A 115,343-nucleotide genomic window follows, 5' to 3' on the forward strand; every position below is an offset into this window, starting at 1 on the left:
GCATACTGGAATTACAAGCGGCGGGACTCGTCGTTTCTGCCCATGGAGGCCAGCGTAAATCCGTCACACAGACGGTTGCGGTCTAAGAAGTGGGAAGCCTCGCCCGACAGGGCGGGGAGCAGTCACATTATTATTGCCTTATAGCCCTCTACTGACCTTTTCCATGATTAAGATCACAACTTATTAACATAATGAACTCTTAATCACTGACTTCTCGTTATGCTATAGATATCTCATCTGACCAGTCTAAAAAGGGTATCTGATGGCTCATTATTCTCATTTATTTTCGCCCCTTGATTTAGGTTTTACCGTACTTAAAAACCGTATTCTTATGGGATCTATGCATACTGGACTTGAAGAAAATCCGCAGGATGCACCAAAACTTGCACAGTTTTATGCTCAAAGAGCCGCTGCAGGCGTTGCATTAATTGTGACTGGAGGGATCTCTCCCAATAAACAAGGTGTGTTATTACCACATGCAGCAACATTAATGTCTGAAAGCCAACTAGCGACTCATCAACTTGTTACTGATGCAGTTCATCAGCAAGGAGGTAAAATTGCTTTACAGATCTTGCATACTGGTCGTTATAGTTACCAACCTAACTTAGTTGCGCCTTCTGCTATTCAATCCCCAATAACCCCTTTTATCCCAACAGAAATGAGTCATGAACAAATCGAACAAACTATCAATGACTACATTCACTGTGCTCAATTAGCTCAAAAAGCAGGCTATGATGGCGTTGAGATAATGGGATCTGAAGGCTATTTAATCAATCAGTTTTTAGTGAGCCACACCAACCAGCGAGCCGATCAATGGGGTGGAAATATTGAAAATCGTTGTCGTTTCGCTTTACGCATCCTTGAAGGTATAAAAAAAGCAGTCGGTGAGCAATTTATTATTATTTATCGTCTTTCTATGCTGGATTTAATTAAAAATGGTTCAGATGCATCAGAGGTACTTTATCTTGCCAACTCTGTTGAAAAAGCCGGTGCTACAATGATCAATACAGGGATCGGTTGGCATGAGGCACGAATTCCAACAATAGCCACCATGGTACCAAGAGGTCAGTTTGCGAATGTAACACGCGAATTAATGGGTAAAGTGAATATTCCTCTGATTACATCCAACCGAATTAACACACCACAAACAGCAGAAGCTATTTTGGCAGAAGGTTGTGCCGATATGGTTTCAATGGCTCGCCCTTTTCTTGCTGATCCCGAGTTTGTACTTAAAGCTCAGCAAGGACGTGAAGATGAGATAAATACCTGTATTGCCTGTAACCAAGCATGTCTTGATGAAATATTTTCAGGTCAGACCGCTTCTTGTTTAGTGAACCCTTTCGCGTGTCGAGAAACCGAACTTCTGGTTACTCCAACTCAACAACCCAAAAAGTTAGCTGTTGTTGGTGCAGGGCCCGCGGGATTATCTTTTGCGGTAACCGCCGCGAAACGTGGTCATCATGTCACACTGTTTGAAAAAGAAGATATTATTGGTGGGCAACTAAACATTGCAAGCAACATTCCCGGAAAAGAAGAGTTTAAGGAAACCTTACGCTACTTTAAACGACAACTACAGCTCACGGGGGTGATTGTTAAAAATAATACCGAAGCCACTCCTCATCATCTTGAGCAGTTTGACGAAATTATTTTAGCCAGTGGTGTTACGCCCCACAGCCCTGACATTGAAGGGCAAGATAATGAGATAGTTAAAACTTACCTTGATGTTTTAAAACACCATCAACCCGTGGGTAAAAATGTAGTGATCATTGGTAGTGGAGGTATTGGCTTTGATACAGGCCTCTATCTTACTCAAAAAGGGCAATGCAGTAGCCTAAGCCCTTGTGCTTTTAACAAAGAATGGGGTATTGATCCGACTCTTTCATCTCGTGGTGGTATCAAGCCCACAAATCACATTAAAGACGATACTAAACACATTGTTATGACACAACGTAAAGCCGGAAAAATAGGGTTAAGTTTGGGTAAAACAACAGGCTGGATACACAGACTCACATTAGAGAAAAAAGGCGTTAAATTCTTAACAGATTGTCATTATCAAAAAATCACACCAGAAGGTCTTGTGATTGAACAAGATGGAAAACAGCAACTTCTTATGGCTGATAATATTATATTGTGTACGGGACAACGCGCTTATCACCCTCTATTCGCACCTTTAGAAAAAGAAAACAAAATCGTCCACCTTATTGGCGGAGCAAAAGATGCACGCGCATTAGATGCAAAACGCGCTATTAGGCAGGGAACTGAGTTAGCACTTGCCATTTAAACCGTTAACGTAATGATAAAATGACAAAAAGAAACCCCACATAAATGTGGGGTTCTATTTTTTATTATTAATTATTATTTTTACCGCTCTTCCTGTCTTACTACTTACCCTTTTTACCCATTATTTTTTTCAGTTAATGGATTATCTGAAATACGATTATCTTCAGCAATACAGACTGTTGCTGTAAAAAGAACATCTGTTGATGAGTTAAGTGCCGTTTCTGCTGAATCTTGTAACACACCAATCATCACACCGACAGCAACAACTTGCATAGCGATATCATTGCTAATACCAAACATGCTACAAGCCAGTGGAATTAACAGTAAAGAACCGCCAGCAACACCAGATGCACCACAAGCACAAATTGCAGCAACAAGGCTTAATAACAATGCAGTTGGCACATCAACAGGCATACCTAATGTATTTACTGCGGCTAATGTCAAAATGGTGATAGTAATTGCCGCACCACCCATATTGATGGTCGCACCTAATGGAATTGAAACAGAATAAGTATCTTCGTTTAAATTCATACGACGACACATTGCCATATTCACAGGAATATTTGCTGCTGAGCTACGTGTAAAGAAAGCAGTTACACCACTTTCACGCAGACATGCCCATACTAATGGATATGGATTACTGCGGATTTTCCAAAATACAATCAGTGGGTTCACAACTAAAGCAACAAACAGCATACAACCAAGTAGTACTACCAGAACCTGTAAGTAGCCGGCAAGGACTTCAAAACCTGTTGTTGCGATCGTTGATGAGACTAAACCAAAAATACCAATAGGCGCTAAGCGAATAACAACACGTACTACATTTGTTACTGCGTCAGCTAAATCTTGCGTTAAGACTTTAGTGGTATCACGAGCATGACGTAGTGCTAAGCCAAGCCCAATAGACCACGCTAAAATGCCCATATAGTTACCATTGATAAGCGCATCAACAGGGTTTGCGACCACATTAACTAATACGCCTTTAAGAACTTCAGCAATATTCTCAGGTGGTGACAATTGTGATTCACTAACAACCAGCGTTAAAACTGATGGGAACACAAAACTAGCAACAACTGCGGTTAACGCAGCAAAGAACGTTGCTAACAGATATAAAATTAATACGGGACGAATATTCGATTTTTGCCCTTGACGATGATTAGCTATCGAAGCCATAACCAGTACCCATACTAAGATAGGCGCTACAGCTTTCAGTGCGCTAATAAACAGAGTACCTAATAGACTCATCATCTTGGCAACTTCTGGCGCTAACCAAGCAAGTAAGATCCCTGCAATTAAACCAACGAGTATTTGTTTGACGAGGCTTCCCTTAAAGAACAGGCTGAAGACTCTGGATTGTTGTTTATCCATAGCTATTCCATGACTTAAAATAATATTTAAAAAAGGCATTTTTGAGTGTTTGCAATGCCAGTATAAGGAATTGAATCGCGCTGAAAAGCAGATTATGCAAAATATACAGCATTAACCATTTATGTTAACAATAAAATAACATAACTGTGATCATAATAGGGTTTTGTTCATTTTAATACACCAATACAAAATGAAAGAAATTATTATTATCAGTAAGTTATATCTCATCATCTTGCTTGTTTTTTATTTTATTTCTCTTATTTTTAATTTTCTCAATCAACTGACCATCTTTTTTATTAACATTATCACTAACAACTACCCACTGTGCCCATCTTAAACTTGATTAAATAATAAACAAAAAAGTCAAACAAGATAACGTGTTAATTCTCTTAATTAATATTAAAAAATTATCTTTTATGATCTCTATAAAATAGAAAACAGCCCATTGCATTATCCATCCTCTTGAGTTTTTCTTTTTAAAAACACCCTATTCTGAACCCAAAAAGAGATTTGATGTCTATTTTTCGAGATCCAATATCCATCTGTAAGTAATGTCGTTATTGAGTTAAAAAATTTTCTGTCTAGTTTTTCCTGATTTTGTTAGAGTGTTGCTGTTTTAAACAATGAAAAATAGACCCTATGAAGTAGAAAATGGGTAAATAGATTACAACACCTATTGATTTCATATTTACCCCCAAATGACTCAGTTTTAGGAAGCCTTTTATATGGAAATCGTAAGAGAGCTATTCTTGGCGCTATGGCACCAAGATTACGAAACCTTAGCTAATCCTTCATTAATATGGATTATCTACATTTTATTATTCACCATACTATTCCTAGAAAACGGAGTATTGCCTGCAGCTTTCTTACCTGGAGATAGCTTATTAATTTTAGTAGGCGTGTTAATTGCTAAAGATACAATGGATTTTCCATTGACCTTACTGATTTTGACCGCAGGAGCGAGCCTAGGGTGTTGGTTGGGCTATCTTCAAGGGCGATGGCTTGGAAATACTAAATTAGTACGTAGTTGGCTATCGCATTTACCTGAACATTACCACCAGCGTGCACATGGGCTTTTTCATCGCCATGGCTTAGCCGCATTACTTATTGGTCGCTTTTTAGCGTTCGTTAGAACATTATTGCCAACAATTGCTGGCCTTGCTGGATTGAACAATACTCGCTTTCAAATTTTCAACTGGTTAAGTGGACTTTTATGGGTTGGTATATTGACCACATTGGGTTATATGTTAGGTAATAGCCCACTATTTCGTCAGTATGAACATCATTTAATGAATATCCTTATGCTATTACCTGTTTGCCTATTAGTTATGGGATTAATTGGTAGTATCTGGGTTGTTATTAAAAAGAAAAAAGCGAAAGCATAAGATCTATCAAATAATATAAAGATTTTCCTACTGACATAAAAAGCAGTAAGAGAAATGACAAAGGCCTGTTTCATTTATTTGAACAGGCCTTTATTTCATTTTGCTATATACTCGTCTTAACATCGCCTCATCCCTTTAACTGTGAACATCTATTAAGATTTATCTCTTTTTTTTACCAATAAGTCGTTATTTAATTTCATTAAGCGGTAAAATTGGTCTATTGTTATAAGTACCACATCGATGTCTATTAAAGGAGTTACTTATGTCTCATCAACATTCAAATGAAGATCTGCGTAATGAATTGAAATCTCTTGCTGATACTCTAGAAGAAGTGCTGAACTCCTCTGCAGATAAATCCAAAGAAGAAATCCAAAGCCTGCGTGCAAAAGCAGAATCGGCAATAAAAGGTTCTCGTGCAAAACTCAGTGATGCAGGTAGAGAAATTGTCGATAACACCAAAGAAATTGCCGGAAAAGCTGATAACTATGTTCGTGAAAATCCATGGACAGGTATCGGTATTGGTGCCGCTGTTGGTGTTGTTCTTGGTGTTCTACTAGCAAAACGTTAATTTATAATGAGTGATACTCAAAGACCACAGGGCCCCGCATCCGGGGTTCTGAATTCTCTCAGTAAGATTGGTGCTATCATGATAGGCATGGTTGAAACACGCCTAAACTTGATTGCCGTTGAGCTGGAAGAAGAAAAAACCACACTTATCCAGCTTATTCTAATGGCTGGTATCACCTTATTATTAACCGCTTTTGGTTTAATGAGCCTACTTATTCTGATCTTTTGGGTTATTCCACCCGAATATCGAGTCTATGCTTTAGCCATCACCACGGCGACTTTACTTCTCTGTGCGCTAATTGGCGCCATCATGACATTAAGAAAAGCGCGCAACTCTACTTTGTTAGGCGATACTCGCCAGCAATTGGAATTAGATAAACGTCTTTTGGAGCAATATCATGATGAGCAGACAAAATAAGCAGGCTATCCTAGCAAGACGTAAAAAGCTGTTGTTGAATAAAATTCAGCAACAGCGCTCTGACTTAGGACAAAGCACACAAATTTGGCTTGATGTTACAGAGCCGTATGATAAAGCGTGGCGAATTTTAGTCTCTTTAAAGCCTGCGCTTTTAGTGGGCGCCAGTTTTATTTCTCTTTATAGTATTAAACATCCTAAAAAAATCATGCGGTTAGCTCAACGTACTATCGGTGCAATTGGCTTAATTCGTACGCTCCAAAACTCCTTCAAAAAAACCTCTGATTAACATTCAATTTTTTTGTCAAAGAATGTTAATTCTTCTTAATATCCTCTTCACTCAATTCACATTATTGTATATCTCACACCGTAGCCGTGGTTATTAATTCTAAAAATAGAAAATTAACCAACGAAAATACAAATATAAACAGATATACATTGCAGATAATAGAGTTTGATTAGGAATAAATATCATGAAAAAATTTGAAGACATTGCGTTATTAATTGCCCGTATTTTAATGCCGATTTTATTTATCAGCGCAGGCTACGGAAAAATTGGTGGTTATGAAGGCACACAGCAATATATGCAAGCAATGGGTGTCCCTGGTTTCTTATTACCATTAACTATTCTTTTAGAATTAGGTGGTGGATTAGCTATCTTATTTGGTTTCTTAACCCGTACTACAGCAATCTTTACCGCGGTATTTACACTTCTCACCGCATTACTGTTCCACAGTAATTTTGCTGAAGGGATGAACCAATTGATGTTTATGAAAAATATGACCATTGCCGGTGGATATTTATTACTGGTTATCACAGGCCCTGGTAAATGGAGCTTAGATCGTATTTTCAATAAAAATTGGTAATCACGAATTTAGAAACAAAAAAGATCCTCTAGGGGATCTTTAACTTGATAAGAACCCTATGTTTTAAATATAGGGTTCTTTTTTAACGATATTAGTATAATTTTCATTAACTTCTTTTCTATTATCCCCACAATGACTCTGTGAGCGATTATCTCTAAACATAAAAAATTATCTAATAACAAAACTATTTTTTATCATTCGCAAAGAGTTTAGGTATTTCACGTAGACACCAAGATTTAGCTTCACCCATGCTGTCTCTTCGCCATGCCATAATAATATTATTTTCATGATGGTATTCCGGGCCAACAACACGCAAACGCCCTTCTTTAATATCATCTTCAATTAAATCAATCGGCATTGTCGCCACACCTAAACCCGCAATTAACGCTCGACGTTTATCTTCAATAGAACTCACCGTTAAACGGCGCTGTTTATCTAATAGTAGTACGGTTAAAACTGGGCGCTCTCTTGCCGTGTCTGCAATTGCAATGCCTCGATATTTTAAGCGAGTTTCTTCGGCTAATGGCTCAGGTTCGTTATGGATAGGGTGATCTGGGCTGGCAACATAAACGCTGGTGGTATTGTATAAAGGGCGAAAGTTGATTTCAGAAGAAGTGCGAAAATGCATATCGGGCGAAATCACAATATCACATTTACCACTTTCTAAGCTTTCCCATGCCCCTGCAAGTACTTCAGTGACTAAGGAAAGTTGCGTATTTGATTTTTCAGCCAGTTTGTCAACCAAAGGAAAGAGTCTAGATGCGGGAGTCAACGCTTCACAAACAATGGTGATATGTGGTTCCCAACCCCTTGCTAAAGCTTCTGCATCTGACGTTAATTTGTCAGCAGCCTCAAGTAATATGCGCCCTCTATCAAGCAACATTCTACCGACATTGGTAAATTTTGTTCTATGACCAGAGCGGTCGAAAAGAACAACATCTAAATCTTCTTCTAATTTTTGCATGGTATAACTGAGTGCCGATGGAACTCGATTTAGTTCATCAGCAGCAGCTGCAAAACTCCCTCTACGATCAATGGCATCCATGACTCGTAAAGATTCCAACGTAATGGCTTTGTCTTTACTCATTATACTTATCTCTATCAAATAATTTGATTATAGGCACCAGATTAACTTGCTAACAATAGACAGTCCATACCTCTATGATAAATATATTGATAATCTACTCGAAAAATACCGCTATGATAAAATACAGAACAGCACAACAGTGTGGTAAAGCGGATTATGGTTGGCTACAAGCTCGCTACACATTTTCCTTTGGCCACTACTTTGACCCTCATTTTTTAGACTATGGAACGCTAAGAGTTCTCAACCAAGAGGTGCTTGCACCAAATTCTGAATTTAAAGCAAAGACTTACCCTCATGTTGACGTGGTTAATCTTATCCTTCAAGGGGAAGCAACATACCTTGATAATATGGGGCGTACAGTAACAGCAAAAGAAAATGAGTGTTTACTGATTTCACCACATAATACTGATACATATATAGAGAAAAACAGTAGCCCTGATACGCCATTAACTCGTATTCAGTTATGGTTAAATGCTTGCCCACAACAAGAAAGTTTAGCCTCACAAAAATTGGCATTAAATGAAAATTTAAAATATCAATTGTTAGCATCACCTACAGGTGATGATGGCTCATTAATGTTAAGGCAAACTATTTGGCTTTATCATATTCATTTGCAAACAGGAGATGAAGTTACACTGCCAATAAAAGGACAGAAAGGTTTTTTACAATCCATAAAAGGTGGCACCTATTTGCAAACATCAACTCAAGAAACTGGGCAAATTCAGTGTGGTGATGGCGCGTTTATTCAAGATAGCCATAGTATCACGTTAAAAAGCTCAACTGAGTTTCGTGGTTTATTTATTGATATTATTTCGTGATAGCTGATTTAGATTGGTGTAAAAGCAGAAAACCCTCGAAACACAATGTGAATCGAGGGTTTTTTATGAGGTGAGTTGACCGTTAAGCCGGGTTCTGTCGTGGACAACCATTCATCTAGGCCAGAACTTGCGCGCTGGCTCCAGCAACCTACCCGGGTTCAATGCGGGCCGCACCATAAGAACCCCTATTTGGTCTTGCTCCGGGTGGAGTTTACCATGCCACAAACTGTTACCAGTTGCGCGGTGCGCTCTTACCGCACCCTTTCACCCTTACCTGATCCTGTAAACAGGCCATCGGCGGTTTACTCTCTGCTGCACTTGTCGTAGGCTCGCGCCTCCCAGACGTTATCTGGCACCCTGCCCTGTGGAGCCCGGACTTTCCTCCCCTCTATCCGTCTCCCCAAAGGGACAACGATAAAGCAGCGGTTGTCTAGTCAACTCAGGGTGCGGATTATAGGGATTTTGGTGGAAAATGTATAGCGAAAGAAGCTAAAAAATCACTTTACTCGTCTTGGGCTTGACCATTTTGCTCGATAACATGTTTATAGAGCGCATTTTTCTTCACACCATAAATCTCAGCAGTGACTGCTGCCGCTTTTTTCAGTGGTAACTCTTTTTGTAAAATTGCGAGTGTCCGCAATACTTCTGGGGAAAAATCATCATCAATGGGTTTTTCATACCCTTCAACAATTAATACCATTTCACCTTTACGACGGTTTTCCTCTTCAAGAACCCATTTAAGCAGTTCACCAACAGGCATACCTTGAATAGTTTCCCACGTTTTTGTGAGCTCTCTCGCTAATACTACGTAGCGATCTTCCCCCCAAACTGTCACCATATCAGCTAAACTATCTAACAAGCGATGCGTTGATTCATAAAAAATCAATGTACGAGGCTCTTCTGATAATGCGCGTAAACAGTCCTGACGACTTTTTGTTTTTGCGGGTAAAAAACCTTCATAACAAAAACGATCAGAAGGAAGCCCTGCCGCAGACAGTGCCGTGATAGCAGCACAAGCACCAGGTAATGGCACAACATTTATGCCATTTTTACGACATTGATTGACTAAATGATAGCCAGGATCGTTAATTAATGGTGTACCTGCATCAGAGACTAATGCGATACTTAGCCCCTGTTGTAATTTGCTAATTAATTGATCTGCTTTTTGCTGTTCATTATGATCATGTAACGCATACAAACGTGCGTTAATGGCAAAATGCTGTAATAGAAGCCCTGTATGACGGGTATCTTCTGCAGCAATTAAATCGACATGAGACAGCACATCAAGTGCCCGCTGGGTGATATCGCCCAGATTACCAATAGGTGTGGGTACTATGTACAGTGTGGATGTCGTTACCGCTGCTCGATTAGGTTGATTCATTGTTTATTCCGAATGACCGATTTAAAATTGAGCATAATTATAAAACATCACTGGGTACAGTATGCTTTCCTCAATTTTTGTGCGTTTTAAAACAGGTTTATCCTATACTGCAATACTCTCTGCGTTGATTATGTCAGGTTGTACCCTGACGGGGCAACAAGAACAACCTCTCACTCCAGCTGCAAAAGCAGAAATGGAGATGAAACAATTTCAAAAAGTGATTGATGACGCTCAAGGGCTAGCATCTTTAGATGTTATTAGAGCCTATATAGGGTTAGAAACATTAATTACTGATCCTCAACTGCGTCAGAAAAATATTGATGATACATGGCTCACACTAACCAAACTCACACCTGAGCAACGCCGTGGTGTTGTTATCAAAGCAGATGAAAATACGCTGCAAGGTTGGTTAGATTTACTCAATACCTATGAATACAACAAAGATGATGCTGATAAGTTATCAACCGCAGTCAGAGAATGGCAGACTCGCTATCCTCGTAATCCAGCTGCATTAACACTTCCAGCTTCATTATTACGTCTTTCACAACCCTCTGTAAGTACCAATAGCCAAATCGCATTATTATTACCTTTAACAGGGCAAGCGAAAGTCTTTGGTGAAGCCATTCGTCAAGGCTTCCTTGATGCGCAAAGTGGCTTACCACAACCGCAAGCAATGCCAACCTCCCAAGCACCTAAAAACGATGACAGTCTAGCCTCAATTTTAGAAGAATTAGGCATTAGCAATACTGAAACGTCTGCAACAAATTCAGATACCACGAAAGAGTCCCCTGACAATAGTGAAACAAATCAAGCAAAAGAAGAAAAAGAAACAGATGCTTTTTCCAGTAATATGACCGTTCAGCTTGATCCTATTGCTCAAAACTCTCGCCAAGTGATTGTTTATGATACCAATAGTCAGCCTATTGATATCTTGCTGAAAAAAGCACAACAAGATGGTGCCAACTTAATTGTCGGTCCACTGCTAAAACCTGAAGTCATGAAAACCATTGAACTTCAAAGTGGGTTGCCAGTATTAGCATTAAATGAGTTAGATGCGCTCCCTTCTGCAACTACCGTCTGTTTCTTCTCTCTTTCACCAGAAGATGAAACCCGTAATGCGGCACAACATTTACGTCAGCAACAAAAATCAAATCCATTAATTATCGTTCCTGATAACAAATTTGGCCAAAGAATGGCACAAACATTTGCTGATGAGTGGCAACGCTCTGGTGGTGGCACTGTTTTACAACAAACTTTTAGTTCTGTTGAAAGCTTAAAAGCCTCTATTAACCGCGGTGTTGGTATTCGTATGACAGGAACACCTGTTCTACCAACTGCTAATGCACCTTTACCATTAGAGACTCAATCTATCCCATCTGCGGGTGGTGCCATTGATTCGGTTTACATCATTGCGACTAGCGATGAATTAACCTTAATTAAGCCAATGATTGATATGGCGATCAGTACCCAAAAGCGTCCCCCAATTTATGTAAGCTCACGCAGTAACCAAGGTGGAACAGGCCCTGATTTCCGTATGGAGATGGATGGAATTCAATTTAGTGATATTCCATTGATGACTGGCGCTAATTTGCCATTAATGCAAAAAGCATCAAGCAAATTTGCGAACGATTACTCATTAATGCGCCTTTACGCCATGGGAATTGATGCATGGTCATTAGCAAACAATTACAATGATCTAACAAAAGGCACATTGCGTTTTAATGGTATTTCAGGTTCATTACATGTTGAAAACAACTGTACTGTTTATAGACAACTTCCTTGGATGCAATTTAAACAAGGTAAGATTGAACCTGTTACACAGTAATGCAGGTATTTAGTTATCATTAAAATAAACCGCCATAAAGGCGGTTTATTTTATGAGTAAGATAAAGAAGGAAATCATGGATGATTTTTTCTAAAAGCCCTTATTTTTTAGGGTTATACTATGAGCAAAAAGCGCTAAAATATTTACGCCAACAGGGATTAATATTGATTGAGCGTAATGTCCGATATCCCTGTGGCGAAATTGATCTTATTATGCAGGAAAAGAGGACATGGGTATTTGTTGAGGTTCGTTTTAGACGTAACATCTTATTTGGTGATGCAATAAGCTCTATTACTACCTCCAAACGCCGCCGCTTATGGCATACAGCAAAATGTTGGTTAGCCCAACGCCAAGAAAGTATCGAGACTTCAGACTGTCGCTTTGATATTTGTGCATTTAATCAACGCCAGCTAATATGGCTAAAAAACATTCTCGATTATACGGAATTTATTCGTTAAATTAGATTATATAGGTCTTAACGTGCTTGATAGAATCAAAGTCTGCTTTACAGAGAGTATTCAAACTCAAATTGCAGCAGCAGAAGCATTACCAGATGCCATTTCCAGAGCCGCCATGATGATGGTTCAATCTTTGTTAAACGGCCATAAAATATTAAGCTGTGGAAACGGTAGCTCAGCAGCAACAGCACAGCGATTTGCCGCAAGCATGATCCATCGTTTTGAAACAGAGCGTCCTAGCTTGCCCGCATTATCGTTAAACACAGATAGCGTTGTGATGACTGCGATTATGGGGAATCAGCAGCACGATGAAATCTATGCAAAACAAGTGCGTGCATTAGGACAAGCTGGAGATGTGCTACTTGCTATCTCAACTCACGGTAACAGCAGAAGTATTATTAAAGCCGTTGAAGCCGCTGTTACACGAGATATGACCATTGTTGCATTAACAGGGTATGATGGCGGAGAGCTTGCCGGATTATTAGGCCCTCAAGACGTTGAAATTCGTATTCCATCTCAACGTACCGTCAGAATACAGGAAGTTCAGATGCTAACAGTCAATTGTCTCTGTGATTTAATTGATAATACATTATTCCCACATCAGGATGACTAAGGAGTTACTATGAAATTGCTTCCTATTACCGCAGTGCTGTGTTCTGCACTTTTACTGCAAGGTTGTATCGGCGCAGCGGTTGTCGGCACTGCCGCAGTTGCGGGTAAAACTGCAACCGATCCTCGCTCATTAGGGCAACAAGTTGACGATGGTACCTTGGAAGCACGTGTTTCTGGTGCTCTAAACAAAAACGAACAGATCAAGAAAAGCAATTCACGTATTGTCGCTACCGCTTATCAAGGCAATATTCTGCTAACAGGTCAAAGCCCTGATATGTCTGTTGCGAATACCGCCAAACAAGTCGCAAGTAAGGTTGAAGGGGTTAATAACGTCTACAACGAAGTTCGCCAAGGTGAGCCAGTCACATTAGGTACAGCCTCTTCAGACACATGGCTAACAACCAAAGTTCGCTCTCAAATTTTAGGCAGCGATTCAGTAAAATCTTCTTCTGTAAAAGTGATCACTGAAAATGGTGAAGTGTTCTTATTTGGTATTTTAACTCGCCAAGAAGGGGCCGCTGTGGCAAAAATTGCCAGTGAAACCAAAGGGGTCGTCAAAGTAACCACGGCATTTACTTACCTTAACTGATCACATTACTCATATCGCTTTTATATTATCCTGACAGTATCGGTCTTTATAATAAAATGACCGATACTGACAGTTCCTTTCTCGACTAAAATTCGCCTTTTCTCAACAAGCTGTTAGCGTCTTAACATCCCTTTATCAATGATAAAATCGATAATCGTTTCTAAGCCCACTTTTTCTTTTAGATTGGTGAAAACATAAGGTTTCACAGGACGCATTCTTGCTGTGTCTGCTTCCATCACATCTAATGATGCGCCAACATAAGGTGCTAGGTCGATTTTATTAATCACTAATAGATCCGAATGTGTAATACCGGGTCCACCTTTACGTGGAATTTTTTCTCCTTCAGCTACATCAATCACGTAAATGGTTAAATCAGCAAGCTCTGGGCTAAATGTCGCACTTAAGTTATCACCACCACTTTCCACAAAAACGATATCCAGATTTTTGTGGCGCATAGCTAACTCTTCAACCGCTGCAAGATTCATTGAGGCATCTTCACGAATAGCGGTGTGAGGGCAACCTCCCGTTTCGACACCAATAATACGATCCGCGTCTAATGCTTCAGCGCGCGTTAAGATCTTGGCATCTTCTTGAGTATAAATATCATTAGTCACAACCGCGATTTCATAAGTGTCGCGCATTGCTTTACAAAGAACTTCTAACAGTGCTGTTTTTCCTGACCCAACAGGACCACCAACACCAATACGTAGTGGTTGATTATATTCTTGCATATAGATTTCTCATGAACGAAAAAGTCGAGTGTATTGTGTTTCATGGCGACTACTGGCAATGATTTGTGCGGGTGTAAAACTTCCAATATCTTCGGTTGGCCAATGTGCAGATTGAGCAACAATTGCAGGGATCTGCTCTGCTAATGTAAACAGTATTTTCTGTCCCGCACTTTGCCCTAGAGGGATCAATTTCACCCCTGACATCACTGTATTTTCGAGCCAACCCCAAGCATAAGCACAACATAACTTTTCAGCGGAAATACGCCATTTCACCGCTGCTAACGCAAATGCCATAAGTTGTGTCTGTTTTACACACACGAGTAAAGTCTCATCTAACTCAATATCTAATTGAGGAAGTAAACGAGCAAAAGCGATACCTCGTTGGCGCTCTTCTTGTCTTAACTCTTTAGTTTCACGACTTGCGACAATAAAATCACACCAATATTTCACTTCACTCATCTTGGCTTGTGCCAAATTTTCTTGTAATCGCCGTAAAATAGGGAGCTCTAATGTTGCTAAAGTGCCCGTCATTTGAGTACTTAGCCAATCCGCTAATGTTTGAGGACAACAAACCCATCCCTTTTCAATCGCCCACTCTAACCCTTGAGAATAGGTAAACGATCCCACGGGTAAAGAAGGACTGACTAATTGATATAAGCGCAGTTCTGCAAGCATCAATAGGCTCCCTGATTCAAATAATTAGTGATGATGATCGTCATAAGAATGATGATGGCCGCCTGACGATCCACCATAAGCACCAGGTTCTGGTTGATATTTCTCTAAACCCACAACCACATTGGCACCTAACCCTCTCGCCATATCATCTAAAACATGAACATGAAAATAACGACACCAACCCGCTTCGATTTGTAGTGGAACATGGCGATTACCTAAGTGATAACACACACGAGCCAATAACAGCGGATCGTCACTATACACGGTTGAAACTTGCTCTTTTGCAGCCTCAATCGTTACCAGCGTATTGTCATCTGACAATAAGATATCGCCCTCTTTTAGTACCGTACCACGAGGCAAAAATAGCCCTGCTTCTTGCCCGTCGCTTAATGTCACTTTTAAACGACTTTTAGTCCTTTCATCCATGGTTAAACACAAAGTAAGGAGTTGCTTTTCCAACGTTGCTATTTCAAGCGCTTTCTCTTTATCTATAATTTGAGTAAATCTTTTCATTCTCTATATTCTCAATAACACACCGATTAAAAGAGGAAGTAGCGTTGTGCCATAGGTAATTGTGTTGCAGGTTCACACACTAGCGGTACCCCATCCGCTTTCACAATATAGGTTTGCGGATCAAGCTCGATATGAGGCACATAACTATTATGGATCATCGACGCTTTAGTGATATTACGACAACCTTTAACACAACCAATTAGGCTCTTTAAGCCGAGTTTTTCAGGTACACCTGCGTCGATCCCTGCTTTCGACATAAAGATCATCGACGTTTGATATTTCGCTTTACCTAAACACGCATACATTGGACGATAATGAACAGGCTGAGGTGTTGGAATAGCTGCATTAATATCACCCATTGGTGCATAAGCCACCATACCACCCTTCATGATCAATGCCGGTTTCACACCAAAGAAAGCCGGATCCCATAAAACCAGATCAGCCAATTTTCCTTTTTCAATAGACCCTACTTCATGTGCAATACCATGTGCTAAAGCTGGATTGATAGTGTATTTAGCCACATAGCGTTTAATCCGATGGTTATCACTTTCAGCGGTATCACCTTCTAATGTGCCTCGTTGTAATTTCATTTTATGTGCACATTGCCAAGTACGAAGAATAACTTCACCTACGCGCCCCATTGCCTGTGAGTCCGACGACATAACAGAAATAGCCCCCATATCATGTAAGATATCTTCAGCGGCGATGGTTTCACGGCGAATTCGAGATTCAGCAAAAGCCACATCTTCAGGAATAGAAGGATCAAGGTGATGACAAACCATCAACATATCAAGATGCTCATCTACCGTATTAATGGTATAAGGCATGGTTGGATTAGTGGAAGCGGGTAAAATATTGGGCTCACCAACTGATTTAATGACATCGGGTGCGTGCCCGCCCCCCGCGCCTTCTGTGTGAAAAACGTGGATCACACGCCCAGCTATCGCTTTCACGGTTTCTTCGTAGAAACCACCTTCATTTAAGGTGTCAGAGTGAATAGCAACTTGCACATCCATCTCATCGGCAACATTCAGGCAGTTATGAATTGCCATTGGTGTTGCCCCCCAATCTTCATGAATTTTTAGACCAATAGCACCGGCTTCAATTTGCTCACGAACTGCTTCAGGTTTACTCACACAGCCTTTACCAAATAAACCAACGTTTATTGGGAGCTCATCAACGGCTTCTAACATGCGGTGCATGTTCCAAATACCAGGGGTTACTGTGGTTGCATTTGTTCCGGCAACGGGCCCTGTACCGCCACCAATAAACGTGGTGATACCAGAAACTAAACCTTCTTGTGCTTGTTGAGGACAAATAAAATGAATATGTGTATCAACGCCACCAGCGGTAACAATTTTGCCTTCACCCGCAACCACTTCTGTGGCAGGCCCTACAACAATATCGACATTAGGTTGTACGTCGGGATTACCCGCTTTGCCGATACCCACAATGCGACCATCTTTAATACCAATATCCGCTTTTACGATACCCCAATGATCTAAAATAATGGCGTTAGTGATAAGTACATCGACACATTCAGCATTAACGACTTGGCTTTGCCCCATACCATCACGAATAACTTTACCCCCACCAAACTTGACCTCTTCTCCATAAGTGGTGAAGTCTTTTTCAATTTCAAGAAAAAGCTCAGTGTCGGCTAACCGCAGGCGATCGCCAGTTGTTGGGCCAAACATATCTGCATAAGCTTGACGTGAGATAGTTTTCATTTTTTCTCACTCTCCAATTTACCCATCACTTTGCCATGAAAGCCGTAAATTTCACGCTTTCCAGCAAAAGCCACTAATTCAACAGTACGGCTTTGACCTGGTTCAAAACGAACCGCCATACCCGCAGGAATATTTAAACGAAAACCTAATGTCTCTTCTCGCTCAAATTGCAATGCTTCATTCACTTCATAAAAATGATAATGAGAACCGACTTGAACAGGTCTATCGCCATGATTGGCAACCTGAATTATTTTTGTCTCTCGACCTGCATTAAGTTCAATATCGCCTAATACTTGATTGACTCTAATTTCACCGGGTATCATGTTGTTACCTACACAATAGGATCATGAATAGAAACAAGCTTTGTACCATCAGGGAATGTACATTCCACTTGAATGTCTTTTATCATTTCTGGTACACCTTCCATGACTTGCTCCGCTGTCAAAACTGAGCGCCCTTCACTCATTAATTGGGCAACAGTTTTACCTTCTCTCGCCCCTTCCATAATGGCGCAACTGATAAGCGCAACCGCTTCAGGATAATTAAGCTTGAGCCCTTTCGCTAAACGTCTTTCAGCAACAAGGCCCGCTGTAAAAAGCAGTAACTTATCTTTTTCTCTTGGTGTTAATTCCATTTCTGCTCCTAAAATTAACGATTATGTCGCCCATATACGAGGCGGCTCAGGGCAATACCCTAACCAGTGTTGTCTGACGGTTTGCCACACTTGAGCAAAACACGCCATCATCGGCTCTGTTTGGGAGCCTAATAACCGTAAAACTAAAATACCGTCTACATCTGTTAAACCATATTCGATAACACGATCATAAGAAGCTGAGAAAGCTTCAATGCTTTGTTGAATAAGGCTTTTTAATTCGTCCGTTGCAGGATAAATATAAAGTGATCCCAACATCGGGAATTCGCGCATGACAGCCGTTCTATTTTGCAAACCATCAACAAAAAGCGATTCAGTTAATGTCAGTTTTTCATCGATATAGAGATTTAAACGCCCTTTTACATTGCCATTTGCAAACCATTCATTTAAAACGGGGCGCCCAAAACATTGAATTTCCCAGCCAATAAATCTAGCCGTAGATGCAATATGAATATGCGTTTCTAGGCGAACTTGAGCTTCAGGAAAAAAGATATTTTCTTGAGGTAACCACTCTAAAAAACCATTAGCTGCCACTTTTAAGGTTTGAACTTGCCGAGCAACACCACCTGCACTACGGTAAAACTTAGTGGCTCCGGGTGTTGTGAGCAATGCATGCGCTTGGGATTGCACATCAATATTAATCAATAGGTTATCGCCACCAACCACACCGCCAGGGGGATGAAGTAAATAAGTGTGTGCAATACCTTGCTCAGGATAAAAAGGACGCTGAACCATTAATGGGCCGATATGACGCTTTTCTGTAAGACGTGTTATTTCGCGTTTTACTTCATAGCGTAAAGCGATTTCAGCAAGCCAACCCTTCCCTGAAAAGTCAGACATACTCACTCCTGCCAACTCGGCAAAATTATCAATAAATCAGGAAAATGCGTGAATAATACAGCGCTATCCATAAGATTGGTCATTCAAAAACAAACAGAAAATAAGCTAATGAATGTTGGATAGGGTGTGGATAAAAAACGAACAGTGATATCCTAAGAACAGAATAATCGCCTTCGCCTGTGACGCGCGATTCTACACCTTATTACAAAAAATGCATTTTGAATAAATAACAATTTATTTAGAAAAAATGACACTGTTTAAAATAAATGTAAAAAATGAGCAAATATCTATATTGTCATGTTTTAGCAACAAGATTATATTCTGCTTCACTCTCATTCTGCTTTGCATGACAACACTAATTTAAATTAGAATGATCTCTCTATTTATTATTTTAGACGTGGCTTATCTGTTTATACAACAAATGAGCTAATTTTGAGTATTGTTCATTTAAGCAAGATTAATGCTTAACTTGCCTACGGTATATCGGAGATCATGGAATACAAACACATCCTGTCCTCTAACCAAATGTCTTTAAAAACGTTTTACATCGAAAACCCAATGATAGCGATGGTTAGTGGCGCAAAAGGTACGATTTGCATCAATGGACAATCTATTGATGTCTCTAGCCATTTAACGCTTATTATTCCGAAATACAGTCAAGTCTCTTGCGATATAGTTAATCAATTTACGCATAAATCGATCGAGCTACACACCCTTGTATTATGTGAAACAGAGCTTCAATCTGTTTTCTCTTTACTAAAACCTTTAATTAAATCTAGCTCACCACTAACAAGCCACCTTCCTGCTTACCATTTATCAACGCCTGAAGTGATAAAAAGTAATTTTGGAATTTTAAAACAGTGCTTACCGCTACCGCATGGCTCTCCATCTCAAGAAACCATGTTTATGCAGCAGTGTTTATTTTTTATTTTGATGGCGGTGTATCAAGAAGGTATCGATATTTTAAATATCTTCCGATTTAACTACGATGAGCCGAAAAATCAGGCAATTACACATTTAATTACGCAAGATCCGCAAAGAAAATGGCATTTAGAAGATGTAGCGAAAACGCTTTTCACAACGCCATCAACGTTACGTCGACATTTAAGTAAAGAAGGCGTCTCATTCTGCCAATTATTGCTAGATGTCAGAATGGGCATTGCTTTAAATTACCTCACATTTTCTAATTACACTGTTTTTCAAATAAGTCATCGCTGTGGTTTTGGCAGTAATGCCTATTTTTGTGATGCTTTTAAACGTAAATACGGCATGACACCTTCACAATTTCGCACTCAGTCTCGCCAATCTAACGATCCTTCTGCAATAACAAAGCTATCAGAGAAGATTGCAGAACCTAATAGAAAAATATTTCAAACCTTATAGAGTTATGACAAATTATTTTTCTTTAAAAAGCTAATTCCACCCATTAATCGCATCTGATTTAAGATCCACTGTTGTCGTTTTAGGGTGTAAGCAGAAGGTTTATTTACGTGATAAATATGCGGGTTAGGTAATACTGCAGCTAATAATGCAGCTTCATGGCTTGTAAGTTGTTTCGCAGGCTTTCTAAAATAGTGTTGAGAAGCCTGCTCTACGCCGAAGATCCCATCACCAAACTCAACAATATTCAGATACACAGTTAAAATACGTTTTTTTGACCAAATAAGCTCAACAACTGGCGTCATTCCAGTCTCGAGCCCTTTTCTTATCCAGCTACGACCATCCCATAAAAAAAGATTTTTGACCGTTTGCTGAGAAATAGTCGATGCACCACGTAATGTTTTACCTTTGTTATAATTTTTTTTGAAAACTTTCTCAATAGCATCAAAATCAAATCCCCAATGTTTGGGGAAATTTTGATCTTCAGATGCAATAACGGCTAAATACATCACAGAAGCTATCTCTTTTTCACTGACCCAAGTGGAATGTGATACATAAGAGAAATCAAACTCACTCCAAGCCGAAATTTGTCTTTGAGCCATAACAGCAGAAAAAGGTACAGGTAAAAAAGAAAACAGCACAACTGTTAACAGCCATAAAGCAATTAAAATAATTAATACTTTCTTTAACTTTCTCACCAGTACCATCTGCTGTTTTTACCTACTCTTTATGCCATCTCAAGGACTTTCTTAACCAATTTCTCAATCCCCACCTGTGCTTGTGCAATAGATTGCGCAAGCATATACGCAGGGGTAGTGACAACACGATATTTTTCATCAACAACAATGTCATCAACAGGACAATCTATATGGACGCCGCCCATCTTTTCAATTGCACGAGCGGTTTCCTCGTCATTTCCAATTGTTAATTTTACTGGAGCATTTAACATTTTTGGTAACATTACAGGCGCAATACACATTAGCCCTAATGGTTTATTTTGCTGATGTATCGCTTGTACAAATCTTAAGAGATCTTTGTTAATTTCACAGTCACTCCCTTTTGTCGCGAAATTACACAAATTCTTAGCCGCACCAAAACCACCAGGAATAATGACAGCATCAAAGTTTTCGGCCTTTGCCTCTGATAAAGGGGAGATTTTACCACGAGAAATACGAGAAGATTCTTCCATCATATTCCTTTTTTCTGGTTTTTCTTCGCCTGTAATGTGATTAATTACAGTTGGTTGTAATTCATTAGGTGAAAAATAATGAACTTCAGCATTATTTTGGCTTAAAGCAAGCATTGTGAGCACTGATTCATGGATTTCACTCCCATCGAATACACCACAACCACTTAAAATTACCGCAATTGATTTCATATCTTTCTCCGTTTGTAGTAGATTACTAGTTACCCATTTATAGGTGTAAACACCAATCGGCATCACATATTTAAATGTTTCTTGTAACAAAAAAACTTATCTTTGCTATTTTGTTGCATGTATGATGTATGGAATAGTTTCATCCTATTCGCCTATGTAATGAGAATCAAAAAAAGCGGATAGAAAAGTTTCCCTGGTGTTGGCGCAGTATTCGCGCACCCCAACCTTCGGTTGGGGTTATTTTTTTCTAGTGCCTGATAACCAGTTTCTCAAACTTTCCACATCCTTTCTCCAATCTCTTTCTAACTCATCTACCCATTCTTGAACATTGTCCCACCAAGCAGGTAATTCCGATGATTGGATCTGTTTAGCCAGTTGCTGTAAATGTTTTAAACCAATAGAACCAGCAGCACCTTTAATTTTATGTCCTTCTTCTGAAATCCCCTTCTCATCACGAGCCGTTAGGTTAGATTCAAGGACTGACATATAACTTGGCATCATCTTTTCAAAAACATCTAGACCATCAGTGATTAATTTAGGTCCAACAAGTTCGATGTATTGATTCAGCATGTCTATATCTAATAATTCTTCATTTTTATTCAACAATTCCGATGACTCATTACATGATACAGAAACCGCACCATCCCCCCAGAATTTGTTGATAATCGCGGTAAGAGCATCCACAGAAAGTGGTTTACTTAGCACATCATTCATTCCCGCGTCCAAATACTCTTTTTTGTCTTTCAAAACATTTGCTGTTAAAGCGATAAGAGGTGGAAGTTCATTACTGTCGAATTCTTGACGTAATTTTCTTGAAATATCGAACCCTGTCATATCCGGTAATTGAATGTCTAATAGCACTAAGTCATATTCATCAGGCTTAAACATCGATAACGCTTCTTGTCCTGTCATGGCGACATCAACGGTATTACCCAGTTTTTCTAAAACAGAACGGGCAACAATCACGTTAAGTTCAATGTCTTCAACAAGCAGAATATTTAAAGCAGGTAATAAGAGCTCATCATCACTGTCGATATCGTGATGCTCCTCAATAGCAGGAGCAACGATAGAGAGGGTAAAGGTAGAACCCTCACCTAACTCACTCTCAACACGAATATCACCGCCCATATGCTGTGCTAGACGTTTTGAGACAGCAAGTCCGATACCCGTTCCCGTTGCAGAACGACCACCTTGACTATCATTGACTTGATAGTACATGGCAAAGATCTTCTCAAGCTCACTTTTAGGAATACCAATTCCGCTATCTTTCACTTCAAAGAACAACTTATCTGGCGCCTCTTGCCAAATACGTACTTTGATTTCACCCTCTTGAGTAAACTTCACAGCATTACCAATAAGATTCCATAAGATCTGACGTAATCGAGTCCCATCAGAGGTTATCTTATGCGGTAGCGTTTCTTCTGCTTCGAGTGTGAATTTCAATCCTTTTGGCTGTACTAACAATCCAGACAGGTTTTCTAAATCAGAAATAAATTCAGTGAAGTCAATTGGCTGGTTATCTAACTGAATTTTTCTTCGCTCAATTTTATCCATCTCAATCACGTCATTAAAAATATTCCCTAACGTAATCGCACTCACATGGATAGTTTTTAAGTAATTGAGTTGTTCTGGTGAAAGCTCGGTATCCAATAAGATACGGCTTAATCCAACAATACCATTTAGCGGTGTACGCAATTCATGGCTGATTGTTGAGATAAAGGTGGTTTTATCACGACTTGCATTCTCTAACGCGTCTTGATAGCGCTTACGCTCTGTAATGTCACGTCCAAAGCCCATTAAGCCATGACGTTTACCAATACGATCATAAAACGGCACTTTGCGCAGCTCAAAACAAGCCTTGCGCCCATCAGGATAAACTAACCATTGCTCATAAGTGAGTGACACATTATGACGGAAGACTTTTTCATCCGTTTCCATCACTTTAATTGCAATATCTTCGTCATACACATCAAGCGGTGTTAAACCAATAAGTTGCTTCTCACTTTTACCTGTCAGTAATTCCGTCGCACGGTTACATCCTGAAAATTCATTATCTTCATTACGGTAATAAACTAAATCAGGAGAAGCATCTAGAAATGAGCGTAAAAGTGAGGATTGCTGTTCAAGCTCGATTTGCGTCAATTCACGACGCTTCATTTCACTTTTTAGTTTTTCTAGTAGTTCAAGGTGCGCTTTTTCAACTTTTTCACGCTCTTGAATTTCCAAGTTTAATTGCTCAATATTCTCTTTTAATTGAGAGTTAAGCTCTAAGTCGCGCTGGCGCATTACGCCTAGTTTATCCACCATACGAGATAAACGGCGTCGTGATTCTTCAAGCTGTTCAACTACAACAGAGAGGAAATAGACAGCCCAAGGCGTAATAATCAGTCCAAAGAAAATAGAGCGAACAAGGTCAATACTGGTAACATCACCTGCAAGCAAGAATGTCACCGCCATTTGAACAACCATCGCTAAAACAACTAATGCAGAAGCTAACAACAATGAGAAGCGAATTAGCCCCAGCCTCATCATTAAGTCAACGTAGTATTGGGCAAGCCCTTTGAGCAATTTCATTGAAAACTCCAATATATTGAATCTATGGAATGATAACCCAAAAATGAATTGGCGCAGTGGCGAACATTCAGAAATCTTGCTACGAGCAGTTATTTCTCATTACTTTGTTTGATTTAACCCTCTATTTTCTCTTAACGAGCCTATCTGGGACAGCTGCATTAATAAAGATAATACAAAACCAATCAACATAATTGATAGCTATATCATCGATAATTAGACCTTATTATAAAAAACGCAATTTGTCTTTTTTTATACAAAATGTATAAAAACAATAAAATTCCAAATTTTATATATTCGTCAGAATAACTCACTACTCGTTTTTATCATTAAAGGATGAGATAAAGCTAAATAGCTCAAATAGAGTGATATAGCTCACATTAAAAAATCGTTTCCACACCATTTTAAAACAGAATAATTCACATATTAATCAACATGTTAGAATGTAATTTTCCTTACCTATTTTATCTTAGTCAAATCTCCCTACACATTGACCTGATTTTTATTTATCGATAAGTTTAAAAGGCATAGCAGAGCAATATAAAAAACACACCGAGCTAGGCAAACACAACATCACCCGACTGAACACCCATAAATTTACCTACATACTTTGAGCCAAAACGTTCCTTTTGCGCTCTTTTTTTGAGGTGCCCAGTAAACTAAGTAGGAAGCAAAAATGCTCTATCAAAAGACACAGGAAAAAGACAATTGTGGATTTGGGTTGATCGCGCATATTGAAGGGCAAGCCAGCCATAAGATTGTCAGAAATGCCATACATGGTCTCGCCAGAATGCAACATCGTGGTGCTATTCTTTCTGATGGCAAAACCGGTGATGGTTGCGGATTACTCTTACAAAAACCAGAGCGTTTTTTCCAATTAGTTGCGCAAGAAAAAGGCTGGCGTTTAGCAAAAAATTACGCCGTAGGTATGCTATTTTTAAGCCAAGATCCTAATATTGCCAAACAGTGCCGTCTCATCGTCGAAGAAGAGCTACAACGTGAAACCCTTTCTATTGTTGGCTGGCGTAAAGTTCCTATTAACACTGAAATTTTAGGCAGTATTGCGCTTTCCTCTCTTCCTTTAATCGAACAAGTTTTTGTTAATGCACCAGCAGGCTGGCGGATAAGTGATATTGAGAGACGACTCTTTGTTGCTCGTAGACGCATTGAAAAACGCATTACTGACAGTGATTTTTATATTTGCAGCCTTTCTAATTTAGTGACGGTTTATAAAGGCCTTTGCATGGCCATCGATCTACCTCGTTTTTTTACCGATCTGGCTGATCTACGAATGGAATCTTCAATTTGTTTATTCCACCAGCGTTTTTCAACGAATACCACTCCCAGATGGCCACTTGCACAACCTTTTCGTTATTTAGCCCATAACGGTGAAATTAATACCATCACAGGCAATCGCCAATGGGCTAGAGCTCGTGCCTATAAATTCCATACACCACTGATCCCTGATCTACAAAGTGCAGCCCCTTTTGTAAATGAGAGTGGCTCAGATTCAAGTTCACTCGACAATATGTTAGAGCTTTTTCTCAATGGTGGTATGGATATTGTTCGAGCAATGCGATTGTTAGTGCCACCGGCATGGCAAAATAATCCACAAATGGATGATGATTTACGGGCATTTTTTGATTTTAACTCAATGCATATGGAGCCTTGGGATGGCCCTGCGGGCATTGTATTATCAGATGGTCGTTATGCTGCGTGTACGCTAGATAGAAACGGTTTACGTCCAGCTCGTTACGTTATCACCACAGATAATATCATCACTTGTGCATCTGAAATTGGTATTTGGGATTATCAACCAGATGAAGTGCGAGAAAAAGGACGAGTCGGCCCTGGTGAACTGATGGTCATTGATACTCATCAAGGACGCATTTTGCACTCCGCCGAAACTGATGAGGATTTAAAAAGACGTCATCCTTATAAACTGTGGCTAGAGCGCAATGTCAAACGCTTAACGCCGTTTGAAGAGTTACCAGAACAACAAGCCACAGGACAACGCGCCTTTGATGACACCTTATTAGCCACTTATCAAAAACAATTTGCCTATAGCCAAGAAGAGCTTGAAAGCATTTTGCATGTACTTGCAGAAAATGGGCAAGAAGCCACTGGCTCAATGGGTGATGACACTCCATTTGCTGTACTTTCTCAACGTCCTCGCCTTATTTACGACTATTTCAGACAGAAATTTGCGCAAGTCACAAATCCTCCAATAGATTCATTAAGAGAAGCACATGTCATGTCTTTAGCGACCTGCATTGGACGCGAGATGAATGTGTTCTGCGAAGCGGAAGGTCAAGCACATCGGCTGAGTTTTAAATCACCTATTTTGCTTTATAGCGATTTCCAACAGCTTATTAATCAAGAAAATCCTTATTACCAATCCGTTCATCTTGATATCACTTATCAACCAACAGAATACAACCTAGAAACAGCATTACGCCAATTATGCGCAAAAGCACAACAGGAAGTTCATCGTGGGGCAGTATTATTAGTTTTATCAGATAGAAATATCACTAAAGAACGATTACCGATCCCTGCTCCTATGGCAGTTGGCGCTGTACAAAAAGCATTGGTCGATAATAATTTACGTTGTGATGCTAATATTATTGTTGAAACAGCCAGTGCCCGCGATCCCCACCATTTTGCCGTATTACTCGGATTTGGTGCGACGGCTATTTATCCTTATCTTGCTTATGAATCTTTAGCTCAACGTGTCGATAAAAAAATCCTGCAAGCAAGCTATGCTCAAGTGATGCTGAATTACCGCAACGGCATAAATAAAGGATTGTATAAGATCATGTCCAAAATGGGCATTTCAACAGTTGCCTCTTACCGTTGCTCTCAATTGTTTGAAGCCGTAGGATTAAACGATGACGTTGTCGAACTCTGTTTTGCCGGTGTTGATAATCGTATTAATGGTGCTGACTTTAATGATTTTGAACACGACTTATTTAATCTGTCGAAACGCGCTTGGTTAACTCGTCATCCTTTAGAAGCTGGTGGTTTATTAAAATACACCCATAAAGGTGAATACCATGCCTATAACCCAGATGTGGTTCAAGCACTACAAAAAGCCGTAAATAGCGGGGAATATACGGATTATCAGCATTATGCAAGCCTTGTGCAACAGCGCCCAATTACAACCTTACGCGATATGCTAGTCCTCAATAGCAAGACAACGCCTATCTCAATTGAAGAAGTCGAACCTGAAACTGAACTATTTAAACGCTTTGATACAGCCGCAATGTCAATTGGCGCATTAAGCCGAGAAGCTCATGAAGCGCTAGCGCAAGCGATGAATACCTTAGGAGGATTTTCAAATTCAGGTGAAGGGGGCGAAGATCCAGCTCGTTACGGTACTGATAAAGTCTCACGTATTAAACAAATCGCCTCTGGTCGTTTTGGTGTAACACCTTCTTATCTAATGAGCGCAGATGTTTTACAAATCAAAGTAGCACAAGGGGCAAAACCTGGTGAAGGCGGACAACTTCCCGGAGATAAAGTGACACCTTATATTGCGCAACTGCGTTATGCCGTACCTGGTGTGACCTTAATATCGCCGCCACCTCATCATGACATCTACTCTATTGAAGATTTAGCACAGCTTATTTTCGACTTAAAACAGATCAATCCAACGGCACTGATTTCTGTAAAACTCGTGTCAGAGCCCGGAGTGGGTACCATTGCTACTGGTGTTGCCAAAGCTTACGCGGATTTGATCACCATTGCCGGTTATGACGGTGGTACTGGTGCAAGTCCTTTAACCTCCGTAAAATATGCAGGTAGCCCGTGGGAACTGGGCTTAGTTGAAACTCAACAAGCATTAGTGGCAAACGACCTACGCCATAAAATTCGTTTACAAGTCGATGGTGGATTAAAGACAGGTCTAGATATTATTAAGGCGGCGATTTTAGGCGCAGAAAGTTTTGGATTTGGTACTGGGCCCATGGTGGCATTAGGCTGTAAATATCTACGCATTTGCCATTTAAATAATTGCGCAATGGGTGTTGCAACCCAAGATGAGACGCTCCGCCGTAACCATTATCACGGATTACCAGAACGCGTTATTAACTACTTCCGTTTTATTGCACAAGAAACCCGTGAGTTAATGGCATTACTTGGCGTGAGAAAAATCACGGATTTAATCGGTCGGACCGATCTACTTTCGTGCCTAGAAGGTGTTAGCAGTAAACAGCAAAAACTCTCTTTAGGTGGTTTATTAGAGACAGCAACTTCACCATCAGGCAATGCGCTTTATTGTCAGGAAAATAATAATACTTATGATAAAGGCGAATTAAATCAGCGTATTGTTGCTCAGACTCGTGATGCAGTTGAACTACAAAAAAGCCAAACATACTATTTTGATATACGTAATACAGACCGCTCTGTGGGAGCAACATTATCAGGCATTATCGCCCAAAAACAGGGTGAAAATGGCTTATCTGCCACACCCATTAAACTTTATTTTACGGGAACTGCAGGTCAAAGCTTTGGTGTATGGAATGCACAAGGTGTTGAATTAACCTTAGTGGGCGATGCTAATGATTATGTTGGTAAAGGCATGGCTGGCGGCCGCATTGTTATTTCCCCTCCAGTTGGCTCTGCTTTTAAAAGTCATCACGCAACCATTATGGGCAATACCTGCCTTTATGGTGCAACCGGCGGAAAACTCTATGCCTCAGGCTTGGCTGGAGAGCGTTTCGCCGTCAGAAACTCCGGCGCGATTGCTGTCGTTGAAGGCGTTGGTGATAACGGCTGTGAATATATGACTGGCGGTATTGTCTGTGTTCTGGGTAAAACAGGTATTAACTTTGGTGCGGGAATGACGGGTGGATTTGCCTATCTGTTAGATGAAGATCTCACGTTATCGCAACGGATCAACACTTCGTCAATCGAGTTGCTACCTGTTGCATCCTTTGCCATTCTTGCTGAACATCTACGTGGCATGATTGCAGAACATGTCAGGCTAACAGGCTCTCAGCAAGGAGAAAGATTCCTTTCACAGTGGGAATATTGGTCACAACACTTTAAGTTGGTTAAGCCCAAATCAAGTGATGTCAATGCGTTGCTTGGTCATCCTCGTCGTTCATCTGCTGAATTACGCGTTCAGGCACAATAGGAGAACATTATGAGTCAGAATGTGTATCAGTTTATCGACTTAAATCGTGTTGAGCCGACTAAAAAACCGTTGGCAATTCGTAAAATTGAGTTTGTTGAAATCTATGAGGCTTTTTCACCACAGCAAGCCTCCGCACAAGCTGATCGCTGTTTAGGATGCGGTAACCCTTATTGTGAATGGAAATGTCCCGTTCATAATTACATTCCTAACTGGTTAAAATTGGCAAACGAAGGACGTATTATTGAAGCGGCTGAGCTTTCTCATCAAACAAACAGCTTACCTGAAATTTGTGGCCGCGTTTGCCCTCAAGATAGACTTTGTGAAGGCGCCTGCACGCTTAATGATGATTTTGGAGCCGTCACAATTGGTAATATTGAATGTTACATCAATGATACCGCCTTAGCACAAGGATGGCGCCCTGATCTTTCTCACGTCACGATGACAAATAAAAAGGTCGCGATTATCGGTGCTGGTCCTGCGGGGCTTGCTTGCGCAGATGTTCTTATTCGACAAGGTGTAAAACCGGTTGTTTATGATAAACATCCAGAAATTGGGGGATTACTTACGTTTGGGATCCCCTCTTTTAAACTCGAGAAATCACTGATGATCCGACGTCGTGAATTATTTAGTGAAATGGGGATTGAGTTCTGCCTTAATACAGAAATAGGCAAAGATATCGCCCTTAATACCCTAATAGCACAATATGACGCGGTATTTCTAGGATTGGGCACTTATCACAGTTTGAGCGGGCATTTTCCTAATGAAAATGCTCATGGTGTTTATAGCGCCCTACCTTATTTAATTGGTAATACACGTTATTTAATGGGTTATGATGAAGATCCTCAAACACCTTATATCGACCTTAAAGATAAAAATGTAATGATATTAGGCGGTGGCGATACGGCAATGGACTGTGTGCGTACAGCAATTCGGCAAGGTGCAAATAAAGTGACTTGTGTTTATCGTCGTGATGAAAGCAATATGCCTGGTTCCAAACGCGAAGTAAAAAATGCTAAAGAAGAAGGTGGGGAATTTTTATTTAATCTTCAACCTATAGATATTGAAGTCGATAATCAAAATAGAGTGGTCGGTATTCGCGTTATTAAAACTCAAAGCGATAAAGCATTAACACCGATTGAAGGAAGTGAGCACCTGTTATCTGCTGATGCGGTTATTCTGGCATTTGGCTTTAAACCTGCACATTATCCATGGTTAGATGAAAATAATATTGAATATGCATCTTCAGGCAGAATTATTATTTCAGATAATCAAGAAATACCCAATCAAACAACAAACCCTAAAGTGTTTGCAGGGGGAGATATTGTACGAGGCTCTGATCTTGTGGTAACGGCAATAGCAGAAGGAAGAGAGGCTGCCGAAGGGATATTGCGATATTTATCATGTTAAAAATGTTTTATTTTCGCTATTTAAAATAACAATTTCTCGTATTTATTATCCCATTTAATTTAAGTGGGATAATTTTTCAATACTATCGGTGAAACTAATAAATAGTATTTAAGGAAAATAAAAACATCAGACAAAAATCATTCTCATTAGCATTTAATTTAATGTATAGAATAATTTTTTGATAAATATCGATATTCTTTTTTGTATCAAAATAACACTCACGATCTATATTAAATATAATTTATTTTCGTATTTTTTACTTTGTCTCCTTTTGTTTAACCTTTCCGTCATCTTTTAATGGTAATTGTTTTACAGCATTTGTTAATAACATCACAGTCTAAAAAAATAGATTTTATTTCAGCTATTAAATTTGATAACAATCAAATATTGTCAACCAACCAACTTCATAATGGAGTCACCTAATAACTTTACAGAAAAATATAATTTATTGATGTTAGGTTCGTTTTCATAAAATTGTCATAATTAACTAGGGGATCACTATGGTGATGCAACTTATCGCAGTAGCCGTTATTATCGTAACTGTCTATTTGCTAATAAAAAAATATGAAACCCGAATGGTGCTAATTGGTGCCGGCTTATTACTCTGTATTTTAAGTCTGAGCCCATTAGATGCGTTTACCGCATTTAGCGAGCGCATGGTGTCTTCATCATTAATTCAAGCAATCTGTTCGAGTATGGGTTTTGCTTATGTTATGAAATATACCAAATGCGATATGCATCTGGTCCATGTTTTATCAAAAGTAATGACTCGTCTGGGCTTCTTCCTTATCCCAGCTACCGTTGTCGTAACGTATTTCATTAATATCGCAATCCCATCAGCAGCTGGTTGCGCAGCAGCGGTAGGTGCGACACTTATTCCATTATTAATCGCAGCACGTATTCACCCGGCTATCGCTGGTGGCGCAGTATTATGTGGTACTATCGGCTCAATGCTAAGCCCAGGTATGTCGCATAACGCCTTCGTTGCTAACATGGCAAATATGGAAGTGGTTGATTTAATCGCTCGTCATAGTCCATACAGCTTAATGGCGGGTGGTATCGCAGCGGTTTCACTCGCTGTTGTTGCTTTAGTGAAAAAAGAGTTCAAAATGGCTTCTGTTGCTGGTGATGCATCATCTTCATCAGCACAAGCAACGCCAGAAGCTGTTCGCCCTAACTACTTATATGCAACAGCACCTTTTATTCCATTAATCCTGTTAATTCTGCCATTCTTCGAGTCTTTCAGTACATTTAAACTGTCTGTACCAGCAGCAATGTTAATTGGTTCTATCTATGCTCTGTTCATCACATTAACTAACCCAGCACAAATTACGAAAGAGTTCTTTAAAGGTATGGGTAATGCTTATGGAGATGTATTGGGTATCATCATTGCAGCTGCTGTATTCGCAGCAGGTCTGAAAGCATCTGGTTTAATCGACGCGTTCATCAACTTCTTAACTCATTCTCCTGAATTTGCTCGCTGGGGTGGTACTTTAGGGCCATTCTTAATGGGTATTATTACTGGTTCTGGTGACGCGGCAGCATTCGCATTCAACGAAACAGTCACACCACATGCTGCACAATTCGGTTATGAAATTCCTGATATGGGTATGGCTGCTGCACTATCTGGCGCATTAGGCCGTACTATGTCACCACTAGCCGGCGCTGCTATTGTTTGTGCTGGCCTTGCAAATATTAACCCAATGGAAATCGCAAAACGTACTGCACCAGGTATGATTATTGGCGTCATCGCTGTTGCGTTATTCATGTTATAAGTGGAGAAATGAATATGTCAGCTCTTACTCTCGAAAAATTGATTAAATGGCGTCGCGAATTTCACCAATATCCAGAAATTGGTTGGTCTGAATTTCTTACAACAGCAAAGATCGTTAAAGAATTACGTAGCTTAGGTTTAGAAGTTAAAGTTGGCCCTGAAGTTATCAACCAAGAGTTCGCTTTTGGTCGTCGTCGCCAAGTCGTTGAGAAAGGGCTGGCTATTGCAAGAAAACACAACGTTGATGAAGCACTGCTTGATGAGATGAAAGAACTTACAGGCTGTGTGGCTATCTTCGACAGTGGTAAAGCAGGTCCAACAGTAGCACTGCGTTTTGATATCGACTGTGTGGGTGTTAACGAGGCCACTGAAACTAAACACCGTCCTCATGCCGAAAACTTTGCCTCTTGTCACGCGGGTGAAATGCACGCTTGTGGTCACGATGGACATATCTCTATCGGTTTAGGTGTTGCTCACTGGTTAGTTGAGAATAAAGATAAAGTTGTTGGTAAAGTTAAAATTTTATTCCAACCAGCAGAAGAAGGTGTTCGTGGCGCACGTGCGATGGCTGAAAGTGGTATCGCAGACGACGCAGATTACTTCTTAGGTGCACACTTAGGCTTTATCGCAAACAGTGGTGAAATTGTTATTAACCCAACACATTTCTTATGTACCACTAAATATGACTTCCGTTTTAAAGGTGCTCCATCTCACGCAGGTGCAGAGCCAGAATTAGGCCGTAATGCATTAGCAGGTGCTTGCCATGCAGCAACACAAATGCTAGGTATTTCTCGCCACGGTAAAGGAATGTCACGTATCAATATCGGTGTATTAAAAGCTGGTGAAGGCCGTAACGTCACCCCTGCTAATGCTGAAATGCAAATCGAAGTTCGTGGTGAAAACGAAGAGATCAACAGCTTTATGGCAGCAAATGCTGTACGTATGGCTGAAGGTGCAGCACATAGCTTCCAGTTAGAAATGGAAAGTGAAATCATGGGTGAAGCCGTTGACTTGACGAATGACCAAGAATTGATTGATGTGATGACCAAAGTTGTGGGTAAACACTCAGAACTAACAGCCGTTGCGACGCGTCCATTTGGTGGCAGTGAAGATGCAACAGTATTAGCAAAACGCGTACAGCGTTGTGGTGGTAAATCACTGTACTTCGTTGTTGGTGCTGATAGAACCGCAGGTCACCACCAAGCAGGCTTTGATTTCGATGAAAAACAATTAATGACAGCTGTTAACCTTTATACAGGTTGTTTAGAAGAACTGCTGAAATAATCTTAATTTAATCACATTAAAGCTCTGTAATTTATTTTACAGAGCTTTTTTATATATTAACGACATAAAAAATAGAATTATATTTAAATATAAACAAATATATCTATAAAATAAATAATATTCAAAATTCAATAAATAAACTTTAATTAAATCTATATTGCCTATCTTAAGATAAATAATTAATCCCGCAAAAAATAATACCGTAAATATATTTTTAAATTTAAAATAACCTAAATACTATATTTATTTACACTGCAATAACAACCCTCCTCTTTTTTTTACTCTAATTATATTTTTCACTTATTTAATTGCCCATAAATATTAATTATGATAATAATAACTATTATTATTTTTATTTGTAAAAAAATCATGTCAAATATTAAATTAATGTCACTTGATAAAGTGAAGCCTAATCGTATTGCCACAATTAAAGCGGTTAAAAGCGCAGATTTATTATTGAAGCAAAAATTATTTAATATGGGTTTTATTCCCGGAGTGAGTATTGAAATGATCCGCTCAGCCCCTTTATTAGACCCTATTGAAATCAAAGTATTAGACTATCTAGTTGTATTAAGGCGAGAAGAAGCAAGTATGATAGAGGTAGAAATCAATGATTAAAGTGGCACTGGCAGGACAGCCCAATTGTGGAAAATCAACACTCTTCACAATGCTAAGTGGCATTAATCAACATGTTGCAAATTATCCTGGTGTAACAATCGATAAAAAGATAGGTCACATTAAATACGATGAGAATAAAATAGAACTCACTGATTTACCTGGAACCTATTCATTTAGTTCATTTTCTCTTGAAGAAAAAGTCACTAAGCGTTATTTAATTGAAGAAAATCCTGACATTATTATTAATGTGATTGATGCTTCTTGTTTAAAAAGAAGCCTATATCTTACCTTTCAATTACTCGAAATTGGCAAGCCTGTCATTATTGCATTAAATATGATGGATATTGCAAAAAGACGAGGTTTAGAAATAGATATTGATACACTTAGCAATGAGCTAGGTGTGCCAGTCATAGCGACTAATGGTGTTAGAGGAATAGGCAAACAAGCACTTTTATCCGCACTATCTCAGATAGATAAAAGTAAAACAAAAATATCACCTTTTCGAATTACTTATGCTGAATTAGATCCGCTTATTGAACGTATTTCAAAAAATATAAATAACAGTACCCACTTATCATCTCGATGGTTAGCGATTAAATATTTAGAAAAAGAAGAAGCAGTAATTAATAGTATTGATATTAATAATCAAGAGATTGATACTGAAATCGACGCCTTAAAAGGGAAGATAGATGTTGATTCCATTCTCGCATCAGAACGTTATAAATTAGCTAATCATCTTTACTCCTTATCCACAAAAGAAAAAAATAAAAAAGAGAAAACCTTCACCGATTTTATAGATAAAATCGTCCTTAATCGCTGGTGTTCTTTTATCATCTTATTGCTTGTTATTTATGGCACTTATGAACTCGCCATTGTAAAAGGTTATGAATTAACTAACTATACATGGCCTTATCTCGCCAAATTAAAAAACTTATTAATCTCCCTATTACCTGAACCTCAATTCGTTGATATTCCACTTTTAACTGAATTAGGCATCTGGTTAATTAACAGTGCATTGGCTTTACTAAATTATATTCCTATTTTTATCATCTTATTTGCCATCATCGCCATCATGGAAGATGTGGGATATATGCCTCGTATCGCCTTTATTTTAGACCGGATTTTTAGACGATATGGATTACATGGACAATCTACATTACCTCTCGTACTCGGTGGCGCTTTCGTGGGGGGCTGCGCTGTTCCCGGTATTATGGCAACAAAAGGGATTGCCGATGAGCGAGCAAGAATTGCAACTGCTCTCACTGTTCCCTATATGAATTGCTTAGCAAAGGTCCCTTTTTACACATTACTTTTGGGTTCATTCTTCGTGCAAGAGATGACATTAATGATGTTTTTCATCTCAACAGTCACTCTCTTTATTGCACTCAGTGTCGCTAAAATATTGACATCAACATTCTTAAAAACCAAAGAGTGTGCCCCCTTTATCATGGCACTTCCCTCTTACCATATCCCAAGTATTAAAAATGTCTCTTTGCGTGTAGCTCAACGAGTTTGGCTTTATATTTATAAAGTTGGCACGATTGTTATGGCTGTTGCTATCGTGCTTTTCGTCTTATTACAATTTCCGGGGATCTCATCAGAGAAACAGAGTGAAATTGATAACAAAGCCCAGATTGCCCTTGATAGTTTTTATCAAAAAGTGGGCTCTACCCCCTATCAAAAAACATTTGATTCTGAAGAATCCGTTATTGAGCTATTAAATTTATATAACAAATATCGTGCAGATAAGATGGCGTCATCCTCCAATGAAGCAAAACAGTTAGATGCTGATTATGCCCTCCAATATCCATTTTTATTTAACTTTATCAAACCAAAAACAAATGATGATCGCGCAATCAATCGCGCCATAAGAAAGTTATCCCAACAATCTCAATTAATACAAAATGAGATCAAAAGTGAACGTATTGAAAATTCATTTTTAGGGATGTTTGGCCGCTTTATTGAACCTGCAACACAATTTGCAGGCTTTGACTGGCGAATTAATGTTGCCTTTCTCAGTTCATTTGCTGCTAGAGAAAGTGCCGTTGCAACAATAGGGGCAATTTATACATCAGGACAAGGTGAACGTATTGAACAATCTTTAGAGAAAGATAGTGTTTATACCCCATTACATGCTTCTGCCATGCTTATTTTTATGATTTTCACCCCACCGTGTATCGCATCAATGGTTGTCGTGAAACTGAATGTTCATTCATACGGATTAATGCTTTTAGCGATTTTTATGCCATTCATCATTGGAATGACAATTGCCTCTATTTTCTACACATTAAGTCTTAATCTACATTGGGATGGTGTTGAAATGATGGGATATTTTTATGCTTTTGTCGTCACCACTACGATCATTCTTGGTTCAATAAAACGTAAAAAGAAACCGCATATTGAAAAAAATTTAAAAATTTATGTAAGACAACAGTAGATTATTTATCACAAGGATATTTTATGAAAAAGTACATTATTTCACTCGCGCTCATCTTAGTTTCACCTGCGGCATTCTCACATACCGCCTTATTATCGTGCTTTGATGAAGGAGATGGCACGGTTACGTGCGAAGGTGGATTTAGTGATGGAAGTAGCGCAAGTGGTGTTGATTTTCATCTTAAACAAGACGGTAAAATTATTTTATCAAAGAAATTTAATGAGCTTAATGAAGTGAGTTTTGAAAAACCTAAAGGGGATTATTCTGCAGTACTTAATGCCGGTGAAGGACATGAAGTCACCATTAAGAGTTCTGACATTAACTAAGGGAAAATACCGATGAAAAAATTAATCACAGTCGCAACAACAGCATTAGTCCTCTATTCAAGTGCGTCTTTTGCTCACTTTCAAATGATCTATACACCGGAATCAGCCTTATCTAAAGGTGCAAATATCCCATTAGTTACACTGTTCACGCATCCCTTCTCTGATGAACACACCATGGATATGGGCACACCTGAAAGTTTTTATGTTGTTCATAAAGACAAAACAAAAGACTTAAAGGATTCACTACAGCCTATTCAATGGCAAGGTAATGCCAATAGTGCTCAAGCTTATAAAACCGATTATAAAGCACGTGGAATGGGCGATCATGTCTTCGTTTTGACCCCAGCCCCTTATTATGAAAAAAGTGAAGGCGCTTATATACAACAAATCACAAAAGTTATGGTGAATGTTGCGGGATTACCCACAGACTGGGATAAAACTTACGGCTTAAAAGCAGAGATCGTGCCATTAACGAAACCTTACTCAATTTGGACTAACTCAACCTTTTCGGGTGTGGTAATGAGTGAAGGAAAACCGGTTCCATTTGCTGATATCGAAGTTGAATATCTCAACTCAGATATGGATTTAACCAACAATAAAACCGAAAAAACGAATTTTAGCGCACCTCAAGATAGTTTTATTACGTTAGGTATTAAAGCGGATGAGAACGGTAAGTTTACATTTGGTATTCCTAAATCAGGTTGGTGGGGTTTTGCTGCAATGGGAGTGGGTCCAGATACAACATTCAATGGTAAAGAGCTGAGCCAAGATGGTGTTATTTGGGTTCAAGCTAAAGATATGGGTGAATAATAAATTATGATAGATAAATTGATACTTATCGTTTTATTTGTTTTAGCTATTGTTTTCTTATACATAAAATTGTTTAAAAAGAAAGGTTGCTCTTGCAACAAATCAAATTGCTCAAAAAAATAATTAATTATAGTTTTTAATCAATATGATTTTAGAGTAATAAATACAAATAATTAGGATTAAGTTTCATCTTTCTATATGGTTTATTAAAGGATCATTCTTTTCCACAAAGAATGGCTTAAAACTCATAACAAAAAGCCCAGTGATTGCACTCACCTTATAACGCGGGTAAGTCAATCACTGGGCTTTTAAATTTAATCGTATCTTACGTGTCAGTTACTTTACCACACGCAATGATGGTCGACCTGTTGGACGAGGTGGCTCAGGATCATCATCAGGTGAGGTGTCATCATCAGAAACAGATTTCTCAGTCACCAATGATAAAACTTCACCAACAGGCGCTTCTGAGGACTCTTGATATTCCTCTTCAGCAAACGCTAATGATGCACCAGATTCATAAGCAGGCTCTGGCTCAAACATCATTCCCGCACCGTTTTCTCTCGCATAAATAGCCATAACAGCAGCTATAGGCACTCGTACTTTACGAGGTATGCCACCAAAGCTTGCACTAAATAAAACCTGATACGGCGTTAACTCTAAGTCATCTACTGCACGAGATGAAATATTTAGTACAATTTGACCATCGTGTGCATATTCCATTGGAACTTGAACACCAACAACATTCACATCAACAACAAGATGAGGTGTTAAATCGTTTTCAATGATCCAATCATAATGCGCACGTAATAAATGCGGACGACGCGGAGACATATCCATAATCTCCATATTCTATTACCCTCTTGAAGGTAAGCGCATCTCACGCTCTGCTTCAGTTAATGAGGCAAGGAATGAATCTCGCTCAAAAACACGTTGCATATAAATTTGTACATCTTTAGCGCCAGCACCACTTAAATCCACACCAAGCACCGGTAAACGCCATAACAGAGGAGCAAGGTAGCAATCTACTAAACTGAACTCTTCACTCATAAAGTAAGGATATTCTTTAAACACAGGAGATACAGCCAATAGCTCTTCAGCTAACTGTTTACGAGCAGCATTTGCTTGCTGTTCAGTTCCTTTCTCAATGGTGTTCATTAAAGAATACCAATCATGCTCAATACGATGCATCATTAAACGGCTGCTACCACGAGCAACAGGATAGACTGGCATTAAAGGAGGATGAGGGAAGCGTTCATCAAGATATTCCATGATGATACGTGAATCATACAGAGTTAGCTCACGATCCACCAAAGTCGGTACACTTTGGTAAGGGTTTAGATCGATAAGATCCTGTGGAAGATTACCAGCTTCAACCTGTTCAATTTCAACACTGACACCTTTCTCCGCTAGGACAATTCTGACCTGATGGCTGAAAATATCAGTCGGACCGGAAAACAAAGTCATTACCGAACGTTTGTTGGCAGCGACAGCCATGAAAACCTCCAAGTTAATCAATTAAAGAAATGAATTAGCACAATGCCTTTCCATTTCCCCATTCCTAAAAGACAAGCACACAAACGCAATAGACCTAAATAAACATTTAAGTGACTAACTGCATTGGGCAACTACCTGTATAACAGTGTTATCGTGGGATAATCATATTTTACAGGGTTAAAAACTCACCTGTCTTTGCGGCACATATCATTATCAAGTAATACCAAAATAATCATTCAACAATCATTATTGTCATAATAATTTTGGTATGACTTTCAAACTCATCACAGATATTACAATCAATATATCCATCAGTAACATGATGAAGTTATAGAAAGAAAGACACCAAAGCTCGCTATTCTACCAGAATTCATGTTACTTAGGGGGGCTAATGCAAATAATTCAATACAATATGCCACACTACCCTAAAAGTAAGATTATAATATCAAAAAATAAAATTATTTAGAGACAAAATCTAAAAAACAGTTTTTTTAACACCATCGTTATCTTAGATAACGCTTGTTTTATGAAAAACAGCATCATGTATTAGCAACATTATGTTTTTATTATTAATAAGCACAAATAAGTCAAAAATAAAAAACCCGCCTGTGAAGACGGGTTTTCAACATCAAATTGATATCTAAAAGATAACAAATTAACGTTTAGAGAACTGTGGACGACGACGTGCTTTACGCAGACCCACTTTCTTACGTTCAACAGAACGCGCATCACGGGTTACGAAACCAGCTTTACGCAGATCAGAACGTAGAGTCTCATCATATTCCATCAGTGCACGAGTGATACCGTGACGGATCGCGCCAGCTTGACCAGAAATACCACCACCTTTAACAGTGATGTATAAATCTAATTTACCCAGCATATCAACTAATTCCAGCGGTTGACGAACAACCATACGTGCTGTTTCGCGGCCGAAGTAAACTTCTAGGCTACGTTTGTTGATTACGATATTACCGCTACCTGGCTTAATGAAGACACGTGCGGAAGAACTTTTGCGGCGACCTGTGCCGTAGTATTGATTATCAGCCATTGCCTATTATCCCGATTAAATGTCCAGAACTTGCGGTTGTTGTGCCGCGTGGTTGTGCTCAGATCCTGCGTAAACTTTCAGTTTACGGTACATCGCACGACCCAGAGGCCCTTTTGGCAGCATGCCTTTTACCGCGATTTCGATTACACGCTCAGGACTACGGGCGATCATCTCTTCGAAAGTCGCTTGTTTGATACCACCTACGTGACCAGTATGACGGTAGTAAACTTTGTCAGTACGTTTATGACCAGTTACCGCCACTTTCTCAGCGTTTAAAACGATGATGTAATCACCAGTATCAACGTGCGGAGTGTATTCCGCTTTGTGCTTACCGCGTAAACGGCTAGCAATTTCAGTTGCTAAACGGCCTAAAGTTTTGCCGTCTGCATCAACAACGTACCAGTCGCGTTTTACGGTTTCTGGTTTAGCTGTAAAAGTTTTCATTATTGAAAATTACCCAATGTTTAGTTACACGTTGGTGAACGCTCGGTTCAAATACTATTGAGGTTCACACGACTCTTGTGTCCAGCAAACCTACCCCTTCGAGTAGCACTGCTGACTCTAAAATGCGAGTTTTTTGGGAAATAAAAAACTTGCTGCAACGTGGGGTCGCAAGATTATAGAGAAGTCAGAAAAAAAAATCGAGTCATAATTGAAAAACAATTGAATTCTTTTTCAATTTTCAGCGAAAAAAACGAATCTGGCACTTTTTTCTGATTTGACTGATAAATTCTTGCTACCTGAAGAGAAGAATTGTTCCTTTCCAGAGCGCTTGTAAATTGCCTAATGCTTTCTATTTTCATAGAAAAAAACATCAAGCAACTTAACCTGCGTCATCCTACCATAACGAAAGATGACTTTCTTCAAGAATTAAAAATTAAGCGAGATGAGGTTGTACTAAATATTCTTCACTTTGCATCTCTTGTAAACGTGATAAGCAACGCTGATATTCAAAACGTAAAAAATCACCTTGGTAAATCTCGTTCATTTCTACATTTGCATTAATAATAAGTTTCACTTTACGTTCATAAAACTCATCAACCAGCGCTAGAAACCGACGCGCAACGTCTTCATTTAATGTTCCCATTTGTTCCATGTCATATAACAAAACAGAGTGGTAATGCTTAGAAAGCGCAATGTAATCAAGCTGACTACGTGGTTCCATACACAAGGTTGAAAAATTAATAGCGAGCACCCCATTAGATACTTTTCTTACTTTCATAGGGCGATGATTGATGGTTAAAGTACAATCAACTTGCGGTTCGCTAGTTGCCAAATGCATGAAAATTCTATCCATCTCATGACGATTTTTATCGTTGAGTGGAGATAAAAAAAGATGCGCTTGCGTTAGTGTTCTAAGGCGATAATCAATACCTGCATCAACATTTAAAATGTCACAATGGTGTTTGATCTGTTCTATTGCAGGTAAAAAACGAGAACGTTGTAATCCGTTACGGTAAAGCTCGTCTGGTGGAATATTTGATGTTGCTACCAGCGTGATACCTCTGGCAAATAACGCCTCAAGCAAGGTACCTAAAATCATTGCATCAGTAATATCAGAAACGAAAAACTCATCAAAACAGAGCACGTCAGTTTGCGCTTTAAATCCATCAGCAATAATTTCTAGCGGATTTTCATGGCCTTGCAAGTTTTTCAGCTCTTCTTGAACACGTAACATAAAACGATGGAAGTGTAAGCGAAGCTTTCGTTCTGTCGGCAAACTTTGATAAAACATATCCATCAACCATGTTTTACCTCGGCCTACACCGCCCCACATATATAAACCACGTTCTGGTGCAACAATCTGTTTTTTTGTACGAATTCGCCTAAATAATCGTTGTGTTAGCGAACTTTTTTCTGGTGGAGTCTCTTTTAATAATGCATGGTATATCTGTTGAAGATGGAGAACAGTTTTTCGCTGAACATCATCAGGTTGATAATCACCTTGCTTCAATGCGGCTTCATAAAGTGATAACGGCGTACTAACAGTCATGAATGCCCTCTTATCCTTAATTTTCTGACATACTGATTTGTGTCTGTCGAATGGCTCTATTATAAGCATTAAGAATTGTATTAACATCAACGTAACACACGAATTTTATATTAAGCTTAAGGATATTATTCCACCCATGCCTTTTAGCGGTTATGATGTTATAAGAATCCATCGTCCTCACTATTAGATGAAAAGGAGTTGCCATGGTTTGGGTTTATGCACTGATTGGATTAGTTGTCGGTCTTATTATCGGCGCACTGGCAATGCGTTACGGTAACAGCACCCTTCGCCAACAAGATGCTATCAAAGCAGAGTTAGACACGAAAAAAGAAGAACTTGATACTTATCGCAATGAGCTTGTCAGCCACTTTGCTAGAAGTGCTGAACTATTAGATAACATGGCGAAAGATTACCGTCAGCTTTATCAACATATGGCAAAAAGCTCTAATGAGCTCATGCCTGATATGCCTGAGCAAGAAAATCCATTTAATTACCGATTAAGCGAATCAGAAGCAGCGAATGATCAATCACCAGTAAAAATGCCACCCCGTGATTACTCCGAAGGCGCATCTGGATTGTTCAGACCAACAGAGAAAAAAGACAGTTAATATTAAAAACGCCACATTTTGTGGCGTTTTTTCTTTCTAATAAACATCATAAAATGACAATTATTTGCTATGGTTTTAAAGATAGCTTTTGTCTTGTAAATCCGTGTAAAAGGAAGCAAAGCACACCATGTCTTAATGAACTTTCCTCTGTCAGTACAGGTCTTAGTGACATCGAGCTCATTTTGAGCAATAACTTTTATTTTGATAACTGTATCAAGAGACTCTAATTCATGTTGACTAAAAAAAGAAAATTATTACTTAGTGCATTAGCAATGAGTGTCGGACTTTCACTCTCTACTATTCCAGCAACCAGCATGGCCGCGTTGCCTGCGGTTATGCCATCAGGTGAACAACTGCCAAGCCTTGCACCGATGTTAGAAAAAGTGTTACCTGCTGTTGTCAGTGTGCACGTTTCAGGAACACGAGTGCAAAGCCAGCAAGTCCCTGAAGAGTTCAAATTCTTCTTTGGTCCAAATTTCCCATCACAACAACAAAGCATTCGTCCTTTTGAAGGATTAGGCTCTGGTGTCATTATTGATGCTCAAAAAGGCTACGTATTAACAAATAACCACGTTGTTGATGGCGCAGATAAAATTCAACTGCAAATTAATGATGGGCGTGAATTTAGTGCAAAATTAATTGGTAGCGATCCACAAACAGATATCGCATTACTGCAAATTGAAAAACCAACTAACTTAACTGCAATTAAAATGGCAGACTCTGACCAATTACGTGTTGGTGACTTTGCGGTTGCAGTGGGTAACCCATTTGGTTTAGGCCAAACAGCAACATCAGGTATTATCTCCGCATTAGGCCGTAGCGGTTTAAATCTTGAAGGTTTAGAGAACTTTATTCAAACCGATGCATCTATCAACCGTGGTAACTCTGGTGGTGCGCTCGTTAACCTAAATGGTGAGCTAATCGGAATTAACACAGCTATTTTAGCTCCGGGTGGTGGCAACATCGGTATCGGCTTCGCCATCCCAAGTAATATGGCGCGTGACCTTAGCCAACAACTGATTTCTCATGGTGAAGTTAAACGTGGCATCTTAGGTATTCGTGGTACAGAAATGAATTCTGATCTGGCGAAATCCTTTAATATTGATGCACAACGCGGCGCTTTTGTTAGCGAAGTAATGCCAGATTCATCAGCAGCAAAAGCAGGCATTAAACCGGGTGACGTTTTAATCTCAGTTGATGGTAAACGTATCAATAGCTTTGCTGAATTAAGAGCCAAAGTGGGTACAACACCGCCAGGTAAAGAGATCCTGATTGGCCTAATCCGTCAAGGTAAACCAATGGATGTAAAAGTGACATTAGAGAAACAATCCGCCGATGCAACACGTGCAGATAACTTCTCTCCTGCACTACAGGGAGCCACATTAAGTAACTATGTGAATAAACAAGTGAAAGCTGTTGCTGTCGATTCGGTAGAAAAAGATTCTGCAGCCGCTGCATCTGGTTTACAAAAAGGCGACCTTATTATTGGTATCAATAATACGCCAATTACATCACTAGGCGATTTACGCAAAGCAATTGACGCTAAACCGCCTGTTCTTGCACTGAATATTCAGCGTGGTAATGAAGAAATTTACCTGCTGTTACGTAATACACCTCGCTAAGAAGTAAGCTTTTCACCTATCTAATTTATTGATTTCTTTAGCCCTATAATTTCCATTATAGGGCTTTTTTTTATACCTATTTTTAGGCTTAAAAGGGTATTTTATGTGCTAAGCGATGCTTTCATAAGTTAAACTATGCTATTCTCACTGCTCCTACGCGAATAATTTCACAGTCAGACATAAATACAGGATTTTTATGTTAACTAAGTTACTGCGATCAACTCTAATTGGTCTTCTCACAGCAGCAATTCTTTTGATTGCAGTTCCTTCAATTCGCCCTATTTTTATTGAACGCCTACTTAATGGCGATTTTCTCAATGCACCTTTTAGCTATAACACTGCAGTGCGACGAGCAGCTCCTGCGGTTGTTAATGTTTATAGCAGTACGATGGGGAGTTTTTCTCAAGAAGGCCGTGAGCTAACATCTTTAGGTGCTGGCGTCATTATGGATGGTCGTGGTTATATTCTGACGAATCAGCATGTTATTAATAATGCTGATCAGATCCTTATCGCCCTTCAAAATGGTGATCTTTATGAAGGCTTACTTGTTGGATCTGATCCTTTAACCGATCTTGCGGTATTAAAAATTGATGCCGATAAACTCCCTACAATCCCCATTAATACTAAACGAATTTCTCATGTTGGTGATGTCGTGCTAGCTATCGGTAACCCATTTAATATTGGGCAAACTATTACACAAGGGATCATCAGTGCTACAGGACGCGTTGGATTAAGCCCAACCCGTTACCAAAATTTCCTGCAAACAGACGCCTCAATTAATGAAGGTAACTCTGGCGGTGCACTAATTAATACTGAAGGTGAACTCGTAGGTATTAATACCATGACATTTGATTCAGGAACCTATAACGGATACCGCCCTACGGCAGAGGGACTAGGCTTCGCTATTCCGACCGAACTTGCAGTTAAAATTATGAATAAGCTAATTCGTGATGGTCGTGTTATCCGTGGTTTTATTGGTATCACAGCAAAAGAATTACCAAAAATTCGCTCATCAAATACAGATATTAAGCAAATTCAAGGATTGCGAATTTTTAGGATCACACCAAATGGCCCTGCGGATAAAGCTGGAATAAAAACCGGCGATATCATCCTTAGCATTAATCATGCACCTGCCACTTCCGCGATGGAAATGATGGATTACATTGCAGAAACGCGCCCCGGTACAGCGCTACCTGTCACGATATTACGAGAAGGTAAAGAGATCAATGTAGATGTAACTATTTCTGAATACCAGCCAGAATAATAACTAACAAAAAATCGCCTTATTCTTGGCTAATCAGGCGATTTCATATAAAACGTCGCACTTTGTAAGCAGCTTTCTTTAAAGGTTTCGGTATTGCGATAATCCTCTAAGGTACTGTGATTACAACCACTGTATTGTCCTTCTTTAGTACCATCATTTTGCCAACCACATACAGGGCAGATCTCAAAAAATGCCTCATCTTTATCTTTGAAAACAAAATAATGACACGCAACACAACTCACTTCTAAAGGAAGATGACAACTTCGCTTTTCCATAGGAAAAACTCTCCTACTACATTATTAATCAATACGTTTTCATTATACTATTGGCTCTAATTCTCTTTATTAGCGATTGAGTTATTTTCAACAGCATGCCAAATTTTTTCAGCTTTTCGTCCAATTAAAATCAGTGAAACCGCCAAAATAAAGAAGAAAATCGCACTGTGTAAACTATCCCAGAAATATTCAAAGAATCGGGTATAAAGGTTGATACCAAGGAATGTTAGACCGAATCCTCTTAACATACCGTCATCTGTTTTAAGGCTAATATAAATACAACTAACTGAAACAACAGCAAATAACAGTGCCCAAGGTAACAATTTTATACTTGATGTGTAATACCATGTATCAGGATCGTAATTGCCGAAAATAGACATTATCCATAGCGCAATAAACAGATAAGTGAGCCCCATTATTTTTGTCATGGTAAATAAACGACGCTGTACCAATACATTTTGTAGAAAATAACAGCCTGCTAATAATACTGCGCCAAAGAAAACAAAGCGGATAGGATAGTTCATCCCTAACCAATAAGCCCCCCAACCAGAGACATATCCTGTTTCAGCACCAAACCAATTTCCTAACATCAATAAGAAGAATAACCACACCAAAGAAGAGCGACTGATAAATCCAATTGCACCATAAATGACACAGCCAATTAGAAAGAGAGGAGCAATATGACCACTACCTGTATCCAGTAACTCTCCTAACTGCCAAAGAAAAATAGCCGTAAACATCACACCTAAAAAGAGAATAAACTCAGTACTGTAATGCCACTGTGTTTCTTTTCGCTGACGTTTAAATCCCCAAAAATAGAGTGCTGAAGCAATAAGTGCCGGAGATACCACACGCATAATTTCAGAAACACTAAAAATCTCAATGAGATAATAAATTAATGCACTATCACTAAAAATACTACCTGCTGCAATAATCAAACAGACCATCGCTATCCAGAATGCATAACGGCTCAGCCGTTTCCAATCAAAAGGAATGCGGTGCAATGTATTTCCTAACTGCTGATATTCTTGTTCTGAAATCTCACCAGATCGTTGCCATTCATCCAGTGCTTGACGAACTAGGCGCTCTTGTTTCCTTGTTACCTGCATATTCATTTCTTCCTTTTAGTTCATAGAAATTTATCTAAAACAGGTCTATTTTTCTTACTGTATCTTGCTGCGAAAGAAATGCCTTATGAATTATCCTATTCTATTAAGCGTCCTATTTACATAATGCATAAAAAAACCATAGCACAACAATGCACTATGGTTTTGAATGGCTAAAAAATGATAACTAAAATAAATTAGTCATTAGAGTGCAAACGTTCTATTTTTGCCCCTAATCCTTGTAATTTAGCTTCAATATTTTCATACCCACGATCGATATGATAAATACGATCAACAATGGTTGTGCCTTCAGCAATACAACCGGCAAGTACTAAGCTTGCGGAAGCACGTAAATCCGTTGCCATCACTTGTGCACCTGAAAGTTTTTCAACACCATGACATAACACAGTATTACTTTCGATTTCAGCATGAGCCCCCATACGGATTAACTCAGGAATGTGCATAAAACGATTTTCAAAAATAGTTTCAGTAATCATCCCAGCGCCTTCGGCCACTAAGTTTAAAAGGCTAAATTGTGCTTGCATATCGGTTGGGAACCCCGGATGTGGTGCAGTACGCAATGTTACCGCTTTAGGGCGTTTACCATGCATATCAAGGCTTATCCAATCTTCACCTACTTCAATATCAGCACCTGCTTCACGTAATTTTGCCAGTACAGCATCTAATGTGTCTGGTTTAGCATTACGACAAACAACATGACCACGAGAAATCGCAGCAGCAACTAAGAAAGTCCCGGTTTCAATACGATCTGGTAAGATTTGATAAGTGCCACCACCAAGACGCTCTACGCCTTCAATCGTAATGCTATCAGTACCTGCTCCACTGATTTTGGCACCTAATGTATTGAGGAAGTTTGCCGTATCTTCAATTTCAGGCTCTCTTGCCGCATTCTCAATAATGGTTTTGCCTTCCGCCAAAACTGCCGCAGTCATAATAGTGATAGTGGCACCCACACTCACTTTATCCATGACGATATGCGCGCCTTTTAAACGCCCATCAACTCGTGCTTTCACATAACCTTCATCCAGTGTGATCTCAGCGCCTAATTGCTCTAAACCTGTGATATGAAGATCAACAGGACGAGCACCAATGGCACAGCCACCCGGTAAAGAAACCTGCCCCTGACCAAAACGGGCCACCAGCGGGCCTAAAGCCCAAATAGAAGCTCGCATGGTTTTAACTAACTCGTAAGGAGCACAAAATTCATTAATGTTACGAGCATCAACGAAAACAGAGCCATTACGTTCAACATTAGTTCCTAAGCGATTAAGTAACTTAATCGTTGTATCGATATCTTTTAATTTAGGAACATTCGTTAATTCTACTGGCTCTTCGGCAAGGATCGCAGCGAACAGGATTGGCAGTGCGGCATTTTTTGCGCCTGAAATATTGACCTCACCTGATAAACAGGTTGGCCCTTGTACTCTAAATTTATCCATCTGTAGAACTCTCTTTTTATTTTGCTGTACGCTGTATACCTACTGAATTAAAGCCCGTTAAGTTTACGATCCCTCTTCCACTCTTCAGGTGTGTAGGCTTTAATAGACAAAGCGTGAATACGGTTATCTGCAATATATTCCATCAAAGGGGCATAAATGGTTTGTTGTTGTTTGACTCTGCTCATTCCCTCAAACATTGCGCCGACAACAACAACTTGAAAATGACTACCATCACCATTGACGATGACTTCATCTAAAGACAGGCTGTCCATTAATACTTGTTTGATTTCATTTGTATCCATAATTGCTTAATCTCAACGTTAAAATAATAATCAGTCGTCTATCCTAATGGAATCCGCCCTACTCTTAAACCATCAAAAACCCCCTTAATGATAAAAGTATCACGAAGGGGGCTTTTTAATACTTTTACTCAAAATCGGTGTTAGGCAATATTCATAATTTCATCAAGATCATAGAGTGTAATTAAGGTCTGAAAACGTTCACTTACACCTTGAATAATAAATTGACGATTTTGCTCTTCCATTTCTGCTTTTAAATGAACAAAAAGAGCCAATCCTGTTGAATCAATATGCCCTAAGGCAGAAATATCAATGGTATTAATATCAGCCAATAATACTTTACGTTGTTGCCACACAGACAATAACGTTTCACGATCTAGCGTTCCTTGGAAATAGAGGACATCCTCTTTTTTTTCCCAATTTAACGAAGCTGACATGTTATTTTTTCTCATCCAGCGTAATTGGTGTTTTAGCACTGATTTCTAACTGTTTTGTTAAACCATCAACACCTTTAGAATTTAAAATATCTGACCACTCATTCTGTTTTGTTGTGATCATGCTGACACCTTCAGCAATCATATCATAAGCTTGCCATTCACCTGTTTTACTGTTTTTACGCCATTGGAAATCGAGGCGAACAGGTGGGCGACCATTTGTATCGATAATGGTGACACGAATAGTTAGAGTTGATTTATCTGCGAAAGGTTTTGCCGGCTCAATGCGGTACTCTTGACCTTCATACATCGCTAATGCTTGACCATAAACTTGAGCAAGATATGCTTCAAACGCAGTGAAATAAGCATCGCGTTGCGCTGGTGTTGCATTGCGATAATGTGGCCCTAACACTAATGCTCCTGCATATTTAATATGAACATAAGGCAGTAATTCTTGCTGAACAATTTGGCGTAAGACTTCAGGGTTTTTACGAATTTCAGGTTGTTCATTTTTTAATTTACTAAAGGTCTTTTGCGCTGCATCTTCCATTAATGCGTAAGGATTGGTTTTATCTACCGCCATTGCAAAAGGCGTTATCACTAATAGTGCGACCATCAATAAGCGTTTAAACATACGTTCGCTTCTCCTCAAATAGGGTTTCAATAATACGATGCATTTATTACGCTAAATCTAGCTAAATGTGTAAGTGCATCGTATAGGAATTAATGATTAAGGTAATGCAGAGTGTTCTTCTATCGGCTTAGATTCAGATTTAGCTGAATTATCACCTTCACCCGTTTTATAAAGGAATTGACCAATAAGATCTTCTAGCACCATTGCTGAATTGGTGTTTGTGATCCGTCCCCCGTCTTTTAACAAAGTAGAATCTAATGCTTCATCATAAAAGCCTAAATTCAATGCAAGGAACTGCTCACCTAATAAACCAGATGTACGAATAGACAATGAGCTACTTTCTGGAATATGGTCATAAATGCTCAGAATATCGAGCGCAACTTCTGGACGATAGTTCCCTTCATCTTCTTCTTTTAAGGTGATAGAGGAAACGCGACCAATAACTACCCCACCAATCTTAACTGGAGAGCGCTCTTTCAACCCACCAATATTACCGAAACTGGCATAAACGCGATAAGTCGGTTGATTACCCATTTCTTTAATATCAGCTACTTTCAGGCATAAGAAAATCACGGCAGCTAACGCAATCAGAACAAACAGACCAACCCAAACTTCAATTTTTTTACTTTGCATGACTTAGTTCCCAAACATCAGTGCGGTTAGCACAAAATCTAAACCCAATACGGCTAACGATGAATGAACAACGGTACGTGTTGTTGCTCTGCTAATCCCTTCTGATGTTGGGATTGCGTCATACCCGTTAAAAAGCGCTATCCAAGTGACAGTAATGGCAAAAACGACACTTTTAATAAAGCAGTTCACTAGATCAAGTCGCCATTCAACGGCACCTTGCATCGATGCCCAGAAAAAGCCTTCATCGATCCCTTTCCAATCCACCCCAACAATTGCACCACCCCAAATACCGATGGCAACAAAAATAAGTGAAAGCAACGGCATACTAATAAGACCAGCCCAAAAACGGGGCGCAACGACACGTCTTAAAGGATCGACTGCCATCATTTCTAAACTAGAAATTTGTTCTGTAGCTTTCATTAAGCCGATTTCAGCGGTTAAGGCAGAACCCGCACGACCTGCAAATAATAGTGCCGTGACAACTGGGCCTAATTCTCTTAACAATGAAAGTGCGACCATCATACCTAGGCTAGCTTCAGCACTAAAGGTTGTTAAAACTAGATAACCTTGTAGCCCCAGCACCATGCCAATAAATAGGCCAGACACCATGATAATTAATAAGGATTGAACACCAACGTTATACAATTGCTTCAGTAAAAGAGGCCATTGTTTACGAAATTCAGGCTTACCAACTAATGCTCGAAAAAGCATAATGCCGGCTCTACCAAAAGTTGCAAAAATCGCCAACGCTCTAGTGCCAATGCGAGATAATAAATTTATCACGTACTAATTTCCTCGTCCTAATAGGTCGTCCTGATAATCTCCCGCAGGAAAACGGAAAGGTACAGGGCCATCAGCGATCCCATCTAAAAACTGTCTTACTTGTCTATTTGGATTATCCTGTAATTCTTGAGCACTACCTTGAGCAATAACTTTCTGTTCCGCAACAATATAGGCGTAATCTGCGATACTTAACACTTCGGGTACATCATGGGAAACCACAACACAAGTCACACCCAGCGCATGATTTAACTCATCAATTAACTTAACAAGCACACCCATTGTGATAGGATCTTGCCCAACAAAAGGCTCATCAAACATAATCAGTTCAGGATCAAGTGCAATAGCCCTTGCTAATGCGGCTCTTCTCGCCATACCACCTGATAATTCAGAAGGCATTAAGCTTGCCGCACCACGTAACCCGACGGCTTCAAGTTTCATCATCACCGTTGTACGGATCAAGGCTTCAGGTAAATTTGTATGTTCTCTGAGTGGGAATGCTACATTTTCAAACACATTCATGTCTGTGAACAGTGCACCTGACTGAAAAAGCATACTCATTTTCTTTCTTGCCTGATACAACGCAGAACGTGATAGCGCAGGAATATTGTCGCCATCGAACCAAATTTCACCACTATCTGGAAGGATTTGTCCTCCCATTAGGCGTAACAAGGTTGTTTTACCAATCCCTGAAGGGCCCATAATCGCAGTCACTTTTCCCCTCGGTACAACAAGATTGATCTCGGAGAAGATCTTTCTGCTACCGCGAGTGAAGTTCATATTGCGCACTTCAATTAGATTGTCAGATTGTGCGTTCATGAATAAAACATCCTCAAGCCTGTCTGCATAAACGAATTTTTACGCTATTTTGGCAGGTCATTCGCTATGTTACAAAGAAATCACCACTATTTAGCAATTTATTGCACGGTTAATTTTACTTTTCGTGCTTGGCTAGTCAAAATATGGTTAATTAGCAAAACCTTTTGACAATATGTTTTTTTATCAGCCCTGTCTTATTGGTTTTTTCTTTATTCGCTCATTGTTGGAAAACTGATGGCATGTTGATTACTTTGTCTCTTTTAATTCTTGGGTTGATGTTACTCGTTTATGCATCAGACCGATTAGTTTATGGTGCGAGTGTTTTTGCGCAATCGTTAAAAATCCCCCCCGCTGTTATCGGTATCTTAATTGTAGGTACAGGTACCTCACTACCTGAGCTTTTTATTTCAACTGATGCCGCAGTTCATAATTTACCTGATATCGCTATCGGGACAGCGATTGGCTCTACTCTCACCAACCTTCTCCTCATTGCGGGTATTGGCGCGATGATTTACCCCATGAACATTCAATCCGCAGTGCTAAAAAAAGAGCTTCCATTGATGATTATAGTCATCATGCTCGTTGGCATTATCGTTTCTAGCGGAGAACTAGGGCTTAGAGAAGGCACACTGCTCTTTTTTATTGGTTTTGCATCCATTTTTCTGATGATAAAAACGATGCATAAAACACTAACACAAGAGCGCCACGTATTACCTTTAGAAACCTTAACGCGCTTTGAATTACAGACAAATCCCCGTAATTCTGTTGCTCTTTTTTGGGTTGTTATCGCGTTACTGATTATTCCAGTTGCAACTCAAATGATATTAGATAATGTCTTTATTCTAATGCAACAGTATCATCTCAGTGGTTTTTTTGTTGGTTTAACCTTGCTATCCATTGGTACAAGTTTACCTGAATTAGCAACGACCATCGTGGCTGCACTCAGACGTGAAAATGAATTAGCCTTAGGGAATATTATAGGTGCTAATATTTTCAACCTGACATTTGTTTTAGGAATGCCAGCATTACTTTCACCAAGCACATTTAATATCAACACTTTTTATTTTAGTTTTGCTGTACTTGGTGTGGCCAGTTTACTGTTTTCTCTCTTTTCATTAGGGCGAAAGCAACGCCTCAACCGAGGAAAAGGGATATTCTTATTAGTTTGCTTTATTATTTATATTACGGTGTTGTGCGTCGCACATTCTCTCTTAACCTAAAATAAATGGTACAAAAAAATGACCGAGTTTGATTTTCAGCAAGCAGGAAAAAAAGTTCTTCATATTGAACGTGATGGATTAGCTGAACTAGAACAATACATCAATGATGATTTCACTCTTGCCTGTGAAAAAATTTTTCACTGCCAAGGTCGAGTTATTGTCATGGGAATGGGTAAATCTGGTCATATTGGACATAAGATTGCCGCTACATTCGCCAGCACAGGCACACCTTCTTTCTTTGTTCATCCTGGTGAAGCAAGCCATGGCGACTTAGGTATGGTGACAGAAAAAGATATCGTTCTAGCGATTTCAAACTCCGGTGAAGCCAGTGAGATCCTCGCACTTATTCCGGTACTGAAACGGAAACAGATAACACTGATTTGTATGACACGCACACCTCAAAGTACAATGGGGAAAGCGTCTGATATTCATCTTTGTATCAAAGTACCTAAAGAAGCGTGTCCTTTAGGTCTTGCACCAACAACCAGTACAACAGCAACCTTGGTCATGGGGGATGCACTGGCGATCGCTCTTTTACGTGCTCGTGGTTTCACCGCTGAAGATTTTGCGCTTTCTCATCCCGGTGGTGCATTAGGCCGTAAATTACTCCTTCATGTCAGTGATTTAATGAATAAAGAGGAAGATATTCCTCGTGTCACTAAAGATGCCACTTTACGTGAAGCACTTGTCGAGATAACCCGTAAAAAATTAGGTATGACCGTTATTTGCGATGATAGTATGCAGATCAACGGTATCTTTACTGACGGTGATTTACGGAGAATATTTGATTTAGGAATAGATCTGAACAATGCCAAAATCTCAGATGTTATGACAAGAGGCGGTATTCGTATTCGCCCAGATTGTTTGGCAGTTGAAGCACTGAATTTAATGCAAGCAAAACATATCACCTCACTATTAGTAACAGAACAAGATAGTGATATCCTGTTAGGTGTTTTACATATGCATGATTTATTACAAGCGGGTGTTGTATAAGATATTCATAACGTTCGAAGGATAAAAATGAATACAATGATAGAAACTTGTTATGGTGCAGTCAGTAAGCAAATCATCCAAAAAGCAGAAAAAATCCAATTGCTGATTTGTGATGTTGATGGTGTGATGTCTGACGGACTCATTTACATGGGTAATAATGGCGAAGAATTAAAAGCCTTTAATGTCCGTGATGGATATGGCATCCGTTGTTTGCTTACATCAGGCATTGAGGTTGCTATCATTACAGGTCGTCAGTCTAAACTGTTAGAAGATCGCGCTAAAACCCTTGGCATTACATATCTTTACCAAGGTCAGCATAATAAGCTTTTGGCGTATCAACAACTGTTAGATACACTAAACCTTAAACCTGAACAAACAGCCTATATTGGTGACGACCTGATTGATTTACCAGTAATGGAAAAAGTGGGACTTTCTGTCGCCGTAGCTGATGCTCATCCATTACTTACACCTCGTGCTAATTATGTAACTCGCATTGCGGGTGGTCGTGGTGCAGTACGAGAATTGTGTGATTTAATCCTTTTAGCGCAAGGTCGGCTTGAAGACGCTAAAGGTCTTTCGATTTAACGTATAACGATACAGAATGAATAAATTAAAATCCTGGTTTACCTTAATTCTTGCCATTATCGCCCTTGGGCTGATTGGCTGGAACTACACTAATAACACTGAATTCGGTGATGGTGCGATTGTTGAAGATGGTCAGCCAACTTATCAATCCAAATCATCGATATCTTTTGTTTACGAGCCAACGGGTATACTCGGATATAAACTTGTTGCTGATGATGTCAAAAATTATGCTCAGCAAAAGTTTACGTGGTTTACTAACCCTGTCTTAACCACCTATTCACCGACAGGGGATGCTACATGGACAGTACGCGCAAATAAAGCCAAGCTAACAAACAGTAAAATGCTCTATCTTTATGGCGATGTTCAAATTGATAGCTTAACGGATGACTCTCAACTACAGAGAATAAGCACAGACAATGCTATTGCAAATTTGGACACACAGGATGTTTCCTCTGATGATGAAGTGACTATTATCGGCGTCGGACTGAAATCAGTCGGCTTAAAAATGCGAGGCAATCTGCGCGAAAAACGTGCAGAGCTGATTGAAAAGGTAAACACCTATTATGAGATCCCTAATGAATCAAAAAATCCGTAATACACTGATTATCGGTACACTTTTAGCGATAAGCGTACCTGCGATGGCGCTTAAAGATGACACACAACAACCTATTGTTGTTAACTCTGAAAAACAGTCGCTTGATCTAGAAAAGAATGTGACAACATTTACACAAAATGTTGTGATAAAACAAGGTTCTATTGATATTCGTGCAGACAAAGTCGTTGTCACACGTCCTGGCGGAGACTCCAAAAAAATCGTTATAGAAGCATTTGGTAACCCTGTGACTTTTTATCAGTTACAAGATGATGGCAAACCAATCAAAGGTCGTGGTGACAAAATGACCTATGAAATGGATAAAGAGTTAATAACCTTAACGGGTAAAGCCTATCTTGAACAATTAGACAGTAATATCACCGGTGATAAGATCACTTATCTCGTCCCAACTCAGCAAATGGAAGCCTTTAGCGGTAAAGGTAAACAAGTGACAACTGTTTTACTGCCTTCCCAGTTGCAAGAGAAAGGCCCTGGTGTTAACAACAAAGGTAAGTAACACTTTATGGCGCTGTTAAAAGCTGAAAATTTAGCGAAAGCATACAAAGGGCGCACCGTTGTCGGTGATGTCAGCCTGAACGTTAATTCAGGTGAGATTGTCGGTTTGCTTGGACCAAATGGTGCAGGTAAAACAACCACATTCTATATGGTTGTTGGCATTGTCGCTCGCGATGCAGGTAGTATTACCATTGATGATGAAGACATTACGCTGTTACCGTTACATGAACGAGCACGTAAAGGCATTGGCTATCTTCCTCAAGAGGCGTCTATTTTTAGACGCTTAAGCGTTTATGACAACATTATGGGGATCTTAGAAATCCGCCATGACTTAACGCCTGAAGAACGAAAAGATCGCGCAGAAGAACTGCTAGAAGAGTTTAATGTCAGCCACTTACGTAACAGTTTAGGGCAATCATTATCAGGGGGGGAACGCCGCCGTGTTGAAATCGCACGAGCATTGGCAGCAAATCCTAAATTCATTTTATTAGATGAACCTTTTGCGGGTGTTGACCCTATTTCGGTGTTAGATATTAAAAAAATTATCCAGCATCTCCGTGATTATGGATTAGGTGTACTGATTACTGACCATAACGTTCGTGAAACATTAGATGTATGTGAGCGTGCTTATATCGTCAGCCAAGGTCATCTTATCGCTCATGGTTCACCAGAAGAAATTCTTGAAAATGAGCAAGTTAAACGTGTTTACTTAGGTGAAGGCTTCCGCCTGTAATCTTTGATTCACTTTTACTCTGTCATGGATGACAACAGCAAAGGACTCATCGCATTATTATGAAACAAAGTTTGCAACTTCGTCTTAGTCAGCAACTGGCAATGACGCCACAGCTACAACAGGCTATTCGTTTGTTGCAACTTTCGACGCTTGAATTACAACAAGAAATTCAACAAGCGCTTGAATCTAATCCACTTCTAGAACAAGACGACGATCAACAAGATCCCGTTTTAGATGATACCTCTCATACAAAAGATCAGTCAGACTCAACAACAGAAACAACAACTGAAAACGACGTTGAAGAGTTCGATACACTGGATGCTTTAGAACAAAAAGAGATGCCTGATGATCTCCCTTTAGATACACAATGGGAAGAGATCTACACAGCAGGCACACCTTCTGGCACCAGTAATGACTATACTGATGATGAACTGCCACTGTATCAAGGTGAAACTACAGCCTCATTACAAGATTACCTAACATGGCAGGCGGATCTCACTCCATTTTCGGAAACAGACAGAGCCATTGCGATAAGTATTATCGATGCTATTGATGAAACAGGATATTTAACTGTCACAACAGATGACATCCTTACTGGAATGGGCGATGATGAATTAGAGCTAGATGAAGTCGAAGCCGTATTAAAACGTATTCAACGCTTTGATCCTATTGGTGTTGCTGCACGTGATTTAAAAGAGTGTCTTTTGATTCAGCTATCCGCTTTTTCAACAGAAACACCCTATCTTAAAGAAACGCAGTTAGTCATTAGCCAATATTTAGAATTGCTAGGTAACCGTGATTTTCGTCAATTGATGCGTCAAACGAAGTTACGAGAAGAGACACTAAAATCTGTTATTGAGATGATCCAGTCTCTTGATCCTAAGCCCGGATTAAGTATTGATACAGGCGAGTCAGAGTATGTTATTCCAGATATACTAGTAAAAAAATCAGGTGAACGCTGGCAAGTTGAGTTAAATACAGATAGCATTCCTCGCCTACGAATAAATGAGACTTATGCAGCATTGGGTCAATCGGCTCAAAATGAAAGCGATGGAAAATTTATTCGTGACAATTTACAAGAAGCTAAATGGCTGATAAAAAGTTTAGAAAGCCGAAATGAGACATTATTAAAAGTCGCTCATTGCATTGTTGACACACAGCAGGCATTTTTCGAATTCGGTGAAGAGCATATGAAGCCTCTTGTGTTAGCTGATATTGCTGAACAGGTTGAAATGCACGAATCCACCATTTCTCGAGTGACAACGCAGAAATTTTTGCATTGCCCGAGAGGAATTTTCGAATTGAAGTATTTTTTCTCTAGCCATGTGAACACTGATAGCGGAGGTGAAGCCTCTTCAACAGCAATCAGGGCTTTAGTGAAGAAACTAATCGCAGCAGAAAATCCAGCGAAACCACTTAGTGATAGTAAACTGGCCGATATGCTCGCAGAACTTGGCATACAAGTTGCTCGACGTACTGTTGCGAAGTATAGAGAGTCATTATCCATCCCGCCTTCAAATCAACGTAAAGAGTTGGTTTGAGCATAATTGAGAAGGAAGACACTATGGAACTTCAAATCACTGGTCATAATATTGAATTAACCGATGCTCTGCGTGATACCGTCAAAGCAAAAAGCGCGAAATTACCTCAGTTCTTTGACAAAATTAATAACGTTCAGGTTATCCTGAAAGTCGAGAAAGTTAATAAAATCGCGGAAGCGACCATTCAAGTTAATGGCGGTGAATTACATGCCTCTGCAGAAGCAGAAGATATGTACGCAGCAATTGATGGATTAATGGATAAACTGGCTCGTCAATTAACCAAACACAAAGATAAACTGAGACAACATTAATTCATTTCCCATTGTAAAATGGGGATACAATCGGCGAAGTTACTGCGTTGTTTATGACTCGGTTTAAACCAACGCCTAATCAATATCAGTAACGAAAAACCAGATGTCACTTTGTGGCATCTGGTTTGCTGGTCTAAGTGAATAAGACAATGAACAACGATACAAAGATGAATATTAGCGACGTACTTTCTCTGGCATGTACGCATAATAATGTACATTGCACGAGTAAAAAGCGCGCGTTAGAAATTATCAGTGAAAATGCGGCAAAAGCACTTAATTTACCCGAAACACTGATATTTGAGGCCTTACTGACGCGTGAAAAAGTCGGTACAACAGGAATTGGGGGTGGTTTAGCAATCCCTCATGGACGTATTGAAAGTGATGAAACAGAAAAAGTAGTTGGCGTGTTTCTTCACCTAAGCGAACCTATTGCCTTCGACGCTATTGATAATCAACCTGTCGACTTGTTGTTCGCATTACTCGTTCCTGCGACACAATGCAAGGAACATTTACACACACTGTCTTTAATTGCAAAACAGTTGGCAGACAAAAACTTATGTCGCCGACTACGCTCCGCACAAAGTGATGAAGAGCTTTATCAGATTATCACAGAATAACCCCTACGGGTTTAATGGGACGCGAATAGCATACAGTGGAATGATATTCATCACTGGGAATTTATAGGGGAGCTACCTCATGGTGCTGATGATAGTCAGCGGACGCTCTGGTTCAGGTAAGTCAGTCGCTTTGCGTGCGCTTGAAGACATGGGATTTTATTGTGTTGATAACTTACCTGTTGATCTTTTACCGGAGCTCGCAAAAACACTGGCTGAACGTGATGCTTCTGCTGCCGCAGTCAGTATTGATGTCCGAAATATGCCTGAGTCGCCGGAGATCTTCGAAAAAGCGCTAGAAAGTTTACCCGCTGAATATTCTCCACAACTCTTATTTTTAGACGCAGATAGAAATACTTTAATTCGTCGTTATAGTGATACTCGACGTCTTCACCCACTTTCGACCAAAAATCTTTCGCTAGAAATGGCAATTGATACCGAAAGTGATCTGCTTGAGCCATTACGATCACGCGCTGATCTCATCATTGACACCTCAGAAATGTCAGTTCATGAGCTTGCAGAAATGCTACGGACTCGCTTATTAGGCAAGCGTGAACGTGAGTTAACGATGGTCTTTGAATCATTTGGCTTTAAGCATGGTATTCCTATTGATGCGGATTATGTTTTTGATGTGCGATTCTTACCCAATCCACATTGGGATCCAAAACTGCGTCCAATGACAGGTCTTGATCGCCCTGTCGCGGCATTTTTAGATAGACACACCGAAGTTCATAACTTTATTTATCAAACTAGAAGCTACCTTGAACTTTGGTTGCCGATGTTAGAAACCAATAACCGTAGTTATTTGACGGTTGCAATTGGTTGTACGGGGGGGAAACACCGTTCAGTTTATGTTGCTGAACAACTCGCCGATTATTTCCGCTCTAGAGGGAAAAACGTACAATCACGTCACAGAACTCTAGAAAAACGCAAATGACCCAATATCGACAAGTTGCGATTAAAAATCGACTCGGTATGCATGCAAGGCCTGCAATGAAATTATTTGATTTAGTCAAAACATTTCAATCAACCGTCATTTTACGTAACAACGAAGGGGTTGAAGCACAAGCGGATAGTGTGATTGCTATGCTGATGTTAGATTCAGAGCAAGGCAGTCAAATTGATATAGAAGTTACTGGTAGTGATGAAAATGAAGCTATTGATGCTATTATCGCATTATTTGAATCGGGGTTTGATGAAGAATAATCGTAATAGAAAACAATAGATTAGCATTTCTTAACTAAATAACCAGAAAGAGACTGTGATCACTGTCTCTTTCTTTTTTATACAGAACCGCCTATTATCTCTTATATGAGTTTAACAACACCCCCACCTCACCCGTGGGGGTGTTGTTTTGCATTGGAATAAATTGGAGTATGGTATGACAAAGCCAACAATTATCATCAACGAACTTGATGCAGAACGTTTAGATTCATTACTTGAACAACCAGCATTTGCAGATAGCCCGATTGCTGAAGCATTGAATGAAGAATTAGATCGTGCTGACATTGTTACACCAGCTGATATCCCTGCTAATATTGTCACAATGAACAGCACAGTCCGTTTTATGGACTTAAAAAATAATGAAGAACGTACTCGTACTTTAGTGTATCCCGCTTCATTAAAAGACAGCGCCACTGAACTTTCAGTCATGGCACCCATGGGGGCTGCTCTACTGGGTTTAGCGATTGATGATGAGATCAGTTGGAAGCTGCCAAATGGCCTTGAAACCAAGGTTAAAGTATTAGAAATTCTATACCAACCTGAAGCTGCAGGTGAATTACACCGTTAAGCAGAGCTGAAGGTTCGCGTCTTATTTTTATCTTCTCAAATTGAAAAGCACACGGGTAAACGCGATATCTCAGCCCATTGCGGGCTGAGATTAAAGGTTGCAATAAGTATCTAAAATTTACTCACCTGCAATACTCATTTCTGGTAATAACAACGATCCACACTGAACATTACTGCGCGTCTCAATATCATCACCCATAGTAGCAATATTTGCCCACATCTCTTTTAAGTTACCTGCAATTGTCACTTCACTTACAGGATATTGAATTTCACCGTTTTCAACCCAAAAACCGCTCGCACCACGAGAGTAATCACCCGTTACTGTGCTGACACCTTGTCCCATCAATTCAGTAACAACTAGGCCTGTTCCCATCTCTTTTAACAGCGCATCAAACGATAAGCCTTGCCCTGGAATATACCAGTTATGAATACCACCAGCATGACCATTACTTTTTAAACCCAGTTTTCTTGCTGAATATGTGGTTAATAACCACTCTTGTAATACGCCATCTTTAATAATTTCAGCATTCGTTGTACGTACACCTTCACTATCAAATGGTGTTGATGCCAAACCTCTTATTAAATGAGGACGTTCTTGAATATTTAACCACTGAGGGAAAATTTGCTTACCTAAGCTATCAAGTAAACAAGAAGATTCACGATAAATCATGCTACCACTGATTGCCGACACCAAATGACCAAAAATACCTGTCGCAACATCGGCCGCAAAAATAACGGGAGCTTTCATGGTTGGTAGTTTACGAGGTGCTAAGCGAGATAAAGTACGACGCGCACACTCTTGCCCCACCCACTCAGGTGATTCAAGATCAGCAAAACGACGACTAATGGTGTAAGCATAGTCGCGCTCCATATCTTCACCATCACGAGCAATAACACAGCTCGACATCGAATAACGTGAAGATGAATAGCTTTTTAATAAACCAAGACTATTACCAAATACACGGGTTCCACTGTGACTATTAAAGCTGCCCCCTTCTGTATTAATAATGCGGCTATCGCTATCTAAAGCGGCTTTTTCTGCTCTTGATGCTAATTCAATCGCTTTATCTGCCGTAATTTCGGTAGGATGGTAAAGATCAAGGAAAGGCGCATCAAACGCTAAGAGCTCTTGATCAGCAGGCCCTGCATATGGGTCAGCTGAAGTGTAGCGCGCAATATCCACTGCGGCTTGTACGGCACGCTTGATCGCATCAGGGCTTAAATCTGTTGAAGATGCACTACCTTTACGTTGTTGTTGATAAACCGTAATGCCCAACGCGCCATCACTGTTAAATTCGACATTTTCAACTTCACCGTAACGTGTACTTACACTAATCCCCGTCGATTTATTAATAGCGACTTCAGCGCCATCACACTGTTTTGCTGCCAGCTCTAATGCGAGAGAGACAGCATCTTCAAGCTGTTTTACCTGATCTGAATTATTCATTGAGAACCATTTTTCCTAAGGAGAACACCACTTTTTACTTATTTTTAGCAAAGTAAATCAATTGACAGGTGGTCAACAAGCGATTTTCCCAGTTACAATAGAAGATATATGAATGTTATCACCCGTCGGGCTTTTGGTCATTCACCAAATCACACTCCCGGCTTACTCTGCAACAGGAATTTCTATTATGGCAAAGCAGCCTGAAGAGTGGCATTACCTCAATCCTGAATTTGACGATACATCGTCAGAAGAGGAAGAAGAGGAAGAAATCATCTGGGTCAGCAAAAGCGAAATTAAACGTGATGCTGAAGCACTCAAAAAACTGGGAACTGAATTAGTTGAATTAAGTGCTCAAGAACTAGAGCGTGTGCCATTAGATGAAAAATTATTATCTTCTATTCAACTCGCACAAAAAGTACAGCGTGAAGCACGCCGTCGCCAAATTCAATATATTGGAAAGCTACTGCGCAATGTGGATGAAGAACCAATCCGCCAAGCGCTTGATAAACTAAAAAACCGCCACAATCAACAGATCTTAGTGTTACATAAACTTGAAGATCTACGAATTCGCCTTATCGAAGGTGGTAATGAAGTGATTGAAGAAGTTGTTGCGCTTTATCCAATGGCTGATCGCCAACAATTACGCACACTGATCCGTAATGCAAAAAAAGAAAAAGAAGCAAATAAGCCACCAAAATCATTCCGCTTATTGTTTCAATATCTAAAAGATTTATCAGAATCAGCATAAAACCTGATCATCCTGAAAACGCAGTGTAAACTCTGCCTCACTGCGATTTTCAGGGGCTAATCTACTCTGAGTTACTTTTGCGTTTTATGCTCACAATGAAAACTTAATACATCTTTACCAAGCTCATTTTGAGCTTCTTGCATCAATTCCACCAAAGGTTGAAAATCACGAGAATAATGAGGAAAATGCTTAAAAACAATACTAACTGGCAATTCGATTTCTCCCACTAACGCATCCCATAACGCATCTAGGTTACCGCCAAATTTATCATCTAACTGAAATTGCAATGCAAAATCGTGGTAAAAGGCGTCTCTATCTACCAGTCGTTTAAAATCGAAGATAACCTGTTTCATTAAGGGGTAACCTTTGTCACTGTACGGTAATGATCGGTCGTGAGATAAATCAGTCCATCATTTGAATAGAGCAATCTATCACTACCACGATGGCCACAATGATAATTCACGTCAGCTTCATACCACTGACGCCCCGCCTCTTCTGGTAGTTGTTTTTCACGATTCATAAAACGATCGCCTCCAATTGCTCTTCCAGGCAAAACCTCACATAAATTACCTTCTTTCGCATTCCAGCCTTGTTCTCTTGCTTGTCTTTTAGTGAGATAAAAGCTCGGTAACTGTTGATGACGTTGTAAATAGCTAGCCACTGCATTAGCTTGTGTTTTTTCATCAATAGAGAGTGGGATTTGCGCTGGTTTGTTGCTGTTGTTGCTCGACGATGCTGGAACAGAAATTGAGGTTGAAGAGGACGATACTGTCGTTTCTGGAAGTAGGCCTTTATAAAGAACGCCAAATAAAACAGCAATAACAATAATAACTGGTAATAAACGTTTACCCATAAATTAGCACCTTTACTGTCGCTGAGATAAAAAACTCCATCAAAAGATGGAGTTTAATTAATACGTATAAATCACTATAACAAAAACTAAGCAGTCCCGCCTACGGTGATCTTATCAAGCTTCAACGTTGGTTGACCCACACCAACAGGGAGGCTTTGTCCTTCTTTACCACAAACGCCAACCCCTTTATCTAAAGCGAGATCATTACCTACCATAGAAACCTGTTGCATCGCTTCAATACCAGAACCAATCAGCGTTGCCCCTTTAATTGGCTTGGTTATTTTTCCATTCTCAATTAAATAAGCTTCAGAGGTTGAGAAAACAAACTTACCCGATGTGATATCAACCTGACCGCCACCAAAGTTCGGTGCGTAAATACCGCGATCAACGCTAGCAATAATCTCTTCTGGTGAAGATTTGCCTGCTAACATATAGGTATTTGTCATGCGAGGCATAGGAAGATGCGCATAAGACTCACGACGACCATTTCCTGTTGGCGCAACCCCCATTAAACGAGCATTCATCTTATCTTGCATATAGCCTTTTAAGATGCCGTTTTCGATTAAGACATTGTATTGACCTGGTACACCTTCATCGTCAATAGCAACAGAGCCACGGCGACCTTCGAGAGTACCATCGTCAACAATCGTACAAAGATCAGAAGTGACTTTCTCACCAATACGACCAGAAAATACCGAAGTTTCACGACGGTTAAAGTCACCTTCTAAACCATGCCCTACAGCCTCATGCAATAACACACCTGGCCATCCTGCGCCCAATACCACAGGCATTGTTCCAGCAGGTGCAGCAATTGCTGATAAATTGACTAATGCCATACGTACCGCTTCACGGGCATAAGTGATTGCATGACTTTCACCATCCACTTTAGTTAAGAAATAGTCATAACCAAAACGACCACCGCCCCCACTTGCACCACGCTCACGTTTGCCATCTTCTTCCACCAGAACACTAACTGAAAGGCGAACTAAAGGACGCACATCGGCAGCTAACGTACCGTCTGTTGCTGCAACAAGTACATGTTCATAAACACCCGTTAATGACGCATTCACTTGTTTAACACGTTTATCTTCAGCTCGAGCGACTTTATCTACCTCATGTAATAGCGCAATTTTTTCTTCACGAGAGAGGCTTTGCAGAGGATCGTGTAAGCTGTATAGCGGAGAATGTTGAATAGCACCTAAAGTATGGATACGACCATTACCTTTAGCCTGAACAATACTTCGTGCAGCATGTGCACTTTGGTTAAGTGCATTAAGCGTTAGTTGATCGGCATAAGCAAAACCGGTTTTTTCACCATAAATTGCTCTAACGCCAACACCTTGATCAATATTGTAAGAGCCATCTTTAATAATCTGATCGTCGAGGATCCAAGCCTCGTGATAACTTGACTGAAAATAAAGATCACCATAATCAATTTGACGCTGTGCAAGCTGCTCTAGTGTTGATGCTAAATCATCTAAACTAAGTTTGTTTGCTTCCAACAGACTTTCGCTGACAACAGCTAAACTCATAATTCTTCTTTATCCTTAACTTTTTTGATTAAGTGGGTCAATTTCGGGCGAAAGCGGTTATGTTTTACAACCCGTATCTGCTCACGCATACCGTGTAAACTCTCAACGCCAATATTCAGCGTTAACGCACTAACAGCATCAGGGTTCTTTTTCAAGACTTTCCCCCAGCCATCAATCGCCATGGTATGCCCCCAAGTCCGACGCGTATCATGTGTACCCACTTGTGCTGGTGCTAAGATAATACACTGATTCTCAATAGCACGAGCACGTAATAAAGGCTCCCAGTGCGCTTTTCCTGTTAAACGGGTAAAAGCCGCTGGTACAGAGATTATCTCTGCTCCTTTTTCTCTTAATGCTTGGAAAAGACCTGGGAAGCGTAAGTCATAACAGATTGTTAAACCTAATTTCCCAACGGGAGTATCAACGACTGTTAGGCGCTCGCCGCGTTGATAAATAGAAGATTCGTTATATTCGCCTTGCTCGTCATCAATGCTCACATCAAACATATGAATTTTGTCATAACGAGCACGAATAACTCCCTCATCATCAAATACCAAACTACTACTGGTAATTTGATCTGGAGAATCTCGACTAATCAAAGGCATAGAACCGACTAAGATCCACACTTTGTAACGCTGAGCCATTTTTGCAATCGCATTTTGTAACGGCCCATCACCCTGAATTTCAGCGTGTTTATGGTAATCTTTAGAGTTTGAAAAAAGTAACGCATTTTCAGGTGTTAATACCAGCTTCACTGAATCGGGTAATTGCTTAATCTGTTGCTCGATTTGCGCCAGATTATTTTTTGTGTTTTTTCCGCTACAAAGTTGCAAAAGTGCGACATTAACTTTTTTCATAACGCCTGATTCTCCTTAAGCTGACGCAGTACTTCGTCAATTTTGGGTTGTTCCATAGTTCCGGTCACATGATAACGGATAACTGAAATCTTACTCCAAAGTGGCCCCAGAACCTTTGATGCCGCAAACACCGCGGCGCCTGCAATTGGGTTTATTGCGAAAGCTGTAGCAACACCGACCGTAGCTGAAATCTCAGGGGTAACTACAACTTGTAGATCCATTTTTCGTTCAAGTAAATCCACTTTCCCATTTATCGCTATATCAGCAATAACACCATCAACACGTACACTCTCTGCATTCATAATACCTTGATTAATCGTAATTTCACTTTTAATCGAATCATACTCAAAATGCTCACTAAAAGTATCTCTAAAATCAAACTGTAATTTGCGTAAAAGTGCATCAAAACTCACCAATCGTAGTAATTTACCAGCTTGTCCGACATTGACTTTTTCTATGCGTCCTTTGCCCAAAGTTGATTTGATATCACCTTGCAGAGTAGCCAATTCAAAGTTCCACGGTGTATTACGCCATTGTAACGAGAACTCAGCGGCAAGTGGGGACTGAATAATCGGGATAATGTAACCAAAATAGGCCGCCATTTCGTCAATTTCTTCGGCTTTTAATTTTCCTATTAATTTTGTCGTACTCTTACCCGTATTGTCTTCAGACCACACTCCGTTAACCGACAATTGACCGCTACTATTTTCTAATTTGCCGCCAGTTAAAAATAAAGCGCCCTGATTTTGTTTTAACGAACCTTCCATTTTTCCTAAAAGCAGCCCATTAACCCAACACTCCCGACATTCAAAATCAATAGAAGGAACGTTTCTTATCGAGAATTTTAATGCATTAGGATCAGAAATATTTGCCATTTTTAACGGTTTATCTTCTTGGGCAGAAGAGGTGCCATTAAAATAGAGATAATTAATATTCACTTGCCAAGGTGTTGAGGCTTCAGGAATAAACACATCACCTCGTAGTTCACTACCTGAAAATGCAAATTTTACCCCTTCTCTAACGCGCATAATTTCAGTTTGAGGATTATTCCATTTTTGCCCTGCAAGATTTAAATCAGGTAAACTGATATGCACATTATCAGGAAAAGTGATTTTATTTTCAGACGGCGTCAAAGATGAAAAAGCCATTAATGTTGGCAACCATTTATCACCCTCTAATCCTTTAAGAGCAATGGTTAAGCGTTGTTGTGAGCTTAGCTCTGGTAATTTAAGGCTAGAAGAAACAAGGTTACCTTGTAATAAACGAAGCTGTTTACCTAATCCCCATTGGCTATTAAGTTTCCACTGTTTTTCAGCATTAGCATTCACAGTTAAAGTTTCACTATTACCGCTTGCAGAAATAACAATAGGCGGTGAGTTTTTTAAATCTTGTGTTTCAGGTGCTGTTAACTTGCTACTTAATGCATTGATATTTCCAGTTAAATCAACTTGATAATCGACATCACCCTTTTCGGGGATCTTAACATTAACGTTGCCATTCCATGGAAATACACCACTAAATTTCTGTTGAATATCGCTAGGTAACCCTTGAATTTTTTGAATATCCCATTGACCTTTTAAGCCGACATCAACCTGATAATTATCTGTATCATTGTGACTGGTAAACGAGAAAGCGAGAGGCTGCCCAAACCAGTTAGCCGTTAATATATCACTCTCAAGCTTGTCATTATGATAACGAAACTGTCCACTCACACCTTTTAACGTGGTATCCATAAAATTCAAAGTGACATCATTATCTTTTAAATTAATATCACCAGAAGCCACAACCTCATCGCCATCAAATGGGATATCAAGTTTCAATGTACCATTAATTTTTCCTGCCACATTCAGTTCTTCAAGCGTATGACCAATACTCGCCATTTGAGAATCTAAAAAATACTCTTTCAACTCGTCGCCTGTGGCTTGAATATCCGCATTAATTAAGATCTTTTCCTGTTGATAGCGCTCAATCACCGCACTTAAATTCGTGGCTGTTGCCTTACCAACTTTCGCTTGTGCAGAAGACATCCATAGCCCATCATTTTTAAAATCTAGATTAATATCCAGATTAAACAATGCAGGCCATTCACTATCAAATTTAAAGGTTGCCTGTTTAACAGGGGCGTAGACTTGAAACCACCCTTTGTGGTTATCAAAAGGAAAATCGGCGGGATCACCATGGAAAATAAAGGTTCCATTATCGATATTACCCGCAATAATTGCATCCGAGAGATATTGTGTTAACGCTTTACCAACATACTCTTCTGGCAGATAACGCCATGTATCTCCTGCATTTGTGACTCTGACACCTGAGAGTATAGAAAGCCGCTGATCCTCACCTTGTTTCTCATAACGAAAATCACCTGCAACCCATGCTGATGTGGCTTGAATATCTAATCCTTCACTCCAAAGAGATAAGTTATCTCCAGAATGAGTCCAATAAACCGTGCCTTTCCCTTTTTCAATATTCAAGGGGGCTTTAAAAAATTTACCGGTGTCTATTTCACTATTTTCTAGAGTGAAATTAAGCTCACCGCGTTGCATACTGCCTTTTAATTGCCCACCAAAGTGTTGTACTGAAGGGATCTCTTGCCAACGCTTCCAACTCACATTTTTCCAAGAGAGATTAATTGCGCTTTGCTCAAAGTTTTCCGGTGTGAGATCTAATGCAAAATCATTAACCACACCAGAAAATTGACGATACTGCCATTGACGAACAAAATCGGGTGTTAAAAAAGAGAACAGTGGCAATACAGCATATAACCTATCTAACTCAATATTTTTGGCGCGAATACGCCATGCTTCATCATGCTGTTTTTCTTTTGGTTGATAAAGAACGGCTAAATAACCATCAGGCCACTCTTCACCATCCATTGTAATTTTTCGAGTATAAGGAACATCCGCAAGCCAACCATTTTCTTGCCTTCTCATACGTAATATTAAATCTTCAACATTTAATACGTGCGTGGTTCCATCATTACTCCAGTCCATTTCACCTTGATGAATCTGCAACTGACTGCCAGTAATACGCCCTTGAGTAATTTCAATCCAATTAGACAAACTGGCTTTGGCTTCACCTACTCCACTGTTATTTTTTACCCACTGACTAAGCCAAGGTGAGATATCAATATCATCTGCGGTAAGAAATACTTTACCGTTATCAATTAAACCATTTTTTGTGGTATAGAGATCAAGGCGTACCTTTAAACCTCCATAATGATTAATCGGTGTATCAAGTGTGACTTCACCTTGAGCGCGGTGACGATTTGTCTGATTTAACCACATCAATTCAGGTACATGTAATGTACTGGTGTCTCCGGAAGGGGTTAAAAACACAAAACGGCTTTCAATCAGTTTAAAGCGATCAAACTGTTCAAGGAAAATTGAAGAGATATCATCAGGTTCAGTTAACGTTATATCTCCACTTTGCCCAGTAAAAATAGGGTTATGGTAATTAACATATAACTGTTCAAAGGTCAGTTCACGAAATTGAAGACGAAAAGCGAATAATGAACGCCAAACATCAAAAGAAAAAGTGACTTTTTCTGCCGTAACGTTCACATCTTTATGAGTAATATTCAGCCCTTCTACTTGAATATCAGGGCCAAAATTCTGCCATTCCCCGATGATCTTTGTCATTGAGACGGGGCTATTGAGTTGCTTCGTAAGATACGATTCTATTTCAGGGCGATAACTATCTAAGCGCGGCAGAAAGTAACGAAACCCACTTAATACCAAGGCAAAAACGATGAGGCAAAAAACTGTTATCACTAACAGGTATTTAGGCAGCCGCTTCATTTTTGTCTCCTTTCTGCCATCATATTCATTAGGAAGGCGAATCCATTACATCATCACCACATCAAATTGCTCCTGACTATAAAGTAGCTCAGTTTGCACTTTTACTTGTTTACCGACAAAAATTTCAACCTCTGCTAATGCATGTGACTCATCGCCTTTTAATGCTTCGGCAACTGCTGAGGAGGCGTAAACTAAGAAGCGATCTGCATCAATCGTTTTATGCACACGCACTATTTCACGTAAAATTTCATAACATACCGTTTCAACTGATTTTACCGTACCTCGCCCTTGGCAAGTTGGGCAATCATCACAAAGAACATGTTCGAGGCTCTCCCGCGTTCTTTTACGCGTCATCTCCACTAAGCCAAGTTGAGAAAAACCATTAATCGTGGTTTTCACTCTATCTTTACTTAGCGCTTGTTCAAGTGATGCTAATACTCTGCGTTTATGTTCATCATTATTCATATCAATAAAGTCAATAATGATGATACCGCCTAAATTACGTAACCGTAATTGACGAGCAATGGCTTGGCTTGCTTCAATATTCGTATTAAAAATCGTTTCTTCTAAATTACGATGACCAACAAATGCCCCTGTATTGATATCAATAGTGGTCATTGCTTCAGTTTGATCGATAATCAGATAACCACCTGATTTCAACTCAACTTTGCGCTCTAAAGCCCGTTGAATTTCACTTTCTACACCGTAGAGATCAAAAATAGGCTGATTGCCTTGGTGTAATTCAAGTTTAGCGGTTAATTCAGGAATATATTCACCAATAAATTCCTGTAATTGATTATAGGTTAATTTAGAATCAACTCGTATGCTATCTAATTCAGAACCAGCAAAATCACGTAAAATACGCTGTGCTAAAGCCAGTTCACCATAAATTTGAATACGGGTTTTATTTCTTTTCTTACGCTCAATGATTTTATGCCATAGGCGTTTAAGAAAAGCGGCATCTTGCTTAATTTCATTTTCGCCGACGCCTTCAGCGGCGGTACGGATAATAAAACCGCCATTTTCATCGCAATACTCTTCAACAAGTTGCTTTAAACGCTCACGCTCTTCTTCACTGTCAATTCGCTGAGAAACACCGACATGAGATGCACCCGGCATAAACACTAAATAGCGAGAAGGTAATGTAATATCGGTAGTAAGCCGAGCGCCTTTTGTTCCTAAAGGATCTTTAACCACTTGTACAATTAAGTCTTGCCCTTGATGCACCAGTTGCGCAATATCACGAACATTAAATTTTTTCTGCTCTTCACCCGCAATACATTCAGTGTGAGGCATAATATCAGAAGCATGTAGAAAAGCGGCTTTATCTAGCCCAATGTCAATAAATGCAGCTTGCATCCCGGGTAATACGCGACTTACCCGACCTTTGTAAATGTTTCCGACGATACCTCGTTTCGCTTCTCTTTCGACATGAATTTCTTGAAGTATGCCTCCGCGAATATAGGCAACACGAGTTTCAGATGGCGTCACATTCACTAATAACTCAGCTGTCATGAAATCTCCTTCTCATTAGCTAGAGACGAAAATTGAGCTATCAAGGCTTCGGTTTCAACAAGAGGCAATCCGACAACAGCATGATAACTTCCCTCAATCCGTTGAACAAAACGGCCTCCTTTTCCTTGAATACCGTAAGCGCCAGCTTTATCCATTGGCTCGCCTGACTCAATATACGCGCTAATTTCACTCTCTGTCATCTCTCTAAAAGTGACGTGAGTGACGACTAATTGACTCAAGGTGTGTGTTCTATTAGAGATAGCAATTGCTGTCATCACTTGATGTGTTGCGCCTGATAATGAACGTAGGATTTGCGCAGCATGGGCTTTATCCCGAGGTTTTTCAAGAATATGACCATCATGAACTACAATAGTATCAGAGCCCAAAACGGGATAATCATAAGGAGCTTGTCTTACACCTTCTTGTGATTTCTCTCTTGCCAAACGAAGAACATACTCTTCTGGTTTTTCACCTTGTTGCCAAATTTCATCAATTGCGGGCGTAATAATACTAAATTCAACATCTAATAACGCGAGAAGTTCACGTCTTCTTGGTGAGCTGGAAGCAAGGTAAAGCGTGGTCACAAATAATGTCCTCATGACGGTAACGCAAAAGAGACCGCCATGATCCAATAACTTAGTGAACTAAAAACTGGTGACGGATTTTGCGAAGCAAAAAATAAAGCCATGGCCAAAGAATACCACTGACTGGACTATTCCAGAATACTTGAGGGTGAAAAGTCACTGGTGAAAGTAAAAATTCCGCCCAAAATACAGCAAGATCGACAACGACAACACTTAACATCACCACTAAGGCTTGTTGCCATAACGCTAAATTACAAAAAAGCTGATATTTAAAGGCGATAACATAACTCACTAAAGTATAGGCCAATGCATTGACCCCCAAGGTAGTTCCTTGGACTAGATCTATAATCATCCCCAAAACAAACGCGGTTCCGACACTGATACGATGAGGAATTGCTGTTACCCAATAAATAAGAAATAACATAGGCCAAATAGGTCGATAGACTTCTAACTGCTCTGGCCACGGCATAATTTGTAACACTAATGCGACAAGAAAAGAGAGCCAAACAACCCAACGCCCACGACTTTGATATGGATTCATCGTGTCTACCTACTTCTTGTATTATTGGTATTAGCAGGTGTATTTGTCGCTGGTGTCACAGTTCCGTTAGTTTCTTCAGCCGTATTACCTAATGGCTCTTGAGACATAGAACGAGGAAGCGGAGGCCCTGCTTGTTCATAATTAGGTAAAACTTGAGGCATCAGTTGCATTAAACGCTCATTCGCCGCGTGATAAACCTCGGAAGGTAGAGGCGGCTCTCCCGTTTTATCTGATGTATTCCATAATAAAAGCAAATAGCGTAAACGTTGTAACTCTGCTGAAGGTCGAACATTGATCACGGAGTAAGCCCGCTGATTATCCACTTTAACTGAAGAGACCACACCAACAGGATATCCCTCAGGGAAACGTCCCCCCAACCCTGATGTCACTAAAACATCACCAACACGGATATCAATATTGGCTGGTAATGCTTCTAACAATAAATCATCGGCACAGCCTGCACCAGAAGCTATAACTCGAATATCGTTACGCAAAACTTGTACAGGCAATGCATGAGAAGTGTCACATATTAATAGCACACGACTCGTAAGCTCACTTACGGCAATAACTTGTCCTACAACACCTTTATCACTAATGACAGGTTGCCCTTCATAGACACCATCGTTGGTTCCTTTATCAATAACCACTTGATCTCGATACGGCGTGCTATTACCAGACAGTACTTGTGTTACTGTCATTTGTTCATTTTGGCGCAGTGGTGAACCAAGTAATTCTCGTAAACGGGCGTTCTCTTGTTTAAATTGCTCCAATAATTGGCTTTCTCCGCTACGCACTAATAGCTCTTTTCTTAACGCTTGATTCTCAAATTGTAAACGCTCACGTGTAGCAAATGTTTCTGAAATTTGATCAAGGAAACGGCGTGGGCCATTTGCAAGAAAATAGAAGGGACTAACAGCAGTATCAAGATACTGGCGGACTTTAGAAAATGCACCAATACGATTATCAGCAATCAATAAAGAGATTGCGACAACCACGGCGATTATTAATCTTAGTTGCAGGGAAGGGCCCCGACTAAAAATTGGCTTCATAAACTCTAAGATCACTCACACGGAGAAGTAAAAGAACAGGCGTTAATATTCTCACCAAGGGGGAATCCATTCTCCCTTGTTAGAATTAATCTCAATCTTCGCTAAACAGATCGCCACCGTGCATATCGATCATTTCTAATGCTTTACCACCACCACGAGCAACACAAGTCAGTGGATCTTCAGCAACAATTACAGGAATACCTGTTTCTTCCATTAATAAACGGTCTAGGTTACGTAATAATGCACCACCACCGGTTAATACCATGCCACGCTCTGAAATATCAGAAGCTAATTCTGGTGGACATTGCTCTAATGCAACCATGACAGCACTGACGATACCCGTTAATGGCTCTTGCAAGGCTTCAAGAATTTCATTGGAGTTTAATGTAAAGCTACGAGGCACACCTTCCGCAAGGTTACGACCGCGAACTTCAATCTCATTGACTTCATCAGAAGGGTAAGCTGAACCGATATCGTGTTTGATACGTTCTGCCGTTGCTTCACCAATCAGTGAACCGTAGTTACGACGCACATAGTTAATGATCGCTTCATCAAAACGGTCACCACCAATACGAACAGAAGAAGAGTAAACGACACCGTTTAATGAAATCACGGCAACTTCTGTTGTACCGCCACCAATATCGACTACCATTGAACCTGTTGCTTCAGAAACAGGTAAACCTGCACCGATTGCCGCAGACATAGGCTCTTCAATTAAGAACACTTCTCGAGCCCCCGCACTTAATGCTGATTCACGGATAGCTCTGCGCTCTACTTGAGTGGCTCCCACTGGTACACAAACTAATACTCGAGGGCTTGGACGCATAAAGCTATTGTTATGAACCTGTTTTATGAAGTGCTGAAGCATTTTTTCGGTTACATAAAAATCAGCAATCACACCGTCTTTCATTGGACGGATAGCAGCGATATTCCCGGGTGTACGCCCTAACATCTGTTTGGCTTCATGCCCTACAGCCGCAACACTTTTTGATGTGCCAGCGCGATCTTGACGAATAGCGACAACGGAGGGTTCATCGAGAACAATACCCTGCCCTTTGACATAAATAAGGGTATTGGCGGTACCCAAGTCAATAGACAAATCGTTGGAAAACATGCCACGAAATTTTTTAAACATACGAAAGGATAATCCTGCAAGCCGGGACGGAAAAATCCGTCTACTCTATCAACCACAATAAGTAGCGACAAGGCGCGATTCACTACTTAAATTAAAGTGGACACGTAAATAATCATAAAGGCACAATATTCTACGTTACTTTTCCCAATTGGAGCAGAAAAAAACTGCATAAAAAGGGGCTAATTAGAACGATTAACGCATAATTTCGATCCTACGCTGTTCATATTTAACTTATGTAACAATACAAACAACGCTCATATCAATAAAGAAAAATCTCACTTCGTTGCCAAACTGTGACTCAAAAGTCTCGTTGCAAGTTCAAATAAAATTTATTCATTTGAATAAGTACAATCACTCTATTGATATTAAATGGTGTTTCATCAGCAAAATTTGACTGAGATAACAACCAAAGTACCCACCTCGAATACTTCTAAGGCAACACATTATCTTTATTTCGAGCAACAAAGAGAAATGCTAATTTTTATCCAATCGTAACTCATTAACGATGTTATCTAATTACCAAGATATAAAACTCAGAATAATCTCTGTGCCAATAAACGTAGAAATCCCGTTTATACACTAAAAAAGGATTATTTGTCTCATTATTACAATAGATATTGTGCACAATCACGACGAGACCTAAAAAATCACCTATCATGACACAAGATAGAAATCGATGAGGGGTCAAAATGAAAGCATTATTAGTAGAACAAAATGACAACAAACTCAGTGCTAGCATACAAAGTATTGATGAAAAAAAACTGCCTATTCATGAGGTTATTGTCGATATTCATTACTCAACGCTCAACTATAAGGATGGGCTTGCTATCACAGGCAAAGGAAAAATCCTCCGTCAATTCCCAATGATACCTGGTATCGATTTTTCAGGTATTGTTCATCACACCGAAGATCCTCGTTTCCACATTGGTCAACATGTCTTATTAACAGGCTGGGGAGTAGGTGAAAGTCACTGGGGAGGCCTTGCACAAAAGGCTGGTGTAAAAGGTGATTGGTTAACTGTCGTACCAGAAGGACTTTCTTTAAAAAATGCCATGATCATTGGAACTGCGGGGTTTACTGCCATGCTTTGTGTGATGGCATTAGAACAAGGCGGTATCACGCCTGAAAGTGGTGATATATTAGTCACTGGCGCCAGTGGTGGTGTCGGAAGCACCGCTATTAGTTTACTAACAGCATTAGGCTATCAAGTTACCGCATTGAGTGGCAGAGCAAGTAACCATGACTATTTACGCAAGCTTGGTGCTAAAAATATTATCACTCGAGAAGAGTTTGAACCTGCGGGAAGAGCTTTAGATAAGCAACGCTGGGCAGGTGCAATTGATACCGTAGGTGGGCAAATTCTTGCTAATATTTTGTCGCAGACAAACTATAACGGCACAGTGGCAGCTTGTGGATTAGCGAGCGGTTTTTCTTTACCAACAACTGTCATGCCTTTTATTTTACGTAATGTTCGTTTACAAGGTGTTGATTCTGTTTATTTCCCAGCAGAAAAACGAGCTCAAGTTTGGCAACGTTTATTAAAATTACTACCAGAAACGTTTTATCAACAAGCAATGACAGAAATTACACTTGATGAAGTGCCACGTTATGCTCAGATGATTATGGACAATCAAGTAACAGGTCGCACTTTAGTCAAACTCTAATTCCCCGTTTTTATCTGCTTATTTTTGGCATTAATTCACCTTAATTAGTGCCAGAACAAGCTCCTCTGCGTGTCAAACCGATGTTAAATCGTGATCTACATCACATTTATGATATATATTGATGTTTAGCATCAAAGAAGCTCAGATTTCCAGTGACATCAATAAATAACGTGATGTTATGATTATTTTTTAGGCATCTGTTTATTTTGCTTTCTCACGTTTACAATCTTGTAAAAACTTTTAACTTTTCATCAAAATAAACCCTTCATTCCCTGATTAGACCAGTATTTTGCTGTTATCTTCTGTGAAATGTCTATAATGTCGGACTTTGTGATATGTATCGTAGCATTGGATGCAATAAAAGATGACAAAACGAAAAGCACAGGTTATTTTGTCATTTCGTTGACGAATTGACGGAGATAGAAGCATAATGTCGGAAAATTTTCATATTTTGCTCCTGAATGGTCCGAATCTAAACCTGCTTGGAACAAGAGAGCCGGAAACCTACGGACACTTAACTCTGGATGATATCGTTCAAAGTTTGTCAGCAGATGCTCAGGCATTAAATGTGAAACTCAGTCATTTTCAGTCTAATGCTGAATTTGAGCTGATAAATAAAATTCATGCAGCTCGGGGTAATGTCGATTATATATTAATCAACCCTGCAGCTTTCACGCATACCAGTGTTGCACTGCGTGATGCATTATTAGGGGTGAATATTCCATTTATTGAAATTCACCTGTCCAATGTCTACAGTCGGGAGCCTTTCCGTCACCATTCATATCTCTCTGATATCGCAACAGGCGTAATCTGTGGATTAGGTGCAGAAGGTTATCGGTTTGCTTTACAGGCAGCGGTCAACCGTTTGTCTTAATAAAAAACATCAAAAAGAGTACGGAATCAACTCATGGATATTCGTAAAATTAAAAAACTGATCGAGCTAGTCGAAGAGTCTGGCATTTCTGAACTGGAAATCTCTGAAGGTGAAGAGTCAGTACGTATTAGTCGTAACTCTGGTATTCAGGGTCAAATGGCTCCTCAGCAATATTTTGCGGCACCAGCGGCTCCTCAACCTGCATTAGCAAATGCAGTTGCGCCCGTAGCGCCAGAAACACCAGCGGCTACACCAACGCAAGAAATCAGCGGTCATGTTGTTCGTTCACCAATGGTCGGAACGTTCTATCGCTCACCAAGCCCTGAAGCTAAGAAATTTGTTGAAGTCGGTCAGCAAGTCAATGTAGGCGATACTCTGTGCATCGTTGAAGCAATGAAAATGATGAACCAGATTGAGTCTGACAAAGCGGGTGTTGTTAAATCTATCCTTTGCCAAGATGGCGACAACGTTGAGTTTGACGCTCCACTCTTTGTTATCGAATAACGAGGCAGGTCCATGCTAGAAAAAATCCTCATTGCCAACCGTGGTGAGATAGCACTGCGTATCCTAAGAGCATGTAAAGAGCTTGGGATAAAAGCAGTTGCCGTTCACTCCACAGCAGACCGTGATTTAAAACACGTTCTGCTGGCAGACGAGACTATCTGTATTGGTCCCGCTGCTTCAGCAAAAAGTTACCTAAATATCCCTGCAATTATTGCAGCGGCTGAGATCAGTGGCGCACAAGCCATTCATCCAGGATACGGTTTCCTGTCTGAAAATGCTGATTTCGCAGAGCAAGTTGAACGCTCAGGCTTTGTTTTTGTTGGCCCAAAAGCTGAAACCATCCGCCTAATGGGTGATAAAGTTTCTGCTATTGAAGCGATGAAAAAAGCAGGTGTTCCTTGTGTACCAGGATCAGACGGTCCTTTAGGTAACGACACTGCGAAAAATATTGAAATTGCTAAACGTATTGGCTACCCAGTTATCATCAAAGCTTCTGGTGGCGGTGGTGGACGTGGTATGCGTGTTGTTCGTTCTGAAAAAGATCTGGAACAATCCATCACAATGACGCGTGCGGAAGCAAAAGCGGCATTTAGCAACGACATGGTATACATGGAAAAATACCTTGAAAATCCACGTCATGTTGAAATTCAAGTTATGGCTGATGGTCAAGGTAATGCTATCTATTTGGCTGAACGTGATTGCTCAATGCAACGTCGTCACCAAAAAGTAGTTGAAGAGGCACCAGCACCGGGTATTACCCCAGAAATCCGTAAAAATATCGGCGAACGCTGTGCGAACGCATGTATTGAAATCGGCTATCGTGGTGCAGGTACATTCGAATTCCTGTATGAAAATGGTGAATTCTACTTTATTGAGATGAACACCCGTATTCAGGTTGAACATCCAGTAACAGAGATGATCACAGGCATCGACTTAATCAAAGAACAGTTACGCATTGCATCTGGCTTACCTTTATCAGTAACCCAAGATCAAGTTAACGTTCATGGTCATGCAATTGAATGTCGTATCAACGCAGAAGATCCAAAAACGTTTATGCCAAGCCCAGGTACTATTACTCGCTTCCACTCACCAGGTGGATTTGGTGTACGTTGGGAATCGCATATTTACGCAGGTTATACAGTTCCACCTCACTATGACTCAATGATTGGTAAATTGATCACTTATGGTGAAACACGTGAAATCGCGATCTCTCGTATGAAAAATGCGTTGGCGGAACTTATCATTGATGGTATTAAAACCAATATTGAACTGCACCAGTTCATTATGAATGATGAGAATTTCCAAAAAGGTGGTACAAACATTCACTACCTTGAAAAACGTTTAGGTTTAGCTGAGAAATAATCTTTCTCACTTCACCAAAAAAGGCATAGTTTATTTACTATGCCTTTTTTATTACTGATATGCTCATATCGCTCTGAAATATTATAGCAAGAAATCATATTCTCAAGTTTCATTATTCTTGCTCAAAATGCGCCATATTTATGGCGAGTATTTCAACACTTCATTTCTTAATTAATAGACAGCCTCATCTCTATGGGTATTATTCTATTAAATAGATAATCAACAATAATCATTTTAAAACAATAAGATAGTTTACCTTTAATGCTCTCTCATGACTTTGTGATTAATTTTCACTGAATCAATACTCACTTTCCCGTACAATCCTCCCATTCATTTTTAACCCTAGTAAGATTGGGAGAACAGATGGACAAACGTTTTGTTCAGGCCCACAAAGAAGCCCTTTGGGCCCTAATTTTAACTTTTATATATTTGTTAGGTTGGTTAATTACCGCCTATTTACCAGATAACACACAAGGCATGACTGGTTTACCGCTTTGGTTTGAGCTTTCATGCTTATTCCTACCTGTTTTGTTTTTTCTGCTGTGCTATCTGATGGTACGCTATTTTTTCAAAGATATGCCGTTAGGAGATGAGCATGACGATGCAAACTGAGGTCATAGTGCCACTGATTGGCTACCTTCTGCTGGTCTTTCTGCTGTCGGCTTATGCTTATCGTAAACGTGAGAAAGGCGAGTTTCTTAACGAATATTTTCTTGGTAACCGTTCAATGGGTGGCTTCGTGCTAGCCATGACCATCACTGCAACTTATGTTAGTGCGAGCTCCTTTATTGGCGGACCGGGTGCGGCTTATAAATACGGTATTGGTTGGGTATTACTTTCGATGATCCAACTTCCCGCTATTTGGCTTTCTCTGGGGGTTTTAGGGAAAAAATTTGCTATTTTAGCACGCCGTTATAATGCAGTTACCTTGAACGACATGCTCTATGCTCGTTATAAAAGCCGTTTCCTCGTCTGGTTTGCTAGTTTAAGTCTGTTAGTCGCCTTTATCGGCGCGATGACAGTACAATTTATTGGCGGAGCACGCTTACTAGAAACTGCAGCAGGCATTCCTTATGAATTCGGCTTGCTGATCTTTGGCATCTCCATTGCGCTGTATACTGCGATTGGCGGATTTAGAGCCAGCGTATTAAACGATGCCTTACAAGGCCTTGTGATGCTGCTTGGTACATTTATTCTTCTGTTTGCCATTATCTATAAAGCAGGTGGATTAGATATTGCGATACAAAAACTCAATACCATCGATCCTGCATTAACCTCTCCTCAAGGGGCTGATGGGATTTTAACGGGCCCGTTTATGGCATCATTCTGGGTACTTGTCTGTTTTGGTGTTATTGGTTTGCCACATACTGCGGTACGTTGTATCTCTTACAAAGACAGTAAAGCCATGCATAAAGGGATCATTATTGGCACAATCGTGATGTCATTATTGATGTTTGGTATGCACTTTGCTGGCGCATTAGGTCGGGCAATCATTCCTGATCTAACTGTTCCTGATCAGGTTATTCCAACATTAATGGTTGCGGTATTACCGCCTATTGCTGCAGGTATTTTCCTTGCGGCACCTATGGCTGCTATTATGTCGACGATAAATGCGCAACTGTTACAATCGTCAGCAACTTTGGTCAAAGATCTCTATCTCAATATCGCGCCACATGCGATCACTAATGAGAAACGGATCTCTCGTTTATCGAGCCTTTCAACCTTGATCTTGGGTGTGTTACTACTGTTTGCTGCATGGAACCCACCCTCAATGATTATTTGGCTTAACTTACTTGCTTTTGGTGGTCTACAAGCCGTTTTCTTATGGCCTTTAGTTCTTGGGCTTTATTGGGAGAAAGCGAACCGTTATGGCGCTATTGCCGGCATGATCACAGGTGCCACACTCTATGCCACCTTGGCGACATTTAATATCCAGATAGCGGGATTCCATCCCATTATTCCATCACTGTTATTAAGCTTAGCCGCATTTCTTGTGGCTAATCGATTTGGAGAGCATACTCTGCCTCAATCAGCATCATTACAGTGAATTCGTTTTTAAAGAGACTAATTATGCCTTGGATACAATTAAGACTTAATGCAACCGCCGCTAATGCAGAAGCTATTGGTGATGAATTGGTTGAAAGCGGTGCCGTTTCAGTGACTTTCCAAGATAGTCACGATACCCCTATTTTTGAACCTTTACCTGGTGAAACTCGCCTTTGGGGTGATACTGACGTTATCGGTTTATATGATGCAGAAACTGACATGAAAATCGTTGTGGCGATGTTAGAAAATACGCCATTACTCGGTCAGGGCTTCCTGCATAAAATTGAACAACTCGAAGATAAAGATTGGGAACGTGAATGGATGGATAATTTCCACCCAATGCGTTTTGGCGAGCGTTTATGGATTTGCCCAAGCTGGCGTGAAGTACCAGATCCTAACGCCGTAAACGTCATGCTAGACCCTGGTCTTGCATTTGGTACAGGTACCCACCCAACTACCTCATTGTGCCTTCAGTGGCTTGATGGTTTAGATTTAGCGGGTAAAACGGTTATCGACTTTGGTTGTGGTTCTGGCATTTTAGCTATCGCGGCATTAAAACTAGGTGCAGCAAAAGCTATTGGTATTGATATCGATCCTCAAGCTATCCAAGCAAGTCGTGATAACGCGCAACGTAATGGCGTTTCTGACGCCCTCACACTGTATCTTGCAAAAGACCAGCCTGATAACCTCGCGGCAGATGTTGTTGTCGCGAATATTTTAGCCGGTCCATTGCGTGAACTTGCACCTGTTATCAGTACACTGCCTCGTCAAGGTGGACACCTAGGCCTTTCTGGTGTGTTAGCAACACAAGCAGAAGGTGTAGCTGCTGCCTATGAAGGACTATTTAACTTAGATCCTGTTGCCGAAAAAGAAGAGTGGTGCCGTATTACCGGTGTGAAAAAATAACGTAGAACAAATATTAACCAAAATGAGATAATCTCATTACGTTAAAATTTTACTTAATTATTGTTTATCAGGCATTAATCACACTTTTGCCTGATAAACTCGACTTAGTTCCACTTGTTTATCAATTCTATATTATCAAATTTTAATTTTCTAAAAACACATAACATTATGTTTTTATTGATTAAATAATCGATTTATAAAAAATCAAGTATAAAAAAGTAACTTTTTTTCGCAATTTGGTTAAACTTTGTCCTTTCATATCTGGTAAAAAATGCGTAATATACGCGCCCTTGCAGTCACAGTTTGGCCCTCTTTTCATCTATGCGAATCGGACAGTATCAGTTAAAAAATTGCCTTATCGCGGCTCCCATGGCTGGCGTTACAGACCGACCTTTTCGGTCGCTTTGCTATGATATGGGTGCGGGTATGACAGTTTCTGAAATGCTTTCTTCCAATCCTCAGGTTTGGCAGACAGACAAGTCTCGGTTACGAATGGTACATAGTGATGAATTGGGGATCCGCTCCGTACAAATTGCAGGAAGTGATCCCGTTGATATGGCGGCAGCTGCGAAAATAAACGCAGATAGTGGCGCTCAAATTATCGACATCAATATGGGTTGCCCTGCAAAAAAGGTGAATAAAAAGCTAGCCGGTTCAGCATTACTTCGTTATCCCGACCTTGTCGCAGAGATCCTCTCTGCTGTGGTTAACGCGGTAGATGTTCCTGTTACTCTCAAGATCCGTACTGGCTGGTCACCTGATGAACGTAACTGTGTAGAGATTGCCAAATTGGCTGAACGTTGTGGTATTCAGGCTCTCACTATTCATGGACGTACACGCGAGTGTTTGTTCAAAGGGGAAGCCGAATACGACAGTATTCGGACAGTTAAGCAGAGTGTTTCTATTCCCATTATTGCGAATGGAGACATAACAGACCCGCTAAAAGCCAGAGCAGTATTAGACTACACTGGAGCCGATGCTTTGATGATCGGTCGCGCTGCTCAGGGAAGACCCTGGATCTTTCGGGAAATCCAGCACTATCTGGACACAGGTGAACTGTTGCCCCCTCTGCCGATTGCAGAGGTACAACAAATAATGCAAAAGCATGTGCGTGAGTTGCACGACTTTTACGGTCAAGGCAAAGGAACTCGCATTGCACGCAAGCATGTCTCTTGGTATCTCAAGGAACATGCTCCTGATGACCAGTTTCGGCGCTCCTTCAACGCCATAGAGGATGCCAGCGAACAGCTGGAGGCGTTGGAAGCATATTTCGAAAATTTTTTGCGTAAATAAATAAAAGAGCTGACAGAACTATGTTCGAACAACGCGTAAATTCAGACGTACTAACAGTTGCCACCGTAAATTCACAAGATCAGGTGACCCAAAAACCTTTACGTGACTCAGTTAAACAAGCACTGAAGAACTATTTTGCTCAATTAAACGGTCAAGATGTTAATGACTTATATGAGCTAGTATTGGCTGAAGTTGAACAGCCATTGTTGGACATGGTTATGCAGTACACCCGTGGCAACCAAACGCGTGCAGCGCAAATGATGGGCATTAACCGCGGCACACTGCGTAAGAAACTGAAAAAATACGGCATGAACTGATCCTAGTCAGTTAAGTCTATTTTTATAAAAAGCCTTTTCTGGTTTCCAGAAAAGGCTTTTTTGTTGCCTATTTTTCACGCTTGCTCTATAACATAAATCATTAAGTTACCAAATATGGTAACATTTAACTATGTTACCAAATATGGTAACGTTCTCTTTTGTATTTCAATAAAATAACTGAGTAAAAGATCACTATACTCATTCTATTTCTCTCACAAAATAATAAGAGCAAGCTAAAGCATGGATAGAAGCGCGGAATGCTCTACATTACAAATCTAAAGAGCTTTACTTACACTCACTACTGCAAGCTGGAATAACTTTTATTCTTTTAAATCAATTTGCAGCAATTGGCTTTTTATTAGCAGCTAAATCAATATTTAGATTTGGTGAATTACAAAATGATCAAGATAAAAAGCTAACAGAATATGTTATGTTAGGTACACTGATTAGCTTTAGCATTTCTATCTTTATTGGACTTGCTACTTCCTATTTTGTGACTCAACTCCCCATAGGAAAATAACTCATCAAACTTCTGGGCTAAATATCATTTTTTCTGATGGAAATCCCGCCGGAAATGACAAACAACGTATTCGTTTGGATAACACCCCCTCCAAAAATCCTGTCAGATTTTCTGCAATAAATTCGACCTCAGAGGCTCTGGATGGAATAATTGCTATTGTCCATAAGTTGCTATCATGAGATGAAACAACCCAAAAAAGCGTGTCTCCATTATCTGTCTCTCCAATAGGTAAAAGCCCATTATTTTTTGGGTACAGATGAAAAGTATAATAATCAGGATCAGCCTGTATTAATGAGTCAAATCCCTCAAGAATGGCCTCTTTTTGCTGAAAAAAGTTAAGATAATCATCCTCACTAAATGGATTAAATAACGTAATAAAATTGGCTATTTGTCCTGAACCATATTGCGTAATAAATGCAATATAATCTTGAGGAAAGGTGTATCGATTATCAATAAGTGGCCATTCCTTACCTTCGCCTCGATTGACCGGACATAAAGGTATTGGTAACCACTGATTTAATGCTATTAACATTCTATCCTCACTGATTTGATTTCCAATTTATCGCTCAATTTATGGTATTTTATCTTTACCTTATTTTTATCATAACTCAGCCAATTTTTATCACTCTAGTTGCGTGATAAAAATGCGATACCAACAAGACGAGAATAATGATAACACCTCCACATACCATTACATTTATTGATAGCGCTTACCCTAAACCTCATACCATTAAAGAGTTTGTCTGGTCTGGGCGATTAGATAAAAATGGACAACTTTGGTTTGATCTTCACCTTAGAAGTGCCGACTATTATTTAAGCGAGGGTGAAGACTATTGCGCAGATAGCGATGAAGAAGAGTCAGACGATCAGCAAGAATATACCAGTCTTGAGCACTGGCAAGATCACATCGTTTGGGATAATTACCACTGCTGTACACTCTCTTCAACTTATTGGTCTGATGAACAAGGTATTTTACTCAATACAGGAAATACACCATTCGATTTTGATAGCTTTATTACTCATCAATTTAATGTTGATATTGCCCCTCAAATCCATAGTGATATAGATGATGAAGATGAAGAAAGAGCCGTGTTCCCTGCTTTTAGTCTTTATTTATTAGGGCATGATACGTGTAAAAATCATCAAATCACCTTCCAACGTCAATCCAATAATACTTTCAATATTGATTGGACAGGTAAAATCGCACTGACTTATGCTGGTTTTGACGAATTTATCCATCAATTTGTTGCAAGATTAGAAAATATTTCTTTTGATGGTTTTTATTTCCCTGAATCATGGGATTTAGATAAAGCAACAGTTGAATTTAAAAAAGTGCTTTCTCATTTTGAACATTATGAATTCACATTAATTAACCCTAAAAGCCCAATTAAACAGTGGAAACTTAAGTATACGGCTTAAATAGGTAGGCGATTCAACGAATGAATCGATAATAATAAGACTATTATTCAGATGATATTCTATAAATAGAATGTCTCTCATTTGTGTATACAGGTATTGTCTATATAATAGACAATACCTATGTTTATCATGGAATTACAATGACTGCCTTACCAAGAAAAAAAACATGGCAGATTATCCTCACTATTATTTTAGTTGGGATAAATTTACGCCCTTTCTTAACAGGCCCAGGCCCTGTTATTGACAATATTATTGCCTCAACAGGAATGAGTTATAGCCAAGTCTCATTACTCACACTATTACCTATGCTTTTAATGGGAATAGGGGCATTAGTCGTCCCTTTCTTACAATCTTATATTCAAGTACGTAAAGGGCTTTTAGTCGCAATGTTGATGCTTCTTATTGGCTCCTTTTCTCGAGCTTATGTTTCTGATGGCAATCAGCTATTATTGACAGCTCTCTTCTGCGGTTTAAGCGTCGCCTATATTCAAGCGGTATTTCCCGGTATTATTAAAGGATGGTTTGGAAATCGAACACCTATCATGATGGGGTTATATTCCGCCATGCTAATGGGTGGAGGCGCACTCGGTGCGCAATTATCCCCACTTCTTACTGAAAATAATGGACATTGGCAAAGTGCTTTAGCGTGGTTTGCTCTTCCCGCAGGATTTGCTTTTATCGCTATTCTTTTTTCGATTCAAAATAGTGCGGTCTCTTCTCATAAAATATCACTAAATACTTTAATTTGGCGCCCTAGAACAGGTTTACTTATTTTAGGTTTTGGTTGCGTTAATGCAGGTTACGCTTCTGTTGTGACCTGGCTGGCACCTTTTTATCAATCATTAGGAATGCCAAGCGCACAAAGTGGCTCACTGGTTGCAATCCTTTCTCTTTTCCAAGCCTCTGCTGCGTTAATCATTCCTTTCTTCGCTGCTAAAAATCACGACAGGCGTTTTTGGCTTACGATAACATTAATAAGCCAATTTATCGGTTTTGGCGCAATCATGACTATTCCAATGAGTGCTCCTTATCTTTGGAGTATTTTCTTAGGCTGTGGCTTAGGTGGATGTTTTTCTATGATGATGATTGTCGCGCTCGATCATATTCCTGATCCGGCACAAGCGGGGGCGTTGTCAGCTTTAATGCAAGGTGGTGGCTTTATTATTGCTGCTTTTGGCCCACTAGTTGCTGTGCTATTACGCCAGCCAGATGGAAGCTTTACTTATGCATGGGCATTTCATGCCATTTTAGTGATTGTGACTATAGGATTATTTGCACGATTAAATCCTCATCATTATGCAAAAGCCTATCCCGCTAATCATCCGACTATATAGCCTATATTTAAGATCCACATAAAATAAACGCCTTAATTTTTACAAATAAGGCGTTTATCAATGATAATAATTGAACACTACTTATGAAGATGATTAAGCAACGATATGTGTTCCTGTTTCACCTTTTAAGGCTGAAGCCAGTTTTTCTGGTGTTGTGATAATCACTCTTTTTCCACCTGCAGCTAAAAATGAGAGGCTAGCTTCAATTTTAGGAAGCATACTGCCTGGAGGGAAATGCCCTTCATGCATATATTGTGTCATCTCTTCAACCGACGTTTCACCCAATGCTTTTTGTTCTGGTTTGCCGAAATGAATACAGACTTTTTCAACCCCAGTTGTGATGATAAGAATATCTGCATGTAATTCTTTTGCGAGCAATGTTGATGACAGATCTTTATCAATAACCGCATCAACACTTTGGTAATTACCATGCTCATTTCTGATGACTGGAATACCACCGCCACCCACTGCAATCACGACATAGCCACATTCTGATAGTGACTTAATTGCTTTAGATTCGACAACATGCTGTGGAATTGGAGAAGCGACAACTCGACGATAACCACGACCAGAATCTTCAACAAAATGCCATTGAGGATTTTCTTGCTTTAATTGTGCCATCTCTTGTTCAGAGAAAAATGCGCCAATAGGTTTTGTTGGAGAAACAAAGTTGGGATCGTTTTTATCTACTTCAACTTGTGTAATAAGGGTAATTGCTTGTTTATTGTGTTGAGCGCGAAGCTTATTTGTTAATGCTTGTTGAATTAAATAGCCAATACCACCTTGTGTATCTGCAACACAGTTGGCTAATGGTGTTAACGGCAAACCTTCTTGCACATGCGCCACTTCAGCGCGACGTAAATCAAGCCCTACTTGTGGCCCGTTACCATGAGTTAAAACAATATTATACCCTTCAGCCACCATATCACTGATATGGGCTGCAACCTCTTGTACTGCTTGTTCTTGATGAGCGATAGACTGGCTAGCATTGTCTTTAATAATACTGTTGCCTCCAATGGCAACAACAACGAGTTCTTTCATATTTCACTCTCAATTATATTATAGGCAATTAAAGTAGAAATAACGTACTTCCACTCTTAGAGGTTGGGTTAATAAGGTCGCCATATTCGCTAACCATTTTCCCCATTTTTATTTTTAATGAGATAAACATTATCGTGTTGAACAATATCTATTCATTAATTGCGCAGGATGATAGCAGAGAATGTAAATAAAACATCCATTACTCAACATTTCTCTTAAAATACGGTAGGAAAAGGAGAAAAGGCGTCACCAAACATATCGATAACACCTTATTCAATACAAATAAGCGGGATCGTTAATCCCTTTTCATTTTGCTATTTGATAAACATCCGGTTGGTAGACATCAGGCATATCCGTAATCAACATATCAACACCCCATTGCTCAAAATCTTTCACTTCTTCAGGATTATTCGGGGTATAACAATAAATTTCATAGCCTGCTTGTTTTAACAACTGTGCTTGTTTTTGTGTAAGATACTTGTAATTACAATGCACACTAAAACCATCAATCACTTTTAGTGTTTCTAACGCATTATCTGGGATCTCATCCCACAATTGGCCTCTGCGAATAAACGGCAGGTATCGCTTCATAATGGTAAGCGCATGCGTATCAAAAGAGGAAAATAAAATTTGCTCATTCGGAATATCTGCACTTTTTATCATATCAGAAACCGCTAAACATAAACGCTCAACATCATCATCAGGCCATGTCTTCAACTCAATATTAAGCTTTGTTCCTGAACGTTTAATTAGCTGCAACCCTTGCCTTAATGAAGGAATTTTCTCACCTTGATAGAGTGAGCTAAACCAACTTCCCGCATCAAGACGATGCAAATCATCTAAAGTATGAAAACGCACAGCACCTTGCCCATTTGTGCAACGATTAACTGTTTTATCATGAATAAGCACAGGAACATGATCCGCGGTTAATTGCACATCCGTTTCAATCCATTCACACCCGAAATCAATTGCCATTTTAAACGCAGCCAATGTATTTTCAGGGGCTTTTCCAGAAAAACCTCGGTGAGCAGCTATCTTCATTTCTCTCTCCTTTTCATTTGTGCCGACATCATGACAACCATTTATGACAGCAATTTGACAGTCATACCATCAATATATCTTCATTTAATTGTCACCCCTTTGTCATAAACAACATTTAGGGTAATTCGCAGATTAGATTGCACCTTTAACTTTCGATTAAAAAGGAAATTCTGCATGTCGATAAAATCAATAACAGGCCTTGCTGTTGCGATGACGTTATTTACCTCTCCTACACACGCAAAAACACAAATTGAATGGTGGCATGCAATGGGAGGTGCGCTTGGTCAGAAAGTTAATCAAATCGCCTCTGATTTTAACGCCAGCCAATCTGAATATGAGATAAAGCCTGTTTATAAAGGCACATATGCGGAAACAATGACCAGTGCAGTGGCTTCATTTCGCGCTAAAAACCAACCAGCTATTGTGCAAGTCTTTGAAGTGGGTACAGCCAGCATGATGGGGGCTAAAAAAGCCGTTTTCCCTGTTTATCAATTAATGGAAAAAACCAACGAGCCTTTTGATCCTAATAGTTATCTATCAACTGTCACGGGTTATTACACCAGTAGCGATGGTAAAATGATGTCGTTACCATTTAATAGTTCAACCCCCGTGCTTTACTACAACAAAACGCTATTTAAAAAAGCAGGGATAGAGCAACCACCAAAGACATGGAAAGAGATGGAAATCGTATCTCAAAAACTGCTCGATTCTGGTGTTAAATGCGGATTTACCACCACATGGCAATCATGGACACAAATCGAAAACTTTGGTGCGCGCAATAATTTGCCTATTGCGACAAAAAATAACGGTTTCGATGGTTTTGATACTACCTTCCTATTTAATAAAGCGCCTTTCGTGGCTCATATTCAACAAATGGCTGATTGGTCAAAATCCGGTATTTTTAAATATGGCGGACGCCAATCGGATGCAATGCCTCTATTTTATACTCAGGAGTGTGCCATGGTAATGGAATCATCCGCAGGCTTTGCAGGTATTAAAGAGAATATGAAAGGTCTTGATATTGGTGTTAGCCAATTGCCTTACGATGATACTCTTGTACAAAAACCAGCGAATACCATTATTGGCGGAGCATCGTTATGGGTTATGTCAGGGCGTCCAGACGCGGAATATAACGGTGTTGCCAAATTTTTCACCTATCTTTCAAGTCCTGAAGTTCAAGCTGATTGGCACCAAGCTACGGGTTATTTGCCAGTCACTAAAGCGGCTTATGCGTTAACACAGCAACAAGGTTTTTATCAGAAAAACCCAGGGGCTGACACCGCAATATTACAAATGACAACTTCAGAGCCTACCGAAAATTCAAAGGGATTACGCTTTGGTAATTTCCTGCAAACTCGAGAAATCGTTGATGAAGAGTTAGAAAAAGTGTGGGCAGGAAAACAGAGTGCTCAAGCTGCATTAGATAATGCTGTTACACGTGGAAATGAGCAGTTACGTCGCTTTGAACGTTCTCAACAATAATTATTTATATTAGGCGAGCCAAGTGCTCGCCTTCTATTTTTATCGATTCACTGGATATTGTATGGCTTCTCAATCCATTTATTTTAAACAAAAATGGTTACCTCTCGCGCTAATTTTTCCTCAATTAGCTATCACGCTTATCTTTTTTATTTGGCCTGCTGGGCAAGCATTTTTTCAATCATTTCAATTAGAAGATGCATTTGGACTTAGTCGAGAATTTGTTGGTTTTGAAAATTTTCAGCGACTTTTTAGCAATCGTTATTATTTTGATAGTTTGGTCACGACGCTTATTTTCAGTACCAGTGTCGTATTTTTATCAATGCTATCTGCACTTATTTTAGCGGGTATTGCCGAGCAAATTTTGCGAGGTAAACTGTTTTATCGCACCATTTTAATTTCACCTTATGCCATTGCGCCTGTTATTGCGGGGTTTCTTTGGTTATTTATGCTTGATCCCACAATTGGTGTATTAAGCCAACAATTAAAGAAAATAGGTATTAATTGGGATCCTGTACTTAATACACATCACGCTATGTGGATGGTGATTTTAACGGCGACATGGAAACAAGTAAGTTATAACTTTCTGTTTTTCCTCGCGGCCTTGCAATCTGTGCCCAAATCTCTTTTAGAAGCTGCGGCTATCGATGGTAGTGGCCCTATTAAGCGCTTTATAACTATCAGTTTTCCTTTAATTTCTCCCACAACTTTTTTCTTATTGGTGGTTAATTTTGCTTATGCCTTTTTTGATACATTCGCGATTATCCATGCGATGACACAAGGTGGCCCTGGTAGTAGTACATCAACTCTGGTTTATAAGGTTTATAACGATGGTTTTGTGGGATTAGATTTAGGATCCTCTGCTGCACAATCCGTTATTTTAATGTTTATTGTCGCAATATTAACCATTATTCAATTTCGTTATGTTGAGAAAAAGGTGGCTTACTGATGGTTGAACGTAGACCTTTATTTCATGCGTTTTGCCACTTTATTCTTATTGTCGGCATACTTTCTGTTGCATTTCCTGTCTGGATTGCACTTGTGGCAACAACCCATCAAAACACCGAATTTGCCACCGGCTCTCCTCTTTGGTTTGGAACTGAAGGCATAAATATTTTTAAATCAATATTTTCACAGGCAGGTACCACGCAAAATAGCGCCATTTCAATTAACAGTATGTTATTGAATTCATTGATTATGGCGATAGTAATCACTATAGGGAAATTAACCATCTCGATTTTATCCGCCTACGCCGTCGTTTTCTTTCGCTTTCCAGGAAGAATGCTTGCCTTTTGGACTATCTTTTTTACGTTAATGTTACCTGTTGAAGTCCGCATTATGCCTACATTTGAGGTGGTCACAGATCTCAATATGTTGAACTCTTATGCAGGTTTAACTATTCCATTAATTGCCAGCGCCACAGCTACTTTTTTATTTCGTCAATTTTTTCTTACCATCACCCCAGAATTAATTGAAGCCGCGAAAATCGATGGTGCTGGCCCTATTAAATTCTTTTTCACTATCTTACTTCCTCTTTCTCGCACGAATATCGCCGCTCTATTTGTTATCACTTTTATTTATGGCTGGAACCAATATCTTTGGCCAATGTTGATCACAACAGATACTCACTACTACACCATTGTCATGGGTATTAAACAGATGGTTGCGGTTTCTGATGGTGTCGTTGAATGGAATAAGATCATGGCAACCACGTTAATTGCAATGTTGCCTCCCGTCCTTATTGTCATTTTGATGCAAAGAGCCTTTGTAAAAGGCTTTATTGATACGGAGAAATAACATGACAACCGTTACTCTCACAAATTTAGAAAAGTGTTATCCAAATGGTCATCAAGCCATTTCTAAATTAAATCTTTCTATTGAGCAAGGTGAAATGGTGGTATTAGTCGGTCCAAGCGGTTGTGGTAAATCGACATTACTGCGAATGATTGCGGGATTAGAAACCATTACACAAGGTGATTTATTTATTGATGGTTTACGGGTTAATGAGCATGAACCTAGTGAACGTGATATTGCCATGGTGTTTCAAAACTATGCCCTTTATCCTCATATGTCAGTTTATAATAATATGGCATATGGCTTACGTAATCGAAAAACACCAAAAGCCAAGATTGAAGAACTTGTTACAAATGCCGCCCAATTACTTGAAATCAGCCATTTACTTGATAGAAAACCGAAAGAGCTTTCTGGTGGACAACGTCAACGTGTCGCAATGGGGAGAGCCATTGTTCGTGATCCTAAAGTCTTTTTATTTGATGAGCCACTCTCTAACCTTGATGCTAAATTACGGGTTCAGATGCGTCTGGAGATCAAAAAATTACAGCGAAAACTCTCCACAACCTCTATTTATGTAACGCATGACCAAGTAGAAGCGATGACATTAGCAGACAAGCTAGTGGTTTTAAATCAAGGAAATATAGAACAAGTAGGTACACCGTTAGATATTTATGAAAGCCCCGCCTCCGTATTTGTAGCTACGTTTATGGGCTCACCAGCAATGAATATCTTAGATGTCCCGATTAATCATGGTGTGATCGAAGTTGCTGATGGACATATTGCCGTTTCATCTCAGCATGTTCCTTATAAAACCATTAAATTGGGTTTACGTCCTGAACATTTAATTATTAACCATCAACATCCTCTTTTTCATGTTGATGTTGAATTTATTGAAGCACTCGGCGCTGATGTTTTAATTTATGCCACGACTTGCGATAAACAGAAACAACCTCTCGTTATTCGTGCACCAAACGATCACGGTGTGAATATTGGAAATAAAATAGGTCTTACCATTCACCCAGAACATCTTCATTTCTTTAATGCACAATCAGGAAAACGTATTAACCGCCCTTTTATGCTCATTAGTGAATTAATGGTTTCATAAGACTTTGATATCACTTTTTTCACTTTCAGTTTAATCTTAATAGCGATATTTTAAATGTCGCTATTTATTTATCATTAAGCAATAAGCACCAAAAATATAAAATTTGTCAGAATTAAAAAAATAAAAGTCACATCCAAATACAACGCTTCTTTGATATTATTCCAAATAAATACAAAATGGCCTTATTTGCATGTAACATAAGCATAATCAAATGATTTATATAACATTCACGCCAATAAACCATCTATCTCTAAGACTAATTTATCCACTAATTCTCTTAAATTTAAATAAGTTAAATTTATTTTTCCCTTTTTATTACACGTAATTAAGAAAAAAGAAAATAAAACACTTACGCTGAAAAAAGAGAAAAACAGATATTGAGATAATATTTCTAACATAACATGCCTATATTGCGCCAATAGATAAGCACTGTTATTCTTCTGCTCGAATTTGATCTGCACTTATATAAACTGCCAAGCAGAAAAGGACTTAATTAAACAATGAAAATTAAATTACTTGCTACAGTGATGGTATCAGCAGCACTACTCTCAGGTTGTCAAAACCTCAATACCGATATGCTGACTAAATCAGGAACCCAACTTTTCCAAGCTGCAACATTAAGCGATGATGATATCAAAGCACTAACAAATGATGCATGTAAAGAGATGGATGCCCAAAATAAAGTCGCACCAGCCAATAGCACTTATACCAAACGCTTAAACAATATCGCTAAAGCATTAGGTAATGAAGTTAATGGCACTCCGGTAAATTACAAAGTTTACATGACCAAAGATGTGAATGCATGGGCAATGGCTAACGGCTGTGTGCGTGTTTACAGTGGCTTAATGGATATGATGACAGATAACGAAGTTGAAGGCGTTTTAGGTCATGAAATGGGACATGTGGCTTTAGGTCATACCCGTAAAGCAATTCAAGTTGCTCACGCAACAGTTGCTGCACGTACGGCAGCAGCATCAGCAGGTGGCGTTGCAGCACAATTAAGCAGCTCACAATTAGCTGAAATGGGTCAGAAATTAATTAATGCTCAATTCTCACAACATCAAGAAACTGAAGCGGATAATTTCTCTTATGACTTACTAACAAAACGTGGTGTGAATACTGCGGGCTTAGTGACCGGTTTTGAGAAACTTGCAAAATTAGGTGGCGGTGATTCAAGTATGTTTGATTCTCACCCACCATCAAAAGAGCGTGCTGATAATATCCGTAATCGCATCGCTGCAGATAAAAAATAATAACTTTGCCCCTATATCTCATGATATGGGGGTTTTTTAGCTTTATCGGTTACGAATGGCGAAAACAATCCGCAACATCGGCAAAAAAACGTTTAATTGCTTGCCTTTCATGCTGATCATATTGTTCAAACAACGCAGACCATTTTGCTTGAGATTGTTGATGCAACAACTCATGAGCATGAAAAAGACGCTCCCCCTCAGTTGTTAAGATAAAAAATATTTCTTTTTGATTATCTGCCAACTTTATTTTTTCAATAGCCCCTTTCTTTTGTAATCGACTACAAATTTTTGAGACTGCGCCTCGAGTCATGGACATATATTCACTGATGGTTGTGAGATTTCTCATACTCTCTTCACCAATACAATGGATCACATGCAGTTCTGTGAGTGAATAATTATCTAACCCATTCTCTTCTAATACTTTTTTATGATCGCTATCAGCACGTTCATCTTTAAGGTGCAAAAAATCACTTAACCCTTTTAATAAGTCTTGTGTTGTCACATTCTCTTTCGACATTTTGTTTCCTTGGAAAAAATATTTCAAAAATAGTAACAAAAGCATTTACAACAATCAAAATATCGCTATTATTATTTTTTGTTTCCATGGAAACAAAAATAACGAGAGGCTATAAAATGAAATTATCAATCCGCAGTCTATTTTATCTTATTTGTTTTAGCGCACTACTAGGCTCTTTGGCGCAAAATATCTATACCCCAGTACTTCCTTTGATCCAACAGCAATTTAATACTACGTTATCGTTAGTTAATTTAACGGTATCTGCATTTACTTTTGCTATGGCTGTTATGCAACTACTTTATGGCTCATTGATTGACAAATGGGGAAGAAAACCTATTTTACTCAGTGGATTAGCTATTTCTATTGTGGGTGCATTAGGTTGTATTTGGTCTGATTCTGTTAATTTATTCATTTTTTGGCGTGTGATCCAAGCTATCGGTATTGCGGCTATTCCTGTGGTGGCGGCAACTATTCTTGGCGATCTTTATCAAGGAAACGAGCGAGCTAAAGCGATGGGATCGTATCAAATGCTATTAGCACTAGCCCCTGCCTGTGGCCCCTTATTAGGTGGATATTTAGCGCAACATTATCAATATCAAGGTATTTTTATTTTCTTGTCCGTTGTCGGTGTCATATTACTTATTACCCATCTCTTTTATTTACCTGAAACACATCCAGAACAGAAAAATACCTTTAAAAGCGTATCCGCCATACAACAAGTGCTTATGACATCTGAGGGTAAATCTGTATTTGTCATGAGTTTTATGGTGTTTTATAACTATTTTTGTCTACTGGTTTTCTTACCCTTAATAGCCTTTCATCTTTATCAGCTTAACAGCACTGAAATAGGCGGATTATATATACCTATGTCGATTGCGCTTATCTTAGGTAGCTATTTTTACCGTAGAATTTGCCATTTATTTAATACGAAATATGGCGTGATTATTACTTCTTGTATCAACTTGATTATGTTGATGTTATTTGCTCTCTTTTGGCAAACCTCATTACCTGTAATGCTTGGCTTAACCGTGTTATATGGCTTTTCTCTTGGATTAACTATGCCAACACACACCACATTATTAGCGAGTCATTTTAGTACAATGAGAGCAACTGCAATGGGGATTTATAATTTTATTCGTTATTGTGGAATGGCCGCTGGCCCTATGATTTCAGTCTATTTTGTAACTGACAATAACTATGAGTATGTCTTTTATTCTTGTGTGATCTTAACGAGTTTGGCATTGTGTTTCACCATTAAGACCTTAATATCTTCATTAAAAGAAAAAAAACACACGGCAAACTAACAGGATATTTAATGAAACTGACCATTGAAAGACTAACACAGCTTTCAGAACAAGACCGTATTGATTTAGGCAAAATTTGGCAAGATGTACGTTATCAATCAGCCCTAAAAAATGAGATCAGCAACGAGAATATACTCTTTGTAGCAAGATTTAATGAGCGATTGTTAGCGGCTTGTTGGGTTAAATTATCGGATGAGAAAGCTATTATCACTGATTTTATGGTAAGAGAAGTGACACGCCGTCGCGGTGTTGGACATTATTTACTGACACAATGCTTATCAGCCTACCCTGATATGACTCATTGGCAGGCAATAAGCTTATCCGCCGAAGAAAATGGATATGATGTTGCACATGCTTTTTTAACACACCATCAATTTAGTCCATCGCCACAATCTGATCTCTATGTTCTCAATGTATAAAGTCTAGCCACATTGTAAGCCGTCTCACTTAGATTCTTTTGCGCATTACGAAGTGCATCATCTAGTGTCGAGACACCTGGTACAATAGAGAAAACAGCATCAATACCCTGCTGATGTACCACGCCATAATCAGGTAAATAACCACCGACTAATGCAATCACAGGGCGGTGGTATTTTTTAGCAAGTAAGGCAACCCCTATTGGTGTTTTACCTTGTGCTGATTGGCTATCCATTCGGCCTTCTCCAGTGATGACTAAATCAGCATCAATAAAATATTTTTCTAGTTCAACCGCTTTAGCAACCAGTTCAATCCCCGGTGAAAGCGTTGCTTGCGTAAAGGCAAGTAACGGTAGTGCTAATCCGCCCGCTGCGCCACTTCCTGCAATATTAATAAGATTGCGTTGCGTTATTTTCTCAAGATAAGTACCAAAATGAAGTAAAGCTTTATCAAGTTGCGCAATATCATCTTTGGTCGCTCCTTTTTGAGGACCAAAAATAGCGGATGCCCCGTTTTCTCCACACAATGGATTAGTGACATCACAAGCAATTTCGATCTCGGCTTGCTTAAGTTTAGGGTTAAGAGTTGTGATATCAATAGAATGGAGCTGTGTTAATGCTTGTCCACCAAAAGGCAAAGAGGAGCCTAATTTATCTTTAAGACCTAGGCCAAGTGCTTGCATCATGCCGGCACCAGCATCATTTGTAGCACTTCCACCTAATCCTAAAATGATTTTTTTAACGCCCATCTCAAGCGCGGCATTAATGAGTTCCCCCGTACCATAACTGGTCGTTAAATTGGGATTACGTTGAGATGATGGGATAAGATGGAGACCGGAAGCTTGTGCCATTTCAATCACAGCAGTAGAGTTATCGCCTAAAATTCCCCAAGTTGCGGTCACTTGTTTCCCCAAAGGCGAACACACGTGTGTAGAGATAAAACGGCCTTGCGTTGCTTCCACCAGCGATGTCACCGTTCCTTCACCACCATCCGCCATGGGAATACAACAATATTGCGCATTGGGTAAATAACGTGAAAAACCCTGTTTTATTGCTGTTGCAACTTCTTTCGCACTTAAGCTTTCTTTAAATGAATCAGGGGCGATAACTATTTTCACGTTATATTCTCCAAGCAATAAAAAAGCGATATCTTCATATCGCTTTTATAACATACTCTACTTTATGAGAGCGTATGCTTGGTCTGAAATGTGATTAATCTTCAATCGCTAAACGCAATTTCTTCATCGCATTTTTTTCTAATTGACGAACACGCTCGGCAGAAACACCATATTTTGTCGCCAAGTCTTGCAATGTCGATTTGTTATCATCATCTAGCCAGCGAGCACGAATAATATCTTGGCTACGTTCATCAAGAGTTTCAATTGCTGACGTCAGTTTATCCGTTGCATGATTGTCCCAATTATCTTCTTCAATACCGTCGGCAAAGTCAGAAGACTTATCTTCTAAGAAGAGTACAGGAGCGATAGGATGTGAGTCATCACTATCGTCAGCAGTCATATCAAATGCCATATCTTGCGCTGACATTCGTGACTCCATTTCTCGGACATCACTTTCTGATACGCCTAATTCTCTTGCAACAAGCTCGACTTCATCTTGATTGAACCAACCTAAACGTTTTTTATTTTTTCGCAGATTAAAAAATAGTTTACGTTGTGATTTTGTGGTTGCCACTTTCACAATACGCCAGTTACGTAGCACATATTCGTGAATTTCTGCTTTGATCCAATGCACAGCAAAAGAGACAAGTCGAACACCCACTTCTGGGTTAAAACGACGAACCGCTTTCATCAAACCAATATTACCTTCTTGGATAAGATCAGCTTGTGGTAAGCCGTAACCTGAATAGCTACGAGCAACATGAATAACGAAGCGCAGATGTGAAAGGATAAGCGTTCTTGCTGCATCCAAGTCACCATCGTAATGCAGCCGTTCAGCGAGTTCCTTTTCTTCCTCTGCGGTTAACATCGGATAGGAATTGGCTGCACGTATATACGCTTCGATGCTGCCTTGCGGAACCAATGCTAAGGATTGCATTTCTTTTGTCATTCAAATCCTCATGAAAATCAAATAAATAATTAAAATTATCGCTGTAAGGGAAAATAGATGAGCCTTCTAAATATAGCTTAAATAAGAAGTCAGTTAAGGTTTTTTATGATGTGTTTTTATCATAACGACTATTTGACCAGCATAAACACTAAAGGTTCATCTCGCATCTATGTTTACATATCTTTGTACTTTTCTATCACAGATAGCAAATCTGACTGTTACCTTACCATAGAAAAGAGTGCGTACATTATTATGCCAGAGACAGGACGTCGATAAAATGGCTGGGTAGCGATATTAACGGAACCCAGCCTGATAAAAAAAATTATTTAGCGGATAAGTATAAAATGCTCTAATCGATTATTCGGGTGTGAATTGACGCAAATGCTGCATTGTCGTCAACCATGCAGCCAACCAGCCAATAATCATAGCAACAAGAATAAGAATGATAGATTCATCAAAACCGAGTCCTGAAATGGAAAAAGAGGTTCCAAACACGGTCGCGGCTTGAGTCACCACATCTGAGAGTTTCCACACCAGTAAAGCTGAAAAAATCAAGGCAAATACGGCACCAATAAAGCCCAGGATCAATCCCCAATTAAGGAAAGGGCGCATAATAAAGCCATCGGTTGCACCGATTAATTTCATCACATTAATGGTATCACGACGACTGAAAATATTGAGACGCACACTGTTGCCAATCACCAATAACAAGGCAACAACCATCAATGTACCAATCACTAAAGCGATTTGCCCAACTAATGAAGTTAACGTTGAAAGCCGAGTAAACCAACTATCATCCATTCTTACTTCGTCAACACCGGGTATTTTCGCAACGCTATCACGCAAATTCACCATTAACTGTTTATCGCTAGGCTCCATAACGGGTGTTACAATCGCAACCGCAGGTAATGGATTCTCTTCTAACATATCTAACGCACTACTAAAGCCAGACCAAGAACGAAATTCCACTAGCGAATCTTGTCGTGAAAGATAGTTAACATCCTCAACTTTATCTAAGGCTTCTATCTTCTTAATGGTGGCTTCAGCTAATGAATCATCAAGAGATTTATCAAGATAAACCGTTAATTGCGGTGTGGGATACCATTGTTCTGCTGCAGTTGAAACATTTTTCCACACAATATAAAAGATGCTAGGCAAGGTGAGAGATATAGCAACAACCATTACTGTTAAAAAAGAGGAGAGCGGCTGGCGTAAAAAATCAGCCATAGTGTTACGCCATGCATAGCGCCACTGTTCGCGTCTTCCCCCTTTTAGCGCCTTGGTTTTTGCGCCTGGCGTTGGCATTGATTTACGGGAAATTTTTGCTTTAGCCATTTTGTCCTCCCACCATTCTGCCTTGCCCTAATGTAAGAATGCGATAATTTCTGCGTTCTATCAGCGACATATCATGTGTCGCCATTAACACGGTTACGCCAACACGGTTGAACTCTTCAAAAAGACGCATAATGCCTTCTGAAAGCTCACCATCAAGGTTACCTGTTGGTTCATCTGCGAGTAAAACAGTCGGTTTATTCACAACCGCGCGCGCAATACCGACACGTTGTTGCTCACCACCAGAGAGTTGAATAGGATAATTTTTGGCTTTATCCAATAGTCCTACTTTATCTAAAGCAGCTGAAACTCGTCGTCGAATATCCTCTTCACTCGCGCCAGCAATAATCAGGGGAAGAGAAACATTGTCATAAACCGTTCTGTCCATCAATAAGTGGTGATCTTGGAAGATCATCCCAATTTGACGACGTAGAAAAGGGATCTCACTATTTTTTAGTCTACTGATATCATGACCAGCAAACCAAATAGCACCATCACTAGGGCGTTCTATTCCACAAATTAACTTAAGTAATGTACTTTTACCGGCACCAGAGTGACCCGTTAAAAAAGCCATTTCACCAGGGCGAAGATGAAAATCAACCCCCTGCAATGCTTGTCTTCCACCTAAATAAGCCTTGCTGACGTGTTCGAAGCGGATCATTAAAACTACTCCTCGCGGGCAAACAGAGCCTCAATAAAATCGTCGGCCTTAAACGGACGTAGATCTTCAATACCTTCACCTACCCCGATATAACGGATAGGAATACTAAACTGATCAGCAATGGAGAAGATAACCCCACCTTTTGCTGTACCATCGAGTTTAGTCAATGTTAATCCAGTTAGCCCAACTGTTTCATTAAAGAGTTTTGCCTGACTAACTGCATTTTGCCCGGTACTGGCATCTAACGTCAGCATCACTTCGTGTGGCGCTTCTTCGTCTAATTTTTTCATAACACGAACGATTTTTTTCAGCTCTTCCATTAAATGGGATTTATTCTGCAATCGTCCTGCGGTATCAGCAATAAGAACATCGACACCTTTTGCTTGGGCTGATTGAATTGCATCAAAAATAACAGATGCAGGATCAGCGCCCGTATGTTGCGCAACAACAGGGATATTATTACGCTCCCCCCAAACTTGTAACTGTTCAACCGCTGCAGCTCGGAATGTATCCCCCGCTGCTAACATGACAGATTTACCTTCAGCTTGGTATTGTCGCGCTAATTTTCCGATTGTCGTTGTTTTACCAACACCGTTAACACCAACCATTAAAATAACAAAAGGTTTTTTACCTTCAATATTTAGTGGCTTATCAACTTTACTTAAAATATCCCCCATCTCTTCACGCAATTTTCCGTAAAGAGCTTCAGCATCTTTAAGATCTTTATGAGTGGCGTGTTTAGTCAAACTAGTGATGATTTTCGTTGTGGTTTCCATACCCACATCAGCAATTAAGAGTTGTTCTTCTAACTCCTCAAAAAGGTCATCATCAATTTTCTTACCACGAAATAGACTAAGGAATCCTGAACCTAAGTTCTGGCGAGTTTTTAGTAAACCTTTTTTCAGTCGACTAAAGAAACCCTCTTTCTTAGGTTTTTCTTGCTCAACAACTTTATCTGCTAGTACTTCTTCGCGTAAAGATTCAATATCTTCAGCTTCTGCTTGCGCAATAGAGAGACGTTCGTTTTCCTCTTCTTGCGCAAGACGTTGGGCTTCGGCTTCTTGAGCCAGACGTTCTTGCTCTAAACGTGCTGCTTCTTGACGTTCTTGTTCTGCTTTCAGTTCAGCTTGGCGCTGCGCTTCTTCTTGCGCTAAACGTTGAGCTTCGGCTTCTTGAGCCAGACGTTCTTGCTCTAAACGTACTGCTTCTTGGCGTTCTTGTTCTGCTTTCAGTTCAGCTTGGCGCTGGGCTTCTTCTTGCGCTAAACGTTGGGCTTCGGCTTCTTGAGCCAGACGTTCTTGCTCTAAACGTGCTGCTTCTTGACGTTCTTGTTCTGCTTTCAGTTCAGCTTGGCGCTGGGCTTCTTCTTGTGCAAGACGTTGGGCTTGTGCTTCTTGAGCCAAACGAGCTTGCTCTGCATGTTCTGCCTCTAAACGTGCTTGTTCTGCATCTATTTCAGCTTGGCGTCGGGCTTCTTCTTGCTCTAAACGTTGTTTTTCAGCTTCTTGTGCCAATCTATCTTGCACAACACGTTGCGCCTCTTGGCGCTCAGCTTCTAAACGTTCTGCTTCTAACTGCGCTTGGCAAGCAGCTTCTTCTTGGGCTTCTTTTGCCAAACGTTCCTGTTCAAAACGCTCTTCTTCTAAGCGTTGTTGCTCTTTCTCTTGCTCAATATTTTCTTCTTTGTTACGCCCAAAACCGAGCCACGAGAAAAAACCTTTTTTTTCTTTTGCCATTAGCTACTAAACTCCTCGCACTAAATCATGGCGCGATTACATTGACGATATTGAAAATAATAATGAAGTCTATCATTTGATCATGGATAAACGCATCTTTTATACGAATTTTATGGTAAATTATTCCAGATTAAACCAAGGGAAGTCATCAAGATAACAATAGACACGAATTCCTTATTCCAAAAGACACTCCAAAACTCACGTTTAAACGATATAAATCAAAATAATATGGCCAAAAAACCACAAAAAGCCCCAATGGGACAAATCAGAATAATTGGGGGAAAATGGCGTGGTCGTAAACTTCCTGTTCTTGATAGCCAAGGATTACGACCAACAACAGATAGAGTGAAAGAAACGCTCTTTAATTGGCTAATGCCTGTTATCCAAGATGCCCGTTGCCTCGACTGTTTTGCAGGAAGCGGTGGTTTAGGAATTGAAGCCCTTTCTCGCTATGCTCGTGAAACTACGTTTATTGAATATGAACGTACTGTTGCCCAACAAATTACGACAAACTTAGCCTTACTTAATGCAGAGAATGGGCATGTCATTCAAGACAGTGCATTATCATATCTCGCCAAACAAGGTTCACCTTATAATGTTGTTTTTTTAGATCCTCCTTTCCATAAAGGCATGTTATCAGACACTATCCAATTATTAGAAAAGAACGGTTGGTTAGCGCAAGATTGCTATATTTATATTGAGGAAGAAGTTAAAGCACAGACTTATACAATTCCGACTTGTTGGACATTGCATAGAGAGAAGATCGCAGGACAAGTCACGTATCGTCTTTATATTCGCAGTTTATCTGCTTAATTTTTTATGGAGCTGCTATGTTAATCTTTTTTGGCCGATTTTTAATGGTCGGTGTTTGGGGCTTTCTGCTTTTAAATATTATTTCTCCGTTTCCTAAGCCTCTAAAATATTTTATGGATATTGCATTGATTTTCATGGTGATTATGCATGGACTACAAATCGTTATGTATAAAGCAGGACAACCTAAAGATCAAAAACCATCAACGGCATTACAATTTCGCATTTTCTTCTTTGGGATCTTTGAGCTTTTAAAAATACAAAAAGAATTACGAAAAGAATACGAAGAAAAACAGAAAAATAAGACCAAACAACAGCCATAAATATTGTTGTATTCTCGCAATTACCTGGGGTCATAATCAACCCCAGAGATTGCCAACCTTATAAATTAATCATCTTATTTATTATTTCTGCTCATTACTTGGCATATCTGTTTCAAACTTTATAAAACGACTACCTTGCATAAACAAACGCCCTTTCATTTCAAGTTCAATATTTTGATAAGCTGATTTATCAATCTTTAATACTAAATCTTTACGATCATCAGTGGTTAAACGAAAGGTTACTTGATAATAATGAGTTATTTCTGGGCCAGTGACATCATTTTCTCTTGAACGTCGTTCATTTGCCGCTATTTCTTTTTTATCAATCACTTCAACCATATAGAGTGTTACAGGTGCATTATCATCACTTATTCGCTGTTTACGTTGTTCAAAAAAACGATAAGTCGCTGATGCGATAATAATGATCAGTACTGCAATTCCTAAAATAGCCGCTTTATTCATTACACTAATTCCTATCGTTACATGGACCCAACACTGTGTGCTGATATTATTTTAATAAGTGCGTCAGTTTCGTCATTAACCGCTATTCTTAAATTAAACTTTCTGCTATCAATAATAAAACAGTTCTGAATATAAGGAAGATATTATGAGTTGGCCTTTTCTCGCCGTATTATTCTCCGGATGGCTTTATATCGATGCCGCATATCGAGGCCCTAATTGGCAACGATGGTTATTCCGTCCTATCACACTACTTCTTTTATTACTTTGGGCGTGGCAAGTTCCTGAACACAATATTAATAGCTACCTTATCGTAGGTGCATTATTAGCGACACTACTTTCTGATATCTTAAGAATATTTGATGGTAAGTATTTACTACCATCCATTGCCTTGATTTTCTTAAGCTACATACTTTATATGGTGAGTTTTTTACTGCCACTCCAACTCTCTTTCTATCTTCCTTTACTTGGATTCGTTATTATTGCTTTTATTATCATTCTAGTCATTGTTTGGGCTAAACTTGATAAATTAGCTATCCCTGCCTCTCTAACTTTATTAGCCGCCTTTGCTATGTTTTGGGTTGCGGGCGAAAGATTCTTCTACTTAAGCAATGATTACAACTTATCAGTAATGATTGGTTCATTATTGTTAGTAATCGCTTACTCAATATGGCTAATCAACCGCTTCCGCTTCTCATTTTCAGCATCTAAAGGACTTGTCAGCGCCTGTTATTTTATTGGGCATTTCTTCATCGTTAGAGCGTTATTCCTTTAGTATTCATCAGCCCCTTATTTTTACAAAATAGAATAAGGGGTTAATTTTCTAACCTAATTCGCACTTTTTGCCAATGAATGTACCTTTGGTATCTTGACTCTGGACTCTACTCCAAGCTGTAAAGTACTTATCAGATAAATGAATTTAGACTTTACTTTGTTAAACAAGGAGAGCCAGTTATGACTAAACATGCTCATCAACACAATAAACATACCGATGCTTGCTGCTCAAGCTCTCAATGTTGTTCAGGTCACACAGAGAATAGTACGCACTCACATACTAAAAGTGGACATTCCCACACCAAAATAGATAAAAGTGATCCTGAATGCGAGGATGAGCATCACCACGGACACTCCCACGAACATGCTCATGAAAGCTGTAATATCAACGCTCCTGTTTCTAACGTTGAGCCAGAAAAAGTAGCACAGCAACGCTTTAGTTGGAAAGTGCAAGGAATGGATTGCCCGAGTTGCGCTCAAAAGATCGAAACAGCAGCGCTCAAAGTCACAGGCGTAAAACAAGCAAAAGTTCTTTTTGCCACCGAAAAATTGGTCGTTGATGCTGATAGTGATCTACGCGCGGATGTGATTGCTGCAATTAACAGCGCTGGTTTTGAACTTTTTGATCTCTCATCACCTCAATCTAAAAAAAGCACTAAGCAGAGTCTTTTAAAAGAGAGCTCATTTGTTATCGTCTTGGCACTTTTAATGGCGATTAGCTGGAGCGTAGAGTTTATTGATCCTCAAGCAGGTCGTACTGCCTTTATTGCAACAACGTTAATTGGTTTATTCCCCATTGTGAAAAAGGCACTACAACTTATTCGCAATGGTACCCCCTTCGCTATAGAAACATTGATGAGTGTTGCCGCAATTGGTGCACTATTTATTAATGCTACCGAAGAAGCAGCGATGGTTATTTTGCTGTTTATGATTGGTGAAATGCTGGAGTCTTATGCTGCAGGACGTGCTCGTCGTGGCGTGAGTGCATTAATGGCTTTAGTGCCAGAAGAAGCGACATTAATCAAAGAGGGGAAAAAACAGACGATCCCTGTTGCACAATTACGTCCCGGCGACATTATTGAAATTGCACCAGGTTCACGTTTGCCAACAGATGCGGAATTAATTAGTGCATTTGCAAGCTTTGATGAAAGCGCATTGACGGGTGAATCTGTACCTGTAGAACGCCTACAAGGCGAAAAAGTAGCTGCAGGTTGTTTATCTGTAGATAGATCTGTGCAAATGAAAGTAGTCTCAGAACAAGGGCAAAATGCTATCGACCGTATTTTGCAATTAATTGAAGAAGCTGAAGAGCGTAGAGCCCCTATTGAGCGCTTTATTGATCGCTTTAGCCGTTACTATACACCTGCAATTATGCTGTTCTCTGCGCTAGTTATCATTGTTCCACCACTGTTGTTCTCACAGCCGTGGGAAACATGGATTTATCGCGGTTTAACCCTATTACTTATTGGTTGTCCTTGTGCTTTGGTTATCTCCACACCCGCCGCCATTACTTCAGCATTAGCAGCAGCCACTAAACGTGGAGCGCTAATCAAAGGCGGAGCAGCATTAGAACAATTAGGCACTGTTAATACTATCGCATTAGATAAAACAGGTACCTTAACTGAAGGGAAACCTCAAGTTACTGATGTTGTCGCTGAAGCTGGATTTAATGAAAAAGAAGTACTGACTTTTGCTTCATCCGTAGAAATAGGCTCTCATCACCCATTGGCAAAAGCCATTATTAATAAAGCACAAGATGAGGGTGTGCTTGTTGTTGAAGCAGAAGATCGTAAAGCGCTAGCAGGTAAAGGCATTGAAGGTTATTTAAATAGCCAACATATTCTAGTAAGTGCACCTTCTCAATTATCAGAAGCCACATCGCTCTCTTCTCAGTGGCAACAAGAAGTTGCACGTCTTGAAGATGAAGGCAAAACCGTGGTTATCGTATTAAAAGAGAGCCAACTTGTCGGTATTATTGCTATGCAAGATACCTTACGCAATGATGCTGTTGAATCAATGAAATTATTGAAAGAGATGAACATCAATGCCGTTATGCTAACGGGTGATAATCCAAGAGCAGCTGCGGCGATTGCGAAAAAACTCGGTATGGATTTCCGAGCAGGATTACTGCCTGAAGATAAAGTGACTTCAGTAATGGAAATCAGCAAAAAGCATAACACAATGATGGTGGGTGACGGTATCAATGATGCGCCAGCAATGAAGGCTGCCACTATTGGTGTCGCAATGGGAAGCGGTACGGACGTTGCACTTGAAACAGCTGATGCGGCATTAACACATAACCGTTTAACAGGCTTACCTGAAATTATTAAGTTATCTCGTGCGACACGTAAAATTATCCGTGAAAACATCACAATAGCATTGGGCTTAAAAGCGATATTCTTAGTAACAAGCTTATTAGGTATAACTGGGCTTTGGGTTGCAGTTCTTGCTGATTCCGGCGCAACAGCACTGGTTACAGCCAATGCGGTCAGGTTATTAAGAGTAAAAATTAATGCCTCAAATAAATAAAGAGTAAGCACGCTAAAATAACAAAACCCAAACCTCAGTTAATCTGGAGTTTGGGTTCTTTTTTAGCGCGAAGCTAAGCAATATTTACAGCCTAAATTACAAATTACTCTCTTTTTTACGGATAAGATAACGATAAGGTGCAGATTGCGTCTCTTGATTTAATAAATCATGTTCCATAAAACGGCAAAAGCCGGGAATATCCCGTACTGTGGCAGGATCATCAGCTATCACTAATAATGTCTCACCTAATGCCATATTTCTTATGGTCTTACGTACTAACATCACAGGCTCAGGGCAACGTAGTCCTAGCGTATCTAATGTCTTAGTTGCATCATCAAATTGAGCATTCATTCTATTAACCATTCTTATTGCACTGACAGATTGTGTCATTATATCGCATATCTCGCTTTCATGTTCACATCACGGCACTTTAAACATAAAGGTATTTCTTCCTGATCTTTGCTTTTGTTGCGCAACAGGCGTATTATGCGCATCCTCTCATTTAAGAGAGAAATCACTGTTTTATTGGGTTCCCTCACCCCAATCACTAAAAAGGTACAATTTATGTATACGTTTACTCCCCGCCAAAAAGCGGTGGCACTGTTATGGCTTTCTTTATTTCATATCCTGATAATTACTTCCAGTAACTATCTTGTGCAATTGCCTATTTCTATTTTTGGTTTCCATACCACTTGGGGTGCCTTTACCTTTCCGTTTATTTTTCTGGCAACAGATTTAACGGTTCGTATTTATGGTGCACCACTTGCCAGACGCATTATTACTGCCGTTATGCTACCCGCATTAGCGATTTCATACCTGATCTCAACGCTCTTTTTCCAAGGAAGTTGGCAGGGTTTTGCCTCATTAGCTGATTTTAATATCATGGTAGCAAGAATTGCGACAGCAAGCTTTATGGCTTATGTGTTAGGTCAAATCATGGATGTCTCTGTCTTTAATCGTTTAAGACAACAACAAAAATGGTGGGTAGCACCAAGTGCAGCAATGTTCTTTGGTAATTTACTCGACACACTCGCATTCTTCTTTATTGCTTTTTATCGTAGTACTGACGTATTTATGGCAGAGAATTGGATTGAAATTGCATTAGTTGACTACGTGTTTAAATTGACCATTTGTATGCTATTTTTCTTGCCTGCTTATGGTGTTTTATTGAATTTTATTTTGCGTTACTTTTTCGCACAAGAAAATCAAAAACAAGATTATGCTGAAATTCGCTCATAATCTGCCTCACCTCGCAAAAAAATAATGATTTTAATGTCATAATTCCAAACAATAAAGCTTCATAAGCTAATTTTATGAAGCTTTATTCTAAATGCAATAATTTATTATTTTACATAAATATTTCGTATTGTAATTAATTAGCATGATTAGTTAAATAACTCACAAAATATTACTTAAATATCAATATTAGGATGTTTTTTGCATGCTAATATAAAAACGATTAATTATTTTCAATGAAATATTTTATTCATCTATTAGACTGTTAATGTATTTAAGTTCATCTCCATAAAATTCAATGTCAATTGGGATGACAAGCCCCACCATAAGGATTTTTTACTCTCTTTTGCGAATAGTAGGAGTCTATTATGTTAAAAGTTATTCAATCCCCCGCTAAATATATTCAAGGGCCAGATGCGCTATACCATATTGGCAAATACGCAAAACCTTTTGGCGATAGAGCTCTGATTATTGCCGATAAATTTGTTATGGATCTCGTCGGAAGTACCGTCAAAGACAGTATGTCTCAATATGAAGTGAATGGGCACTTTGAACTGTTTAATGGTGAATGCACACACAACGAAATCAATCGACTATCTGAACTTGCAAAAGAACAAGCCTCTCTTGTGATCATTGGCGTTGGTGGTGGAAAAACATTAGATACAGCCAAAGCTGTTGCCTATAAATGCCAGCTTCCTGTTGTTATCTCCCCAACCATTGCTTCTACTGATGCCCCCACAAGTGCACTTTCTGTAATTTATACTGAATTAGGCGCATTTGATAGTTACCTTTTCTATCCAACCAATCCTGATGTGGTCGTGATGGACACAAATATCATCGCTTCTGCGCCAGCGCGTTTATTAGTAGCTGGAATGGGAGATGCTTTAGCAACCTACTTCGAAGCAAGAGCCTGTAGTAATGCTCAAAAGCAGACTATGGCAGGGGGTAAATCAACACTAGCAGCCCTAGCTTTAGCTGAACTTTGCTATAACACTCTTTTAGAAGATGGTTATAAAGCAAAACTCGCCGTAAGCCGTGGTGTTTGTACAGCCGCGGTAGAAAATATTATTGAAGCTAATACCTTCTTAAGTGGTATCGGTTTTGAAAGTGCGGGTCTGGCGGCCGCCCATGCCATTCATAATGGATTTACAGCATTAGAAGAGTGTCACAACATGTATCATGGTGAAAAAGTTGCCTTTGGTACATTAGTTCAATTAGTTTTAGAAAACAGTCCATTAGAAGAATTAGAGGAGTTCCTTGATTTCTGTATTTTGGTCGGATTACCTGTCACTTTAGAAGAGCTGGGTATCAATGCAACAGGTGATGAATTAAATGAAAAAATCATGGCGGTTGCTGAACTAAGTTGTGCTGAAGGTGAGACAATTTACAACATGCCATTTGATATCGATTCCGATAAAGTTTATGCCGCGATTTTAACCGCAGACCAATTAGGACGAGAATGGCTTTATTAAAGCCTGAGTAAACAGGGAGTGTTTATCTCCCTGTTTATATTTACAAAAAAAGGGGGCTTTATGGTCAGTATCGTATTAGTTTCAAAGAGCCTTACACTCGCTAATGGTATTAAAGAGCTCGTTAATCAAACTGTAAATCACCAAGTAAAAATTGCCATTGCGACCAACTATCAAACACCTTCTGATCTTGCTAATGAAGTGTCACCAGAAACTATACTTTCCACGATTAAAAAGTGTTATAGCAAACAAGGTGTACTGGTTTTACTCGATACTTATCATTCAGCACAAAATGCCGCACTCGCCATCGCTAATCTTGAGCATAACATTGCCATTAACGTCACATTAAGTTCGGCACCGATTGTTGAAGGTACCTTAGCTGCCGCCAATAGTATTGCGCTAGGAGCCTCGCTTGAGGAGGCAGAAAAGGCAGCACATAAAACCATTACAATTAAAAAACTGCAATTAGGCGAAAATCTTCTTAATTTTAATATTCTCCCTAAAAACACAAATTACGAACCAGTCAAAACACTCACCGCACCGGTTTGGCTATACCCTTATCATCGTTTCGTGATCCCTCGTAAAAAAATATCCTCCCATTTATTACTTGAGGAGCAAAAACGCCTCGTAAAAGCAATTGAGCGATCTAAAAAGGATATAGACTGGTTAACTGAAGAAGCGCATAGCAAAATTGGTGAACAATATGCCCATATTTTTTCTAGTCACCGCTTCTTATTAGAAAATACCGAATTACAACTGACTGTATGCAGTATGATAAGTAAACATCACTGCAATGCTGAATTTGCCTTACAGCAAACATTCATTGATTTAATAGATACTTATGCACAAATGGATGATGATAATATGCGTGCTCGTGAAAGTGATTTAGATGATATTTTATCTCGATTACTACGCTATTTAACCTCTGCTCCTCCTCCAATCTCGGATCCTCCTTATACAAACACAATTCTGGTGACAAAACAGCTTTCTCCCTCCACGTTGATGGCTCTTGATACCAATAAGATTAAAGGCATTTTATTAAGTCATGGCAATCCACTGTCTAATACAACTGTGTTAGCCAAAGCATTAGATATTCCAATTATTAACGAGGCGGGAAAACAAGTGCTTTCATTGACTGATGGGCAAAATATTACACTTAAAAAAGTCCAAAATATTTGGTTTTATCAAAACACCTATATCTCTCATTAAAAATAAAAGTATTTAAATCACAGGTGATCCACAGTATCAGGTTATTTAATTTCCTGATGATCTTATGTTTCACATCTTTTTTATTTTAGTAAAAAAAGGGAATAAAAGATCCTCTTTTATTCCCTAGCTACTTGTTATCTTAGTAATCAATTACTTTTTTATTATCTAATAGGCAATACTTATAATGCTCTTGCCAATAAACTAATGGGGTGTTCACATTTTTTCGTTGTTGACATCTCAATTTGCCATTTACAAGTTTCACAATCCGTTATTACCAAATCACAGCCACTCTCTTCAATTTGGCGGAATAAGCCCGCGCCAATGCCTTGAGCAACATCGTAGTTTTCAGATTTAAAACCGTAAGTTCCAGCAATACCACAGCATTGAGAATCTAAAACAATCACCTCAACACCAGGGATACGTTTAATTAAATCAATGGAATAGGCTGTCCATCCCATTTTTTCCATATGACAAGGTGTGTGATACACCACTTTTAGTGGGGTGTGTTTCAGTGGTAATTCACGCCCTTCTTCTAATAAGCGATAAATATAACGTGTCGCTAATTCAATATTTTCACGTACTTTTGATGTATCAACATCAAGAATATGTTCATACTCATCACGAATAGTGAAAGTACAAGTTGATGATGTTGCAACAACAGGAATATTGTTTTCAACAATTTTTTCTGTTAGTGATTCAAGGTTGACAGCCGCTTGTTTTTTAGCTTGCTTAACAAAACCATTCGCAATTAATGCAACACCACAGCATTTTTCGCGTTTTAATAGCTGAACACCAATCTCCATTTTGTTAAATACTTTAACTAAATCTTTCCCTAATTGTGGGTGGTTATAGTTAGCATAACAACCATGGAAGAAAGCAACTTGATCTTTAAAACGCGCTTGCTCTTCAACTTGCTTTTTCATCCAGGTTCTAAATGTACCAAAAGAGTATTTTGGTAATTCGCGACGATGGTCTATTTTAAGTGTTTTATCTAGGATCTTACGTACTGGTTTTAATCCTGTGATCGTATTTACTATCGGCGCCATTGGCGTTGATAATGTTCCCATTAAATCCGTATGACTTAAAATAGCATCACGAAGTTTTGGCGTTTTTGTATTGTACTTCAATTTTGCACGCGAAATGATGTCACCAATCTTCACATCTGACGGACAAGCAACTTCACAACGCTTACAGTTAGTGCAATATTTCAATGCTTCATCATAAAGCATTGGATCTTTTAAACGTAAACGCTCACCATCTGGGCCGGCTTGTTTAGGACCTGGATAAAGTGGATTTACTTTTGCAACTGGGCAATAAGTAGTACAAACAGTACACTTAATGCACGCTTCAAAGCTGTTATCATGTAAACTCATTGTGCTGCCTCCACAACCGCAGATGTGGTCTGTTCTGATTTATTGTGCTGTAAAATTTGTTGCGCTGCATAAAGTGCGCTGATCATTGAAACACCTGCGCCACAACCTTCATTAAGAGGGTCAAACCCACCTAATACAGCACCTACAGCGTAAACATTCTCTAAGACTTCACCATATTTCATCGGTCTTAATTGACTATCTGTATCCACACCAAATCGCATATAAGGCTGTTTTGCAAAGACATTCACTTGTGTCCACTCATTGCGTGGTAATGTCTCTAGCAAATCAAGTTCCATCAAAGGTTCATAGACACGATCAAACTCTGCAATTAATCCATTATTGAAGAAACTGCCCGTTGCCAATACAACGTGCTCACTACGAATAGGAATATCAGTATGGTTTCGAGTATGAATACCTGTAACTTTATTACCAATTAAATCAACTTGTTCTGCACGATCACCTGGCATAATTAAACCGCCCGCTTTTTGGAAACGCAGTTTTAATGCTTGATGTAAACGAATGCCTAATAGTGATGGTGGCAATGTCGGTAATAAACAGATAGGTTTACCTACCAGCTGTTGAAGTAGCGTCACGGGTTCTTCAGCATCCAGCCCAATACATGCAGGTAAAATAATCGCTTCAACACTATCATCGATATGCTTTTTCAACTCTTCCGCTAACGCTTTAGTGTTTTCAGGCTTATCTAAATAGCGCGCAATATTGACTGCCCTAAATTCACTTGGATTATCACGTAATCTATCTAATAGCGGTAAGTGAATATGATAAGGAATAGACTCAACACCTTGCTCATTCAGCGTATTGCTTGCAAATTGTGGCTGAAAATCTAAAAAGCCTTCAATTCCAACAACAGCTAACTTTTTCCATGGCAACGCTTGATCAATACCATGAGTTGGTACACGTTTTGGACTCATCCAACTCATACGTGAGCGCCCAACAGGGGTAATACGATAATGGTTTTCATCACCATTACCTTGATATTCAAGATATTCTGTACTTGATAATAATGCTTCAGCCTGTTCAATTAAAATTGAAACTTGCGATTGTCCCATACGACTATAAGGATGTTTCGGGGCAAGCTCAGCCAATGTTGCCAACGCTTTTTTAGGTTGAGTCACTAACGAACCATCAGGAAGGTGAGTTAATAGATCTAGTGAACCTGATGAAAAATGTAGTGCACTTTGGCCATTACTGATAATTGCGCAAGACTTACCCGCTTCAGCAAGACGAATACCTGCGGTTAAACCGGCAAGTCCGCTACCTATAATGATGACGTCAAATTTCATTATCTGCCTCCGCTGAAGTTGCTTTATCAATCATATCAGCATCTAAACCACATAAACCTTGGTAAACCCAGCTGGTGAATTCACTCTCACGTAATGCATTACCCCAAGCAATTGGTCGAATACCTTTCCAACGCTCATTTAAGAAATGAGCAAGCTGCTGCTCTGACTCGTGAGGAGTAGTGACTTGTAAACGGTTTAATAAACCTGCGGCACGACACGCACAAAGCTCACCTTGACATGTTCCCATTCCTACCCGAGTACGACGACGTAAATCAAGTAAGTTATTGACAGTTAAAGAGTTAACAGCATAGCGAACTTCCCCCGCAGTAACGGCTTCACATTCACAGACTAAACTCTTATCGCTACGCTCATTGCTCAATAATTTATTGGCTAAATCACCGTGGCGATAAACCGCAGAGCCTCGAATTGGTGCGGGTAATGAAACAACACTACGTAATGCTTGCTCTGCAGATTGACGGGAGCCCGGTAAGGCTTCCTCTGCTGTTGTACATTTAGCAGAGACATTTAATTTTTC

113 protein-coding genes, 1 other RNA gene and 2 pseudogenes (1 of these 116 running past the window's edge) are annotated in these 115,343 nt (G+C 39.6%); 63 read left to right on the forward strand and 53 right to left on the reverse strand.

Features of this window, described 5'->3' with window-relative positions; genetic code table 11:
- Window positions 1-86: pseudogene (locus tag QSH13_RS13705) on the forward strand (RNA-guided endonuclease InsQ/TnpB family protein); the annotation flags it as partial.
- Between the two features lie 176 nt (window positions 87-262).
- A complete protein-coding gene (locus QSH13_RS13710; protein ID WP_286039292.1) occupies window positions 263-2,281 on the forward strand; it encodes an NADPH-dependent 2,4-dienoyl-CoA reductase in 2,019 nt (672 codons plus the stop codon).
- 113 nt (window positions 2,282-2,394) lie between these two features.
- Here QSH13_RS13710 and sstT read toward each other — a convergent pair whose 3' ends face one another.
- Window positions 2,395-3,648 carry a serine/threonine transporter SstT gene (sstT, locus tag QSH13_RS13715; protein ID WP_109396052.1) on the reverse strand — a complete coding sequence of 418 codons (1,254 nt, stop codon included), beginning with the start codon at window positions 3,646-3,648 and terminating at the stop codon, window positions 2,395-2,397.
- 725 nt (window positions 3,649-4,373) lie between these two features.
- Between sstT and QSH13_RS13720 the strand changes: the two genes are divergently transcribed.
- The 5 genes from QSH13_RS13720 (at window position 4,374) to QSH13_RS13740 (ending at window position 6,881) form a co-directional block, all read left to right on the forward strand.
- Window positions 4,374-5,033, forward strand: a complete 660-nt coding sequence (locus tag QSH13_RS13720; RefSeq protein ID WP_099074128.1) for a DedA family protein — start codon at window positions 4,374-4,376, stop codon at window positions 5,031-5,033.
- Window positions 5,034-5,295: 262 nt separating this feature from the next.
- A complete protein-coding gene (locus QSH13_RS13725; RefSeq protein ID WP_109396053.1) occupies window positions 5,296-5,601 on the forward strand; it encodes an ElaB/YgaM/YqjD family protein in 306 nt (101 codons plus the stop codon).
- Between the two features lie 6 nt (window positions 5,602-5,607).
- Entirely contained in the window at window positions 5,608-6,018 is a 411-nt protein-coding gene (locus QSH13_RS13730; protein ID WP_109407083.1) for a phage holin family protein, read from the forward strand.
- Window positions 5,999-6,304, forward strand: coding sequence for a YqjK-like family protein (locus QSH13_RS13735; protein ID WP_228407151.1), 306 nt, complete (start codon window positions 5,999-6,001; stop codon window positions 6,302-6,304). The genes QSH13_RS13730 and QSH13_RS13735 overlap by 20 nt, the downstream gene beginning before the upstream one ends.
- A gap of 184 nt (window positions 6,305-6,488) precedes the next feature.
- Entirely contained in the window at window positions 6,489-6,881 is a 393-nt protein-coding gene (locus tag QSH13_RS13740) for a DoxX family protein (protein WP_023580968.1), read from the forward strand.
- Window positions 6,882-7,065: 184 nt separating this feature from the next.
- On the opposite strand, the gene QSH13_RS13745 is transcribed toward QSH13_RS13740, so the two are convergent.
- On the reverse strand, window positions 7,066-7,968 hold the full coding sequence (locus QSH13_RS13745) for a LysR family transcriptional regulator (RefSeq protein ID WP_006535295.1): 903 nt from the start codon (window positions 7,966-7,968) through the stop codon (window positions 7,066-7,068).
- Window positions 7,969-8,081: 113 nt separating this feature from the next.
- Between QSH13_RS13745 and QSH13_RS13750 the strand changes: the two genes are divergently transcribed.
- Window positions 8,082-8,786: a pirin family protein gene (locus tag QSH13_RS13750; RefSeq protein ID WP_185901662.1), complete on the forward strand. Its 705-nt coding sequence runs from the start codon at window positions 8,082-8,084 to the stop codon at window positions 8,784-8,786.
- Between the two features lie 67 nt (window positions 8,787-8,853).
- Here QSH13_RS13750 and rnpB read toward each other — a convergent pair.
- Both rnpB and rsmI read right to left on the reverse strand, forming a co-directional pair.
- Window positions 8,854-9,228: RNase P RNA component class A (gene rnpB, locus QSH13_RS13755), an RNA gene on the reverse strand.
- A 60-nt stretch (window positions 9,229-9,288) separates the two neighbouring features.
- Window positions 9,289-10,167, reverse strand: a complete 879-nt coding sequence (rsmI, locus tag QSH13_RS13760) for a 16S rRNA (cytidine(1402)-2'-O)-methyltransferase (protein ID WP_196544676.1) — start codon at window positions 10,165-10,167, stop codon at window positions 9,289-9,291.
- A 61-nt stretch (window positions 10,168-10,228) separates the two neighbouring features.
- Between rsmI and QSH13_RS13765 the strand changes: the two genes are divergently transcribed.
- The 4 genes from QSH13_RS13765 (at window position 10,229) to dolP (ending at window position 13,651) form a co-directional block, all read left to right on the forward strand.
- Window positions 10,229-11,992: a penicillin-binding protein activator gene (locus QSH13_RS13765; protein WP_286039293.1), complete on the forward strand. Its 1,764-nt coding sequence runs from the start codon at window positions 10,229-10,231 to the stop codon at window positions 11,990-11,992.
- A gap of 80 nt (window positions 11,993-12,072) precedes the next feature.
- Complete coding sequence (locus QSH13_RS13770) at window positions 12,073-12,450, forward strand: YraN family protein (RefSeq protein WP_109393164.1); 378 nt, start codon at window positions 12,073-12,075, stop codon at window positions 12,448-12,450.
- Window positions 12,451-12,472: 22 nt separating this feature from the next.
- Window positions 12,473-13,063: a DnaA initiator-associating protein DiaA gene (gene diaA / locus QSH13_RS13775; protein WP_004245257.1), complete on the forward strand. Its 591-nt coding sequence runs from the start codon at window positions 12,473-12,475 to the stop codon at window positions 13,061-13,063.
- 9 nt (window positions 13,064-13,072) lie between these two features.
- The gene (gene dolP / locus QSH13_RS13780) at window positions 13,073-13,651 is read left to right on the forward strand and encodes a division/outer membrane stress-associated lipid-binding lipoprotein (protein ID WP_036933029.1); all 579 of its coding nucleotides are present in this window, start codon (window positions 13,073-13,075) and stop codon (window positions 13,649-13,651) included.
- Window positions 13,652-13,764: 113 nt separating this feature from the next.
- Here dolP and ureG read toward each other — a convergent pair whose 3' ends face one another.
- The 7 genes from ureG to QSH13_RS13815 are packed head-to-tail and all read right to left on the reverse strand — an operon-like array spanning window position 13,765 to window position 18,792.
- Window positions 13,765-14,382 (reverse strand): urease accessory protein UreG, encoded by a 618-nt coding sequence (gene ureG, locus QSH13_RS13785; RefSeq protein WP_109396059.1) that lies wholly within the window; start codon window positions 14,380-14,382, stop codon window positions 13,765-13,767.
- A 9-nt stretch (window positions 14,383-14,391) separates the two neighbouring features.
- Window positions 14,392-15,057 (reverse strand): urease accessory protein UreF, encoded by a 666-nt coding sequence (locus QSH13_RS13790; RefSeq protein WP_286039294.1) that lies wholly within the window; start codon window positions 15,055-15,057, stop codon window positions 14,392-14,394.
- A gap of 24 nt (window positions 15,058-15,081) precedes the next feature.
- A complete protein-coding gene (gene ureE, locus QSH13_RS13795; protein WP_286039295.1) occupies window positions 15,082-15,570 on the reverse strand; it encodes an urease accessory protein UreE in 489 nt (162 codons plus the stop codon).
- Window positions 15,571-15,596: 26 nt separating this feature from the next.
- Complete coding sequence (ureC, locus tag QSH13_RS13800) at window positions 15,597-17,300, reverse strand: urease subunit alpha (protein WP_109396062.1); 1,704 nt, start codon at window positions 17,298-17,300, stop codon at window positions 15,597-15,599.
- Window positions 17,297-17,623: an urease subunit beta gene (locus tag QSH13_RS13805; protein WP_109396063.1), complete on the reverse strand. Its 327-nt coding sequence runs from the start codon at window positions 17,621-17,623 to the stop codon at window positions 17,297-17,299. Before QSH13_RS13805 ends, ureC begins: the two co-directional genes overlap by 4 nt.
- An 8-nt stretch (window positions 17,624-17,631) precedes the next feature.
- Window positions 17,632-17,934, reverse strand: coding sequence for an urease subunit gamma (locus QSH13_RS13810; protein ID WP_069368687.1), 303 nt, complete (start codon window positions 17,932-17,934; stop codon window positions 17,632-17,634).
- Between the two features lie 21 nt (window positions 17,935-17,955).
- The gene (locus QSH13_RS13815) at window positions 17,956-18,792 is read right to left on the reverse strand and encodes an urease accessory protein UreD (protein WP_109407089.1); all 837 of its coding nucleotides are present in this window, start codon (window positions 18,790-18,792) and stop codon (window positions 17,956-17,958) included.
- Between the two features lie 492 nt (window positions 18,793-19,284).
- Here QSH13_RS13815 and QSH13_RS13820 point away from each other — a divergent pair, with 492 nt between their 5' ends.
- Window positions 19,285-20,175, forward strand: coding sequence for an AraC family transcriptional regulator (locus QSH13_RS13820; protein ID WP_109396065.1), 891 nt, complete (start codon window positions 19,285-19,287; stop codon window positions 20,173-20,175).
- A gap of 2 nt (window positions 20,176-20,177) precedes the next feature.
- Here QSH13_RS13820 and mtgA read toward each other — a convergent pair whose 3' ends face one another.
- From mtgA to arcB, 3 genes are all read right to left on the reverse strand, one after another.
- Complete coding sequence (gene mtgA / locus QSH13_RS13825; RefSeq protein WP_109396066.1) at window positions 20,178-20,879, reverse strand: monofunctional biosynthetic peptidoglycan transglycosylase; 702 nt, start codon at window positions 20,877-20,879, stop codon at window positions 20,178-20,180.
- Between the two features lie 20 nt (window positions 20,880-20,899).
- Window positions 20,900-21,550: an isoprenoid biosynthesis glyoxalase ElbB gene (gene elbB, locus QSH13_RS13830; RefSeq protein WP_109396067.1), complete on the reverse strand. Its 651-nt coding sequence runs from the start codon at window positions 21,548-21,550 to the stop codon at window positions 20,900-20,902.
- 237 nt (window positions 21,551-21,787) lie between these two features.
- Window positions 21,788-24,124: an aerobic respiration two-component sensor histidine kinase ArcB gene (gene arcB / locus QSH13_RS13835; protein ID WP_196544674.1), complete on the reverse strand. Its 2,337-nt coding sequence runs from the start codon at window positions 24,122-24,124 to the stop codon at window positions 21,788-21,790.
- 673 nt (window positions 24,125-24,797) lie between these two features.
- On the opposite strand from arcB, the gene gltB reads away from it, so the two are divergent.
- From gltB to QSH13_RS13875, 8 genes are all read left to right on the forward strand, one after another.
- Window positions 24,798-29,258 carry a glutamate synthase large subunit gene (gltB, locus tag QSH13_RS13840; RefSeq protein ID WP_286039296.1) on the forward strand — a complete coding sequence of 1,487 codons (4,461 nt, stop codon included), beginning with the start codon at window positions 24,798-24,800 and terminating at the stop codon, window positions 29,256-29,258.
- Between the two features lie 9 nt (window positions 29,259-29,267).
- Entirely contained in the window at window positions 29,268-30,665 is a 1,398-nt protein-coding gene (locus QSH13_RS13845) for an FAD-dependent oxidoreductase (protein ID WP_286039297.1), read from the forward strand.
- Window positions 30,666-31,165: 500 nt separating this feature from the next.
- The gene (gene dcuC, locus QSH13_RS13850) at window positions 31,166-32,440 is read left to right on the forward strand and encodes a C4-dicarboxylate transporter DcuC (RefSeq protein ID WP_072063759.1); all 1,275 of its coding nucleotides are present in this window, start codon (window positions 31,166-31,168) and stop codon (window positions 32,438-32,440) included.
- 14 nt (window positions 32,441-32,454) lie between these two features.
- Complete coding sequence (locus QSH13_RS13855; protein ID WP_098941197.1) at window positions 32,455-33,723, forward strand: amidohydrolase; 1,269 nt, start codon at window positions 32,455-32,457, stop codon at window positions 33,721-33,723.
- A 369-nt stretch (window positions 33,724-34,092) separates the two neighbouring features.
- Window positions 34,093-34,341, forward strand: a complete 249-nt coding sequence (locus tag QSH13_RS13860; RefSeq protein ID WP_196543858.1) for a FeoA family protein — start codon at window positions 34,093-34,095, stop codon at window positions 34,339-34,341.
- Window positions 34,334-36,778, forward strand: coding sequence for a ferrous iron transport protein B (gene feoB, locus QSH13_RS13865; protein WP_286039298.1), 2,445 nt, complete (start codon window positions 34,334-34,336; stop codon window positions 36,776-36,778). Before QSH13_RS13860 ends, feoB begins: the two co-directional genes overlap by 8 nt.
- A gap of 23 nt (window positions 36,779-36,801) precedes the next feature.
- Complete coding sequence (locus tag QSH13_RS13870; RefSeq protein WP_109396073.1) at window positions 36,802-37,104, forward strand: hypothetical protein; 303 nt, start codon at window positions 36,802-36,804, stop codon at window positions 37,102-37,104.
- Between the two features lie 12 nt (window positions 37,105-37,116).
- A complete protein-coding gene (locus QSH13_RS13875; protein WP_196543861.1) occupies window positions 37,117-37,914 on the forward strand; it encodes a DUF4198 domain-containing protein in 798 nt (265 codons plus the stop codon).
- Window positions 37,915-38,250: 336 nt separating this feature from the next.
- On the opposite strand, the gene sspB is transcribed toward QSH13_RS13875, so the two are convergent.
- The 5 genes from sspB to zapE form a co-directional block, all read right to left on the reverse strand.
- Window positions 38,251-38,760, reverse strand: a complete 510-nt coding sequence (sspB, locus tag QSH13_RS13880) for a ClpXP protease specificity-enhancing factor (protein ID WP_109396075.1) — start codon at window positions 38,758-38,760, stop codon at window positions 38,251-38,253.
- Window positions 38,761-38,766: 6 nt separating this feature from the next.
- Entirely contained in the window at window positions 38,767-39,408 is a 642-nt protein-coding gene (sspA, locus tag QSH13_RS13885) for a stringent starvation protein SspA (protein WP_023582862.1), read from the reverse strand.
- Window positions 39,409-40,063: 655 nt separating this feature from the next.
- Window positions 40,064-40,456 (reverse strand): 30S ribosomal protein S9, encoded by a 393-nt coding sequence (gene rpsI / locus QSH13_RS13890; protein WP_004245284.1) that lies wholly within the window; start codon window positions 40,454-40,456, stop codon window positions 40,064-40,066.
- A 15-nt stretch (window positions 40,457-40,471) separates the two neighbouring features.
- Window positions 40,472-40,900, reverse strand: coding sequence for a 50S ribosomal protein L13 (rplM, locus tag QSH13_RS13895; RefSeq protein ID WP_006535327.1), 429 nt, complete (start codon window positions 40,898-40,900; stop codon window positions 40,472-40,474).
- Window positions 40,901-41,333: 433 nt separating this feature from the next.
- A complete protein-coding gene (zapE, locus tag QSH13_RS13900; protein ID WP_196543862.1) occupies window positions 41,334-42,449 on the reverse strand; it encodes a cell division protein ZapE in 1,116 nt (371 codons plus the stop codon).
- A 203-nt stretch (window positions 42,450-42,652) separates the two neighbouring features.
- Here zapE and zapG point away from each other — a divergent pair, with 203 nt between their 5' ends.
- From zapG to degS, 3 genes are all read left to right on the forward strand, one after another.
- The gene (zapG, locus tag QSH13_RS13905; protein ID WP_109396077.1) at window positions 42,653-43,057 is read left to right on the forward strand and encodes a Z-ring associated protein ZapG; all 405 of its coding nucleotides are present in this window, start codon (window positions 42,653-42,655) and stop codon (window positions 43,055-43,057) included.
- Between the two features lie 230 nt (window positions 43,058-43,287).
- On the forward strand, window positions 43,288-44,679 hold the full coding sequence (degQ, locus tag QSH13_RS13910; protein ID WP_109396078.1) for a serine endoprotease DegQ: 1,392 nt from the start codon (window positions 43,288-43,290) through the stop codon (window positions 44,677-44,679).
- Window positions 44,680-44,875: 196 nt separating this feature from the next.
- The gene (degS, locus tag QSH13_RS13915; RefSeq protein WP_109396079.1) at window positions 44,876-45,943 is read left to right on the forward strand and encodes an outer membrane-stress sensor serine endopeptidase DegS; all 1,068 of its coding nucleotides are present in this window, start codon (window positions 44,876-44,878) and stop codon (window positions 45,941-45,943) included.
- 29 nt (window positions 45,944-45,972) lie between these two features.
- Here degS and QSH13_RS13920 read toward each other — a convergent pair whose 3' ends face one another.
- The 9 genes from QSH13_RS13920 to mlaF form a co-directional block, all read right to left on the reverse strand.
- Window positions 45,973-46,218, reverse strand: a complete 246-nt coding sequence (locus QSH13_RS13920) for a CPCC family cysteine-rich protein (RefSeq protein ID WP_109396080.1) — start codon at window positions 46,216-46,218, stop codon at window positions 45,973-45,975.
- Window positions 46,219-46,274: 56 nt separating this feature from the next.
- Window positions 46,275-47,327 (reverse strand): DUF2157 domain-containing protein, encoded by a 1,053-nt coding sequence (locus QSH13_RS13925; RefSeq protein WP_196543863.1) that lies wholly within the window; start codon window positions 47,325-47,327, stop codon window positions 46,275-46,277.
- Between the two features lie 194 nt (window positions 47,328-47,521).
- Window positions 47,522-48,784: a UDP-N-acetylglucosamine 1-carboxyvinyltransferase gene (gene murA, locus QSH13_RS13930; protein ID WP_196543864.1), complete on the reverse strand. Its 1,263-nt coding sequence runs from the start codon at window positions 48,782-48,784 to the stop codon at window positions 47,522-47,524.
- A 47-nt stretch (window positions 48,785-48,831) separates the two neighbouring features.
- Complete coding sequence (gene ibaG / locus QSH13_RS13935; RefSeq protein WP_006535338.1) at window positions 48,832-49,086, reverse strand: BolA family iron metabolism protein IbaG; 255 nt, start codon at window positions 49,084-49,086, stop codon at window positions 48,832-48,834.
- Between the two features lie 140 nt (window positions 49,087-49,226).
- Window positions 49,227-49,520, reverse strand: a complete 294-nt coding sequence (gene mlaB, locus QSH13_RS13940; RefSeq protein ID WP_109396085.1) for a lipid asymmetry maintenance protein MlaB — start codon at window positions 49,518-49,520, stop codon at window positions 49,227-49,229.
- Between the two features lies 1 nt (window position 49,521).
- On the reverse strand, window positions 49,522-50,151 hold the full coding sequence (gene mlaC / locus QSH13_RS13945; protein WP_075671443.1) for a phospholipid-binding protein MlaC: 630 nt from the start codon (window positions 50,149-50,151) through the stop codon (window positions 49,522-49,524).
- Window positions 50,152-50,247: 96 nt separating this feature from the next.
- On the reverse strand, window positions 50,248-50,784 hold the full coding sequence (gene mlaD, locus QSH13_RS13950) for an outer membrane lipid asymmetry maintenance protein MlaD (RefSeq protein WP_109396086.1): 537 nt from the start codon (window positions 50,782-50,784) through the stop codon (window positions 50,248-50,250).
- Window positions 50,785-50,787: 3 nt separating this feature from the next.
- The gene (mlaE, locus tag QSH13_RS13955) at window positions 50,788-51,567 is read right to left on the reverse strand and encodes a lipid asymmetry maintenance ABC transporter permease subunit MlaE (RefSeq protein WP_072063773.1); all 780 of its coding nucleotides are present in this window, start codon (window positions 51,565-51,567) and stop codon (window positions 50,788-50,790) included.
- 3 nt (window positions 51,568-51,570) lie between these two features.
- A complete protein-coding gene (gene mlaF / locus QSH13_RS13960) occupies window positions 51,571-52,383 on the reverse strand; it encodes a phospholipid ABC transporter ATP-binding protein MlaF (protein WP_072063774.1) in 813 nt (270 codons plus the stop codon).
- A 239-nt stretch (window positions 52,384-52,622) separates the two neighbouring features.
- On the opposite strand from mlaF, the gene QSH13_RS13965 reads away from it, so the two are divergent.
- The 12 genes from QSH13_RS13965 to rnk all read left to right on the forward strand — a co-directional run bounded on the left by QSH13_RS13965 (window position 52,623) and on the right by rnk (window position 61,280).
- Window positions 52,623-53,603, forward strand: a complete 981-nt coding sequence (locus tag QSH13_RS13965) for a calcium/sodium antiporter (RefSeq protein WP_185901646.1) — start codon at window positions 52,623-52,625, stop codon at window positions 53,601-53,603.
- Window positions 53,604-53,621: 18 nt separating this feature from the next.
- Entirely contained in the window at window positions 53,622-54,596 is a 975-nt protein-coding gene (gene kdsD, locus QSH13_RS13970) for an arabinose-5-phosphate isomerase KdsD (RefSeq protein WP_109396088.1), read from the forward strand.
- Window positions 54,597-54,623: 27 nt separating this feature from the next.
- Window positions 54,624-55,181, forward strand: a complete 558-nt coding sequence (kdsC, locus tag QSH13_RS13975; protein WP_109396089.1) for a 3-deoxy-manno-octulosonate-8-phosphatase KdsC — start codon at window positions 54,624-54,626, stop codon at window positions 55,179-55,181.
- 16 nt (window positions 55,182-55,197) lie between these two features.
- On the forward strand, window positions 55,198-55,776 hold the full coding sequence (gene lptC, locus QSH13_RS13980) for an LPS export ABC transporter periplasmic protein LptC (protein ID WP_109396090.1): 579 nt from the start codon (window positions 55,198-55,200) through the stop codon (window positions 55,774-55,776).
- Complete coding sequence (lptA, locus tag QSH13_RS13985; RefSeq protein WP_109396091.1) at window positions 55,757-56,290, forward strand: lipopolysaccharide ABC transporter substrate-binding protein LptA; 534 nt, start codon at window positions 55,757-55,759, stop codon at window positions 56,288-56,290. Before lptC ends, lptA begins: the two co-directional genes overlap by 20 nt.
- A gap of 6 nt (window positions 56,291-56,296) precedes the next feature.
- Window positions 56,297-57,022, forward strand: coding sequence for an LPS export ABC transporter ATP-binding protein (lptB, locus tag QSH13_RS13990; protein ID WP_006535352.1), 726 nt, complete (start codon window positions 56,297-56,299; stop codon window positions 57,020-57,022).
- Between the two features lie 59 nt (window positions 57,023-57,081).
- The gene (gene rpoN, locus QSH13_RS13995; RefSeq protein WP_109396092.1) at window positions 57,082-58,563 is read left to right on the forward strand and encodes an RNA polymerase factor sigma-54; all 1,482 of its coding nucleotides are present in this window, start codon (window positions 57,082-57,084) and stop codon (window positions 58,561-58,563) included.
- A gap of 23 nt (window positions 58,564-58,586) precedes the next feature.
- On the forward strand, window positions 58,587-58,874 hold the full coding sequence (hpf, locus tag QSH13_RS14000; protein WP_036913954.1) for a ribosome hibernation promoting factor: 288 nt from the start codon (window positions 58,587-58,589) through the stop codon (window positions 58,872-58,874).
- A gap of 149 nt (window positions 58,875-59,023) precedes the next feature.
- Window positions 59,024-59,491 carry a PTS IIA-like nitrogen regulatory protein PtsN gene (gene ptsN, locus QSH13_RS14005; RefSeq protein WP_109396093.1) on the forward strand — a complete coding sequence of 156 codons (468 nt, stop codon included), beginning with the start codon at window positions 59,024-59,026 and terminating at the stop codon, window positions 59,489-59,491.
- 79 nt (window positions 59,492-59,570) lie between these two features.
- Complete coding sequence (gene rapZ / locus QSH13_RS14010; protein ID WP_023582880.1) at window positions 59,571-60,425, forward strand: RNase adapter RapZ; 855 nt, start codon at window positions 59,571-59,573, stop codon at window positions 60,423-60,425.
- Window positions 60,422-60,694: a PTS phosphocarrier protein NPr gene (npr, locus tag QSH13_RS14015; protein ID WP_006535359.1), complete on the forward strand. Its 273-nt coding sequence runs from the start codon at window positions 60,422-60,424 to the stop codon at window positions 60,692-60,694. The genes rapZ and npr overlap by 4 nt, the downstream gene beginning before the upstream one ends.
- Before the next feature lie 175 nt (window positions 60,695-60,869).
- Complete coding sequence (rnk, locus tag QSH13_RS14020) at window positions 60,870-61,280, forward strand: nucleoside diphosphate kinase regulator (protein WP_023582881.1); 411 nt, start codon at window positions 60,870-60,872, stop codon at window positions 61,278-61,280.
- Window positions 61,281-61,397: 117 nt separating this feature from the next.
- Here rnk and pmbA read toward each other — a convergent pair whose 3' ends face one another.
- A complete protein-coding gene (pmbA, locus tag QSH13_RS14025) occupies window positions 61,398-62,726 on the reverse strand; it encodes a metalloprotease PmbA (protein ID WP_185901644.1) in 1,329 nt (442 codons plus the stop codon).
- 187 nt (window positions 62,727-62,913) lie between these two features.
- Between pmbA and yjgA the strand changes: the two genes are divergently transcribed.
- Window positions 62,914-63,474, forward strand: a complete 561-nt coding sequence (gene yjgA, locus QSH13_RS14030; protein ID WP_109396112.1) for a ribosome biogenesis factor YjgA — start codon at window positions 62,914-62,916, stop codon at window positions 63,472-63,474.
- Between the two features lie 71 nt (window positions 63,475-63,545).
- Here the strand turns inward: yjgA and QSH13_RS14035 are convergent, their stop codons facing one another.
- From QSH13_RS14035 to mreB, 10 genes are all read right to left on the reverse strand, one after another.
- On the reverse strand, window positions 63,546-63,827 hold the full coding sequence (locus tag QSH13_RS14035) for a barstar family protein (RefSeq protein WP_109396095.1): 282 nt from the start codon (window positions 63,825-63,827) through the stop codon (window positions 63,546-63,548).
- Entirely contained in the window at window positions 63,827-64,327 is a 501-nt protein-coding gene (locus tag QSH13_RS14040) for a ribonuclease domain-containing protein (RefSeq protein ID WP_109407098.1), read from the reverse strand. Before QSH13_RS14040 ends, QSH13_RS14035 begins: the two co-directional genes overlap by 1 nt.
- Window positions 64,328-64,413: 86 nt before the next feature.
- On the reverse strand, window positions 64,414-65,859 hold the full coding sequence (gene tldD / locus QSH13_RS14045; RefSeq protein WP_286039300.1) for a metalloprotease TldD: 1,446 nt from the start codon (window positions 65,857-65,859) through the stop codon (window positions 64,414-64,416).
- Window positions 65,856-66,716, reverse strand: a complete 861-nt coding sequence (gene nit1 / locus QSH13_RS14050) for a deaminated glutathione amidase (RefSeq protein ID WP_109396098.1) — start codon at window positions 66,714-66,716, stop codon at window positions 65,856-65,858. The genes tldD and nit1 overlap by 4 nt, the downstream gene beginning before the upstream one ends.
- Window positions 66,713-70,513, reverse strand: coding sequence for an AsmA2 domain-containing protein YhdP (gene yhdP / locus QSH13_RS14055; protein WP_286039301.1), 3,801 nt, complete (start codon window positions 70,511-70,513; stop codon window positions 66,713-66,715). Before yhdP ends, nit1 begins: the two co-directional genes overlap by 4 nt.
- A 45-nt stretch (window positions 70,514-70,558) precedes the next feature.
- Entirely contained in the window at window positions 70,559-72,028 is a 1,470-nt protein-coding gene (gene rng, locus QSH13_RS14060) for a ribonuclease G (RefSeq protein WP_109396100.1), read from the reverse strand.
- Window positions 72,025-72,612: a Maf family protein gene (locus tag QSH13_RS14065; protein WP_109396101.1), complete on the reverse strand. Its 588-nt coding sequence runs from the start codon at window positions 72,610-72,612 to the stop codon at window positions 72,025-72,027. The genes rng and QSH13_RS14065 overlap by 4 nt, the downstream gene beginning before the upstream one ends.
- Before the next feature lie 52 nt (window positions 72,613-72,664).
- Entirely contained in the window at window positions 72,665-73,153 is a 489-nt protein-coding gene (gene mreD / locus QSH13_RS14070) for a rod shape-determining protein MreD (RefSeq protein WP_109396102.1), read from the reverse strand.
- A gap of 5 nt (window positions 73,154-73,158) precedes the next feature.
- Window positions 73,159-74,202: a rod shape-determining protein MreC gene (mreC, locus tag QSH13_RS14075; RefSeq protein ID WP_109396103.1), complete on the reverse strand. Its 1,044-nt coding sequence runs from the start codon at window positions 74,200-74,202 to the stop codon at window positions 73,159-73,161.
- A gap of 91 nt (window positions 74,203-74,293) precedes the next feature.
- A complete protein-coding gene (gene mreB / locus QSH13_RS14080) occupies window positions 74,294-75,337 on the reverse strand; it encodes a rod shape-determining protein MreB (protein ID WP_023582893.1) in 1,044 nt (347 codons plus the stop codon).
- Between the two features lie 689 nt (window positions 75,338-76,026).
- On the opposite strand from mreB, the gene acuI reads away from it, so the two are divergent.
- The 10 genes and pseudogenes from acuI to QSH13_RS14130 all read left to right on the forward strand — a co-directional run.
- Entirely contained in the window at window positions 76,027-77,001 is a 975-nt protein-coding gene (gene acuI / locus QSH13_RS14085) for an acrylyl-CoA reductase (NADPH) (protein ID WP_109407100.1), read from the forward strand.
- Between the two features lie 430 nt (window positions 77,002-77,431).
- Window positions 77,432-77,875 carry a type II 3-dehydroquinate dehydratase gene (gene aroQ / locus QSH13_RS14090; protein WP_109396105.1) on the forward strand — a complete coding sequence of 148 codons (444 nt, stop codon included), beginning with the start codon at window positions 77,432-77,434 and terminating at the stop codon, window positions 77,873-77,875.
- A gap of 33 nt (window positions 77,876-77,908) precedes the next feature.
- Window positions 77,909-78,379 (forward strand): acetyl-CoA carboxylase biotin carboxyl carrier protein, encoded by a 471-nt coding sequence (gene accB, locus QSH13_RS14095; protein ID WP_072063790.1) that lies wholly within the window; start codon window positions 77,909-77,911, stop codon window positions 78,377-78,379.
- Between the two features lie 12 nt (window positions 78,380-78,391).
- The gene (gene accC / locus QSH13_RS14100) at window positions 78,392-79,741 is read left to right on the forward strand and encodes an acetyl-CoA carboxylase biotin carboxylase subunit (RefSeq protein ID WP_109396106.1); all 1,350 of its coding nucleotides are present in this window, start codon (window positions 78,392-78,394) and stop codon (window positions 79,739-79,741) included.
- A gap of 363 nt (window positions 79,742-80,104) precedes the next feature.
- Window positions 80,105-80,353 carry a YhdT family protein gene (locus QSH13_RS14105; RefSeq protein ID WP_109396107.1) on the forward strand — a complete coding sequence of 83 codons (249 nt, stop codon included), beginning with the start codon at window positions 80,105-80,107 and terminating at the stop codon, window positions 80,351-80,353.
- Window positions 80,343-81,788 (forward strand): sodium/pantothenate symporter, encoded by a 1,446-nt coding sequence (gene panF, locus QSH13_RS14110; protein WP_109396113.1) that lies wholly within the window; start codon window positions 80,343-80,345, stop codon window positions 81,786-81,788. The genes QSH13_RS14105 and panF overlap by 11 nt, the downstream gene beginning before the upstream one ends.
- Before the next feature lie 23 nt (window positions 81,789-81,811).
- The gene (gene prmA / locus QSH13_RS14115) at window positions 81,812-82,693 is read left to right on the forward strand and encodes a 50S ribosomal protein L11 methyltransferase (protein WP_109396108.1); all 882 of its coding nucleotides are present in this window, start codon (window positions 81,812-81,814) and stop codon (window positions 82,691-82,693) included.
- Window positions 82,694-83,014: 321 nt separating this feature from the next.
- Complete coding sequence (dusB, locus tag QSH13_RS14120) at window positions 83,015-83,986, forward strand: tRNA dihydrouridine synthase DusB (RefSeq protein ID WP_109396109.1); 972 nt, start codon at window positions 83,015-83,017, stop codon at window positions 83,984-83,986.
- Between the two features lie 20 nt (window positions 83,987-84,006).
- Entirely contained in the window at window positions 84,007-84,303 is a 297-nt protein-coding gene (gene fis, locus QSH13_RS14125; RefSeq protein ID WP_004245342.1) for a DNA-binding transcriptional regulator Fis, read from the forward strand.
- Between the two features lie 295 nt (window positions 84,304-84,598).
- A pseudogene (locus QSH13_RS14130) lies at window positions 84,599-84,823 on the forward strand (hypothetical protein); the annotation flags it as partial.
- 4 nt (window positions 84,824-84,827) lie between these two features.
- Here QSH13_RS14130 and QSH13_RS14135 read toward each other — a convergent pair.
- Window positions 84,828-85,355, reverse strand: coding sequence for an SMI1/KNR4 family protein (locus tag QSH13_RS14135; protein ID WP_109397873.1), 528 nt, complete (start codon window positions 85,353-85,355; stop codon window positions 84,828-84,830).
- 137 nt (window positions 85,356-85,492) lie between these two features.
- Between QSH13_RS14135 and QSH13_RS14140 the strand changes: the two genes are divergently transcribed.
- Both QSH13_RS14140 and QSH13_RS14145 read left to right on the forward strand, forming a co-directional pair.
- Complete coding sequence (locus tag QSH13_RS14140; RefSeq protein WP_109407104.1) at window positions 85,493-86,242, forward strand: hypothetical protein; 750 nt, start codon at window positions 85,493-85,495, stop codon at window positions 86,240-86,242.
- 140 nt (window positions 86,243-86,382) lie between these two features.
- Entirely contained in the window at window positions 86,383-87,576 is a 1,194-nt protein-coding gene (locus QSH13_RS14145; RefSeq protein ID WP_109397875.1) for a cyanate transporter, read from the forward strand.
- Window positions 87,577-87,669: 93 nt separating this feature from the next.
- Here QSH13_RS14145 and QSH13_RS14150 read toward each other — a convergent pair whose 3' ends face one another.
- Both QSH13_RS14150 and QSH13_RS14155 read right to left on the reverse strand, forming a co-directional pair.
- Window positions 87,670-88,617, reverse strand: a complete 948-nt coding sequence (locus QSH13_RS14150) for a carbamate kinase family protein (RefSeq protein WP_109407105.1) — start codon at window positions 88,615-88,617, stop codon at window positions 87,670-87,672.
- A 306-nt stretch (window positions 88,618-88,923) separates the two neighbouring features.
- Window positions 88,924-89,658, reverse strand: coding sequence for a glycerophosphodiester phosphodiesterase family protein (locus QSH13_RS14155; RefSeq protein ID WP_109407106.1), 735 nt, complete (start codon window positions 89,656-89,658; stop codon window positions 88,924-88,926).
- 174 nt (window positions 89,659-89,832) lie between these two features.
- Between QSH13_RS14155 and ugpB the strand changes: the two genes are divergently transcribed.
- From ugpB to loiP, 5 genes are all read left to right on the forward strand, one after another.
- The gene (gene ugpB, locus QSH13_RS14160; protein ID WP_286039303.1) at window positions 89,833-91,140 is read left to right on the forward strand and encodes a sn-glycerol-3-phosphate ABC transporter substrate-binding protein UgpB; all 1,308 of its coding nucleotides are present in this window, start codon (window positions 89,833-89,835) and stop codon (window positions 91,138-91,140) included.
- A 61-nt stretch (window positions 91,141-91,201) separates the two neighbouring features.
- Window positions 91,202-92,086 (forward strand): sn-glycerol-3-phosphate ABC transporter permease UgpA, encoded by an 885-nt coding sequence (gene ugpA, locus QSH13_RS14165; RefSeq protein ID WP_109397879.1) that lies wholly within the window; start codon window positions 91,202-91,204, stop codon window positions 92,084-92,086.
- A complete protein-coding gene (gene ugpE / locus QSH13_RS14170; protein ID WP_109397880.1) occupies window positions 92,086-92,934 on the forward strand; it encodes a sn-glycerol-3-phosphate ABC transporter permease UgpE in 849 nt (282 codons plus the stop codon). The genes ugpA and ugpE overlap by 1 nt, the downstream gene beginning before the upstream one ends.
- Before the next feature lies 1 nt (window position 92,935).
- Window positions 92,936-94,036: a sn-glycerol-3-phosphate import ATP-binding protein UgpC gene (locus tag QSH13_RS14175; protein WP_109407108.1), complete on the forward strand. Its 1,101-nt coding sequence runs from the start codon at window positions 92,936-92,938 to the stop codon at window positions 94,034-94,036.
- A 500-nt stretch (window positions 94,037-94,536) separates the two neighbouring features.
- Window positions 94,537-95,289 (forward strand): metalloprotease LoiP, encoded by a 753-nt coding sequence (gene loiP / locus QSH13_RS14180; protein ID WP_006535402.1) that lies wholly within the window; start codon window positions 94,537-94,539, stop codon window positions 95,287-95,289.
- Window positions 95,290-95,338: 49 nt separating this feature from the next.
- Here the strand turns inward: loiP and QSH13_RS14185 are convergent, their stop codons facing one another.
- Entirely contained in the window at window positions 95,339-95,806 is a 468-nt protein-coding gene (locus QSH13_RS14185; RefSeq protein WP_109397882.1) for a MarR family winged helix-turn-helix transcriptional regulator, read from the reverse strand.
- A 116-nt stretch (window positions 95,807-95,922) separates the two neighbouring features.
- On the opposite strand from QSH13_RS14185, the gene QSH13_RS14190 reads away from it, so the two are divergent.
- Together QSH13_RS14190 and panM are read left to right on the forward strand one after the other, a co-directional pair.
- Complete coding sequence (locus tag QSH13_RS14190) at window positions 95,923-97,110, forward strand: MFS transporter (RefSeq protein ID WP_286039304.1); 1,188 nt, start codon at window positions 95,923-95,925, stop codon at window positions 97,108-97,110.
- Window positions 97,111-97,121: 11 nt separating this feature from the next.
- On the forward strand, window positions 97,122-97,529 hold the full coding sequence (gene panM, locus QSH13_RS14195; protein WP_109407109.1) for an aspartate 1-decarboxylase autocleavage activator PanM: 408 nt from the start codon (window positions 97,122-97,124) through the stop codon (window positions 97,527-97,529).
- Here panM and QSH13_RS14200 read toward each other — a convergent pair.
- The 5 genes from QSH13_RS14200 to ftsY form a co-directional block, all read right to left on the reverse strand.
- Entirely contained in the window at window positions 97,511-98,644 is a 1,134-nt protein-coding gene (locus QSH13_RS14200; protein WP_235375995.1) for a glycerate kinase, read from the reverse strand. The genes panM and QSH13_RS14200 overlap by 19 nt on opposite strands.
- Before the next feature lie 94 nt (window positions 98,645-98,738).
- On the reverse strand, window positions 98,739-99,593 hold the full coding sequence (gene rpoH / locus QSH13_RS14205) for an RNA polymerase sigma factor RpoH (protein ID WP_023583733.1): 855 nt from the start codon (window positions 99,591-99,593) through the stop codon (window positions 98,739-98,741).
- A 357-nt stretch (window positions 99,594-99,950) separates the two neighbouring features.
- The gene (ftsX, locus tag QSH13_RS14210; protein WP_185901627.1) at window positions 99,951-100,928 is read right to left on the reverse strand and encodes a permease-like cell division protein FtsX; all 978 of its coding nucleotides are present in this window, start codon (window positions 100,926-100,928) and stop codon (window positions 99,951-99,953) included.
- Entirely contained in the window at window positions 100,921-101,586 is a 666-nt protein-coding gene (gene ftsE, locus QSH13_RS14215; RefSeq protein WP_023583735.1) for a cell division ATP-binding protein FtsE, read from the reverse strand. Before ftsE ends, ftsX begins: the two co-directional genes overlap by 8 nt.
- A gap of 5 nt (window positions 101,587-101,591) precedes the next feature.
- Window positions 101,592-103,322: a signal recognition particle-docking protein FtsY gene (gene ftsY, locus QSH13_RS14220; RefSeq protein WP_286039305.1), complete on the reverse strand. Its 1,731-nt coding sequence runs from the start codon at window positions 103,320-103,322 to the stop codon at window positions 101,592-101,594.
- Between the two features lie 228 nt (window positions 103,323-103,550).
- Here ftsY and rsmD point away from each other — a divergent pair, with 228 nt between their 5' ends.
- Together rsmD and QSH13_RS14230 are read left to right on the forward strand one after the other, a co-directional pair.
- On the forward strand, window positions 103,551-104,135 hold the full coding sequence (gene rsmD / locus QSH13_RS14225) for a 16S rRNA (guanine(966)-N(2))-methyltransferase (protein WP_109397888.1): 585 nt from the start codon (window positions 103,551-103,553) through the stop codon (window positions 104,133-104,135).
- Between the two features lie 17 nt (window positions 104,136-104,152).
- Window positions 104,153-104,455: a DUF1145 family protein gene (locus tag QSH13_RS14230; RefSeq protein WP_196543888.1), complete on the forward strand. Its 303-nt coding sequence runs from the start codon at window positions 104,153-104,155 to the stop codon at window positions 104,453-104,455.
- Window positions 104,456-104,536: 81 nt separating this feature from the next.
- Here the strand turns inward: QSH13_RS14230 and QSH13_RS14235 are convergent, their stop codons facing one another.
- On the reverse strand, window positions 104,537-104,917 hold the full coding sequence (locus tag QSH13_RS14235) for a DUF2500 family protein (RefSeq protein WP_196543889.1): 381 nt from the start codon (window positions 104,915-104,917) through the stop codon (window positions 104,537-104,539).
- Between the two features lie 145 nt (window positions 104,918-105,062).
- Here QSH13_RS14235 and QSH13_RS14240 point away from each other — a divergent pair, with 145 nt between their 5' ends.
- On the forward strand, window positions 105,063-105,689 hold the full coding sequence (locus QSH13_RS14240) for a lysoplasmalogenase (protein ID WP_109397891.1): 627 nt from the start codon (window positions 105,063-105,065) through the stop codon (window positions 105,687-105,689).
- A gap of 179 nt (window positions 105,690-105,868) precedes the next feature.
- Entirely contained in the window at window positions 105,869-108,217 is a 2,349-nt protein-coding gene (locus QSH13_RS14245; protein WP_286039306.1) for a zinc/cadmium/mercury/lead-transporting ATPase, read from the forward strand.
- A 96-nt stretch (window positions 108,218-108,313) separates the two neighbouring features.
- Here QSH13_RS14245 and tusA read toward each other — a convergent pair whose 3' ends face one another.
- Window positions 108,314-108,568 carry a sulfurtransferase TusA gene (gene tusA / locus QSH13_RS14250; protein ID WP_036933135.1) on the reverse strand — a complete coding sequence of 85 codons (255 nt, stop codon included), beginning with the start codon at window positions 108,566-108,568 and terminating at the stop codon, window positions 108,314-108,316.
- Window positions 108,569-108,781: 213 nt separating this feature from the next.
- Between tusA and QSH13_RS14255 the strand changes: the two genes are divergently transcribed.
- The 3 genes from QSH13_RS14255 (at window position 108,782) to QSH13_RS14265 (ending at window position 112,131) form a co-directional block, all read left to right on the forward strand.
- Entirely contained in the window at window positions 108,782-109,456 is a 675-nt protein-coding gene (locus tag QSH13_RS14255; protein WP_109397707.1) for a 7-cyano-7-deazaguanine/7-aminomethyl-7-deazaguanine transporter, read from the forward strand.
- 365 nt (window positions 109,457-109,821) lie between these two features.
- Window positions 109,822-110,925, forward strand: a complete 1,104-nt coding sequence (locus QSH13_RS14260) for a glycerol dehydrogenase (RefSeq protein WP_286039307.1) — start codon at window positions 109,822-109,824, stop codon at window positions 110,923-110,925.
- 60 nt (window positions 110,926-110,985) lie between these two features.
- Complete coding sequence (locus tag QSH13_RS14265; protein ID WP_109407114.1) at window positions 110,986-112,131, forward strand: phosphoenolpyruvate-utilizing N-terminal domain-containing protein; 1,146 nt, start codon at window positions 110,986-110,988, stop codon at window positions 112,129-112,131.
- A gap of 179 nt (window positions 112,132-112,310) precedes the next feature.
- Here QSH13_RS14265 and glpC read toward each other — a convergent pair whose 3' ends face one another.
- The 3 genes in view from glpC to glpA are tightly spaced (each overlapping or abutting the next) and all read right to left on the reverse strand, a layout consistent with a single transcriptional unit that may run on beyond the window.
- Window positions 112,311-113,504: an anaerobic glycerol-3-phosphate dehydrogenase subunit GlpC gene (gene glpC / locus QSH13_RS14270; RefSeq protein ID WP_185901620.1), complete on the reverse strand. Its 1,194-nt coding sequence runs from the start codon at window positions 113,502-113,504 to the stop codon at window positions 112,311-112,313.
- Window positions 113,501-114,808 (reverse strand): glycerol-3-phosphate dehydrogenase subunit GlpB, encoded by a 1,308-nt coding sequence (gene glpB, locus QSH13_RS14275; protein WP_109407115.1) that lies wholly within the window; start codon window positions 114,806-114,808, stop codon window positions 113,501-113,503. The genes glpC and glpB overlap by 4 nt, the downstream gene beginning before the upstream one ends.
- Window positions 114,798-115,343, reverse strand: partial view of an anaerobic glycerol-3-phosphate dehydrogenase subunit A gene (glpA, locus tag QSH13_RS14280; protein ID WP_185901618.1) — the 3' end only. 1,113 nt of this gene lie beyond the right edge of the window; only the last 546 of its 1,659 coding nucleotides appear in the window; the start codon falls outside the window, past its right edge; its stop codon occupies window positions 114,798-114,800. Before glpA ends, glpB begins: the two co-directional genes overlap by 11 nt.

The organism is Proteus faecis (assembly GCF_030286765.1).
Classification (GTDB): Bacteria; Pseudomonadota; Gammaproteobacteria; order Enterobacterales; family Enterobacteriaceae; genus Proteus; species Proteus faecis.

Bases quoted from the DNA above. Each gene is read 5' to 3' on its own strand.
- QSH13_RS13710 (WP_286039292.1), top strand. From the start codon at position 263: ATGGCTCATTATTCTCATTTATTTTCGCCCCTTGATTTAGGTTTTACC.
- sstT (WP_109396052.1), bottom strand. From the start codon at position 3,648: ATGGATAAACAACAATCCAGAGTCTTCAGCCTGTTCTTTAAGGGAAGC.
- QSH13_RS13720 (WP_099074128.1), top strand. From the start codon at position 4,374: ATGGAAATCGTAAGAGAGCTATTCTTGGCGCTATGGCACCAAGATTAC.
- QSH13_RS13725 (WP_109396053.1), top strand. From the start codon at position 5,296: ATGTCTCATCAACATTCAAATGAAGATCTGCGTAATGAATTGAAATCT.
- QSH13_RS13730 (WP_109407083.1), top strand. From the start codon at position 5,608: ATGAGTGATACTCAAAGACCACAGGGCCCCGCATCCGGGGTTCTGAAT.
- QSH13_RS13735 (WP_228407151.1), top strand. From the start codon at position 5,999: ATGATGAGCAGACAAAATAAGCAGGCTATCCTAGCAAGACGTAAAAAG.
- QSH13_RS13740 (WP_023580968.1), top strand. From the start codon at position 6,489: ATGAAAAAATTTGAAGACATTGCGTTATTAATTGCCCGTATTTTAATG.
- QSH13_RS13745 (WP_006535295.1), bottom strand. From the start codon at position 7,968: ATGAGTAAAGACAAAGCCATTACGTTGGAATCTTTACGAGTCATGGAT.
- QSH13_RS13750 (WP_185901662.1), top strand. From the start codon at position 8,082: ATGATAAAATACAGAACAGCACAACAGTGTGGTAAAGCGGATTATGGT.
- rsmI (WP_196544676.1), bottom strand. From the start codon at position 10,167: ATGAATCAACCTAATCGAGCAGCGGTAACGACATCCACACTGTACATA.
- QSH13_RS13765 (WP_286039293.1), top strand. From the start codon at position 10,229: ATGCTTTCCTCAATTTTTGTGCGTTTTAAAACAGGTTTATCCTATACT.
- QSH13_RS13770 (WP_109393164.1), top strand. From the start codon at position 12,073: ATGATTTTTTCTAAAAGCCCTTATTTTTTAGGGTTATACTATGAGCAA.
- dolP (WP_036933029.1), top strand. From the start codon at position 13,073: ATGAAATTGCTTCCTATTACCGCAGTGCTGTGTTCTGCACTTTTACTG.
- ureG (WP_109396059.1), bottom strand. From the start codon at position 14,382: ATGCAAGAATATAATCAACCACTACGTATTGGTGTTGGTGGTCCTGTT.
- QSH13_RS13790 (WP_286039294.1), bottom strand. From the start codon at position 15,057: ATGCTTGCAGAACTGCGCTTATATCAATTAGTCAGTCCTTCTTTACCC.
- ureE (WP_286039295.1), bottom strand. From the start codon at position 15,570: ATGAAAAGATTTACTCAAATTATAGATAAAGAGAAAGCGCTTGAAATA.
- ureC (WP_109396062.1), bottom strand. From the start codon at position 17,300: ATGAAAACTATCTCACGTCAAGCTTATGCAGATATGTTTGGCCCAACA.
- QSH13_RS13805 (WP_109396063.1), bottom strand. From the start codon at position 17,623: ATGATACCCGGTGAAATTAGAGTCAATCAAGTATTAGGCGATATTGAA.
- QSH13_RS13810 (WP_069368687.1), bottom strand. From the start codon at position 17,934: ATGGAATTAACACCAAGAGAAAAAGATAAGTTACTGCTTTTTACAGCG.
- QSH13_RS13815 (WP_109407089.1), bottom strand. From the start codon at position 18,792: ATGTCTGACTTTTCAGGGAAGGGTTGGCTTGCTGAAATCGCTTTACGC.
- QSH13_RS13820 (WP_109396065.1), top strand. From the start codon at position 19,285: ATGGAATACAAACACATCCTGTCCTCTAACCAAATGTCTTTAAAAACG.
- mtgA (WP_109396066.1), bottom strand. From the start codon at position 20,879: ATGGTACTGGTGAGAAAGTTAAAGAAAGTATTAATTATTTTAATTGCT.
- elbB (WP_109396067.1), bottom strand. From the start codon at position 21,550: ATGAAATCAATTGCGGTAATTTTAAGTGGTTGTGGTGTATTCGATGGG.
- arcB (WP_196544674.1), bottom strand. From the start codon at position 24,124: ATGAAATTGCTCAAAGGGCTTGCCCAATACTACGTTGACTTAATGATG.
- gltB (WP_286039296.1), top strand. From the start codon at position 24,798: ATGCTCTATCAAAAGACACAGGAAAAAGACAATTGTGGATTTGGGTTG.
- QSH13_RS13845 (WP_286039297.1), top strand. From the start codon at position 29,268: ATGAGTCAGAATGTGTATCAGTTTATCGACTTAAATCGTGTTGAGCCG.
- dcuC (WP_072063759.1), top strand. From the start codon at position 31,166: ATGGTGATGCAACTTATCGCAGTAGCCGTTATTATCGTAACTGTCTAT.
- QSH13_RS13855 (WP_098941197.1), top strand. From the start codon at position 32,455: ATGTCAGCTCTTACTCTCGAAAAATTGATTAAATGGCGTCGCGAATTT.
- QSH13_RS13860 (WP_196543858.1), top strand. From the start codon at position 34,093: ATGTCAAATATTAAATTAATGTCACTTGATAAAGTGAAGCCTAATCGT.
- feoB (WP_286039298.1), top strand. From the start codon at position 34,334: ATGATTAAAGTGGCACTGGCAGGACAGCCCAATTGTGGAAAATCAACA.
- QSH13_RS13870 (WP_109396073.1), top strand. From the start codon at position 36,802: ATGAAAAAGTACATTATTTCACTCGCGCTCATCTTAGTTTCACCTGCG.
- QSH13_RS13875 (WP_196543861.1), top strand. From the start codon at position 37,117: ATGAAAAAATTAATCACAGTCGCAACAACAGCATTAGTCCTCTATTCA.
- sspB (WP_109396075.1), bottom strand. From the start codon at position 38,760: ATGGAGATTATGGATATGTCTCCGCGTCGTCCGCATTTATTACGTGCG.
- sspA (WP_023582862.1), bottom strand. From the start codon at position 39,408: ATGGCTGTCGCTGCCAACAAACGTTCGGTAATGACTTTGTTTTCCGGT.
- rpsI (WP_004245284.1), bottom strand. From the start codon at position 40,456: ATGGCTGATAATCAATACTACGGCACAGGTCGCCGCAAAAGTTCTTCC.
- rplM (WP_006535327.1), bottom strand. From the start codon at position 40,900: ATGAAAACTTTTACAGCTAAACCAGAAACCGTAAAACGCGACTGGTAC.
- zapE (WP_196543862.1), bottom strand. From the start codon at position 42,449: ATGACTGTTAGTACGCCGTTATCACTTTATGAAGCCGCATTGAAGCAA.
- zapG (WP_109396077.1), top strand. From the start codon at position 42,653: ATGGTTTGGGTTTATGCACTGATTGGATTAGTTGTCGGTCTTATTATC.
- degQ (WP_109396078.1), top strand. From the start codon at position 43,288: ATGTTGACTAAAAAAAGAAAATTATTACTTAGTGCATTAGCAATGAGT.
- degS (WP_109396079.1), top strand. From the start codon at position 44,876: ATGTTAACTAAGTTACTGCGATCAACTCTAATTGGTCTTCTCACAGCA.
- QSH13_RS13920 (WP_109396080.1), bottom strand. From the start codon at position 46,218: ATGGAAAAGCGAAGTTGTCATCTTCCTTTAGAAGTGAGTTGTGTTGCG.
- QSH13_RS13925 (WP_196543863.1), bottom strand. From the start codon at position 47,327: ATGCAGGTAACAAGGAAACAAGAGCGCCTAGTTCGTCAAGCACTGGAT.
- murA (WP_196543864.1), bottom strand. From the start codon at position 48,784: ATGGATAAATTTAGAGTACAAGGGCCAACCTGTTTATCAGGTGAGGTC.
- ibaG (WP_006535338.1), bottom strand. From the start codon at position 49,086: ATGGATACAAATGAAATCAAACAAGTATTAATGGACAGCCTGTCTTTA.
- mlaB (WP_109396085.1), bottom strand. From the start codon at position 49,520: ATGTCAGCTTCGTTAAATTGGGAAAAAAAAGAGGATGTCCTCTATTTC.
- mlaC (WP_075671443.1), bottom strand. From the start codon at position 50,151: ATGTTTAAACGCTTATTGATGGTCGCACTATTAGTGATAACGCCTTTT.
- mlaD (WP_109396086.1), bottom strand. From the start codon at position 50,784: ATGCAAAGTAAAAAAATTGAAGTTTGGGTTGGTCTGTTTGTTCTGATT.
- mlaF (WP_072063774.1), bottom strand. From the start codon at position 52,383: ATGAACGCACAATCTGACAATCTAATTGAAGTGCGCAATATGAACTTC.
- QSH13_RS13965 (WP_185901646.1), top strand. From the start codon at position 52,623: ATGTTGATTACTTTGTCTCTTTTAATTCTTGGGTTGATGTTACTCGTT.
- kdsD (WP_109396088.1), top strand. From the start codon at position 53,622: ATGACCGAGTTTGATTTTCAGCAAGCAGGAAAAAAAGTTCTTCATATT.
- kdsC (WP_109396089.1), top strand. From the start codon at position 54,624: ATGAATACAATGATAGAAACTTGTTATGGTGCAGTCAGTAAGCAAATC.
- lptC (WP_109396090.1), top strand. From the start codon at position 55,198: ATGAATAAATTAAAATCCTGGTTTACCTTAATTCTTGCCATTATCGCC.
- lptA (WP_109396091.1), top strand. From the start codon at position 55,757: ATGAATCAAAAAATCCGTAATACACTGATTATCGGTACACTTTTAGCG.
- lptB (WP_006535352.1), top strand. From the start codon at position 56,297: ATGGCGCTGTTAAAAGCTGAAAATTTAGCGAAAGCATACAAAGGGCGC.
- rpoN (WP_109396092.1), top strand. From the start codon at position 57,082: ATGAAACAAAGTTTGCAACTTCGTCTTAGTCAGCAACTGGCAATGACG.
- hpf (WP_036913954.1), top strand. From the start codon at position 58,587: ATGGAACTTCAAATCACTGGTCATAATATTGAATTAACCGATGCTCTG.
- ptsN (WP_109396093.1), top strand. From the start codon at position 59,024: ATGAACAACGATACAAAGATGAATATTAGCGACGTACTTTCTCTGGCA.
- rapZ (WP_023582880.1), top strand. From the start codon at position 59,571: ATGGTGCTGATGATAGTCAGCGGACGCTCTGGTTCAGGTAAGTCAGTC.
- npr (WP_006535359.1), top strand. From the start codon at position 60,422: ATGACCCAATATCGACAAGTTGCGATTAAAAATCGACTCGGTATGCAT.
- rnk (WP_023582881.1), top strand. From the start codon at position 60,870: ATGACAAAGCCAACAATTATCATCAACGAACTTGATGCAGAACGTTTA.
- pmbA (WP_185901644.1), bottom strand. From the start codon at position 62,726: ATGAATAATTCAGATCAGGTAAAACAGCTTGAAGATGCTGTCTCTCTC.
- yjgA (WP_109396112.1), top strand. From the start codon at position 62,914: ATGGCAAAGCAGCCTGAAGAGTGGCATTACCTCAATCCTGAATTTGAC.
- QSH13_RS14035 (WP_109396095.1), bottom strand. From the start codon at position 63,827: ATGAAACAGGTTATCTTCGATTTTAAACGACTGGTAGATAGAGACGCC.
- QSH13_RS14040 (WP_109407098.1), bottom strand. From the start codon at position 64,327: ATGGGTAAACGTTTATTACCAGTTATTATTGTTATTGCTGTTTTATTT.
- tldD (WP_286039300.1), bottom strand. From the start codon at position 65,859: ATGAGTTTAGCTGTTGTCAGCGAAAGTCTGTTGGAAGCAAACAAACTT.
- nit1 (WP_109396098.1), bottom strand. From the start codon at position 66,716: ATGAAAAAAGTTAATGTCGCACTTTTGCAACTTTGTAGCGGAAAAAAC.
- yhdP (WP_286039301.1), bottom strand. From the start codon at position 70,513: ATGAAGCGGCTGCCTAAATACCTGTTAGTGATAACAGTTTTTTGCCTC.
- rng (WP_109396100.1), bottom strand. From the start codon at position 72,028: ATGACAGCTGAGTTATTAGTGAATGTGACGCCATCTGAAACTCGTGTT.
- mreD (WP_109396102.1), bottom strand. From the start codon at position 73,153: ATGAATCCATATCAAAGTCGTGGGCGTTGGGTTGTTTGGCTCTCTTTT.
- mreC (WP_109396103.1), bottom strand. From the start codon at position 74,202: ATGAAGCCAATTTTTAGTCGGGGCCCTTCCCTGCAACTAAGATTAATA.
- mreB (WP_023582893.1), bottom strand. From the start codon at position 75,337: ATGTTTAAAAAATTTCGTGGCATGTTTTCCAACGATTTGTCTATTGAC.
- acuI (WP_109407100.1), top strand. From the start codon at position 76,027: ATGAAAGCATTATTAGTAGAACAAAATGACAACAAACTCAGTGCTAGC.
- aroQ (WP_109396105.1), top strand. From the start codon at position 77,432: ATGTCGGAAAATTTTCATATTTTGCTCCTGAATGGTCCGAATCTAAAC.
- accB (WP_072063790.1), top strand. From the start codon at position 77,909: ATGGATATTCGTAAAATTAAAAAACTGATCGAGCTAGTCGAAGAGTCT.
- accC (WP_109396106.1), top strand. From the start codon at position 78,392: ATGCTAGAAAAAATCCTCATTGCCAACCGTGGTGAGATAGCACTGCGT.
- QSH13_RS14105 (WP_109396107.1), top strand. From the start codon at position 80,105: ATGGACAAACGTTTTGTTCAGGCCCACAAAGAAGCCCTTTGGGCCCTA.
- panF (WP_109396113.1), top strand. From the start codon at position 80,343: ATGCAAACTGAGGTCATAGTGCCACTGATTGGCTACCTTCTGCTGGTC.
- prmA (WP_109396108.1), top strand. From the start codon at position 81,812: ATGCCTTGGATACAATTAAGACTTAATGCAACCGCCGCTAATGCAGAA.
- dusB (WP_109396109.1), top strand. From the start codon at position 83,015: ATGCGAATCGGACAGTATCAGTTAAAAAATTGCCTTATCGCGGCTCCC.
- fis (WP_004245342.1), top strand. From the start codon at position 84,007: ATGTTCGAACAACGCGTAAATTCAGACGTACTAACAGTTGCCACCGTA.
- QSH13_RS14135 (WP_109397873.1), bottom strand. From the start codon at position 85,355: ATGTTAATAGCATTAAATCAGTGGTTACCAATACCTTTATGTCCGGTC.
- QSH13_RS14140 (WP_109407104.1), top strand. From the start codon at position 85,493: ATGATAACACCTCCACATACCATTACATTTATTGATAGCGCTTACCCT.
- QSH13_RS14145 (WP_109397875.1), top strand. From the start codon at position 86,383: ATGACTGCCTTACCAAGAAAAAAAACATGGCAGATTATCCTCACTATT.
- QSH13_RS14150 (WP_109407105.1), bottom strand. From the start codon at position 88,617: ATGAAAGAACTCGTTGTTGTTGCCATTGGAGGCAACAGTATTATTAAA.
- QSH13_RS14155 (WP_109407106.1), bottom strand. From the start codon at position 89,658: ATGAAGATAGCTGCTCACCGAGGTTTTTCTGGAAAAGCCCCTGAAAAT.
- ugpB (WP_286039303.1), top strand. From the start codon at position 89,833: ATGTCGATAAAATCAATAACAGGCCTTGCTGTTGCGATGACGTTATTT.
- ugpA (WP_109397879.1), top strand. From the start codon at position 91,202: ATGGCTTCTCAATCCATTTATTTTAAACAAAAATGGTTACCTCTCGCG.
- ugpE (WP_109397880.1), top strand. From the start codon at position 92,086: ATGGTTGAACGTAGACCTTTATTTCATGCGTTTTGCCACTTTATTCTT.
- QSH13_RS14175 (WP_109407108.1), top strand. From the start codon at position 92,936: ATGACAACCGTTACTCTCACAAATTTAGAAAAGTGTTATCCAAATGGT.
- loiP (WP_006535402.1), top strand. From the start codon at position 94,537: ATGAAAATTAAATTACTTGCTACAGTGATGGTATCAGCAGCACTACTC.
- QSH13_RS14185 (WP_109397882.1), bottom strand. From the start codon at position 95,806: ATGTCGAAAGAGAATGTGACAACACAAGACTTATTAAAAGGGTTAAGT.
- QSH13_RS14190 (WP_286039304.1), top strand. From the start codon at position 95,923: ATGAAATTATCAATCCGCAGTCTATTTTATCTTATTTGTTTTAGCGCA.
- panM (WP_109407109.1), top strand. From the start codon at position 97,122: ATGAAACTGACCATTGAAAGACTAACACAGCTTTCAGAACAAGACCGT.
- rpoH (WP_023583733.1), bottom strand. From the start codon at position 99,593: ATGACAAAAGAAATGCAATCCTTAGCATTGGTTCCGCAAGGCAGCATC.
- ftsX (WP_185901627.1), bottom strand. From the start codon at position 100,928: ATGGCTAAAGCAAAAATTTCCCGTAAATCAATGCCAACGCCAGGCGCA.
- ftsE (WP_023583735.1), bottom strand. From the start codon at position 101,586: ATGATCCGCTTCGAACACGTCAGCAAGGCTTATTTAGGTGGAAGACAA.
- ftsY (WP_286039305.1), bottom strand. From the start codon at position 103,322: ATGGCAAAAGAAAAAAAAGGTTTTTTCTCGTGGCTCGGTTTTGGGCGT.
- rsmD (WP_109397888.1), top strand. From the start codon at position 103,551: ATGGCCAAAAAACCACAAAAAGCCCCAATGGGACAAATCAGAATAATT.
- QSH13_RS14230 (WP_196543888.1), top strand. From the start codon at position 104,153: ATGTTAATCTTTTTTGGCCGATTTTTAATGGTCGGTGTTTGGGGCTTT.
- QSH13_RS14235 (WP_196543889.1), bottom strand. From the start codon at position 104,917: ATGAATAAAGCGGCTATTTTAGGAATTGCAGTACTGATCATTATTATC.
- QSH13_RS14240 (WP_109397891.1), top strand. From the start codon at position 105,063: ATGAGTTGGCCTTTTCTCGCCGTATTATTCTCCGGATGGCTTTATATC.
- QSH13_RS14245 (WP_286039306.1), top strand. From the start codon at position 105,869: ATGACTAAACATGCTCATCAACACAATAAACATACCGATGCTTGCTGC.
- tusA (WP_036933135.1), bottom strand. From the start codon at position 108,568: ATGAATGCTCAATTTGATGATGCAACTAAGACATTAGATACGCTAGGA.
- QSH13_RS14255 (WP_109397707.1), top strand. From the start codon at position 108,782: ATGTATACGTTTACTCCCCGCCAAAAAGCGGTGGCACTGTTATGGCTT.
- QSH13_RS14260 (WP_286039307.1), top strand. From the start codon at position 109,822: ATGTTAAAAGTTATTCAATCCCCCGCTAAATATATTCAAGGGCCAGAT.
- QSH13_RS14265 (WP_109407114.1), top strand. From the start codon at position 110,986: ATGGTCAGTATCGTATTAGTTTCAAAGAGCCTTACACTCGCTAATGGT.
- glpC (WP_185901620.1), bottom strand. From the start codon at position 113,504: ATGAGTTTACATGATAACAGCTTTGAAGCGTGCATTAAGTGTACTGTT.
- glpB (WP_109407115.1), bottom strand. From the start codon at position 114,808: ATGAAATTTGACGTCATCATTATAGGTAGCGGACTTGCCGGTTTAACC.